This window comes from Streptomyces sp. NPDC049040 (assembly GCF_043197715.1).
In the GTDB taxonomy this organism is placed as follows: Bacteria; Actinomycetota; Actinomycetes; order Streptomycetales; family Streptomycetaceae; genus Actinacidiphila.
This window is the reverse complement of the sequence record NZ_JBICTO010000005.1, coordinates 214,382-324,983: the sequence shown is the minus strand read 5'-3', so window position 1 is coordinate 324,983 and position 110,602 is coordinate 214,382. Positions and strand designations below refer to the sequence as shown.

The following is a 110,602-nucleotide window of genomic DNA, read 5'->3' as shown; positions in this document are numbered from 1 at the left end:
CCCCGTACTCGGCGGGATCGCGCTGCTCGTCCTCACCTGCACCGAAGGCGACGCCGTACCCAACGCGCACGGCCCGAGCCCCAAGGCCGCGCCCGCACACCTCTGACCTCGCGCTCCGCCGGCACCGGCCGCTACCGCCTCGCCAGCGCACGGAGCCGATCAGAAAAGCCTGCTCGAGCATGCGGGAGCTGTGCCCGATGTCCGAGCGAGAGGAGTCGAAGGCGGCTCCATGAGCAACCCGCACAGCGGGCGCCCACGATCGGCAGGACCGTGCGCGCCCCGGACGCAGGACAGCGCGTTCACCCGTGACAGGGTTGCTGCCATGACAGATGGCGCGGCTCCGGGCAGTGAGGTTGTACTCGAGACAGGTCGGCTGCTGCTCAGACCTTGGCGGGTGGCCGAGGCCGCCGTCCAACGTGAGCTGTGGACCGAACGTGATCCACGAGTGCCGGCGCACCGCCGAATCGACGCCGCCGGACACCCCACGGTCGCGGAACTCGAGGATTCGATCCGCAACAACCACCTGTGGTCGACGGGGTTGCCGGCGGTCGAGCGGAAGGGCTCCGGTGACGTCATCGGCTACTGCGGGCTGGTCGACAGTGGGCGAGGGTCGGCAGCGGAACCGGAGCTGGCGTTCGAACTGCTACGCCGGGTATGGGGTCACGGGTACGCGACCGAGGCCGCGTTGGCGGTTCTGGACTGGGCGAGGGCATCCGGCCATGAACGTCTGTGGGCCACGGTCTGGGACTGGAACACCGCTTCTCGACGTGTGCTGGCCAAGGTCGGATTCACTGAGACCGAGCAGAAGGAAGTGGATGCACTGCACGGAACCAACCTGTTGGCCACCATACGGCTCTGACCTCCGCTACGGCGGCCTTCCATACGGCCCGCGAGGTCAACGGAGGCTTCTGCCCGTGGTGTATCGCGGATGGAAGCGCGGCTCTGCGCAGGTGGTTGTGGGCATGAGCCCTGTCTGCGTGCAGCTTGGCCGGGCGCCGGCGACGCGGGCCGCACCGGGTGTCAACGCTTCGCGAAATGTGACCCTCTGGCAGTCTCCGGAAATTGCCCCCTCGGGCGTGATGCCCCGGTGGTGGTCGGCAGTCGTCAGTGGTGGATGCCAGAATCCGTCTGTGCCAGACGCCGACTACTTCTCCGCCGCCGATGACGCGACAGCTGTCGCCGTGATCGGGGCAGGCGGCCCGACACGTGTTGGGCTGGACGTGATCTTCCTCAAGGACATCGATCCGGTCGACGCCATCACCCAGCTCGAAGCGATCATGACGAGCTGCAGCTATGAGGAGGCCGGCAAACGGCCGCGCGTCGGACAGCTGCTGTCGTCCGCAGAGGTCGACAGCCCTTTCGTGCTGACCGTGTCGGACACCCTGTGCGACGTCCTGGCCTCCACCACCGAAGACGGTGTCGTGGCCGCAGCCGAGGCCTGGTCTTCGGCCGGTGAGGTCCGTGGACTTGATGCCGCTACGGCAACAGTGATCGTGGCGGCACTCGTCGGCCTGGCCAAGCGTGCTCGCTCCGCTGACCTGCGGCTGTATTGCTTCTGGACGCTGTGACAGGTCACTCCCCGCCCTGCCCGGTCCTTCGTCAGCAGCTCGCGGCGGCCCCGGGTCCGGCAGGAGTCGCGGTGAGGTGAGGACTTCGGCTTTGACGCCGAGGCCGATGGCCAGGTGCGTCTTTCCGATCCCGGGCGGCCCGAGCAGGATTCGTGAGGCAGGTGAGCGCTGCCGTCGCTGCCGGTCGAGCGCGAGGGCCTCACGCATCCTCGCGGCGGTGACCGCGTGGCCCGGGTCGGTAACGACCTGCTGCCTGACCCAGTTCCGGGCATGGCGGCCGACGACCCTCCCGTCGCATGGAAGGCGACGGTGTCGACGCGTACGTAGTAGTCCCGGCCGAGCCGGATTCGGTGACTCAACCCGATCGGCGGGACGACCGGCGGCAGCTGGACCATCGCCCGGTAGTCGGTCCCCAGCAGGTCGACAGAGCGGCCCTCGATCGACCGGACGATGCGGTCGTTCGTGCGGACAAGCCAGTCCTGCAACTGCTGGTTGAAGTCCATCGGGGAGGCGAAACGCTCAACGATCACCGGGGCCGGCATCCGCGGCCATTCCTGCAGCAGAGAGATTCCCGTAGTGCCTGGGGGTCAGTTTTCACCAGGCGCCGGCACCGGGAGCGGATCGGTGGAAGGCCGCGGACCAGTCGGGTGAGGGCCCGGCGGTCGCGGGGCCGGGGTGGGAAACTTGGGGCGCCGGAAGGGGGAAAGGGCGTGCGGCAGTCAGTGGGTTACGGGGACGCCGTCGTGCTGCTGGGGGGCGACCCGGCAGGGCTGGCGGGGCTGGACCAGGCGCTGGGCGGGGCGCTGTCGCTGGCCACGGGAGGTGCCAGCGACACCGTGTTGAACCTGGCCGGCGCCCAGGGCCGCATCCTGCGGCTGGGGCGGGACGTCCTGGGGCGGCTGCGGCAGTCGCTGGGGACCGCCGACCGGGCGGACCGCAGCCGGCGGCTGGAGGCCGCGCACGCCGTGCTGGTGGTGACCGCGTATTTCGAGGTGCTCGGCGAGACCGACCTGCCCTTCGAATGGACCGACGTCCGGATGACCCGGTAGGAGCAGCTGGCCGTCGCGGGGGGAGGCGGTGCCGCCGCGGCGCGGGACTTCGCACGGGCGATGGTCGAGGTGGACGCGCCGGTGCCGTCGCCGCACGTGCCGTTCGAGGACGTGCTCGTCGGCCTCGGCGCGTGGTACCTGTCGCTCTCGCGCCGGCTGGTGGCGTTTCTCGGCGGGCTCGCCTTGTGGGACGCCCTGGACGCGACGGCCCGCACGGCCGCGGAGGAGGCCCTGCTCCACATCGACGAGCCCGCGCTCGGCCGCTACCGGGAGTTGTACGCGCGGCTCGCTGTCGAGGTGCCCGAATTCGGCTTCTGGACCGGCCGGCTGGAGCACCAGGCCACCCGCGTCACCGTACGGCAGGCGCTGGCCGGGCTGGAGTCGCTGCTCGCCCAGCTCTCCACGACGGGCCGCCCCGCGGATGTCGCCGCGGCCCTCTCCACCGCTTACCGCGCCGCTCTCACCCGGCCCGTGCTCGCCGAGGGCGATGTGCCTGCCGGCGTGGTCCTGCCATGCGTCGAGGAGGGCTATCTCGATCCCCGGTTCCGGGTCCTGGCCGTCGGCGCCGCCTCGGGGGGCGGCCCCGCCGAGGAGGCCTTGTGGCGCGAGGCCGAGGTGCGCGACGACCTGAGTACGTATCTGGCGGGCGCCTTCACCGGCCCGGACGCCACCGCGGCGCCGCTCCTCGTGCTGGGGCAGCCGGGCGCGGGCAAGTCCCTGCTGACCAAGGTTCTGGCGGCCCGACTGCCCGAGGCCGGATTCCTGCCGGTTCGGGTCGTGCTGCGCGAGGTGCCGGCAGACGTCGAGATCCAGGACCAGATCGAGTACGCGATCCGGTCGGCCACCGGCGAGCACGCCACCTGGACCGACCTGGTCCGGGCGGCACCAGGCCGGACTCCCGTGGTGATCTTCGACGGTTTCGACGAACTGCTGCAGGCCACCGGTGTCAGCCAGTCCGACTTCCTGGTGCGTGTCGCGCACTTCCAAGGGCGCGAGGCCGACCAGGGCCGTCCGGTGATCGCCCTGGTCACCACCAGGACCGCGGTCGCCGACCGCGCCCGCTGTCCGCAGGGCACGGTCGCGCTGCGCCTCGAGCCCTTCGACGAGCCCCAGGTGCGTGCCTGGCTGGACATCTGGAACGCCACGAACGCGCGCCACCTGGCGGCGAGCGGCCGGCAGCCGCTCGCCGCCACCACCATCGCGCACCACCCCGACCTCGTCGCCCAGCCACTGCTGCTGCTGATGCTGGCCCTCTACGACGCCACCGACAACGCGCTGCTGCGCACACGCACATCGCTCGACGAGGCCGACCTGTACGAGGACCTGCTCACCGCCTTCGCCGCGCGTGAGGTCCGCAAGTCCGCCGTGGCGCCGCGTGACGGCGAGATGGCCGCGCTGATCGAACGGGAGCTCCAGCGGCTGTCCCTGGTCGCCTTCGGGATGCTCAACCGCCGACGCCAGTGGGTGACCGCCGCCGAACTCGACGAGGACCTCATCGCCCTGCTGGGCCGCCGCCCGGCCGCGGAGTCCGGCTTCCGCGGCGCCCTGGACCAGGCGGAGATCGCCCTGGGCCGCTTCTTCTTCATCCAGCGCGCCCGGGCCGTTCGGGAGGCGCGGCACCTGGCCACGTACGAGTTCCTGCACGCCACCTTCGGCGAGTACCTTGCCGTCCGGCTGGCCGTACAGCTGCTGCACGGTCTGCTCGCCCGGCGGCCCGCCCTGCTGATGGGGCCGGAGGACGTGGACGACGACCTGCTCCACGCGCTGCTGTCGTACGTGCCGCTGTCCTCGCGGCAGATGCTGCGCTTCGTGCAGGCGCGCGTGGACCGGCTGCCTTCGCAGGAGCGGGTGGGCATGACGGAGCTGGCCGTGCGGTTGATCACCGCGCACGCGCAGCGCACCCGGCACGGGCACGCGGACTACCGCCCCGACCCGGGGCGCCCCACCTCGTCGCGGCACGGGACCTACGAGGCGAACCTCGTGCTGTGCGTACTGGCGCTCACCGGCGGCTTCCGGGTGAGCCTGATCTTCCCGCGCTCCGAGGACCCGCCGGGAACCTGGCACCGTCGCGCACTGCTGTGGCGGTCGTCCTTCGACGAGGAGGAGTGGACGGGCTTCGCGCTGGCCTTGTCGCTGGAGCACACCTGGGTGGGAGAGCGCCGCGAACTGGTGGTCCGGCCGGCACCCCAGGACGGTCCGATGTCCGGGGAACCCGCGGACATGTTCTGGGAATACGGCATCCCGCCGGGCGCGCGCCACGGGACGCTGCGGTGGGACCGAACGCACTGGCGCGACCTGATGCAGAAGGCGGACGTCTCCGGGGGCACGAACGACACGGCGGTCCGCCACGCCCTGGAACCGCTTGTCGACGTCTTCGGCGACGAACTGCTCGCCTTCACCGGATCGGGCGATGACGCGGCGACCTCGATCGTGCACGACGTGCTCCGGATCTGGACGGCCGACGGCACGGTCTCCGGGGATGAGCTGGCCCGGCGCTACCGGCGGTGCCTGCTCTGGACGGGGTTCCTCCCCGCGGGGCGGGCAGCGCCCTTCATACTGCTGCGGCTGCTCGCTCGCGACGCCGAGCGGCTGACGCCGGACCTCACCGCCGAACTCCTGTGCCTGCTCGTGTCCGACAGCCTCGAGCGCATCGCCGAGCCGGCCACGACCGCTGCGGTGAAGGCGCTCGCCATGCGGCCGTCCCCGGCCACTCGCGACTCGCTCATCCGGGTCGCCCGCGCCGCTGCCGGCGCATTCCCCTTCGCCGATCCTCGCACCTGGAGGATGTGGGTCCTCGCCCACGACCACGGCGTGGGCGTCGAGATCTGCGGCCGCGCGGACCACCTGCTGCGCGTCGGGATCCCCGACACGTTCGGCCCCACGCTCCGTCAGCAGGTGGTCCGTGTCGTGGCCGCCCACTACCTGCACGAATCGATGCCCACAGATCTCCGACACGCCGCCGACGAATATCGCGCCACCCACTACTCCCCCGTCCCGGATCCCTCCCCACCCGCGAGCAACTGACGTGGCGCGTTCGGGGGCACAGGCGTGTCCCCGCGGGGGAATCGGGCCGTGGCGCGGCGGGTGGGCCGCGCTATTCGTCGCCGGAAGGCCGTTGTCGCGCAGCCACTTCGATCCCACGGACACGGCGCAACCACGCGGCGAGGCCCATCAGCGCCAGCCCGCAACTGCCGCACCAGCCCCAGCCGTCGGTGAGCAGCGCGTCCAGGCCCAGCCTGATGTCGATGTACACCGCCTGAGCACCCACCGCCGCCGCAATGGCCGCCTGTGCGCGCGAGGATGAGGCCAGCACCCAGTCGACGGGCGTCCACACCCCGCCCACCATCCTCCTGGCGCGGGCCCTCGCGGCAGAGGTGAGCAGTCCCCAGGCCATCCGCCGCCCCCTGGCGGCCGAGATCTCGGCAGCGCCCTGCAGGTCGGCGAGCCGCCCTTCGCCGGCGTCCGGCCGCCCGTCCAACCTCCTTGCCATCGCCACCAGTCGGCGGCGGCCATGGTCGGTCTCGCTGAGTCGCCACGCTGCGGCGGCGACGTATACGAGCGGGATCAGCAAGCCGACGATCAGGAGGAGCAGCATGCCCATTGCGGACGGCTCGTAGGCGTGGCCGTCGGAAGAGCATCCGTACCAGCCCTGCGAGGGGCCCGCAGGCACGATCACGTGCGGGTCGCAGTCGGGGGCGCTCACCCTTGCGCCGCCGGGCGGAAGGTGACGCGGCGTCGTGTGCGCCGGGCCTCAAGGGCGGCTTGCGCCGCTGCGCGCCCGGTGCCGGTCAGCCGGTAGTAGCGACGGGCGGGCCGGCCCGGGTGCGGTGTGGTCTCGTCCTGGCTGGTGACCCAGGCGACACCGGTGAGCCGGTCGAGGATGGGGTAGACGGTGCCGGAGCCCAGGTCGGCGTCCATGCAGATGGACAGGCCCCAGGCGGGGTTGTCGTCCGTGGCGGCGAGCAGGGCTTCGAGCACCGCGATGGTGGGTTTGGTGAGCCTGATCGGTGCGGGCATGCCACCAGTAGAGCATATATCGAGTACGACAGTCGGGTGATTGGGCACTCTCCCGCCGACGGCGCGGTCGCGGCCAGCGTCCCCGCCGTCACCGCTCGAAAGGCACATGCACGCCCACCAGGCCGTATGCCACCCTTGGCCATGCCGTCCCGCAGCCGACGCCTGCCTCGCGACCTGTCGTGGCCGCTCACCGCGACAGACATCCGCTCCGCACTCGGCGAGCAGGAATCCGACCTCGTCGAGCTGCGCTTCGGCAACGTCCCGTACGACGACGGGACTTTGCTGCACGCCGACTGGACCCCGCCCCTGTCCTCCAACTACGGCGCCGGCGTGCACCCCAGCCTGTGGAACAGCGTGGCGATCCGCGTCGCCCCGCTCCCACCCGGCGAACGGGCCGCGGCGCGCCGGATTCTGCGGACGGACGCACTTCCCGAACTCGCCACCTGGATCCACGCCGCCCGACGTGCCCCCCAGGGCTGGACCCTGACCCGGCACAGCCGCTCCTGGCGACTCGCCGGAAGCATTACCGTCCACCGCGACGATCGGCAGCCCTACCGCTGACCGACCTCGGCCGCCGGCGATCCTCGGCGGGACTCATCGACATTCGCTGGGAGACGCGGCCCTGGACGGATCGCAAATATCATCATCGGATGGACGACACCCCCAGCGTATTCCCGGCCACCGTGCCCGGACTGCGCGCTGCGGCAGGCCGGTCGGGCTTCACCATGTCGTGTGACGCGCGAACCGGCGGCCTGCTGGCGGTGCTTGCCGCCGCCCGGCCCGGTGGCCGCGTTCTCGAACTCGGTACGGGTGTGGGCGAAGGGACAGCCTGGCTGCTCAGCGGCATGGACGATGCCGCCCGTCTGATCAGCGTCGAACTCGACATCGCGGTCCAGACCGTGGCCCGCGAGCAGCTGGGTTCCGATCCACGGGTGACCTTCGTGGCCGGAGACGGCGGGGAATGGCTGGACGACTACGACGGGGAACCGTTCGACCTGGTGTTCGCGGACACGTGGCCCGGTAAGTTCACCCACCTGGAACGGGCTTTGGAACTCGTGGCCCCTGGCGGGACCTACCTGATCGATGACCTGCTGCCCCAGCCGGACTGGCCGGAGAGCCACAAGGCTTCCGTCAAGCGCCTGCTCGGCGAAGTGGAAGGGCGAGGCGACTTCCGCTCCGTTCGCATGGCTTGGGCCAGCGGGCTGCTGATGGCGGTCAAGACCCTCTAGGCCGGACTCCGCCGGGCCGAGCCGAAGCCGGATGACGAACCCGAGGTGCGTCGGTCGGCAACCAGGAGGCTCGCCACGGCTGCGGCTGCGAGCCGGTGAGCGGGCAGGCCACGGGGTGTCCGCCTATCGGGTGAATGCCGCCTCCGGCTCAAGAAATCCGGGCAAATGCGCGCGGTAGTTGCCTGCGGAGCGTGATACATCACTACTCAGTGTCATCAACACACACACGAGAGGTAAACCAATGCGTATTCGTAGCGCTATGGCCGCCGCCGCGCTGGCTGCCGTTGCTGTCCTGGGCACGGCCACCATCGCCACCGCTGACGCCGGTGTCCGGCAGCAGGCGCAGTGCCAGAGCCACGACCTGAACGCCGATGTCCTCGGTGAGGTCGGGGTGCTGAACGGCCTCGCGGGCAACATCCTCAACGGCGAGGGCAACCCGGGCGCCCAGGCGACCCAGGTCGGCTCCTCCGCGGGCTGCAACAGCTACGCGTTCTGACAACACCTCGTGAAGGCCGCCAGTCCGGATGATCCCGGCCGGCAGCCTCCATGAATCCTCACCGGCCGGACCCCGAGCCATCGGGGTCCGGCCGGTGAGCGAAAGCGTCAAGGACACCCACCCGCAGGCAGGGGTCGGGGCGGCCTCGCTCGGCCTCACTCGGGCCCGCTCGGCTGCCGGATGACGCAGCTCTTCTTCTTCCGCGGTTCCTCCGTCGCGCCGTCTCACCGAGCCCGGTCGCGCCCCCGTGCATGGGGACGCGGCGGCCGTGTGGACTGAAGATCCCGCGCAGCACCCCGTGAGGTTCGTTCAACGGCCCGACCGTTCGTCCTGCCAGTCCAATTGCGACTCCGGTACGCCGGCGGAACGGGCGTGGGCCTCCGCCTCCCGACGGCCTTCGGGCCGGCCAGTCGGATAACGGAAGACCTTGTCGGCGAAGACCACGAACGCCTCGGCCGTCGTGTCGTCGTTGACGTACCAACCGCCCGACGGGGCCAGGCAGGCGGCGAGTCGGGCGGCCAGAGGCTCGGCATCGGCCTCATCGGCTGCGAAACCCGGCAACGTCCACCGTCCTGATTGGTCAGCCGCGGCGCCGGAGACCAGGGCGCGCAGGCCGGTCAGTACCAGATGCGGGAGGACAGCAGTCCCAGGCCTGCCGAGGCGGCGTGTCTCCACACCCGCAACGGCTGATCGAGGATGTCGGCGGAATCCTTGTGGCCCGGCCAGTCGTCGATGCGGTCGAGGACCTGCTCGCGCTCGGCGGCGGGAAGTGCGAGCACGGACTCGACGGCGTCCAGATGCCTGCGCACCTCGGCTGCGGTCAGGACCGCGTCGCCCGCCCAGCCGGGCAGCACCCCGGCTCGCTTCGGGCCCAGCCCATGGAACAGCGCGGTCACCGGATTGTCCTTGCGCACCGAGGCCAAGAAGGGCTCGACGGACTCGTCGAAACTCTCCCACAGTCGCATGACGTGGAGTTCCCGCGAGTTCTCCAGGGCGTCGAAAGGCGATGCGTTCAGCATGTCGTCCAGGTGGTGCGCTTCATCGGTGTTGTAGCCGTCGGGCCGCCAGACCTGCACCGCACCGCCACCACGCGCCGCGTCCCTCTCCCAGCGCGACCAGGCCTCCCGTGCCGATGCCCGCTCCCCCATCTCCTTGATCACGGGCAGCGCCACCCGGGCGATCCGTGCCACCTCCTCGTCACCGAGTGCCCCAACCGCCCACCAGCAGGACGTACTCATGCCGCTGCCCCTCCCCAGTACGACACCGCCGGCTCCGGGAGGCCGACGGATCCGACGGCGGACGGCCGGCGATCCCCCACTACGGTGCGACATGCCGGCGACCGCGGCGCGGACCACCTCGTCCTCCAGGAAGGCACGATAGCCGCGGTGAGTGGGCCAGGGGACGCGGCCTACTCGGCGTCGAGTTGGTGGTCGGCCCAGACGTAGCCTTCGGGGAGCAGCTCCGCAATGGGGACGGATCGGACGCGGTCGTCATTGCCGACGATGACGTCGACGTCGGGGAAGTAGTCCAGGAGGACTTGCCGGCACCGGCCGCAAGGTGGGACGACCCCCCGGTCGCGGTCGCCCACGGCGACGATCGTGTCCAGTTCGTAGGCGCCCTGGGCAGCCGCGGTGCCGATGAGGACCAGTTCGGCGCAGGGGCCGCCGGTGAAGTGGTAGGCGTTCACCGCGGTGATGATCCGGCCGTCGCGGGCACGGGCCGCGGCCGCCATGGTGTGGTTGTCGCCCCGGCAGCGAGTGCACGCGACATGGGCCGCGGCCTGGATGAGTTCGTGGTCGACGTGGTGGGCTTGTGTGGTCATCTTCTCTGCCTCCGTCGGGTCTCAGGCGACGTTTTCCCGAGTCCGCCATGGCGCGCAAGTGAGTATCGGCGGTTGCCGCTTCCGGCGGATGACGCGGCGGCAGCGGCGGATCGTGCCGGACCGCTCTTTGCGGCAGGCGGATTCGGCACGGCCGAGGAGCGGGCTGATCAGCCGTGGGCGGACGGCTCGTGGCGGACGACGGCTTCGGCCAGCCGTCCCACCTCGAAGACGGCAAGGGCCACGCGGAACTCCGGGGCCAGAGAATCCCAGAGCTCGTCCGAAAGCTCCTTCTTGCCGACGGCCTCGGTCCTGGCCTCCAGGAACGGCTCACCTGTCATCACGCGGTGGCCGTCGGAGCTGTAGGTCGTCATCAACACGGCGTCCCCCGGTTCGAGGTCCCGCACGGTGACAGTGAGGACGTCGGCGGCCGTCCTGCCGCCGCGACTTCGGCGTGCGGCTGCGAACCACGCCTGGCGACCGGCAGGAAGGCCGGCCACCACCGTGATGCGCGGCGTGAAGATCGGCGGGTCGGGCTCGTACTCCAGATCTCCCAACGCCACTGCCGGACTTGCCTTCCGCTGCAAGCGGTCGCACACTTCAGCGACCTGCTCGCCGTTGCCGAAGACGAGCCACTCGTCCTTCTCGCGGGCCGCCACGTAGTGCCGCAGCGGGTCATGGTCCGACGCGGCGGTCGGCGAGACGATCAGTTCCCCGTCGCCGCGGCGCAGTGCGCGGGCTCGGGACGCGGCGCTCCGCCCGGTGAGGAAGTATCCACCGCACAGGGCTCCGTCGAGAGTCCGCGCCCAGACCACGCCGCGCCCCGGATACCGGTTCTTCCCCACGACCTCGCGTACCTGGTCCACCGGGCCGCACCTCTCCTGTCGCCGACCGATCACGTGGCGCGCACTGCTCTGCCGCTGCCATCCAACCGCATCGGCGCGGCCGGGGTGTTCACGGCGGGCGGCGCCAACCGTCGACGGACCAGGTCGACCCGATCGGCCGCCGGCTCGGACGGGGTCTCGGCTGTCCGCGGGCCGCGCTGGGTTCGCGGGATGAACCAGCCTCCGGCACGGATTCCCGCGCTCCTCGACGGCCCGGCGGCCGACGTCTCCGATGCGCATGAACTGCTCCTGGGCTACCTGGCACGTCGGTCACCCCGACATCGCCCGTGAGCTGATCGACGGCAAGACAGGCGAGTGACACGGGCCGCGGGCCGGTGACGGTGGTCAGGACAGGTCGACCGGGCTGCGTGCGGCGAGGTCGGTGCCTGTGCTCGCGGGGGTCTCCTGCACCGACGGCCGGGGGCGCGGGGGGGTGTTGCGTACGAGCCAGGCGGTGCCGAACGCCACCGCTGACAGGATGACGGAGCCGGCGAGCACACCGTGCAGGCCGCTGGTGACGGCCTCCCGGACGGCGTCGCGAACCGGGGCGGACATCGTCCGCAGCGACGCCGGTGTCAGCTCTCCGACGGCCGGCCGGTCCCTGGCGTCGCCGCCGAGCCGCGCTGCCAGCACGCTCTTCATCCGGTTCGCGTAGACCGCGCCGAGCACCGCGACGCCCAGCGAGCCGCCGATCATGCGGACGAGGGTGACCGTTCCGGTGGCGGCGCCCATGTCGCGGGGCGGGGCGCTGTTCATCGTGGTGAGCAGGGTGCTCTGCATGAGGACGCCGATACCGAGGCCGGCGAGCAGGGTCAGCGCCGAGGCGGCCGCGGTCGTGGTGTGCGTGCCGAGGAGCAGCAGCAGGAAGGTCCCGGTGACCGTGGCGGCCCCGCCGATGGCGGCGACGGTACGGCTCCCCGGACCCCGGTCCATGATCCGGCCGGTGCCCAGTTGCGCCCCGAGCATGCCGAGCATCAGGGGCAGGAGGAGCATGCCGCTGGCCGTGGAGGACGCGCCCTGGACGAACTGCATGTACTGCGGCAGGTAGTTGACCACCGCGAGCAGGACGGCGCCGACGAGGAAGCTGACGAACTGCGCCAGGGCGAAGTTGCGGCTGCGGAAGAGCCGGGGTGGGATGACCGGCTCCGCGGCCCGCCGCTCCACGCGGACGAACCAGGCCAGGGACACCGCGGCGGCCACCTCGAGGGTGAGGATCCGCGGTGATGTCCATGCGTCATGGCTGCCGCCCCAGCTGCCGAGGAGGGTGAGCACCACGATGGCGACGGTGAGCAGGCCCGCGCCGAGGTAGTCCACGCGGGCGGCGGTCCTGGTCGTGCGCAGCCGCACTCCCTTGCCTGCGGCCAGCAGCGCGGCCAGGCCGATCGGCACGTTCACGTAGAACGCCCAACGCCAGCTGAGGTGGTCGGTGAGGAATCCGCCCAGCAGCGGACCGCCGACGAACGCGACGGGGAGCATCGTCGCGATCGTCGACTGCGTGCGGCCCCGGTCCCGCGCGGGAACCAGCACGCCGATGACCGACAACGCCCCCACCATCAGCCCGCCGGCGCCCAGCCCCTGCAAGGCGCGGAAGGCGATGAGCTGACCCATGTCCCGCGCGAGCCCGGACAGGACGGATCCGGTCAGGAAAAGCGCCACCGCGGAGAGATAGGCGCCCTTCCGGCCGAACAGGTCGCCGATCTTGCCCCACATCGGGGTGGCCGCCGCGGCGGTGAGCAGGTAGGACGTCACCACCCACGAGAGGTGGTCGAGGCCACCGAGGTCGCCCACGATGGTGGGCAGGGCGGTGCTGACGATCTGCCCGTCCAGGGTGGCAAGGAAGATGCCCAGCATGAGACCGAAGACGCCCGTACGGGACAGGCCTTGGCTGCCGGTCGCATGTCCGGCGAGGTTTTTCACGACTGCTCCCTTCCGGAGCCGCTTGGGGCGGGTGTCAGACGGCGTAGGGGTGGACGCGCTTGGCGTCGATGAGGGCACGGGCCCACCAGGCCAGCTGGTCGAGCATGGACTTGGCGGCACCATCGGCCGCCGGGTCCTTCGTCCTGCCCTCGGCGTCGAACCTTTCACCGCAGTTGTGGAAGCTGACGGTGTTGCGGATGGTCACGGCGTGCAGTTCCGCCAGGACGACGCGCAGATGCTCGACGGCGCGCAGTCCGCCGGACAGGCCGCCGTAGGAGACGAAGCCGACCGGCTTGGCGTGCCACTGCGTGTTGTGCCAGTCCAGGAGGATCTTCAGCGAGGCCGGGAAGCTGTGGTTGTACTCGGGTGTGACGATCACGAAGGCGTCGGCCGCCGCCAGCCGCGGTGAGACCCGCGCCAGGAGTTCCGGGGCTCCTTCGGGCAGGGGCCGGCCGAAGGCCGGCAGGACCGCGGGCAGCGGGGTCTCGGCCGGATCGATGTGATCGGCGGTCATGTCGGCCCGCTGGGCGATGTGGTCGAGCAGCCAGTCGGTCACGACCGGTCCGAACCGGCCGTCCCTGGTGCTGCCGGTGATGACCGCGATCTGAAGACGGCTCGTGTCTGTGCCCGTCATGGAAACCCCCTCGGTGCGTACAACGTATCCTCAGCGTACAACGTACACAGTGGTGTGTACGTTGTCTAACACTGATACGATGTACACCAGCAATCGACGGAGGGAGCCGGCGCACATGCCCGCCAAAGAGAGGCAGACAGCGAGCGGGGCCGCGGAGCAGTCCTCACTGTGGGAGCGGCTCGAACGCCCGGCGCCGGCACCGAGGGCGACGCTCACCGCGCGGCGGATCGCCGAGGCGGCAGTCGGCGTCGCCGACTCGGAGGGGATCGAGGCCGTCACCATGCGGCGCCTGGCGACCGAACTGGGCGTGGGGCCCATGGCCGCCTACCGCTACGTGCAGGGCAAGGACGAACTCATCGAGCTGATGGCCGACTTCGTCTACGGCGAGCTCCCTCTCCCCGACACCGCAGCCGACTGGCGTACCGCCATGCGCTCGCTCGCCCTGTGCAAGCGGACCATGCTGCTGGAGCACCCCTGGATGACGCAGACGTCCGTGCTGGTGCTGACGCCGAACCAGCTGGCTGTACCGGAGCGCGTGCTGGGCGCCCTGGACGGCCTCGGGATGGACGCGGACACGATGATGGCGGTCTTCCGCACCGTCACCGCGTACGTGGACGGCGCCGTCGCGGCCGAACTGGGGCTGCTGCGGCTCATGCACGAGCAGGGATGGTCGAGCGGGCACGAGACCCGCACCGGCTTGGCCCCCCGGATGACTTGGCTCATGAACACCGGCCGCTACCCCGCCTACCAGCACTACATCCACCACGCCACCCGCAAGGACGAACCGCAGTGGCAGTTCGAGACCGGACTGGACTGCGTCCTCGACGGCATCGCCGCCCGTATGGGCATCTGAGACGAGGGACGGCCCGCCTCACCCTGCCGCCTGAGCCCTGCCGATCGGCGCGGCGCGCTCCGGCGGCCGGTCGTGGACGGCTACGCCCTCGGCGAAGCAAGGGCCCGCCGCCTCGCGGTCCGTGCTTTGGTGGACGGATGGAGATCCTGGTACTGGGCGGGACAGCGTGGGTGGGCCGCGAGGTGTCGCGGCAGGCAGTGGGGCGCGGGCACCGGGTGACGTGCCTTGCCCGCGGCGAGAGCGGTGATGTGGCGGAGGGCGCGGCACTCGTCGCGGCGGACCGGCGCGACCCGTCGGCCTACGACGGCCTGGCGGACCGTGACTGGGACGCCGTGGTCGAGGTGTCGTGGCAGCCGGGGTTCGTCCGCGGGGCACTGGCGGCGCTGGGTGGACGGGCGGCCCACTGGTCCTACGTGTCCTCGGTCAGCGCGTACGCCTCGCATGCGCGGCCGGGCGCGGACGAGTCGGCGGAGCTGCTTCAGGCGACCGGGCGGGACGAGGTCGACTCCGGGGAGTACGGGGAGGCCAAGGTCGCCTGCGAGGAGGCCTCGTCGGCCGCGGTGGGCGACCGGCTGCTCATCGCGCGGGCCGGACTGATCGGCGGTCCCGGCGACCACACCGGCCGCACCGGGTACTGGGTCGGCCGTGCGGCGCGGGAGCCGCTGGCGCCGCTGCTGGTGCCGGCCTCACCGGGTGTGGTGACGCAGGCGGTCGACGTGCGGGACCTCGCGGCGTGGCTGCTCGACAGCGCGGAGAAGGGGACGACCGGAATCTTCGACGCGGTCGGCCCGATCGTGCCCTTCGCCGAGTGGGTCGCGCTGTCGCGGGAGATCGGCGGACACACCGGACCGGTGGTGGAGGCCGCCGCCGACTGGCTGCTCGGGCAGAAGGTGGAGGAGTTCATGGGCCCGGAGTCGCTCGCGATGTGGATGGCCGACCCGGACTGGGCCGGTTTCAGCGCCCGCAGCGGTTCCGCGGCGGCCGCCGCCGGCCTGCGGCACCGGCCCAGGGCGGAGCTGCTGGCGGACACCCTGCACTGGGAGCGGGAACAGGGTCTTGACCGGCCGCGCCGGGCGGGTCTCAGCCGCGAGCGCGAACGTGAACTGCTGGACGCCCTGGGGTGAGGCGGTACGGGGAAGCGCCCTCGCTCACGGCAGCTCTCGCAGCGTGAGCGCCGTCGCGATCGGCAGGCCGCTGCGTCGCGCGTGCGCCATCCGCTCGCGCACCTCTCGCAGGGTGCGAGGGCGGTAGCCAGGTCCACCGCAGCAGCTCTTGTGGAAGCCCACACCGGCGTTGAGCAGCACCGTGAGGGTCCGCCACGCGTCGACGTCCCGCCGCCGGGGCGTGGCGAACGCAGAACCGGCGTGGATCATCGGCTCCGCACAGTGCGGGCAGATGCGCTGCCTCGTCCTGTCGTAGGGCTGCTTGAAGGAGAGCCGGCAAGGCAGGCAGACGTAAGAGGTCTTCGCGTGGGCCACGCCCGGCAGCCTAAGGCTGTCATGGGCTGCCGACCATCGGATTGTGCGCGCGGAGCACCGCACACAGCCGATGGCACGCAGGCTGCGCCCGCTCCGCTCCGTCGGTGGGTAAACCCGTCGAAGTGGGGAGTCGGAGGGGAGTTCAGGGCAGTGGGGCGCGGTGGGTTGTGCGCGGGGCGCGACTGCGGGGAGGTATTGACCCCACCCTGCCGGTTATTCAGCGTGATGGTGGGAATACGTTAAGTAACATAACGATGGCGATGTTTAGCCCTCTCCACAGCGGATCGTCCGGACCGCAAGAGTGGCTGTGTCCTTGAGGCGGCTTGCCTGCGAGGGCGCGTGACGACCTCGCGTGCCCGGCTCGCACCGCTTTCCCTCGGGGCCGCCCGAGCGCGGATCCGCACCGGCGGTCACCCATCGAGGAAAAGAGCCTGCCACCATGACGGACATCACCAAGATCGTCGCCACGGTCGTGACCGCGGACGCGACCGACGCGCGCCCCGCGAACGGCCGCGCCTACCTGGGCATCGCCGGCCGGGAGTTCGTCCTGGCCGGCTCGGACGACGACTTCGAGCCGGCCGCCACCGACATCTTCACCTTCGGGGAGGACGGCGACGTCCTGGCCCCGGACGTCAACGACCCGCGCAGGCCGCAGCTGGACACCGCCGACCTCGACCGCCACCCCGTCTACATCCGGTTCACCGGTTCGGACGGCTGGTGTCTCGAACGCGCCTGGGCCACCGTCAACCCCGGCATCGGCGAGCACAAGTTCGGCAACCCGTACCCGGTGTCCACCGGTGACAGCCGGAGGATCTGGCTGCGCGACGACTGCGGCCAGCACGTGCACCTCGTCAGGACCGGCGGCACCCCCGACCCCGGTTCGCCCAAGCGCGGTCCGACCCTCGCCGGAGCGAGCATCGTCTACGGCAAGGTCGGCGGCGACGGCAAGAACTACGGCGGCAGCGGGGACTTCCTCAGCGAGAAGACCTCCTGCGGCTACTACCGTGTCCGTTTCCAACACGAGTTCACCGCCCCGCCCACGGTGACCGCGACCATCTGGGGCGGCACCTACGGACGGGACTCCGTCTACGTCGTCGACGTCGACACCAGGGAGATGTGGCTCCACACCACCGACGACGACGGCGCCTCCACCGACCACGGGTTCCACTTCCACGCCATCGGCTCGTAGCCCGCGCCCACGGCCACTGTGCCGGCACCGGTGCCGGCACCGGCACCGGCACGATCGAGGAGCGGTGCCGTGCGGCTCAGACGTCGGGGAGGGAGGGGTCGGGCGTCCAGGGGCTCGGTGCGGTGATGGACCAGCGTTCGTGGTCCCGCCACTCCCCGTCGATGTAGAGACAAGCGGGTGACACCCCTTCGTAGCGGAAGCCCAGCCGCCGGACCAGCGCCAGGGATGCCTTGTTCGCGGGCTGGATGCTGGCCTCGAGCCGGTGGAGCCGCAGGTCGGTGAAGGCGTGCCGGAGCGTGGCGGTGAGCCCGTCGGTCATGTAACCCCGCCCTGCGGAAGGGGCGAAGGCCGCGTAGCCGAGGGACGCGCCCTGGTAGCGGCCCCGGATGACGGAGTTGATGTTGACCATGCCGGCGGCTTCGCCGGTCTCCCGGACACGGATCAGGAAGCCCAGGTTGCCGGCGTCGTCGAAGCGGCGCATCCAGGCCTGGAACTCGTCCGCGGTCGACGGAAGTTGCATCCATGGACCGTGCAGCTCCGCGCTGGCCCGCACCAGCATGCAGAATTCGTCCTGGTCGGAAAGGGTGAGCGGGCGCAGTTCGACCCGTGACGACATCGTGGGCATGGCGGAACGCTACGGCAGGTCCGGCGGCCGAGTGATCCACCAGCAGGATGATCTCGGTCGGCGGCGGCGAGTGCGGCCTGCGACGGAACCGGGACACGTCGACGGAGCGGACCGCGGGCGACTGCCGTCAGCGGGTGTCAGTGGCCCGCCTTACGCTACGGCTCTCGATCGGCAATCGCGAACGGAGGCTACCCGACATGGGCGGCGACGGGTGGACCAGCACGGGTCCGTATCAGCAGGATCTTGCGGCGGCGTTCCGTCAAGCGCAGGAGGAGGAACTGGCCAAGGACAACCACGGCTTCGACGGTCTGACGATGGACGAGCTGTGGCAGGACGAGGAGTGGCAGGAGTACATCATGACGGGGGGTACGGCAGGCGTCCTCGATCAGATCCGCGTGGTCGACGCCACGCACAGCGAGTGGGGTCCTTTCATGCGCCCCCTGACCGAGACCGAGATCCGGGCCTGGTGCCCGAGCGGCCGGCCGACGAGGGCCGAGTGGCTCGATGCCCTGAGCACCGACCGGCTGGACTATCCCGAACGAGCCTGCGGCAACTGCACCGTGCTCTACGAGGAGGGCAGACCCGTCCAGATCGGGTACTGGGGCGTCACCGCCGACTGAACCGGCCACACCGGACGGACGGCGCCAAGGACCCTTGCCTGCGTGACGCCTATCCGGCGATGTGGGCCGGCAGCTCGCGCATGTCGTGGAACACGACGGTGCCGGGGGCTGCCAGGCGTTCTGCCGGTGTCAGCCCGCCCGGCGTAGCCGAACGCTCGCATGCCTGCCGCGGGGCCTTTCGAGGAAGGCGCCCGCCCGCGGCGGAGTTTGACGGCGGAGAGGGTGAGGCCGGAAGGGGGTCACGGTCCGTGGCCGGTTTCCGCGCTCGTACTCAGCGTCGCGCGGCGATCACCGCACGTAGAACGTGTGAAAAAGAGAACGCGGACCGGTCGAGATTTTGCCTTCAAGGATTTGGACTGGTCACGGAAAGGTCACTAAGGTCAGAGCCTCGAACCTCCGCGCAGTCGATCATCCAATCCGGATGGTGCGTTGGGGGCCGCCCGCCAGTGGTCGACCGGTAGGCGGTAAAGGAAGAAGGAGCTCGCCTTCGTGGCGTCCCACCGTCGTCCCAAGCCCGCAAGCCGTACGCGCGTGACCGTGCTCACCGCCGCGGCAGCAGCCGCGGTGGCGCTCTCCGCCCAGGCGGCCAACGCCGCCCCCGCCAAGCCCGGCAAGCCCACCTCGGTCAAGGACGCCAAGGCCCAAGTGGACGCGCTCTACACGCAGGCGGAGCAGGCAAGTGAGAAGTACGACGCGGCCAACGAGAAGCTGAAGTCGCTCCAGACCGAGGCGGGCACCCTCCAGGACCAGGTCGCGAAGCAGCAGGCGCACCTGAACACCCTGCGGGACAGCCTGGGGAGCATCGCGGCCTCCCAGTACAGGACCGGCGGAATCGACCCGTCGCTCCAGCTCTTCCTGTCGTCCAACCCGGACACCTACCTGGACCAGGCCTCCGCGCTCAACCAGGTCAGCTCGATCCAGAGCAGCGCGCTCCAGCAACTCCAGGACGCCAAGCGCACCCTGGACCAGGAACGGGCGGAGGCCACCGCCAAGCTCACCGAACTCGAATCCACCAGGACCGAGTTGGGCAACCGCAAGGCCGAGACCAAGAACAAGCTCTCCCAGGCGCAGGCGATCCTCAACTCGCTCACCGCCGCGCAGCGCGCCCAGATATCCCAGGACGAAGCCCGCGCGAACCGCTCCACCGAGCGCGCGCCGATGGGCGGCACCTCCGCCACCGGCCGCGCCGCCGCAGCCTACGCCGCTGCGCAGACCAAGCTGAACGACCCGTACGCCTGGAGCCACAACGGCCCCGACTCCTTCGACTGCTCCGGGCTCACCTCGTGGGCCTACAGGCAGGCCGGGGTCAAGATCCCCAGGACGGCGGCCGACCAGGCGAACTTCGGCCGCCACCTGACCATGTCCCAGCTTCAGGTCGGCGACCTGGTCATCTTCTACGGCGACCACCACCACGTCGGCCTGTACGCGGGCGACGGCATGGTGCTGCACGCCCCCAAGCCCGGCGCCTTCGTGCGCTACGAGTCGATCGGCAACATGCCCTTCCAGTTCGGGGTACGGATCTGAGCGTCGCGGACGGTATCCGCCGGAACGTGGTCGACGGCAGCGCATCGTCTGCCGTGTGAGGGTCCCGCCGGTCGGTCGCTCCAGGAAATCGCGGGCTCAATTCCCGCGCACCGGGGAAGATGCCTCTGTGCGTCACCACCTACGCGGTCTTGCCGCCAATCCGGGCTTGCCGTCCGAGCTGGTCGACCTGCTGATCTCCGTGGCGGACGACGACCTCGCCACGGGCCTCGCCGGTCGCCCGGACCTCTCCCGCTCTCAGGCCGTCGCGCTGGCCGAGCGGGTCGGCGACAGCGCGGCGCAGCTCGCCTACGAAGGCCGGCTGACCGCCGCAGACGTCGATCCAGCGGTCTGGCCTGACGCCGCCCTCGCCCTGCTCGACCGCGGTGCGGGGCCTCATGAGTGGGCGCGCCTTCTGGCGGCGGATCCGGTCCGTGAGCGTCGCGAGAGGCTGGCGGCCTGCCCAGGCCTTCCGTCCGACGTGGTGGACAGGCTCGCGGCTGACCCGGATGTCCGCGTCGTCGCGGAGCTCGCCTTGTGGACCACTCCTGGCGTGGCGGCGGCCGGGATCGGCTCCACCCTGCTGCCCCGTGTCGCCGCCGCTTCTCCCGGTCCGCGTCCTGGCCAGGGTGGCGGCCAACCCGGACGCACCGGCCGCACTGCTGGAGGACCTGGTCCGACACGCACCACCGGTCCTGCGGGTCTTCCGTGAGGTCGCCCGCCATCGCGCGGCGACAGCGTCGGCGCTGCTCGCCTGTCTGGCCGACAAGCGCGCGAGAGCTCTGGCCGCCGGGCACCCGGCGCTTCCGCCGCCCGTCGTCGTGAGGCTGCTCGCCGACCCGGACGGGGAGGTGGCGGAGGCGGCGGCAGCCAATCCGTCCCTGCCGCCTGACGTGATGTCGGATCTGGTGCACCGGCGATGAGCGCGCCCCGCCCGCTCCACCCGCTCACCGGGGCCCCGGAAGCCCGGACGTCCTGACGTTCGAACGTCCGCGCCGGTGCCACACCGGCGGCAGGAACCCGGGAACCGCAGCCGGCGCCGGAAGTCGTCCGGCGGGCCGCGGTGGAAGGACCCTCAGTGGCGCCGGTCCGCCTGCGGCGGCGGGGCCGTCGATCCGCGCGGGACCAGGCTGGGGACCTGGGCGGCGTGGGAGACCGCCTCGCGGCGCATCATCACGTCGAAGAGGGTCTCGGTCACGTCCGCGCCGAAGGAGAAGATGTCGTGCTGCATGGCCGAGAGCGTGGGCCGGGTGAGCTGGCACAGCTGGGAGTCGTCCCAGGCCAGCACGGACAGGTCCTGGGGTACCGACAGGCCGAACTCGGCGATCACGCCCAGCGCGGTGACCGCCATCAGGTCGTTGTCGAAGACGATCGCCGTGGGCCGCTCCGGCGACAGCAGCAGCGAGCGGCAGGCCCTGCTGCCCTGGTCGGCTGAGAAGTCCGCGACCACCGTCCGTGCGGTCAGGCCGAGTTGGCCGGCGGTCTCGGTGAACGCCTTGGTGCGGATGGCGCTGTGCCCGAGTTCCTCGGGTCCGCTCACCCGGGCGATCCTGCGGTGGCCGAGCGCGGCCAGGTACTGCACGGCTTCCGCGGTCGCCGCAGCGTCATCGGTCCACACCGAGGTGAAGGGCCCGGCCAGCGACGGGTGCCCGACGGCTACGGCCGGCAGGCCGATGCCCGACAGTACCGGGATGCGCGGGTCGTCGATCCGCAGGTCGACCAGCACGGAGCCGTTGATCCGGTTGCCCTGCCACCACCCGCGCTGGACCTCGATCTCCTCCTCTGGCTCCACCAGGCGCAGCAGCAGCGAGCACGAGTGCCGCGAGAGCACGCTCTCGATCCCGGAGATGAACTCCATGTAGAAGGGTTCGAGGCCCAGCATCCGGGCCGGCCGGGCGATGGCGAGACCGATGGTGTGCACTGATCGCCCGGACAGGGACTGGGCCGCCTGGTTCGGGCTCCAGCCCAGCTCACGGGCGGCCTGCAGGATGCGCTCCTTGGTCTTGGAGGAGACGCCCGGCTTGTCGTGGACCGCGATGGTGACGGCCGAGGGCGAGACCCCGGCGAGCTTGGCCACGTCCTTGATCGTGGCCTTGCGGCCCTCCCCCGACGCTGTCGTGCGAGCCACCAGGATGTCCACCTTCAGGTCGTTGCTGGAATACCGGGCCGGGCCCGGTAGAGCGCGCGAGTACCCGCGCTCCCCCATCCTGCTGGACCGATACGGCATCCCTCACAATAGCCTCTGCCCGGGGGGAGCACCATGTTCCCGTGGTAGGGCCCGGCGGGGGCGGCTCGCGCGGTATGAACACGCTACTGCACCGTTTTATGGAGGGGTCCGTATGGCCGTCCGCGCCCCCGGGCCGCCAGCGCTGATCCGGGGGTGTCGGTGCCGCCCGCGCGCCGACCGGCCCGGGACTCACCCGGGTCGGTCGCCGTGTTCGGGTCAGCGGCCGCCCCAGGTGTAGGTGACGGTGGCCCCGGGGGCGACGCTGGTGGTGACGTCGATGCCGGGTGCGGTGATGGCCGTGGTGTGCGCCGCCGTGGTGCTGGGGTTGTAGACGACCAGGGCGGTGCTGCCGTCGGGGTTGGTGAACGCCGACGCCTGCAGCGGGCTGGGGTCGCCCTGGGCGGCGGCGACTCCCGACGCGATACGGACGGCGCCGGGGCGCACGAACCGGGAGAAGTGCGCGAGGGTGTAGTAGTTGCCGGTGTAGGTGACCGCACCGGTCGTGGAATCGACGCTGACGGTGCCGTCGCAGCCGGTGCAGCCGCCGGTGTGCGGGCCGTGGTTCTCGTCCAGCGCGAGATTCCAGAAGATCATGCTGCGGGCCCAGTTGTTCATCGCGCCGATGGTGCGGGTGATACCGCCGCCGCTGCACTCGGTCTCGAAGATGTCCTTGCCGGGGTGGGAGGCCTTGAGTGCGGTCTGGGCGCCGGGGTCGCCGTAGTAGCAGTGGTAGGCGGTGCCGGAGATCCACCTGGCGGCAGGCGATTCGAGCAGGTCGAAGGGGTAGTCCGGCTCGGGGTCCTCACCGGCGTCCACGTGGGACTGCACGTCGAAGGGGTGCTCGGCCCAGTTGTGGTCGAAGCCGAGGATCTTCGTGCGCAGGCCGGCCGCCTTCAGGGCCGGCCCCAGCCGCTCGATGACCTTTGCCTCCTGTGCGACGGGCAGGTCGGTGCCGGGGTAGTCGGTGCGCAGCAGTGCCTGGGGCTCGTTCTGGACGGTGAGGTAGTCCACCGGAACACCGGCCGCCGCGTAGGCCTGGACGAACTTCACGAGGTAGCGGGCGTAGGCGTCGTAGATCCTCGGTGAGTCGATGAGCTTGCCGTCGATCATCGAGTCTCCGGTCTTCATCCAGGCCGGAGGGCTCCACGGGCTGGCGACGATCTGCAGCCGCGGGTTGAGCGCCCTGGCCTGCCGGAGCAGCGGCAGGATCTGCCCGGTGTCGTGGGCGACGGAGAAGTGCTCGAGGCTGTAGTCGGTCTGTCCCGCCGGGACGTCGTCGAAGGTGTAGTCGCGGGTCGCGAAGTCCGAGGCGCCGATCGGCTGGCGCAGCATGCTCAGCCCGATGCCCTGCCGCGGGGAGAACAGCCGGGTCATCAGGGCGTCGCGGTGCTGCTTGTCCAGCCGGTACATCACCGTGGCCGAGGAGTCCGTGATGGAGGCGCCGAATCCGGTCAGCTGCTGGAACCGGAGGCCCGGGTCGACGTGGACGGTGGTGTCGGCGGGGGCGGGGGTGGTGGTGACCGCGGTCGGGCTGTCCGGTTGTGGGCCGGTGGTGTGGGCGTCGGAGACCCACTGCCGGACGCCTGCGGAGGCGGTGCGGTCCGGGGCTCCGGAGGCCGCGGCGGTGCCGGCCTGGGTGGTGGCGAAGGCGGTCAGCAGGGCGAGGCCGGCGGCCAGGAGGGCCGCGCGGCTGCGTGCGGATCTGCCGGGTCGCCCGGGGCAGCCTGCGGACCGTGCGGTCGTGGCTGCGGAGTTCTCGGCACCAGGGTGCTTCATGTCGCTCCAAGGTGAGTCGGGGGACGCGGGCGGAACTGCCCGTGCGGGGTGCGGCGACCGGGGCGGGCCGCTGCGCCGGCGGCCCGCCCCGGGTGTCACTGGAGGTGGATCAGGCCGTGGGCGTTCCAGAAGTCGCAGTGGTGGTCCGCGACGAAGCCGGCGGTGAGCCCGGAGTGCGGCAGGCGGAACTGCATCACCTCGGGGCTGTCCTGGCGGTAGGCGGGCCAGGGGCCCTGTCGCGGGTCGGGGCGTCCGGTGGCGATGAAAGCGCCCCACTGGTCGCGCATGGCCCGCGCCAGCCGCTCCTGCCAGGTGTTCAGGCCGGTCAGGAACTTCTGCGACCCGTCGGTGCGGGTGAAGTCGAACAGGTACTCCAGCTCGGTGGTGTGGTAGGCGCCCCAGGCGAAGCCCGGGGTCACGGCCTCGGCCGGCGCGGTGAAGTCCGCGAACTCGTAGGCGTAGGTGGGGGTCCTGGGCGCCAGGGCGTTCTCGATCGTCCAGGCCCTGCACACCCGGTCGGGGTCGGAGGCGATCGCTCCTGCCGCGTCGGCCGGGGCCATGCCGGAGTACAGGGCCAGGATCTGGTTGGCGAGTTGCGGGTGGGAAGTCCGTACCCAGGCGGTCAGCGAGTCCTCGGTCGCGGGCTGGGCGATGCCCGGGTAGGGGCGGTTCTCGTCATGGGTGTTGCCGACCAGGACGGGCACGTGGGCGAAGCGGCCCGCGGTGATCGCCTGCCGGGGGTCCAGCGGCAGGGTGGTCCCGCCGATGGTCGGGGTGCCAGGTGCGCCGGGGCGGTCGAGGAGATCGCTGACGCTCCTGCCACGCAGGCAGGCGGCGGCGGTCGCGGTGTCGCCGCACCCTTCCGCCGCGGCGAGTGCGTTGCCGGATTCCAGGGCCTGGCCCATGGGCTGCGCGTCGCAGGCGCCGCTCTCGATGACCGCGCGGGCGAACAGGCCCTGCGCGGGAGGTGCCGCCAGCAGCCGGCACACGGCGCGGCCGCCCGCCGACTGCCCGGCCACCGTCACCTGGCGGGGGTCGCCGCCGAAGGCCGCCGCGTTGGACCGCAGCCAGCGCAGGCCGGCGATCTGGTCCATGAGCCCGTACTGCCCCGACATGCCGTCGGGCGCTTCGCTGCCGAGTGACGGCAGCGCCAGGAAGCCGAGCCAGCCCAGCCGGTGATTGACCGTCACCACGACGGCGCCCGTCTCCGCGGCCAGGGCGGCGGCCTGGTACTGGCTGCCGGAGCCGTTGATGCCCCCTCCGCCGAAGATCCAGTACAGCACGGGCGCGCGGCCGGCGCGGGCCGCCGGGGTGTCGGGGCGCCAGACGTCGAGGTACAGGCAGTCCTCGCTCTGCGAGCGGGGGCCGTTGCCGTTCTCCGTCTGCGGGCACGCCGGGCTCGGCTCCGACGCGTCCCGCACGCCCTGCCAGACGTGTGCGGGCTGCGGCGGACGCCAGCGCAGGTCTCCGACCGGCGCGGCGGCGTAGGGGACGCGGCCGAAGAAGTCCACGCCCCACGCCGCCTGGCGGCCCGCCAGCAGGCCCTGCTGGGTGCGTACGTGCGGCGCGCCGGCCGTGGATGGCCTGGCCGTGGCCCGCGCGGCGGCGCCCGGTGCCGCGGTGAGGGTCGCCGCCAGTGCCGCCGCGACGGCCAGGAGTGCGCCGGCCATGCGTCCGGTGGTTCTGCGGTGGAATGCTGTGAGCACGTGTCGTCTCCTCGACTGGTTGCGGGAGCCTGTCGCCGTCGGTCGCGGCCCGTCCGAGGGGGCCGGCGTGCCGGCCGTCCGGGCGTTCGCCGGGTGCGCGGCCGGTCCTTCCCGTGCCGGTCCGCTCCCCCGCGGGTGCGCGCCCGGGGGCGTGGCGGGTCGGGCGGCCTGCACGTCGCGGGTGTACAACGTTTCCGGCCGCCTCCGGCCGGTCTGCGGTTCAAGGTAGACGCCACACCGGCTTTGCGTCTATAAAACGTTCGAGAAAACAGCTTCGGGCGCTGCCGCCCGGCCTGCCGTCCACGACACCGGGAGACGACGACGATGCAGCTGTCCGCACACACCTGGGGGGCCGGCGGCGACCGGGCGGCGCTGCTGGTCCACGGCATGATGGCCGACCACCGCACCTGGCGCCGAGTCGGTCCCGCGCTGGCCGATCGGGGCTACCGCGTGCTCGGGGTGGACCTGCCGGGCCACGGGCGAAGTCCGCGTGCGGCAGGGCCTGACGGCGACTGCCGCTACGATCTGGATCTCATGGCAGGCTCCGTGGCGGCCGCCTGTCCGGGCGGCGCGGACCTGGCGATCGGCCACTCGCTGGGCGCGATGGTGCTGGAACGGGCGATCAGCCGCGGCCTGACGGTCGGTCGGGCCGTCTACAGCGATCCCGCCTGGCGCACGGAACGGCACGACCTGGGCCCGTCGCGCGCCTACAAGCAGGCCACGCGTACGGAGATCCGCGCGGCCAACCCGCACTGGGAGGACGAGGCCGTGGACGACGAGGTCCGGTGCCTGGAGTCGTGGGACCCCGATACGCTGGCGGTGCTGGAACCGCCGCCCGGGCTGCCGGTGTCGGCGCCGACGCCGTCGCTTGTGCTCCTCGCCGACCCCAGCGAGCGGGTGCCGGCCGCCCGGCAGGAGCAGCTGAGGGCACGGGGTTTCATCCTGCGGACGGTGCCCGGCGCGGGACACTCGATCCACCGCGACGACTTCCCCGGGTTCATGGCCGCGCTCTCCGGCTGGATCTAAAACGGTGCATCACCGATGCCGCCCGGTCCTGGTGTCCGGCTCGCCGACGCATGGCGCCGCACGGGCCCGCCGGGTCCCGCGACCGGCGCACGGTTCTCATCCCGGAAGCCTTCGGGCTGCCGTACCGCCTCTCGCCCCCGCACTCCCCTCCGGATGGAGAAACAGTCATGGTCCTCAGCACTCCACAGACTTCACGCGCCTCCCGACTGCCCGGGCCTGACCGGCTGCTGGCCGCCCTCGACATCGGCGGCACCAAGATCGCCGGGGCCGTGCTCGACGCCCGGGGCACCATCCTCCACCGGGCCCAGCACGGAACCCCGCCGGGCGGCGGCCCGGAAGAGGTGTTCATGGCCGTCCGGGCAGTGCTCGAACAGCTGGCGGCGCTTCCGCAGTGGGGGCGCGTGGCCGGGCTGGGCATCGCCAGCGCGGGTCCCGTCGACATCGCACGGGGCCGGGTGAGCCCGGTCAACATCGCCGGCTGGCGGGACTTCCCGCTGGTCGACCGGGTGCGGGGCCTGCCGCAGACGGCCGGGCTCGCGGTGGCGCTGTGCGGCGACGCGGTCGCGATGACGGCGGCCGAGCACCGGCTCGGGGCCGCCCGCGGCTGCCGGGACGCACTGTGCATGGTGGTCTCCACCGGAGTGGGCGCAGGCCTGGTCATGGACGGCGCCGTGCGCAACGGGCCCACCGGGAATGCCGGCCACCTCGGGCACATCACCGTGGACCTGCTCGGTGACCCCTGCGTGTGCGGATCCCGCGGCTGCGTCGAGCAGTTGGCCAGCGGCACGGCGCTGACCCGGCGTGCCCTGCGGGACGGCTGGCGGCCCTCGGGAGCGCCCGACGGGGCCACGCTCGCGGCCGACGCCCGCGCCGGCGACCCCGTGGCCCTTGCCGCCTTCGACACCTCCGCGCGGGCTCTGGCCGCGGCCATCGCCGCAGTCGCCACACTGGTGGAGATCGAGGTGGCCGTCATCGGCGGCGGTGTCGCCGAGGCCCACGACGTCCTCTTCCCTCCGCTGCGCCGGCATCTGGCGTCCTACGCCGTGCTGCCCTTCGCCGCCGGAGTCCGCGTGGAGGTGGCCGCCCTGCGTGCCGACGCGGGCCTGATCGGAGCCGCCCTGATCGCCTCCGACCTGCATTCCGTCGAGGCCGCCCGATAGCGGGGCACCGGGGGGACGGTGGTCGCACGGGAGCGTGTGGCCCTGGCCACCGGCGGGCGCTGCGTTCGCGGTCACCGTGCAGGTGTGCGCCCCCGCCGCCGTCCCGGTGTCACCTCCTCGGGGCCACGCTCTCCCGGGGGACGGCATGGCGCTCCGCGCCGCCCGGCAGCGGTGCCTCCCGGCCTTCGAGGAGGGCGAGCAGCACCCGCACCGCATGGCCGCCCAGGCCCGTCATCCCACCGGCCATCGCGGTGATCCGCGGCCGGGCGAGGGTGCACAGCACGGAGTCCTGCCAGGCCAGGACGCTCAGCGACCGCGGGACCTCGACCGCCATCTCGCGGGCGACGCACAGGCCCGCGGCGGCGCCGAAAGCGGTGTCGTAGATGACGACGGTGGGCGGGCGCGGGTCCGACAGCAACAGCCGGGTGGCGTGCGCGGCCTCGACCACGCGGTCGCCCGCGGCGCCGGACGGTTCCGCGAGTTCGATCCGGTGTGCGGCAGCGTCCCGGAGTGCTCGGAGGCGCCCGTGCACCGCCTGGTCGGCGACGTAGCCGCATCTGCGGTGCCCCAGGGCGGCCAGGTACGCGAGCGTGGTCTCGGCGGCCGTCCGGTCGTCCCACCACACGGTGGTGACGGCGCACGGGCCGGGGCGCGCCGGGGCGGCCGCCACCGCCGGGATACCGGAGGCGGCCAGCGCCGTGGCCGTCTCGACGTGCGCTCCTTCGTCCAGCAGGACCGCCCCGCAGATCTGCCCGGCCTGCCACCGGCTCCGCAGCGCGGCCGGTGCGCTGTGCCCCTGCTGCCCGTGCGCCGTGAGCGCGTTACGCCCGGCCCGCGCCAGCTCCCCCAGCGCGCCGGCGAGGAAGTCGTCCTCCCAGGGACGCGGCCGTCCCCTCCCCCCGGCATCGACCGCCAGTGCGACCGTCCCGCCGTGCGTCGCGGCGCTGCCCGCCAGGGCGCTGGCGACGGGGCTGGGGTGCCAGTCGAGGTCGGCAGCGGCCGACGCGATCCGCCGGCGCGTCACCGGCGACACGCCCGCCTTGCCGCTGAAGGCCAGCGACACGGCCGCGGCGGAAACCCCCGCGCGGCGTGCGACGTCCCTTATCGTCGCGCGCCGCACGGGGGTGGCTCTCGCGGCGGGATCGGTCACCGCACCGGGTCGGCGACCGGGTCCACGGCGCCGGAGGCGTTGACGCAGCGCAGTGCGGCCCGCAGCACCTCCGGCCGCTCGCCGTCCCAGCCGCTGACGGCGAAGTCGGCGCTCTCGCCCGGCAGCAGCGTCACCAGGCCCCGGTCGGTGCGGGCGTCCGGATGCAGGCGGTCCGGCTGGAGCAGCAGGTCGCGCACCAGGGTGTGCGCGGTGACCGTCACCCGCGCGCCGCCGGCGGCCGGGGTGACCTGGGTGGTCATCTCGGCGACCGGGTAGGCGAACGCGTGGTCGGGGACGGGGAAGTGCACCGCGCGCAGCCCGTCCGCGTCGGCTACGAGGAATTCGTGCCGGGAGCCGGCAGGCGGCGCCGCCTGCTCGGGCAGGCCGATCACGGCCACGGAGCGCGCGGCCACCTGCACGGGGAGGTGCGTCTCGGTTCCCGGCCCGCCGCGGGCGTCGGCCCGGCGGACCAGGGCCCGCGTATTCCAGGGTTCGCCGCTCTGGTTGACCGCGACGAGGACGAGGCGTCCTTCGCGGTTCTGGAAGGTCAGCAGGCGGTCGGCGTAGAGCCGCTTGAGCTCGTGGTAGAGGGGTTTCTCGCGGCCGTCGCCGTCGACGGCCGCCCAGGAGGTCACCGGCCAGCAGTCGTTGAGCTGCCACAGGACCGCTCCCGCACAGCGCGGCCAGTGCGACCGCCAGTGCTCGACGCCGGTGGCGACGGCTCTGGCCTGGTTGACCTGGGTCAGGTAGTGCCAGGTGTCGAAGTCGGCCGGCCGGGCGAAGTGGTGGGCCAGGCCGCGCTCCAGCTTGCCGTTGCCGTCCTCGGCTTTCTGATGGTGCAGCATCCCGGGGGCGTCGAGAGTCAGCGGGTGGTCACCGAGGGCGCGCCGCAGGGTGGCGTGGGCGGGTGGGGCCTGCCAGCCGAACTCGGCGACGAAGCGGGGGACGTCGTCGAGGTACGCGGAGTAGTCGAGCCGGTTCCACACCTCCCAGGAATGGGCGGTGCCGTGGCCGGGGTCGTTGGGGTGCAGGTCCCGCGAGCCCGACCAGGGGCTGCCCGCCCAGTACGGCCGGGTGGGGTCGGTCTCGGCGACGATGCGGGGCAGCAGGTCGAGGTAGTAGCCCTCGCCCCAGGTGGCACCGGCAAGGGCGGCCTCCCAGTCCCAGTCGCGGAAGCCCCACAGGTTCTCGTTGTTGCCGTTCCAGATGACCAGCGACGGGTGCGGCATGAGCCGGACGATGTTCTCGCGGGCCTCGGCCTCGACCTCCGAGCGCAGCGGCTCCTCCTCCGGGTAGGCGGCGCAGGCGAAGGGGAAGTCCTGCCAGACCAGCAGGCCCAGCTCGTCGCAGGTGTCGTAGAAGTCCTCGCTCTCGTAGATGCCGCCTCCCCACACCCGCACCAGGTCGACGCCCGCCGCCGCGGCCTGCTCCAGGCGGCGCCGGTAGCGCTCGCGCGTGATGCGGGAGGGGAAGACGTCGTCGGGGATCCAGTTGACACCGCGGGCGAACAGCGGTTGCCCGTTCACCACCAGGGTGAAGGCGCTGCCGTGCTCGTCGGCGGTGGTGTCGAGTTCCACGGTGCGGAAGCCGACGGCCCGCTCCCATGTGTCGAGCGGCTCTCCCGTGTCGTCGGCCGCGGTGACGGTGACGGCGTACAAGGCCTGCTCGCCGTAGCCTCGGGGCCACCACCGTTCGACGCCGGGCACCTCTGCCCGGACGGTCAACCGGTCGCGGCCGGCAGGAAGTTCGGCGTGCACCTCGGTGCCGGCCACGCCGAGGGCGATGCGTACCGCGCGGCCGGCCCCGCTCGCGGCACGTTCCACGGCCACGTGGACGGAAACGATTCCGGAGCCGTCCGCGCCGACCGTCACCTCGGGACGGACTTCCGCCAGCCGGGCGGTCGACCAGTGTTCGAGGCGCGGCTGCCGCCAGAGGCCGGCGGTGACCAGGGTGGGCCCCCAGTCCCAGCCGAAGGAGCAGGCCATCTTGCGGATGAACTGGAAGGGCTCGGTGTACGGTCCCGGCCGGTCGCCGAGCAGCGCCCGCAGCCGCTCAGCCTCCTCGTAGGCGGAGGTGAACGCCACGGTGAGCGGGGTGGGTTCTGCGCCCAACGCTTCCGTGACGTCGAAGCGGAAAGAGCGGTGCATGTTGCGGGTGCGGCCCAGCACGCTGCCGCCGAGGCGGATCTCGGCCACGGTGTCGAGGCCGTCGAAGACCAGATCGGTGCGCTCGTGCCCGCCGTCGCCTGCGGGGAGGACCGTGGAGTACGTCCAGTCGGCCCGGCCCACCCAGGCCACTTCGGTCTCGTTGCGGTCCAGGAAGGGGTCGGGGATCAGGCCCGCGGTCAGCAGATCGGTGTGCACGCAGCCGGGAACCGTCGCGGCCACGGGCCGGCCGGCCAGGCCGTCGGGCGCGTTCGCGGGGTGGTGCCTGGAGGTGTCCAGGCGCAGGGTCCAGCCGCGGGTGAGCGGCGTGCTGACCTTCATGCGATCTCCTTGGGCCCCGTAGGGCTCGGCAGTAGAGGGGAGGAGCAGTCGGCGGGGACGGCGGGCGGGGTGCGGCCGGCCGCGGTCCCCCACCGGGGACTACTTCGTGGCGCCGGAGGCGAAGCCGTTGTAGATGAAGCGCTGCAGGAGCAGGAAGACGACCATGCTGGGCACGATGACCAGCGCGGCACCCGCGGAGATGACCTCCCAGTGGGCGCCGTAGGGGCCTTTGAAGCGGAAGAGCGAGGTGGAGACGGTGCCGAGGTTGTCGTCCGGCATGTAGAGGAAGGGGATGTAGAAGTCGTTGTAGATGGCGACGCCCTTGACGATCACCACCGTGGCCATGGCGGGCTTCAGCAGCGGCAGGATGATGCGCCAGTAGATGGTGAAGGAGTTCGCGCCGTCGAGCCGGGCCGCCTCGTCCAGCGAGATCGGGATGGACCGGATGAACTGCAGGAAGATGTAGATGGACACGATGTCGGTGCCCATGTAGAGCAGGACCGGTGCCCAGCGGGTGTCCATCACGCCGAGGCTGCTGACGATCTGGTAGGTGGCGACCTGGGTGGTCACGCTCGGGACGAGCGACGCGATCAGGAACAGCGTCACCACCAGCTTCCTGAACCGGAAGTGGAAGCGGTCGACCGCGTAGGCGGTCATCGAGCCGATCAGCACCGTGCCTGCCACGGAGAACACCAGGATGAACGAGGTGTTCCACAGGGCGCGGAGCATGTGTCCGTCGGTGAACGCGACCGCGTAGTTGTGGAGGTTGAACCAGTCGTGCGGCGCGGCCAGCGCCCCGCCGTCGGCCATCTCCTTGCCGGTCCGCAGTGAGGTGAGCAGCACCGCGGCCAGCGGGACCAGGACGACCGCGCACGCCAGGACGAGCGAGAGGTACTTCAGGAGTACGGCGACCCGGTTGCGGACCGGCGTCGACCGGCCCCCGGACCGCGGCGCCCGGACGATGGCCGGGCCGGTGAGCACCGTCATGACTGTTCCACCCTCTCGTCGGGAAACAGCAGGCGCTGCACCCAGGTCACCAGCAGGACGATCGCCAGCAGCACCACCGCGGCGGCCGAGGCGAGTCCGGTCTTGTTGAAGTTGAAGGCGAGCTTGATCGTCTGGATGACGAAGGTCTCGCTGTTGTTGGAGCCGCCGGTCATGATGAACGGGATCTCGAAAACCGACAGCGACCCGGAGATCGCCAGGATCACGCTGAGGCTGATGATCGGCCGGATGCTCGGGGCGATGACGTAGCGGAACTGCTGCCAGCGGCTGGCACCGTCCAGCGCGGCGGCCTCGTACAGCTGCGGCGGTATGGACTGGATGGCGCCGAGGAACAGGACCATGTTCAGGCCCATGAACCGCCACACCGACACACCGGCCAGCGAGGTGTTGACCAGGTGCGGATTGCCCAGCCACAGGTGCGGGCCGAGCCCGAACCAGTGCAGCACGGTGTCGAGGGTGCCGCCGGGCTGGAAGAAGTACAGGAACACGAAGCCGACGGCGACCCCGTTGATGAGGTAGGGGAAGAACAGGATGCCCTTGAACAGGTTTCGCAGCCGGGTGTCGAAGCTGAGGACGGTGGCGAAGTACAGCGCCGCGCAGATCTGCACGACCGACGCCCCGAGGTAGAACAGGCTGACCCAGAACACCTGGAACAGCTGGGGCCGGGTGAACAGGTCGGTGTAGTTGGACAGTCCGACCCAGTTGCGGGTGGGGCTGATCCCGTCCCAGTCGGTGAAGCTGTACGAGAACATGTCCACCACGGGCAGCCAGGTGAACGCCACCAGCAGGACGAGCGGCGCCAGCAGGTACAGCCAGGGGGTGAACCACCAGGCGCCTGCCTTGCGGCGCGGGGAAGGGCCGCGGCGCGACCGCCCCTGCGGGGAGCGGGCCGGGTCCGGCGGCGGCAGGGTGCGGGCGGAGCGGATGCGGCCCGCGGTCCGCGGTGCGCTCATGTGGTCCTTCTTCCGGTCGCCGCTCGGCAGAGGCGGCAGGTGTGTGAGAGTGCCGTGCGAGGAGGGGGTTCCGCCTCGGACGAGCCGTGCACGGCGCGAGCGGTACGGGCCCGCGCCCGGGTGCGGCCGCTCCGGCCGGGCCGGTGCCGGGCCGGAGCAGCAGTGGTGGAGCGGTGGCGGTGGAGCGCCGGGTCAGCCGAGGGTGCCCTGGGCGTCGGACCACTTCTTGTTCAGGTCCTTGAAGATGCCGTCCTTGTCGCCGCCGGCCGCGCCGCGGGCGACGTCGACGATGTGCTGCGGGTAGTCCTGGTTGTTCAGCCCGATCTCGGAGGCCTTGTCGATCTCGTCGACCAGCGCGGTCTTGTCGTTGGCGAGGTGGATGAACTGCGCGCCGGCGTCCTGGAAGGGCTTGAGGTCGGCGGGCAGCGCCGAGCCCTTCACCGAGGAGATCGACAGCGCGGACTGGGCGTCACCGGACTTGTTGATGAACCAGTCGATCCAGGCGCGCGCCGCGGCCTTGTTCTTGGAGTGGATGTTGATGCCGTACTGGTAGTCGGGGCGCACGACAGAGCAGAAGTGGCCGCCCTTCTGGCTCGGGAAGGGCATGAAGCCGATGTCGTCGGGATTCTTGCCGGCCTTCTTGGCGGCGTCCTGCATCTGCACCACGGCCCAGGAGCCCAGCCACATGGTGGCGACCTTGCCGGTGCCGATCAGGGCCTTGGAGTTCTCCCAGTTGGTGGTGTTGGGGTCGGCCTCGGACAGCTTGTCGTGCACCACGTCGTAGAGCAGTGAGTCGACGACGTTCAGATCCTGGCCCGGCGCCCAGGGCTCCTTCGTGGTCGCGAGCTTGTCGTTGGCGGCCGGGTCGCAGCTGGGCGAGCCCAGCGCGTTGCCCCAGTTCGTCATGGGCCAGCCGTCGTGGTAGTTCGTGTAGTAGGGGGTGGCGTCGGTCTTGGCCTTGACGGCCCTGAGGTCCGCGATGAACTGGGCTGGGGTGGTGGGCCAGTCGGTGACGCCGGCCTGCTTCCACACCGCCTTGTTGTAGACGAAGCCGTTCGCGGTGCCGATGTTGGCGATCCCGTAGACCTTGCCGCCGACCGTGGCATGGTCGGTGAAGTCGTAGGTCTTCGACAGGTCGGCGGCGGTGCCCAGCGGGGCGAAGAACGCCGGGTACTGCTTGAGGGGAACGGAGTTGGGGATGGACAGCACGTCGCCGTAGTTCTTGCTGTTCATCCTGATCTTGACGTCGCCCTCGTAGTCGGTGAGGCCCTGGAACTTCACCGTCACGTGCGGGTACAGCTTGTTGAACTCGGCGGCGTACCGCTTGGCGGTGCCGTCCTGGACCTGGTCGGTCCTGTTGGTGAGCACGGTGATCGTGCCGGTGACCTTCGACGGGTCGCCGGGGACGTTCACCACGTCGGAGGACGGACTGCCGCTGTTCCCGCTGCCCCCGCCGCAGGCGGCCAGGCCCATGGCGAGCACTACAGCGGTGGCCGCAAGTGCTGTTCTTCGCATGCCGATTCCACTCCCTTGTGACTGGACGAAAAAGCGCCGCACTGCATGCCGCGCAGCGACGGAGGTCTCGTCGTCGGGGCGAAGCGGCTCGATGGCTGCTTAACGTAGACGGAACACCGGGTCGTGTCCATAGAACGGTCTAGTTTTATGGGAGCGTGACATTCGGGCAGGTGGAGAGCGCAGATGACTGCGTCTTTACTTAACTGCTCACCCCTGGATCGCCCGCAGGCCACCGACAGGGCCCCGCCCCTCGTCCCCCTTGACGTGCAGACCTGCTGTTCGCTTCAATCAGCTGGTCTAAAACGCACGAGTCCCTGCTGGTACGGGCACGCCTCAGGACGCGACATCCCGAGGTGCCGGACTCCGGACGCGCCTGGCGGGGCCGTCCGTGGATGGTGGTCGGACGGCCCCGCCGTTGTGGTGCGGTGGTGGTGCGGTTGTCGGTGTGTTGGTGGTGGTCAGGTCGGGAGGTGCCAGGTCTGCCAGGCGTTGGTGTTGCGGTCCCAGATCTGCAGGCGGGTGCCGTTGGCGGTGCTACCGCCGGGGACATCGAGGTAGCGGCCGGACTGCGGGTTCCTCACGTGCCCGTCGGACTCGGCCACCCACTGCTGGGCCGGCGAGCCGTTGCAGTCCCAGACCTGCAACACCGTCCCGTTCACGGTGCCCTGACCCGTCACGTCCAGGCACTTGCCCACCGCCCGGATCGTGCCGTCGGAACCCACCGTCCAGACCTGCGCACCGGACCCGTTGCAGTCGTACAACTGCACCGCCGTTCCGTTCGTCCCACTCCCACCCGCGACATCCACACACTTGCCGCCCACACCCGTGATCGCACCCGCACGCGAACCACCCCCAGGCGACGTCGGCGGAGTCGTACCACCCCCAGCAGGGATGTGGATGTCGCCGCGGCTCAGAACGCGCCCGTCGTAGTAGCCGGACTTGACCGAGTCGTTGGTGTTGTAGCCGGTGTTGGTCAGGTAGTCCAGCCAGACATTCCAGTAGACCCACTTGGGCTGGGCTGACAGCTGGGCGGGCTGCGGCACGCTGCCGACCTCGGCCAGCGCCATGGGCTTCTTGCTGCCGGCGATGTTCGACAGCGCGTTGTACCAGTCGGTGGCGGGGAACTTCTGCCACCACACGTCCAGGCCCACGACGTCCACGTAGGCGTCACCCGGGTAGTAGCTCGCCGCCTGGGAGGCCGTGCCCTGGACGTCCTTGAGCGCCCAGACCCAGACGATGTTGTCCAATCCCTTGGACGTCAGGTAGTCGTGGGTGATCTGGAACAGCCGTGCGCTCCCGTTCGGGCCCGACCGGCCGCCCCACCACGCCCAGCCGTCGTTCATCTCGTGCAGCGGCCGGAACAGCACCGGGATGCCGGCGGTCTTCAACTGCTGGAAGTAGGGCACGAACTGGTCGAGCTTGTGCTTGTAGTCGGTGTTGAGCGTGGTGCCGTCGGTGATGACCTGCTGCCATTCCGCGTCCGACAGCTTGCTGCCGTTGACCGGGTTCGAGCCGCCCTCGAAGTCGCAGGTGGCCACGTCGGGACGGCAGGCGTGCATCATCAGGCCCGGCAGCGCGCCGTTGTTCCACTCGGCCTTGGCCTCGTTGACGACCGTCTGCCGGTTGTCGATGTCGTTCTGGCTGAACCCGAAGTCGCCGTTCCAGAGGCCCGGGTACTTGCCGGTGATGTCGTGGACCTTGGTGATCCACTGGGACGGGTTGCTGTTGGCGCCGCCCTGCTGGCCTGACAGGACGTGATTGCCGGTGAGGCTCTTGAGGTAGGCGATCTCGTCGGCCTTGGTGACGCCGGAGGCCGCGGGCGGAGCCGCGGAAGCACTCCCGCCGGTCAGGGTGAGCGCGACGCCTGCCAGGGCGGCGGCGGTGACGCCGGCCAGCAGGGCGCGTGTTCTGGCGCGTGGAGACATGGACATGCCTTTCGAAGGAGGAGGGCGGCGGCGACACAGTAGACCCGCGGCTTCTCGGTGTCCATATATCGTTCAAGTAGCGTGAGGCGGCCGCCCCGTCGACGCGGATGCGGTGCCGGCTCTGAGCTGGGGATTGCCGCTACTGCAAGGATCTGCCGATTTGAGCGCTCGGAGGGCGTGCGGGACCGGGCAGCGGCCACCGGACCCCGTCCACGGGCGCGGCGGAGGCCGGCTTTCCGTGGCCGGCCGCGGCTTCGACAGAGGCCGCCCCACCGTGACTGGCACGTTTTACACGTGGGTTGGTCCAATCCATTGACAGTGTCAGGGCGTCGTTCTAGCTTCTGGCCTCAGTCCGGCGTGCGACAGCGATGTCATGACGCTCGATCAGGCAGGGCTGTCTGCCCGCATGGACGTACAACGTTCCACCCCCATGACTGCTCATGAGAGGGTTCCCCCGGTGAGATCGAAGATCTTCACGCGTAAAGCCGCCGCCTTCCTGGCCGCGATCCCGCTGGCCGGCGTCGCATGGCTGGCCACCTCCACGTCGCAGGCGTCAGCGACCGGCGCCTCCACCCCCGCCGCCGTGATCAACTACCTGCACCAGATCAGCGGCAACCACACGATCAGCGGAGTACACAACAAGGAGCCGCTGAGCAACCCGTCGCAGTACACCGCGCAGGCGCACACGATCACCGGCAAGTGGCCGGGGCTGTGGGGCGGCGAGCTGGGATTCACCGCGACGGACATCGCCAACCGGCAGACGATGATCAACCAGGCGAAGACCGAGTGGGCCAACGGCTCACTGGTGAATCTGACCTGGCACATGTGCCGCCCGGACGTGGCCACGTGCACCTTCGACGGCGGCATCAACGGCGCATCGCTGTCCGACTCCGAGTGGAGCCAGCTGATCACCAACGGCACCACGCTCAACAACGACTACAAGGCCAAGCTGGACACCGCAGTCCCGTACTTCCAGCAGCTCAAGGACGCCGGTATCCCGGTGCTGTTCCGGCCGCTGCACGAGATGAACGAGGGCTGGGCGTGGTGGGGCGGCCGCCCCGGCGCCAACGGCAGCGCGAAGCTCTTCCAGATCACCCACGACTACCTGGCATCCAAGGGCCTGAACAACATCGTCTGGGTCTGGAACGTCAAGGACAGCGACGCCAACGGCGGCTCGGGCGGTGTCTCCGCCTTCTACCCCGGTGACAACTACGTCGACGTGGCAAGCCTCGACCCGTGGGTGCACAACTTCCCGACAGGCGACTGGTACCAGGCCCTGCTCAACGTCGCACACGGCAAGCCCGTCTCGCTCGCCGAGGTCGGCACCGTGCCCACAGCGGCGCAGTTGGCGGCGCAACCGCAGTGGACCTGGTTCATGATCTGGGCCGACTACATCACCTCGGCCAACTCCAGCGCAGGCCTCCAGGCCACCTTCACCTCGTCACGCGTGCTCAGCCAGGGCCAGTTCACCATCCCTGCTGGGGGTGGTACGACTCCGCCGACGTCGCCTGGGGGTGGTTCGCGTGCGGGTGCGATCACGGGTGTGGGCGGCAAGTGTGTGGATGTCGCGGGTGGGAGTGGGACGAACGGGACGGCGGTGCAGTTGTACGACTGCAACGGGTCCGGTGCGCAGGTCTGGACGGTGGGTTCCGACGGCACGATCCGGGCGGTGGGCAAGTGCCTGGACGTGACGGGTCAGGGCACCGTGAACGGGACGGTGTTGCAGGTCTGGGACTGCAACGGCTCGCCGGCCCAGCAGTGGGTGGCCGAGTCCGACGGGCACGTGAGGAACCCGCAGTCCGGCCGCTACCTCGATGTCCCCGGCGGTAGCACCGCCAACGGCACCCGCCTGCAGATCTGGGACCGCAACACCAACGCCTGGCAGACCTGGCACCTCCCGACCTGACCACCACCAACACACCGACAACCGCACCACCACCGCACCACAACGGCGGGGCCGTCCGACCACCATCCACGGACGGCCCCGCACCGCACCGGGTGCGCGGACGTGCCCGCCTGCGCACCGTGGAACCGCAGGGCAGCCCTCAGCCGTGCAGCCAGATCCGCAGCGGACCGATCGGTGCGAACCCCTGGCGGAGCGCGGCCTGCAAACCGTCGCCGTGTTCGTAGCCGACCACCGGCAGGCCGGGGAAGAGCCGGGCCACCGCGTCCAGCACGACAGGCCAGGCCGCATCCGGGCCGCCGCCCTGTGCGAACACGTTGGAGATGCCGACCACGCCGTCGCTGCGACTCGCCACCGCTCCGGCAGTCACCCTGCCGCCGTCGTGCGGCCGCCCGGCGATCACGAACGTGGCCGGGTCATCGAGCAGTCCGGGCCTGAAGAGGTCCGCGTCGCCTTTCCCCTCGTCCCAGGCGCGCGCCCAGGCGCGCAGCGTCTCCCGGTCGCTCGCCACGTCCCAGGCGAGGTCGCGCCCGCCTGCGCGCGCGCTCGCCTGGCGGTGGATCCACTGCCCCTCGAACAGCACCCGGAAGCCGGCCGCCGCCAAGTCGAGGTCGGCGAAGCTGTCCTTCACGGAGGCGCCGGGCGTCGCGGTGTCGATGCGGGTGGTCAGCGCGGCCGCGTCGGCGCCCGGCTCCAGCGTGACCGCGTCGGGGTAGTACAGCGGGGTACGGACCGGGCAGGTCCAGTCCCGTGTCCCGAAGTCGCCGACCAGGCCGTGCGATCGGCTCATCGCGGCGCACCACTCGGCGTTGTTGCGCGCGGCCGCTCGGACAAGAAGCTGCTCGGATGCTGTCACGAGCGAGGATCATGACCTGTCCTGATCCGGCCGTCCAGCAGATTTCACCGTCACACCACAACACCACAACACCGCAACACCGCAACACCGCAACACCGTCACGGCGGTCGCCGTAGGTGACGGCGGGAGCACGTTGCCGTGACCGTCAACTCTCCCGCCCGGCATGGCTGTTGATGAAGGCGGCCATGTGGTCGAGGGCCTGTGCGGCCACGTCCACGACCGGGGCGAAGGCCTGGAAGACGTGCGGTGCCCCGGGGAAGGTCCGCAGGGTGACCGGAACATCGGCGAGTGCGGCCTTCGCGGCCAGCCGCAGGGCGTCGTCGAGCAGGACCTCCCGACCGCCGGCCTGGATCAGCAGCGGCGGCAGTCCGCGCAGGTCGGCGTAGAGCGGGCTGGCCAGCGGGGTGCGCGGATCCGCTCCCGCGAGGTAGCCGGCCGCCCGGGTGTCCAGCGCGCGGCGGGTCAGCACCGGATCCGCGCCGGCCCGGGTCTCGATGGTGGCGCCCGACTGGGTGAGGTCCGCCCAGGGGGACATCACGGTCGCGCAGGACGGTTGCGGGAACCCCGCGTCCTTGATCGCCAGCAGCAGGGCGAGCGCGAGGCCGCCGCCCGCCGACTCGCCGGTGACCGCGATCGACCCGGCTGCGACGCCCCGGTCGAGCAGCGCCCGGTAGGCGGCGAGGGCGTCGTCCACCGCGGCCGGGAAGGGATGTTCGGGCGCCAGCCGGTAGTCGACGGTCAGCGCGGTGGCCCCGGTGCGCCGGGCCAGCTCGGAGACCAGTCCGACGCTGCCCGCGGCGGAGCCGATCGCATAGGCGCCGCCGTGGAGGTACAGCAGGGTGCCGTCTGTCGGCGCGGCGTCGCCTGCGCGCACCTCGACGGCGGGCACTCCGCCCAGTTCGGTGGTCCGGGTCAGGACACCGGCGGGCAGTGGTGCGGAACCAGCCGTCTCGTCGAAGACGCGGCGCATCTTCTCGACATCGCCGCCCATGTCCAGTGGCGAACTCCGCAACAGGTCGGAGATGAGGTCAAGTTGGCTGCGGGTCATGTCGTCGGCTCCTTGTGCCAGGAGTGGAGGGTGAGGGTGGGGGGCGGTCTCCGTCACGGGCGGCGCGCGGCTCCTTCCACACGATGCACGCGCCTTACGGGAAAGGGGATCTCCACCGACACCGCGATGCCGGTCAGCTCCGCCACGCTGCGGCCGAGGCGCTTGCGAACAGTAGGGAAGGCTCCTGGCGATCTCCTCGGGTGTGCACGCCTCGACCTGGCAGGTGGCCAACTCTCCGGCATCGGGGATGACGGCGTCGAGTGTCCCCGCGTCATCGGGCGCAGCGCTCCAAGACGGGTTGCCGGATGCGGGCCTGCGGTAGGTTGCCCGCCATGACCGAGCCCGGAGTTGCCGCCTGGCCGCCCGCCCCGATCAGGACCGAGCGGCTCGTCCTGCGTGAGTCCGAGGCACGCGACCGTGCGGCGTCCATCGAGTTGTCCGCCTCGCCGGAGGTGGGCACTTACGTCGGCGGCGCCCGCTCGCGTGGCGAACTCGAACGCGTGGTGCCGGAGATTCCCGGGCGGCGCCCCGGCTTCTTCGTGGTCGAACTCGACGGGGCGATGATCGGCTTCATCCAGCTGCTCGACCGGCGCGAGGCCGACCGTCCCGGCCATGTCCGCCCTGAGGGTGGCGAGGCGGAACTCGGCTACATGTTCCTGCCGGACGCCTGGGGGCACGGGTACGCGGCCGAGGCGTGCGCGGCGGCACTGGACTGGTTCGCCGGCGCCTTTCCCGGCGAGCCGGTGGTGCTCACCACCCAGACGGCCAACGCCCGCTCGATGCGCCTGGCGGCAAGGCTGGGGTTCACCGAGGTGGAGCGGTTCGAGGACTACGGCGCCGAGCAGTGGTTCGGCGTGTGGTCGCAGGTCCCGCCCTCCGGCTGAGCCCTCCCCGCGCAGATCCGTCTCCGTCACGGGGAGGGTCAGTCGGGGCAGGCGGGGCCGCGACAGGGCAGTGGCCGGCTGTAGACGACGCCGGTGCTCGTACTGCCGAAGCCGGCCAGTTCGTCGACGAGCGTCTCCAGGTGTTCCATCGAGGTGGCGGCCACCTTCAGGGTGTAGCAGTCGTCCCCGGTGGTGCGCAGGCACTCCAGGATCTCCCGCCGCTCCGCGAGCAGCCGGCGCAGCGGCTCGTGGCGGTTGCCCGGGTACTTCAGCCGGACGACGGCCAGCAGCGGGTAGCCGACCTTCGCAAGGTCGACCTCGGCGTGGTAGCCGACGATGACGCCGGTCGCCTCGAGCCGCCGCACGCGCTCCGCGGCCGCCGACGCGCTCAGGCTCACGCGCCGCCCCAACTCGCTGACGGAGATGCGCGCGTCCCGCTGGAACTGGTCGATGATGGCCCAGTCGACGGCGTCAAGATTCGCGGTCATCCGGCGATCGTACCGTCAGATCAACGGCAGCCACCCCCGTATGCCGCGAGAAGTTGCTTCCGCGGCGACCGGCCCGCGCCATACCATCGGTCCATGGAACTAGGCGTCAACGTGCCCAATTTCGGGCCGGGAACCGACCCCGGCATGCTGCGGGAGTGGGCTCGCACCGTGGAGGGGCTCGGCTTCGAGCTCCTGATGCTGTCGGACCACGTGGCCGTCACCCCTGATGTGGCGGAGAAGTACCCGGAGCCGTTCTACGAGCCGTTCACCACGCTGTCGTGGCTGGCCGGCATCACCGGCACGGTGCGGCTGGGCACGACCGTGCTCGTACTCCCCTACCGGCACCCGCTGCTGGTCGCGCGCATGGCGACCAACCTCCAGCAGCTCAGCGGCGGACGGCTCGTGCTCGGGGTCGGCGTCGGCTGGGCGCGCCAGGAGTTCGAGGCCCTCGGCGTGCCCTTCACCGCGCGCGGCAGGCTGACCGACGAGCATCTGGCCGCCCTTCGGGAGGCCTTGCGCACGGAGTCCGGCGGCACATCCGTTCCCCTCTGGGTCGGGGGGAACAGCGACGCGGCGATCCGTCGCGCCATCGGATACGGCGACGCCTGGCACCCCCTGCGGATCACCCTTCCGTGGCTGCGCTCGGCCCTGGCAGGCCATCCGCCGCAGGCGTTCGCGCCGCGCATCTCCCTGCGGGTGACCGACGCCCCGGTCGACGATCCCGAACGGCTCGCGGGGCACGGCACCATCGAGCAGGTCCTCGACGATCTCGACCAGTTGCGGCGGCTCGGCGCCGGCACCGTCCTGCTCGACCCGTACCACGGAGACCCCGAGGAGACCCGCAGGCCCGAACCGGCCTGGCAGGCGCTCGCCGCGGTCGCCGCACATCGGAAGGCATCATCGTGATCAGCACTGCCGACGAGGAACTCCTGCGGCGCGCCATCGCGCTCGCGGCCCGCGCCGTCGACCTGGGCGACGCGCCCTACGGCTCCCTGCTGGCGGGGCAGGACGGCGCGATCCTCGCCGAAGCGCACAACACCGTACGACGCGACAACGACATCAGCGCCCACCCGGAACTGAAGCTCGCCCGCTGGGCCGCCCGCGAACTGGACGACTCCACCGCGGCGCGCACCACCATGTACACCAGCTGCCAGCCCTGCGGCATGTGCGCGGGCGGCATCGTCCGCTCAGGGCTCGGCCGTGTCGTGTACGCCCTGTCCACGGACCAACTCGTCGAGCTCAACCCGGCGTCGGGCGCCTGGCCGACGGTGCCGCAGGACGGCCCGGCCCTGTTCGACGAGGCACGCGGCCCCATCGTCGCCTACTACCTGTCCTGACGGCTGTCCCGGTCGGCTTCTCCGGACACACGGCGGTGTATGTGGTGTACGTGCGCGGGCACCGCGGTCCCGGCACCCGTGGATCCGGGTGGCCGGGACCGTCCAGGCGCCACCGGCCGTTCCCGGCGACGGTGGGGGGACCGCAGGGGGCCTGTGCCGTCAGGCGTCGCCGATGGTGAAGGCGGTGCCCAGCGGTATTCGGCGGCCGTCGCGCCCGTGCCGACCGGCACCCGGGCGCCCGGTGTCGCGGCTGTCGCCGCCGCCGGGGTCAGAGCGGCTGCGCCGAGCACGGCGGGGGTGGCGAGCGCGGCGCCGAAGGAGCCCCTCGGCAGGCGCACGGTCCGGGGAATGTGGAACATGCAACTTCCCTTGTCGGCTTATCCGTTCGCCTCACGGTCATGGCGGCGGCGCCGGACTCCGCCGAGGTCCTGGCCGGCAAGCCGATGACGGTCGACTTCCGGGTCGACAGGCAGCGCGTCCGGCCGGGGTGCGGGACTTCCCTGGCGGGCAGCGGCCGGTCAACCTTCCAGCGCCTGCGCCACGCGGCGGCACGCCCACGCGAAGACGTCCGGGTCGTCCAGCCGGTCGACCCACAGGTCGACTCGTGCGGCGACCTCCTCCCCCGGCCAGGGGCCGACGCCCATCACCCGGAGCCCGGCGCGCAGCGCCGCCTCGACCCCACACGCCGTGTCCTCCACCGCGAGGCTCCGCGCCGGATCCACGCCGCACAGCCGGGCCGCGGTGAGGTAGACGTCGGGTGCGGGCTTGGGGCGTACCGTGCCGCCCGGGACGACGAGATGGTCGAAGTACGACAGCAGTCCTGCGCCGGCAAGGCAGGCCTCGACCACGTCGGCCGGGCAGTTGCTGGCGACCGCGAGCGGCGCGAACTTCGCCGCGTGGGCGACCAGTTCGGGCGCACCCGGCATCGTGGTGGGCTGGGCGGCGACCAGCGTGCGAAAGCCCGTGAGGAGCGCGTCCGTCAGCCGGCCTGCCAGCTCGGGCCGGCCGGCCTCCTCGGCCATGAGCCGCCCGCACTCGGCGTAGTGCAGGCCCTTGGCCCGGTCGGCGAAACCCGGCGCCGCGCGCAGACCGTGGCTGCGCAGGGTCAGGTCGCGGGCGTCCTGCCAGTGCCGCTCGGTGTCCATGAGCGTCCCGTCGCAGTCGAAGACGATCGCCGCCGGTGTCCAGGACAGCAGAGGCGCGGACCCGCGCGAAGGTGCCGGCGTGAAAGGGGGCGCATCCGAGGGCGGCGGGGAAATCGGCCACCCGCTCGGAATCGGCGACGGCGGTGTGTCCCGGGAAAGCGGGGGGACCTGGGAAGTCGGAGTGACAGAAAGGGGGGATTGGGTCACTGCGGGAATTCCCTTCGGGAATGCCGGAGCAAGCAGAGGAAGATCGCCCGTCCGTTCCGGCGACGAGGTGGTCCGCACACCGCTGCGATGCCGCGATACGTCGGCACAGCGCGTGGCGGACGGGCCTCGGCGGCCGTCGGCACCGCCGAGAACATAACGTTCATTACGTTATGCTCCGACACTGCGTAGTCAAGGAACCGCGCTGTGTCACATGACGTGTCGCTCGTAACCGAGTACCCCGTAGGTGGTCGTCCCGCCGCCCTGCCGGATGCGGAAGACGCAGGTGCGGTGGTGCACGGCGGTGTCCACCAGGGCCGGCGGCTCGTACTCGGTGAAGCGGACCGCGGCCATGCGTCCGCTGGCGGGCCGGAGCAGGGATCCGCCACTGGCCTCGGCGGCGCCCTGGCGCGCCGCCTCCAGCAGCACCATGCCCGGGACATGGTCGCCTGCGTGATCGAAGTAGAAGGGGTGGCCCGGATCGGCAGGCTCGACGGCCAGCACGCCGGCGCGGCGGGCGACGACGACATCGGCGGTCCTGGCGACCCCGAGCAGCTCCGGGTCGGGCCGGCCGTTGGGTCCGGCGGGAGGGGGCTGACTGACGCCCAGGCGGTCGCCGCGTACGACCGCGTACCGCTCCTGCGACAGGAACCGCGCGCCGCCGCCCGCGCGGGCGAAGAGCCGGCCGCCGGCCCGGAAGGCGACGGCCAGGCGCACGGCGGCGAGGCCGCCGTCGGACCTGCGCCGCGGGTTCGTCACCTCGACCGCGCAGGTGATCTCGGTGCACCCCAGTCCGGCCCGCGGTTCACGTTCGGGGTACAGCGAGAAGTACAGGTCGTCGATGAGCATCCGGGCGGTCGCGGGAACCCCGTACCACCGCAGCGGCAGGTATATGCCGAGCTGGCGGAGGGTCTCCACGACGAGCAGCGGGCTGTGCCGGTCGCTGCCGTCGGCGGGGAACGTGGCGTGCGAGCGCGGCCAGCAGGCCGCCGCGTGGAAGCCGCCCGACCTGTCGGCTCTGACGTCGGTCAGAAGCACCTCGGCCACCGAGGTGCGGTGCACCAGCTCGCGCGGCACCGTACAGGACCAGCTCAGGTCCTGCGCTCGCGACTGGCTGAGCGGATTTCTCATACAACAAGAGAAACGCGCGTTCGGTCAATACGCATCCGCATTGCTTCCGGTCCGTAACGGAGAGAAGTCGCACAGGCACTACATTGCTGCCCATTGATGGCAGGAGGCCTTTCGGCCCGGCCCCGCGGTCCTGGGGTCGCGGACGGGCGGCGAGACGATATGTGGAGTGGATGTGCAGGAACGAGCCGAGGCGACGCGCAGGTTTCTGGTGGAGGCCGCGGCGCAGCTTTTCGAGGAACGCGGATACGCCGGAACCAGTATCAGCGACATCAGCGCACGGTCGGGGCGCACCAGCGGGGCCATCTACTTCCATTTCACCAACAAGGAGAAGCTGGCCCTCGCGGTGGTCGAGGCGACCCTCGCCACCTGGCCCGCGCTGATCGCCCGGGTACGCGCCTCGCAGGCTCCGGCACTGGAGAAACTGGTCTCGCTGAGCTTCACGGTGGCACGCGCCTTCCGGGACGACGTGGTGGTCAGGGCCGGGTCGCGCCTGTGGATGGAGCGCAAGGCCATCGCGGCGCCGGTGCCGGGCCCCTTCACCGCGTGGATCGAGACGGTGACCCAGCTGCTGCGGGACGCCGAGGCCGAGGACGAGCTGGCCGCCGGCGTGGTGCCGGAGACCGCGGCTCTCGCGGTGGTCTACGCGTTCTTCGGCCTGCACACCGTGTCCGACGCCCTGGACGGGCGGGCACGCATCGAGGAGCGGCTGCGGGAGCTGTGGGAGGTCCTGCTCATGGCTCTCAGGGCCGCCCCCGACACCCCTGCCCTGCTGGCCCGAGCCGGGGCCCCCGCACCGGCGGCCGGCACGCCGGCCTGAGAGCCGCGGACCACGGGACAGCGGGGTGCACCGCGCCCGGAGCGGAGCCGCCCGCATCGGTCGTGTCAGTGCCGGGCGGCATACTGCCGCCCATGCCGACGACGAAGCCTCTCCTCGAACGGGCCTGGCGCGAGGCGGTCGCGGGCTCGGGCCTGATCGACGATGCCATGCTCCCGCCCATCCGCACGTCAGGCGATCAGTACGCGCAACTCGCATGGGACCCGCGCGGCATGGTCCTTGTCCTCGACGAGGACGGCACCGTGCACGGCCGCCGAGGCCCCCACCGGGAGGTCTTCGCCACCCAGGACCTCGATGAGGTGCTGTACTTCGCCGCGGAGGAAGCGGTCCGTGATCTCGCCGGGCAGGTCGCGGCCCGGTCCGCCGGCCACGGCCCGGCCACCGACCTCGTCGCCGCCCAGGCCGAGATGCTGGACCGGATCAGCCCCGCGTGGGGAAGCAGATTCCGCGGCGGCGGCCCGAAGGGAGCGAAGGCGGCGCCGCCGTGCGGACGCGACCCGCTGGAGAACCTCGCGTGGATCGCCGGCGCCTGGCGTGAGCAGGACCCCTACACCAACCTCGAGTTCTTCCGCGGCGAGGGTGTCAGCGCCGAACGCGTCGCACTGCTCCACGGCGCCGATCCCGGGCAGGTCGCCGCGGGGACGAGCCTGTCCGACCTGCGTGAGATGGACCACGGCGGCCGCGACGCCTGGGACGTCCAGTGGGAGAGCTTCTGCTTCGGACAGGCCGGCGACTGGGTGTTCCTGATGTACCACGAGACACCACCCGGCGTCCGGCCCGACGAGGCGCTCTCCCGGCTCGGAGTCACCGAGGCCGTACGGCTGAGCGCCTGCGCCGCGAAGGGCATCCACACCTTCGGCTACACGCGCGACGGCCGCCGTGTCGATGACGGCTGGGGTGTGCTGGAGCTGATGCGGTACGAGCGGGGGCGCGCCCCCTACCGCCGCGGAGGGCAGCTCGACTTCCTCAACCAGGCCCTGCGCCGCGCCGAGCTGGACCACCCGGAACTGACCGACGGCTTCGAACTCTACTTCCACGCCCTGGAGATCGCGTTCGGCCTGCGCCTCCCGCACCGCGACATCGAGGAGGAAAGGGTCCGGGCCGCTCAGTGGGCACGGGGCAACCCGGTCCTGGGCTGACGGGAGATGGGCACCTTCCGGCGGTAGCTGGTGCGGTGGTCCGCGTAGGCGACCGCGGCCACCACCAGGGGTGCACCGACAGCCAGGATCGCGATTCGCCATGACCGCTCCGGGATGAGCGCGGCCGGCAGAAGCAGCAGCATCCCCGCCAGGAGTACGCACCGCCCCGCCAGATAGTGGAAAGTGCTCCACTGCCGCCGCTCGCGGGACGGCCGGTCACGCATGTCCTCCCACACCCGGCGGGCGGGGCGCAGGACCCCGGCACGGCGGTTGGCCGCGTACACGAGCGAGAACCGCACCACCAGATAGCAGGCCAGGGCCGTCGCCGCCCAGGCCCAGGCCGAAGGACTGTCCGGCAGCGAGTTCCCGCGGGCCAGCTCCGTCACACCCGACGTCTCCACGGCGTCACCTCCCTCCCGGTCCGCCTGCCCCGCCCTGATGCGGCCACGCCGGGGCGCTCGTGCCGCGGGGCCGCCCGTGGGCGGGGCGATCCGCCCGTACGCTGCACGGCTCCTGGCGGAACGGGGCGTTGTGGGGCGTTTGAACGAACGAGGCTGGATACACGTATCCACATGACGAGATCAGATGACGAATCGACGACGTCCCACGCGCCCGGGTCGCAGCCGAGCACCCGGCCCGGCTCCGACCAGCCGCAGACGATCACGGCCCCGACGCCGCCCGTCGCATGGACCAGCGGCTCCCCGGACGAGGCCGACCGCACCGACGAGAGGGACAGGGCGGAGCGGCCGCCCGCCGGCGAGGAGTAGGAGAGGACGTCGCCCGCCGGAGCACCGGGCCGGAAAGGCGCCGACGGTGGCACGCGGCGAGGGGCTGGGCCTTCCACACGGATTCCCCCGTGACGAAGGCCCAGCCCCTCGCCGCGCCGGTCGGCGACCGGGCTGGTCGAGCGGCGGGTGCGCCGCCGGCCGCAACTGCCGGAGGCGCCGGACCCGCTGCCGGGGGGCCGGAGCGGGTCCGGGTGCCGGCTGGTGGCGGCATCGGGGGGCGCGGGTAACGCAGGTCAGTCGGGCAGCGGCTCCGCGTAGTGCCGGAAGCCGTCGCGTCCGGTGTGGATGGCGTACAGGCGCTCGGCGAGCGCATCGGGGCTGGAGTGCTCGGCATCCGGGCGGATCGCCCCCGGGATGATCAGCTGGGCCGCGTGGATGTTCTCCGCGGCGAGGGCCGCGTGCAGCATGTGCGCGTAGGCGCTCTCGCCGGCGAACGCGATGGAGGTGCCGGCCCGTTCGGGGTGCGGGCGCACCGCGCTGCCGCCGTTGACGAAGAGCAGCGTGCCGCGGCCCAGCGCACGCATGCCGGGCAGGACCGTGTTCACGCAGGTGATCGGCGCCTTGATCGAGAAGGCCAGGGGATCGTCCAGGTCGGAGGGGGCGGTGTCCAGGACCGGTTTCATGAAGTCGGCGCGGGGCAGCGGGCTGAACTGCAGGATCTCCACCGGTCCGAGGTCGTCGGCGGCCTTGCCCAGAGCCGCCGTCAGGGATGCGGGGTCGAGGACGTCGGCGGTGTATCCGCGGGCGCGGACGCCGTCGAGGTCGAGTCGGGCGACGAGGTCGTCGAGGTGGTCGGCGGTGCGGGACAGCAGTGCGGCGTCGTGTCCCGCGGTGCCGAAGCGGCGGGCGCAGGCCAGCCCCAGGCCGGGGCCGGCACCGATGAGAGCGTAGGTGGTCACGAGGGGTCCTTCCGCAGTGGGCGGGTACGGGGAGGCGGCGGGACGCCCGGGCTCCGTCCCGGGATGAGGAGACCGGGTGCACGGGCCAGGGCCAGGGCCCAGAGCCAGGGCCGAGGCCTCTGCCGAGCGGAGGTCCGGGCGAGGGCTTCCCCGCCGGCCGTGTGCACGGACGGCGGAGTACAGGCCCCAGGCGTCCAGGTAACCCGCTCTTCGCGCCTGGTACGAGTCACCACCAAGGGGTGGACCGGCAGTACACCCCTACGGCCGTGTCCAGGAGGCACCGCCCCGGCATGGGCGGCCCTGGAGCGGTCCGCGGGCTCCGGCCATCGCCGGCACCGGGATCGCCCCGGAGCGGGCAGGCGGTGCCGGTCGGCCGGGGCCTGGCCAGCGACCCGGAGGGCGGGGTGAAGGTCATCATGGCCTCATGAACCTTGACGACCTGGTGCTGCCCGGCACCGCGGCAGCGGCCGCCGCCCTGGAAACAGCATCCGAATACCACTCGCCCGCGCTCCTCAACCATTCCGTGCGCGCCTATCTGTGGGCGGCCGCCGACGGGACGGCCCGCGGCATCGCCTTCGACCCGGAGCTGCTCTACGTGGCCGCGCTCCTCCATGACATCGGCCTGGTTCCGGTGTTCGACAGCCACACGGTCGCGTTCGAGGAGGCCGGCGGCCATGTGGCGCGGGTGTTCGCGGCGGGCGCGGGGTGGCCGCCGGAACGCCGCGAACGGCTGTCGGAGGTGATCGTCCGGCACATGTGGCCGCAGGTGGACGTCGCCATGGATCCCGAGGGGCATCTGCTGGCCCGGTCGACGGCGGCGGAGATCGTCGGCAGGGACCTGGACGACTGGGACGCGGATTTCCGGGCCGAGGTGCTGGAACGCCACCCGCGGCTCGATCTCGCAGAGGACTTCCTCGCGTGCTTCCGTGCCCAGGCCGAGCGCAAACCCGAGAGCTCGGCGGCAGCCGCGGTACGGTCCGGCCTCGCCACCAGAATCGCCGCGAACCCTCTGGACGCCCTGTCCTGACCTTTCGCGCCCCGCTCCCCGCCGGGCCGCGGCACGGGGTCCGGCACCGCGCGGCGGGTCGCCCGCGGCCCCCGGACCCGAGCCTGATCCGCGGGCGGTTTGTTTCGGAGCGCGGGAGCGGGAAAGGCGCACGGTGCGCGACGACCAGGGAAAAGGCCGTCGCACGACGATGCGCAAGCCTGACGGCACCCCCGAGGAGCCCCGCCAGTACACGGACCACGCTTGAGGGCCAGGTCCACGACACACGGTGACGAGGTGAGACGCCATGGCGATGCGGTGTATCAGGGCACGCGAGGGGGTGCTGAGACTGCCGGGCGTCTACCCGCCGCAGGACGACACCCGGATGCTCATCCGTGCCATCACCAGGGAACGCCTCACGCCGGGCACCGATGTGCTGGACATGGGCACCGGCAGCGGCATCCTCGCGGTCTGCGCCGCCCGCAGCGGCGCCCGGGTGACGGCCATCGACTCCGCCCGCCGCGCGGTGGTGTGCGCCCGGGTGAACGCGGCCCTGGCCGGCCAGAAGGTCGCGGTACGGCTCGCCGACCTGACGGCGCTCGACCGCACCTACGACGTGCTGATCACGAACCCGCCCTACGTCCCGGCGCCCGGCGGCGTTCCGGGCTCGCACACCGCGGCGCGCGCCTGGGACGCCGGGCACGACGGGCGTGCCGTCGTCGACCGCATCTGCGCGCTGGCCCCGGGGGCACTGCGCCCCGGCGGTGTGCTGCTGATGGTCCACTCCGGGATGTGCGGCGCCGACGCCACGCTGCGCCAGCTGGGCCGGGCGGGGATGACCGCCGAGGTCACCGAGCGCGCGGTGGTGCCCTTCGGACCCGTACTGCGCTCCCGCCTGCCCTGGCTGCGGGGGCGCGGCCTGGTCGGATCGGGCCAGGCAGGCGAGGAGCTGGTGGTGATCCGTGCCGCGCGACCGTGAGACCCGCAAAGTGGTGGTGGAGCGCCCTGGGCCGCTCCTGGTGGAAGGGCCGGTCACGGTGACCTGCGAGGACGGGCGGGAGGTCACTTCCGACCGCTTCATGGTGGCGATCTGCACCTGCCGGCGCAGCCGCCGCCAGCCGTGGTGCGACACCAGCCACCGCCGCCGCGAGCGCCCCGACCGGAACCGTCCCGCGGCGGCGCCTCCGCGGGACATCCGCGGGGAGGAGGGGACCCCGTGACCGGTTTCCGCGAGCCGCGTGCCACGGCTCCCGAGCTGCCCGCGCCCAGGGGCGGGCTCTCCGCGGCCCTGGCCGCCTCGCTGCGGGATCGGCGGGCCCCGCTGCCGGACCCGGCCCAGTACCCCGATCCGTGGGGCGACGACGCGCAGCTGTCCCTCTACGTCCTCTACGAGCTCCACTACCAGGGCTTCCGGGACGTCGATGACGAGCGGGAGTGGGACCCGGGCCTGCTGGCCGTACGACGTGTCATCGAGGAGCGCTTCCTGACCGCCCTGCGGGCGGCGGTCCCCGGCACCACCGATCCGCACGAGGCGATGGACCGGCTGCTGGTCGAGCCGGCCGACGCCGGCGGCGTCAGCCACCACCTGCGCGACCACGGCAGCCTGGCGCAGATGCGCGAGTACGCGGCGCTGCGCTCCCTCTACCACCTCAAGGAGGCGGACCCGCACGCCTGGGTCATCCCGCGCCTGCACGGCCGGGCGAAGGCCGCCATGGTCGCGGTGGAGTTCGACGAGTTCGGCGCCGGCAGGGCCGAGGGCATCCACGCCCGGCTGTTCGCCGAGCTGATGCTGGACCTGGGGCTCGACACCGCCTACGGGCACTACGTCGACGACGCACCGGCGGAAATGCTCGCCACGGTCAATGTGATGTCCCTCTTCGGCCTGCACCGGGCCCTGCGAGGCGCGCTGGTCGGCCACTTCGCCACCGTCGAGGTGACCTCCTCGCCCGGCTCGCGGCGCCTGGCCGAGGCGATGCGGCGGATCGGCGCGGGGCCCGCGGCGCAACGGTTCTACGACGAGCATGTCGAGGCCGACGCCGTACACGAGCAGGTCGTACGGCACGAGGTGATCGCCCCTTTGCTGGCCGCCGAACCGCATCTGGCCGCGGACGTCGCGTTCGGCATCGAGGCGACCGACCTGCTGGAGGACCGCCTCGGCGAGGTGCTGCTGGGGTCCTGGCGGCAGGGGGCCCGCGCGCTGCGCGGCCCGCGCCCGGTGCCGTCCGGCTGAGCGTCCGGGGGCGGCCCCGGACGGGACGGGCGGTGCGGATCCGGCGCCGCCACCGGGATCCTCGGAGTGGGTAACCTACGGGGTACCCGCATACGCGGCAGGGGCCGGCACCTGCTGTCGGCGCGATGATGGCTGCCGGTCATGACGGCCGTTGAGATGAGGACTTCGCGTGGCCTGTACCGACGATCCCGGGGACGAGACGCCGGTCGCGGCCGTCGTCGACGTCCTGGCCACGGACGACGCCGTCGCCGCCGACCTGGCCGCGGTGGACTGGGGCCGTACGCCGCTCGGTCCGCCCGCCGGCTGGCCGCAGAGCCTGCGGACGGCCGTGAGCATCCTCATGTCGTCGAGGTTCTCGATGTGGATGGCGTGGGGCGAGGAGCTGACGTTCTTCTGCAACGACGCCTACCGGCGCGACACGCTCGGCCGCAAGTACCCCTGGGCGCTGGGCCGTCCGGCGGGAGAGGTGTGGGCGGAGATCTGGGACGACATCGGTCCGCGCATCGACCGGGTGCTGGCCACAGGGCAGGCGACGTGGGACGAGGCGCTGCTGCTCTTCCTGGAACGCTCCGGATACACCGAGGAGTCCTACCACACCTTCTCCTACAGCCCGCTGCGCGACGACGACGGCCGTGTGGTCGGCATGCTGTGCGTGGTCAGCGAGGAGACCGACCGCGTCATCGGCGAGCGCCGGATGGCCACCCTGCGCGATCTGGGCTCCGACCCCAGCGTGGCGCGCACGGAGCAGGAGGTGCTGGCCTTCGCCGACCGCCAGTTGGGCGGCAACCCCAAGGACCTGCCCTTCACGCTCACCTACCTCTTCGAGGAGGACGGGAGCGCCCGGCTGGCCGGGGCGACCGGCCTGCCGGGCGGACACCCGATCGCGCCGCACGTGCTGGCTGCGGGCGGGGAGGACCACCTGTGGCCGGTCGCGGCCCTGGCCCGCGGCGAATCGGTCCTGGTCGAGCTGGCCGGCGCCGCCGGTGTCCCCTCCGGCGGCTGGCCGGAACCCCCCACGCGGACGCTGGCCGTGCCGCTCCAGCAGGGCGGCGTGCCGTTCGGTTTCGTGGTGGCGGGCCTGAACCGCTACCGCGCCCTGGACGAGGGCTACCGCGGGTTCATCGACCTGGCCGCCGGGCACGTCGCCTCCGGCATCGCCGGCGCCCGCAGTTACCAGGCCCAGCAGCGCCGGGCCGAGGAGCTCGCCGAGCTGGACCGCGCGAAGACCCTCTTCTTCTCCAACATCAGCCACGAGTTCCGCACTCCGCTGACCCTGATCACCGGGCCGCTGCAGGAATTGCGGGCGCGCTTCGCCGACGCGGACGACGAGATACGCGAGGAACTCGACGTCATCCACCGCAACGGGCTCCGGCTCGGCAAGCTGGTCAACACCCTCCTGGAGTTCTCCCGTATCGAGGCCGGCCGGATGCAGGCGAGGTACGAGCCTGTCGACCTGGCGGCGGCGACCGCCGAACTCGCCAGCGTCTTCCGCTCGGCCGTCGACCGGGCAGGCCTGTCGTTCGACGTGGAGTGCCGCCCGCTGGACCAGCCCGTCCACCTCGACCGCGGCATGTGGGAGAAGGTGGTCCTGAACCTGCTCAGCAACGCGCTGAAGTTCACCTTCGACGGCTCGATCAGCGTCACGGTCGGCGACGAGGACGGACAGGCCGTGGTGACCGTTGCCGACACCGGCGTAGGCGTCGCCGCGGAGGAGATACCGCGGCTTTTCGAGCGGTTCCACCGCATCGTCGGAGCCCGTTCCCGCTCCAACGAGGGCAGCGGCATCGGCCTGGCACTGGTCAGGGAACTCGTGGGCCTGCACGGCGGGACCATCACCGCCGAGTCCGCCGTGGGCGCGGGCACCCGCTTCATCATCCGCCTGCCCTACGGCACCGCCCACCTGCCCGCCGACGCCGTCGCGTCCGCCGACGGCGTGGGCCTGGCCGCCGCCACCGCCGCTCCCTACGTGGAGGAGGCGCTGCGGTGGCTGCCGGAGGACGCGGGCGCGACGTCCCCCGCCGGCGTGCCCGCCGCCCTCCCCGACGGCACGGCGCACACCGCGGGGGCGGCAGGCGCGGCACGCGTGCTGATCGCGGACGACAACGCCGACATGCGCGAGTACCTGGCCCGGATCCTGCGCGGCGCCGGTTACCGGGTCGAGGCCGTCACCGACGGCGAGAAGGCCTTGGACGCCATCCGGCGGGACGTGCCCGACCTGGTCGTCAGCGACGTGATGATGCCCCGTCTGGACGGCCTGGCCCTGGTCGCCGCACTGCGCTCCGAGCCGCGCACCACCGCTCTGCCGGTTCTGCTGCTGTCCGCACGGGCCGGGCAGGAGGCCTCCATCGAAGGCCTGGAAGCCGGTGCGGACGGCTACCTGGTCAAGCCCTTCGCCGCCGCCGATCTCCTGGCACGGGTGCGGGCCGGCCTCGAACTGGCGCGCCTGCGCAACCACCATGTTCGCTGGCGCACCGCCCTGGTGGACTCGTTGCAGGAGGCCTTCTTCGTCTGCGACGAGGACGGGGCGATCATCGAGATCAACGCGGCCTTCACCGGCATCCTCGGCTACGGGCCCGAGGACCTGCCCTACAGTCCCGTCCATCCCTGGTGGCCCGACGCCGCCGCCGACCCCGAGGCCCATCGGCAGGTCGCCGACGCCTTCGGCACCCTGCTGGGCAACGACCGGGGCAGCTACACCATCCCGGTCTCCCACCGGGACGGGCACCGCTTGTGGGTGACCGCGACCTTCAACCACACCCGCGACCCCGACAGCGGCCGCCGGGTGATCGTCGGGACCTTCCGCGACGTCACCACCGAGCACTACGCCCTCCAGCGCGAGACCGCCCTGGCCTCGCTCAGCACCCACCTGGCGCGGGCCACCGACCTCACCGACGCGTTGACCGGTGCGCTGGGCGAGCTGAAGGACATCTGGCGCGCCGGCGGCGTGGCAGCGGCCGTCTTCACCCCGGGCCGCGCCGACCCGGTGCTCACCTCCACCGACACCGGAGCAACGTGGGCGGACCTGTCCGACGAGGGGCGGCAGGCCCTGAGCAGCCTGCGCGGGCGGCCCACGCTGACCCCCACCGCCGACGACACCGGCGCGGGCATCCTCCTGGAGCACCCCCAGGGGGCGCTCGCCCTGTGGATCGACCTGGGCGCCCGCCGCCCGTTCACCAGCGAGGACCAGCTGCTGCTTTCCCTGCTGGCCGGACACCTCGCCCAGGGGCTGGCCCGCGTCCACCAGATCGACCAGCAGCGCGAAACCGCCATCGCGCTCCAGCGCGCCATCCTCGGCCCCTCCCACCTGCCCGAGGGCTTCGCCGTCCGCTACGAGCCCGCGACCCGGCCGCTGGAGGTCGGCGGCGACTGGTACGACACCATCGCGCTGCCCGACGGGCGCATCGGCATCGTCGTCGGCGACTGCGTCGGCCGCGGTCTCGAAGCCGCCACCGTCATGGGGCAGCTGCGCAGTGCCTGCCGCGCCCTGCTGCTGCAGGACGCCGACCCCGCCCGCACCCTGATGGCACTCGACCGGTTCGCCGCGGGCATTCCTGGCGCTCTGTGCACGACAGTCTTCTGCGCCGTCCTCGACCCGCAGAGCGGCCGGCTGACCTACTCGAGCGCCGGGCACCCGCCGGGCATCCTCAGCCCCCCGGACGGCACCGTCCGCCTCCTCGAGGACGGGAGGTCCCTGCCGCTGGCCGTGCGCCCCGGGTGGACCAGGCCCCAGGGCGAATGCACCGTGCCCGCGAGGGCAACCCTCCTGCTCTACACCGACGGCCTCGTCGAACGCCGCGGCCGCACGCTGGATCTCGGCATCGGCCAGGCGGGCGAGGTCGTCCAGGGCGGCCGCGACACCCCCGTCGACGACCTCGCCACCGACGTCATGACCCGGCTGGCGCCACCGGACGGCTACGACGACGACGTCGCGCTGCTCCTCTACCGCCACCCCGCGCCGCTGGAGATGAGCTTCGCCGCGGAGTCGTCCCAGCTCGCGCCCGTCCGCACGGCACTGCGCAGGTGGCTGGAGCGCTGCGAACTGCCGCCGCGTACCGCCCAGGACGTCCTGGTCGCCGCCGGCGAGGCCTGCGCCAACGCCGTGGAGCACGGTCACCGCAACGCCCCGGGCGGCACCATCCGCCTGCGTGCCGAGGCGTCCGTCGACCGGCTGCGGCTGACCGTCTCCGACACCGGCCGCTGGAAGACCCCCCACCCCGAGGCCAACACCCACCGCGGCCGGGGCATCTTCCTCATGCGGGCCATGATGCAGCAGGTCACCGTCACTCCCGGCCCGGCCGGCACCACCGTCGACATGCAGACGAGGATCGCCCCATGACCACTCCGCTCGCCCTCACTTCCACCCGACGGCCCGACGGGACCCACCTGCTGACCGCCGCGGGCGAGATCGACATGACCAACTCCCCCGCCCTCGCCGACGCGCTCGCCGACACCCCGGGACAGGTGGTCGTGGACCTCACCGGCGTCGACTACCTCGACAGCGCGGGCCTGGCGGTGCTCTTCACCCACGCCGACCGCATCCGGCTCATCGCCCCTCCCCTGCTGGACCCGGTCCTGCGGGTGTCAGGGCTCACCGAACTCGTGGCGGACCACCACCCCGCGACCGACACCGCCGCGACCTGACGCGGCGGGCGGCCGCGCGCGGTTCATGCCATGCCCACCGTCTGCCGCTCGGGCTCGACGACCGCGACGACGCGCTGTTCGGCCCGCGAGTACGGGCGGCCGATGTACTTGGCGGCCAGCCGGTCGATGATCGTCCACGCCTGGTCGCCCTCGAGCCACTCGACGACGCGGCCGCGGACGGCGACCGGCTGGAACGGGTCGTCCTGCGGCGCCACCGACAGTGCGATCCGCGGGTCGCGGCGCAGGTTGCGTGCCTTGCGACTGTCCGGGCCGGTGAGGATCACGATGTGGTCGCCGTGCGTGCCGACCCAGACGGGGACGCAGTGGGGCCCGCCGTCGGGCAGGATGCTCGCGAGGTGGGCGATCGGGGTGCCGTCGAGCACGCGGCGCACATCGGGGTCGAGCATCATGGCCATCTCCTGGGGCGGGTTCGCGGTGGGTGCGGGTCGGTGGTCTTCGGGGAGCGCGTCGGCGTCGACGACGTCGGGGGTCATCGCAGGACCTCGTAGTGGAGGTGGGTGACACCGGGCGCCGGAAGAGCCTCGACCAGGCGCAGGCGCACGTGCCCGGGCAGTTCCCGGAAGAAGGGCCGGCCGCCGCCCAGCAGCACCGGCACCTGGTGGAGGACGACTTCGTCGACGAGGCCCGCCTTCAACGCCTCGGTCACCACCCCGCCTCCCATGAGGCCGACGTCCTTGCCGCCGGCCGCCTCGCGGGCCGCGGCGACCGCATCCTTGACGCCGGTGGTGACGAGGGTCTGCCGGTCGCCCATCCCCGGCGCCGGACGGTGGCTCAGGACGAACAGCGGCGCCGTCGGGTGGGGGCTGCCGCCGCCGAACCGGTCGGAGTCCTCATAGGTGTTGCGGCCTGCCACCACGGCGCCCAGGCGGGCGGCGAGGTCGTCGAAGACGCGGGCGCTGGGCTCGCTCAGTCTGAAGCCGTCGAAGACCCGGCTGGTCGTGTCGCCGTCGAAGTACCAGTCGAAGAGCATCGTCCCGTCGCCGAGTCCGCGCCCGGCACCGGGCTCGCGGCCGGTGATGTAGCCGTCTACCGACACCGCGAGGGCGGTGAAGACCTTGCTCATTGCTGTGACCCTCCTTGGAGTTCCCTCAAGAGACTCCGTGACCCTAGCAGTTGAAGTTCCCTGAGGGAACTCCAATTGCTACAGTGGTTCCATGCAACGCACCGACTTCAGCGCGATGGCCTGCTCGATAGCGCGCACGCTCGACGTCATCGGGGAACCCTGGTCGCCACTGGTCCTGCGCGACGTCTGGGCCGGGCTCAGCCGGTTCGAGCAGCTCCAGGCGGATCTCGGGATCTCGCGCAAGGTCCTGACCGAACGGCTGAACCACCTCGTCGAGCAGGGCGTGCTCGAACGCCGCCCCTACGACCGGCGGCCGCGCCACGAGTACGTCCTGACCCGGAAGGGCACGGAACTGGTCGACCTGCTGATGGTCATGACCGGTTGGGGTGACAAGTGGCTCGCCGGCGAGGCCGGCCCGCCCGTGCTCTACCGCCACCACGCCTGCGGCGAGATCAGCGGCATCGACCTGCGCTGCACGCACTGCGGCGAGCCGGCGCACGCCGACGACGTCGACCTGCTGCCGGGGCCGGGCGCGGCCGGCTGACCGGGCACCGCGTCACCAGACGGTCAGCAGGAGGTGGTTGACGAGCAGGGCCGCCAGCGCCTGTGCGGCAAGCCAGGCACGGTGGTCCCTGCGTGGCAGGAAGGCGGCCGCCGCGGTGAGCCACAGGGCGAAGGGCAGCCAGATGCGTTCGGTCTCGGCCTTGCTCAGCCCGGACAGGTCGGCGGCCAGGACGGCCGCCAGGAAGCCGCACGGCAGCAGCACTGCGGCCACCGCGCGCGGATCGTGCCGCCATCCCTTCCGCAGGACCGCGGGAGCGGCGGCAAGGACCCGGCGCAGCCCCGCCACCGAGGCGACCCCGGCCGACGCGACCACGGTGGCGAGATCCCCGAAGAACCAGTAGCTGTACGGACGGATGCCCCCGTACCCCTGGTGGTAGCGCGTCCGCAGCAGACCGTAGGCCTCCCACCAGTCGAAGCCGGCGGCGGTGAACGCGGCGCCGACCGCGACGGCTCCGAGCACCAGGTAGGGCAGCGGGCGGGGGCTGCGCGTGCACAGCAGGATCGCGGCCGCGGGTATCACGAGCAGGACCAGCCCGTAGGAGAGGTAGACCGCCGCGCCGAACAGCAGCCCGCTGCCCAGCCCCGCGGCGGCCGTGCGCCAGGCGGAGGTGCGGGTGGCCGCCACCGCGAGCAGTGCGAGCGCCCACGCGGCGACCGCGGCGAAGTAGCCGTCGGCGGAGACGCCGACCCAGACGGCGCCGGGGGCCAGGACGACGAAGGGGGCCGCGGCCCGTGCCCGCTCCTCGTCGGCGACGATCCGCAGGGTGAGCAGCACTGCGGGTACCAGCGAAGCGCCGGTGGTGATGCAGAAGATCCCGGCGGCCGCACCACCGCCGAGCCCGATCCGGTCGAGGCCGACGAAGGTCAGAATGGCCCCCGCGGGGTGGCCCGCGATGTGCGTGGGCCAGTTGTCCGGTGAGTGCAGCAGGATGTGGCCGGTGAACCCCCGCAGGGCGGGCCCGAGGTGGTCGAAGCGCCGTACGCCCACCAGGTACTCGCCGCTGGCGGTGAGCCGGCCCGCGACACCGCGCTGCCAGCCGTCGATCAGCGCCAGCGCCCAGGTCCAGGCCATCGCGGCCGCCCACGCCGACACCGGCAGGGCCCGCCACGACAGGCGGCGGGCCAGCGTGGGGCCGTGGGCGACGACCAGCACGGCCACAGCCACGGCGAAGGGCGTGCCGGGTCCCGCATGGGGCATCCACCAGGCCTCCAGCGGGGGGAAGGGCGAGCGGAGCAGGTAGCTGTCGCGCTGGAGGTAGCCGCCGATGGCGGCCATCGCCAGGAAGAACAGGAGTGCCGCGCCGCCGGCGGCGAGGTCCCACCGCCTGGCACGGGGGGCGCCCGATGCGTCGGCGGCTGCCTCGCTCGGCGCGGCGTGCAGGGGAATCGGCCGAAGAGTCACCTGCCGCACCTTAGGGACCTCCCGGCGACCGGCCCCGGTGTCGCGGCCCGACGTCAGAATTCCGTCATCATTTCCGCTGCCGCAGGACGGCGGGCACAGGCCATGGGGCCGGCAGGCATGAAGGCCCCTCGCGCCACCCGGCATGACCCTGGCGCGGCCCGCGGCCGACTCGGTCCTCGGTCCTGTCCCGCTCGCCGGCACCGCTGGTTCCCGTCACCGGCCTGCTGTCGTACGCCGCGTGCCGCCCCGACCTCCCGGTGTCCCGCTCGGCAGGTGGCCGGCGATCAGCGTTGCCCTCCCCACCGGCTCCGCCCTGCTCCTCGCGCCGCGCAGATGGCGGGCCGCAAGGTCCCCACATGAGTGAATTCCTTACGAACCCGTGGCGGCCGGGACGCCAACCCCCCTCGGACACGGCGGGAACCCTAGTGTCGCCGCATGCGCGTACTCGTCACAGGCGGGGCCGGATTCATCGGCTCGCACATCGTCGCCGCCCTGGTCTCCGGCGGACATGAACCCGTCGTCCTCGACGCACTCCTGCCCACCGCCCACCTCGTCCCGCCGCCCCGGCCGGCCGGCGCGGCGGGATGGTTCCCCCGGGACGTCCGCGACCGCGAGGCCGTCGCTGCGGCCCTGCGGGGCATCGACGGCGTCTGCCACCAGGCGGCCATGGTGGGACTCGGAAAGGGCTTCGCCGACGCCTCCGACTATGTCGGCTGCAACGACCTGGGCACCGCGGTGCTGCTGGCCGCGATGGCCGACGCCGGGGTGCGCGACCTGGTGCTCGCCGGGTCGATGGTCGTCTACGGTGAGGGCCGGTACGACTGCGTGCGGCACGGCCGGGTGGCACCGGGGCCCCGGGCCCGCACCGACCTGGACGCCGGGCGCTTCGAGCCCCCCTGCCCCCGGTGCGGTGCGCCGCTGGCGCCGGGCCTGGTCGACGAGGACACCCCCGCCGACCCGCGCAACGTCTATGCCGCCACCAAGCTCGCCCAGGAACACCTGGCGTCCTCCTGGGCCCGGGCCACCGGCGGCCGGGCCATCTGCCTGCGCTACCACAACGTCTACGGTCCCGGCATGCCGCGCGACACCCCGTACGCCGGCGTCGCCTCCTTCTTCCGCTCGTCGCTGGCCCGCGGCGAGGCGCCCCGGGTCTTCGAGGACGGGGGCCAGCGCAGGGACTTCATCCACGTACGGGATGTCGCGGCCGCGAACGTCCTTGCGCTGCGGACGGTTTCCAGCACGGGCCCCGGCACCTACCGCGCCTACAACGCGGGCAGCGGCACCCCGCACACCGTCGGGGAGATGGCCGACGCGCTTGCCGGGGCCTGCGGCGGTCCTGCGCCCCGGGTCACCGGCGAATACCGCCTCGGCGACGTCCGCCACATCACCGCCTCCTCGCAGCGGTTGCGCGCCGAACTCGGATGGCGCCCCCGTGTCGCCTTCGCCGACGGGGTCGCCGAGTTCGCCCGCGCCCCGCAGCGGGCCGTCGGCACGGCCGCCGCGACCTCCTGACCGCCGACGCGGCGGCCCTCCCGGCCTCCGATCCGCGCCCCCGACCCCCGACTTCCGCACCCTGCCCTCCGACTCCGACAGGAACCGATCATGATCCCGCTCACCGCCGACGTCGTACTGCCCTGCCTGGACGAGGCCGAGGCACTGCCCTGGGTCCTGAGCCGGATCCCCGAGGGGTGGCGGGCCGTCGTCGTGGACAACGGCTCGGGCGACGGATCCGCGGCCGTCGCGGCAGGCCTCGGCGCGACGGTCGTGCACGAGCCACGGCGGGGCTTCGGGGCCGCGTGCCACGCCGGGCTGCTCGCCGCCACCGCGGACTTCGTCTGCTTCTGCGACTGCGACGCCTCACTGGACCCCGCCCTGCTCCCCACTTTCGTCAAGCAACTGGCCGACGGCGGCGCCGACATGGTGCTCGGCCGACGACGGGCCGCCGCCCGGGGCGCGTTCCCGCCGCACGCCCGCGCCGGGAACGCCGCCCTCGTACGGATGCTCCGGCACCGCACCGGCGTGCGGCTGCGTGACCTCGGGCCCATGCGTGCGGCCCGCAGGGAGGCGCTGCTGGGGCTCGGCCTCACCGACCGGCGCAGCGGATACCCCCTGGAGATGGTGGTGCGGGGCGCGGACGCCGGGTGGCGCATCAGCGAGCGGGACGTGCCCTACCGGCCCCGTACCGGGACTTCGAAGGTCACCGGCACCTGGCGCGGGACCTGGCACGCCGTACGCGACATGCGGGCCGTGCTCGCCGCTCCCCCGCGCCCGGTCCCGCATCCGGCGGGTGCGCGATGACCACGCTGATGGTGATCGCGAAGGAACCCGTTCCCGGGCGGGTCAAGACCCGCCTCACACCCCCCTATGCCCCTCGGGAGGCCGCCGCGCTCGCCGCGGCCGCGCTCGCGGATTCGCTCGCCGCGGTCCTGGCGACTCCGGCGGACAGGCGGTGGCTGGTGCTGGACGGCAGCCCGGGAGACTGGCTGCCGCCGGGCTTGGAGGTCGTACCGCAGGTGGCTGGGGGGCTCGACGAACGGCTGGCCGCGGCCTTCGCCGCGTGCACGGGACCGGCCCTGCTCATCGGCATGGACACCCCGCAGGTCACCCCTGAGCTGCTCGGGGAGGCCGTCGCGCCCGGCCCGGACGGCGCCGACGCCTGGTTCGGACCGGCCGTCGACGGCGGATTCTGGGCGATCGGCATGGCCTCGCCCGACCCCGCACTGCTGCGCGGTGTACCCATGTCGACGGCATCCACCGGCAGGGCCCAGCGCGACCGGCTCGTCGCGGCCGGCCTAACGGTCCGTGACCTGCCGACGCTGCGGGACGTCGACACCGCCGCCGACGCCCGGCTCGTCGCCGCGGAGGCGCCTGGCACCCGCTTCGCCGCCGCCCTGGCCCGGCTCACGCCTGCGGGCGCCCGGTGAGTGCCCGCCTCGCGCTCCCCGAGGCGCGTGCCTGGTCGTCAGCCGACCCGTACGCCACCGCGCTGCGCACCGGTCGCGGCCCGCTCTTCCTGCACCGCGCCGACGGCTGGCTCCTCCCGCTCGACGTCGAGCGCTGGTGCGCCGCCCCCGACGCCGCCGACCGCACCGTCATCGCCGCCTGCCGGGGGGCCACCCTGGACATCGGCTGCGGGCCCGGGCGCATCGTCACCGCGCTCGCCCGCGAGGGCCGCGAGGCACTCGGCATCGACATCAGCCCGACCGCGGTGGGCCGCGCCCGCGCCGCCGGCGGCACCGCGCTGCTGCGCTCCGTCTTCGACCCCCTGCCCCGAGAGGGCCGCTGGCGGACCGCGCTGCTGATCGACGGCAACATCGGCATCGGCGGCGACCCCACCGCCCTGCTCACCCGGGTGCGGAAACTGGTACGCCAGGACGGTCTGGCGGTCGTCGAAGCAGCACCTCGCGGGGTGTCCGACGACCTCGACGAGCGAAGCCACGTCCGGCTGCACGACGGCAGCGGTGCCCACGGCGCCGCCTTCCCCTGGTCCCGGGTGGGGCCGGCCTCCCTCACCCGCCACGCCTGCGCGGCAGGCTGGACCCCGCTCTCCTCCTGGACGGCGGACGACCGGCGGTTCGTCGTCCTCCGGCCCGACTCGGCCCCGCGGGGCGGGCGTTGAGCGGTGGCGTGCCGGGCGCGGAGCGCCTCGTCGCGATGTACGGGGGCACGGGACCGCCTGCGGGTCGACTGCCCGACTGCCGGGGAACCGCCGGTACGGCACGCGTCCCGAGGCGTCGGTGCGACCGCGGCCGGGTCCGATCTTCCGCGTCGGCCGTGGAGGCCGCAGGGCCTATCCGACGCTTCCGCCTTCGACGGCGAAGGCCGCGGACGCGAGGGCTTCGGCGCCCTGCGCCCTGATCTCGGCCAGGAGCCTGACGTTGGCGATGCCCTTGACGAGGTATCCGCTGACGCCGGCCGCGGCCATCTCGGCGCGCGTTCCCTGGTCGCCGTATGCGGAGAACACCAGGACGCGCACGCCGGGGACGGCACGGATGATCTGCTGGGCGGTGTGCGGGCCGCCACCGGGGAAGCGCACGTCCAGCACCACGACGTGCGGGCGGCAGGCGACGGCGAGCCGGATCGCCTCGTCGGCGTCCGCCGCGCTGCCGGCCAGGTCGAGGTCGGGCTGGGCCCTGACGACCTCGGCCAGCGCCGCGCGCAACGTGTCGTTGTCGTCGCAGACCAGCACCCGCAACGAGGCTCCGGGCGCGGCGGCGGGCGTCACGGCACGCGCCGGACGGCGCTTCGGGGGGCGAGGCTCCCGAGCGGGCCGCCGGGCAGCGGTTCGTCCAGCGCCGCGGTCGGCAGGTCGGGCACCCAGAACTCCACGGTGCTGCCGCTGCCTGGCTCGCTGCGCAGATTCCACCATCCGCCGGCCGTCTCGGCCCGCTCGCGCATCTCCATCAGCCCGAAGTGCTCGCGCAGCCCGTGCGGGGGCGCCGGGTGGCCGGTGCCGTCGTCGGCCACCCGGATCAGCAGTCCCTCGTTCTCGGTGGTGATGCTGACGTGCACGCTGCGCGCCCTGGCGTGCTTGCGCACGTTGAGCAGCGCCTCCTGCACGATGCGGAAGATGGTGATCGCGGTCTCGGGGGCGGGTTCCCTCACCAGGGTGTGTTCGAGGGAGGGTTCGAGCCCCCAGCCCCCCACCACGTCGGCGAGGTGCTGGGAGAGCGACTCGACCAGACCGTGCCGGTCGATGCCGGGCGGCTGGAGCCGGAAGGAGAGGTTGCGCAGGCGGCCCACCGCCTCGCGTACCGACACGTCGAGCCGGGCGAGCTCGCTCGCGTAGGGCTCACCGGCCTGGTCGGCCAGGAGCTGCAGCCGCATTCCGACGGCGACCATGGCCTGGATGGAGTCGTCGTGCACGTCCCAGGCGATACGGCGGCGTTCCAGCTCCTGTGCCTGCACCAGGTGGGCGAACAGGCGGCGGCGTTCGGTGAGTGCCTGCTCGGCGGCGCGGCGCTCGGTCATGTCCCGGGTCACCTTGCCGAAGCCGCGCAGCTCGCCGGTCCTGTCGAAGAGGGGGGTGATCACCACGTTGGCCCAAAAGCGCGTGCCGTCCTTGCGGATACGCCAGCCCTCGTCCTCGAGCCGGCCGTCGGCGACGGCCGACTCCAGCTCCAGGTACGGTTTGCGGGCGGCGATGTCCTCCGGCGGGTAGAAGACCGAGAAGTGCCGGCCGATGATGTCCTTCGCGCTGTAGCCCTTGATCCGCTCGGCACCGGCATTCCAGGTGGACACGTAGCCCTCGGGGTCGAGCATGAAGATGCCGTAGTCGAGGACGCTGGTGACCAGCAGGGTGAACGCCATCTCGTGCTGGGCGGCGGTGCCTGCGGGCTCCGCGGGGCTGCTCCCGGTCATCGCAGCAGGCCCTCGCGGCGGGCCACGGCGACCGCCTCCAGCTGGGAGCGGGCGCCGAGCTTCGCCAGGACCCGCTGGACGTGATTCCTCGCGGTGTTGAGGGCGACGCCGAGCTGCAGGCCGATCTCGGCGGTGCCAAGGCCCTCGCCGAGCAGGTCGAGGGTCTCCCGCTCGCGCGGTGTGAGGGTGGCGCCCAGGTCGGTGGTCCGTCCGGTCAGCCGGTCCAGGGCTCCGCTGAGCAGGCCCTTGCTGAAGGCCACTTCGCCCGCGGCGACCAGGCGTATGCCGTCCTGCAGTTCGCCCAGGTTGCCGGCCTTGAGGATGAGTCCCGAGCCACCGGCCTCGGCGACGCGGGCGGCCACCGCGGGGGTCGCCTCGCCGGTCAGCACCAGCACCCGGGCGCCGGGCGCGGCTGCCTTGAGCGCGCGGATGCCGGCGATGCCGTCACCGTCGGGCAGCCGCCGGTCCAGCACCACCACGGCGGGACGCAGTCGGGCGGCCCCGGTCAGCGCGTCCGCCAACGACAGGCACCGGCCGACCACTTCGAGGTCGCCCGTGCGGTCCAGGGCGAGCCGGATCGCCTCGGCCACCATGTCGTGATCCTCGACGAGCAGGATGGTGATGCGCGCACCGGGGGCGCGCGGCACGTCAGCCGGCGCGCTCTGCGGTGTGGAGGGCATCAGGAGATCCTCGGTGGCAGACGCGGCACGCTGTCGGCGAACACCTCCACTGCGCCCGTGAGGGCGAGCAGCCTGGCGACTTGCGGGCGGGCGCCCGCCAAGCGCAGCTCCGTACCGATCCTGTCCGCCGTGGCCTTGGCCTCCAGCAGCACGTTGAGCCCCGAGCAGTCGCAGAAGGCCAGCCCCCGGATGTCGAGCACGACACGGGCAGACCTACGGGCGAAGCAGTCCGCGAGGGCGGAGTGCAGCTCCGCGGTGCCGTCCAGGTCCAGTTCGCCGACGAGCCGGAGGCAGGGCGCATCGGGGTCGAGGTGTGTGCTGACGTGGAACACCGGAGTGATCACGCGGCGCTTTGTCTCATGCGGCGACCCCTACCCTGGGCAATGGGCACCACCCCAGACTAGTGAGTCTGCACCAGAAGGGAAACCGCTCCCCGGAGGAATCACGGCGACCTTGCCGACGAACCGTCACTCATCCGCCGTCGGCTGGACCCGTGAGGGCCTGTCGCCGCCCCCCGGACCCCGAGGGGCGGCGACAAGTCCGGGCCTCCGGCGCGACGCTGCGTGTGCGGAAGGCTGGTGGGTCGGGGTGGGCCGTGCCTGTCGGTGTCATGCGGCGTCGAGGGCTTGGGTGATCTTGCGGGCCATCTCGGCCATGGTGGGGGTGGGTTCGCCTTTGTGGGTGCGGGCGGCGGTGTCGATGGCGATGAGGACGGTGGTGCGGAAGTTGCCGGCTTCGGTGGGGTCGTGCTTGGTGAGCAGGGTCATGGTGGCGGTGAGGGCGGGCAGTACGCGGTCGGCGAGTTCGGCGGTGGACTTGCCGCCGAGGTCGCCGATCTTGGACTTCTCGGCGAGGACGTGTCCGATGGGGCCGGTCGCGGAGGCCAGGGCGATGGAGCCCTGGGTGGCGGACTTGTGGGGTGAGCCGGTCGCGTCGGCCGCGGCCATGAGGGAGACCGCGCCGTAGGCGGCGGTGCGCAGGGTGAGCTTTTCCTGGTCGGTCAGGGCGAGGGGGAGGGTGGACATGGCGGGTGCTCCTTCGGGTCTGCCGCGCTCCCCCGGGGTGGGGGCTCGCGGCGCGCTGCCTGATGACCGAAGACTGCGCGCGGCTGCTTTCACCGCGGCCACAGCACGGTTTCAGGCACCCGGCCAGGTCCGAAACCGACAGCACACGCCCCCCTCGCCCCCCGCAGGACCCGCCGTGCGGTCACGCGTGCCGGGCGGGCGGAAAAGGCCTCGCTGCCTTCGCGCGGCGGTGGTTAGGGTGCGCGCATGGAGCCAGCCGATTTCTACACCGGCATCGTCGCGCGGATGTACGCGCCACTGAAGGCCGTCACCCCGGATCCGGAGCCCTACGCCGCCTTCGTCGAGGAGGTCGGTTCACCGGCGCTCGAACTCGGGTGCGGGGACGGAGAACCGCTGCTCGAACTGCGGCGGCGCGGGCTGGACGTCGAGGGCGTCGACTCCTCAGCGGACATGCTGGAGCGGTGCCGGCAGCAGGCGCGGGAGCAGGGTCTCGACGTCGTCGTCCACCATCAGCGGATGGAGGCGCTCGACCTGCCGCGCCGCTATCGTGCGGTCTTCCTCGCAGGGCCGACGTTCAACCTGCTTCCCGACGACGCGACCGCACTTGCGGCCCTGCGGGGAATCCGGCGCCATCTCGCCCCGGGCGGCGCCGCGCTGGTCCCGCTGTTCGTCCCCACACCCACACCCGCGGAGCAGATCGGCCGGGTGCGTACCGCCACCGACGACGACGGTGCCGAGCTGCGTGTGTCGATGTTGTCCGAGGAGCGCGACCCGGCAGCGCGGACGCAGAGCGCGGTGCTGCGCTACGAACGGCGTCACGGCGGGCGGAGCACGGTGGAGGACCGCACCTGGGTCCTGCACTGGTACGGCCACGCGGATTTCGAGGGGCTCGCGGCGCAGGCAGGCCTGAAGGTGGTGTCCGTCGCGGACGCCCTGGGTGGTGAGGTCGTGAACCACCGCCTGGAGAAGGCGGGTTGAGGGCGGACGCAGGATGTCGCGGGCTTCGGCGCCCTGAGATTCCGCGCCAGGCGGGGTTCCCCGGCGAGGCGGCCAGGCGGTGTCAGGCGCCCGCTCGGCGGATTCCCCGCGGGTCCGCACCCCGGGGGGGAGGGACGGGTCACACTGGGTCCATGTCTCCTCACCGCAAGGCACGTGCCGCCACGTCGGTCGCCGCGCTGCTCGCCCTCGGTTCCTTGCTCGCCGGCTGCTCGGGCTCTGACGGCAGTCCGAAGCAGGCGCCACCGGTGAAGTCCTCGCCGGTGAGGACCCCACAGGTGACCACCCCGCCGGTGCGCACCACCTCGGCGTACACGGCGAGCCGCAAGGGCTCCGGAGTGCCGACCGACCAGGAGATGCGCCTCACCGCCGACCGGCTGCGCAAACGCGCCACCGCCCTCGGGATCCGGGACACGCAGGTACGGGTCGACGGCAGGGTGATCACCATCGTGTCGCCCGCCGGCAGCGCCGACCGGCTGCGGAAGATGACGGCCCCCGGGGTGCTGGAGTTCCGGCCGGTGCTCGACCCGGCCGCCGCCGGGCGGAACGGGCTGCAGAAGGCCTACGGCTCCCTGGCCTGCGACCACGCCGCGACACCGGCACCCCCGCGGCCGGGAAGTCCGGCGGTGGGCTGCGACCGCCAGTCGGGGCAGAAGTACCTGCTCGGGCCGACCGCGATCGGCGGCACGGACGTGCGGAGCGCGACCGCGGCCTTCGACCGCGTCAGTGGCAGCGGATGGGTGGTCGACCTCTCCTTCGGCCCTGCGGGCAGCAGCAAGTTCACCAAGGTCACCGGCACCCTGGCGCAGCTGACCCCGCCCGCGAACCAGTTCGCCATCGTCGTCGACGGAGAGGTGCTCTCGGCGCCTTCCGTCGTGTCGGCCATCACCGGCGGCAAGGCGCGGATCAGCGGCGCTTTCACGCAGGATGCCGCCCAGGACCTCGCGGCCGCGATCTCCAGCGGTGCGCTGCCGTTGCAACTGACCGTCGGGGACGTCTCCACGACGTCGTGAGTCGGTCCCGACGCCCGGGAGTTGACGCACGGACCCGCGAGCGCCGGGGACGCGGCTGAGCACGGCCCATCACTTCGGCCTCGGCGGGTAGGCGGCGGGGATGAGGCGTTGGGCGTGGGGTGTGTGGTTCACGGTCGCGGGGTGGCTGCTGGTGGTCGTGGTGGCCCACCACCCGCAGCGGGCGCGGGGGCGCGGGGTGCCGTGGAGTACGGCGGGCGTGTGGGGCGCGGTCGCGGTCGCGGCGGGGTGGGCCGCGGTCGGGACGTGGGTGCTGTGGCGGCGGCGCCGGATTCGCTGAGCGCGGCCGGCACGCCCGCGGGCCCAGCCCCGGCGCGGCGCGGTCCCTTCCGGTCCCGGTGTCCGGCCTCCCCGTGTCCGGCGGGGGCCGCTCCTCACGGCGGAAGCCGTCAGACGATCTCGAAGCCCGCCGCGCACGCCCCCAGCCCCGCGGCGAAGAACAGCAGCCAGATCCCGATCCGCCTGCCGGTGGAGTCCCTGCCGTAGGCACGGGCGGCCAGCCGGCCCGCCCCGGCGACGACCAGTCCGACGGCGATCAGCAGCACTCCCAGGACGGTGGCCATCTCACCGCCCCCTTCCGTACGGCTTCAGCAGGCCCCAGCCGACGATGCCGACGACGAGGCGGAAGATCAGCAGGACGACCACGACTGCGGCCGTGCCGTCCGGGATCGCCGCACCCCGCCCGTATGCCAGTTCCACGAGGCTTCCCCTCTGCTGCGGTGGGCGGTCGACCCGGGTGGCCTTCCGCGTGCACGCCTACCCGGTACCGGCCTGCCGACGCAGGAGGGCCCCCTCCCGCTGTCGGCGCCGCCGCGGTACGGATCCCGCGGGCGCGGAACCGCCGATGCCGTACGCCGAACCGCCGGTGCGGTGGAAATCGCTGGGCAGGCGGTCACCGATGGCCGCGGTCCGGCCGCGGACGGGTAGGGCGGGAGTGGGTGCGTGCGGTGATGGGTGATGGTTAGGCGTTTCCTGGCGGTGGGCCCGGATCCGGGGCAGGTCGCGCTGGCCAGGAGTTGGGCCCGCGGCCAGGTGGACGGCTTCGCGTGGCCGACCCGCGGGCACCCCGACGCGGGCCAGGTGGCACTGGTGGTCTCGGAGTTGGTGACGAACGCGGTGCGGTACGCCGGAGGCGTGGTGGGCGTGTCGATGGTCTTCGGAGCCCGCGGGGTCCGGATCGTGGTGAGCGACGACACCGGCCCGTCAGCGCTGGCGCCGCGGTCCGCGGGGACGGGTGCCGGTGTGCGGGGGCTGAGCATCGTGGCCGCGCTCGCCAGCGACTGGGGCGCGGTGCCAACCAGGCACGGCAAGCAGGTGTGGGCCGACCTGACGGGCACCGGCGTCCCCGCGCGGCGGTCCGCGCCGGGGCGGGTGCTCGAAGGACCCGGCAGCTGGGACCTGGCTCAGGACTGCTTGAGCTGCTCGGTGGTGACCGCGGGGAAGAGCACGTCGGCGCCGGTGAGGTCGAGCAGCCGCTGGACGGTGCTGCTGACGGCCAGCAGGCGGACGCTCCCGGCGTTGTCCACCGCCTTGTTGCGGGCGTTGAACAGGGCGCTGAGGAAGGTCGAGTCGGCGAAGGTGACACCGCTCAGGTCCAGGACGAGATGAGGGTGGTGGGCCAGGGCCGCGTCCAGCGCCGCGGCGAACGGCTCGATGTTGTCGAGGTCCGACTCCCCCGCGACGGTGACCACGCTCGGCTCACCGAACTCGGTGGCCACGGTCAGACGGGAGGATCCGTCCGAGGATGGAACGGGTGAGGCATCCATGAACGCTCCAGGAACTCGACAACGCACTCGCACAATCGTTCCACACAATCCCGGGTCAAACCATCAGCCGCCCCCGGTCCGCGGTGAGCCCTCCCGCCCGGCGGGTGGGACCGTGCTGGACGGCCCACCTGCCACCGCCCGCCAGGCCCGCCCCCGGGGCTCGTGTGGCCTGCCGGGCGGGTCGCGGCCGTTGAGCTGATCCGCGGGGACGCTCCCGCGAGGCGGCGCCGCCCCCTCCCGCCCGGTCGGCGACAATGCGGGCAGGCCGGCGGCGGTGCGCGGCGGCCGGAACGGGACGACGAGCGGAACGGGGCACGCGGTGGCCGTACTGGGACTGGGCCTGGCGGCTTTGGGCCGCCCGGAGTACCTGACGGTCGGTCACGGGGACGCCTTCGGCGCCGACCGCTCCGTGGCCGCCCTGCGCCGGCGCTGCCACGAGGTCTGCGACGCCGCCTGGGCCGGCGGGGTGCGCTGGTTCGACGCCGCCCGCTCCTACGGCCTGGCCGAGCAGTTCCTCTCCCAGTGGCTGATCGAACGACACATCAGGCCGGCGGATGTCACCGTCTCCTCGAAATGGGGCTACACCTACACCGCGGGCTGGCAGCCCGAGGCGCGGGTCCAGGAGGTGAAGGACCACTCCGCCGCCGCCCTGGCCCGGCAGTGGCCGGAGACGCGGGCCTTCCTCGGGCCCTGGCTCGACCTCTACCAGGTCCACTCCGCGACCCAGGAGTCGGGCATCCTCGGCGACCCGGCGGTCCTGCAGGCACTCGCCCGGCTCGGTGTTCCCGTGGGCCTGAGCCTGAGCGGGCCCGGGCAGGCCGGCACGCTCAGGACCGCCCTGGCACTGCGCATCGAGGGGCAGCCCGTCTTCCACGCCGTGCAGGCCACCTGGAACGTACTGGAGCCCTCGGTCGGCCCCGCCCTGGAGGAAGCCAAGGCAGCGGGGTGGACCGTCATCGTCAAGGAGGCACTGGCCAACGGGCGCCTCGCCCTGCCCGGCACCACAGGCGGCGCTCTCGGCGACCGCCCGGACCAGGCCGCCCTCGCCGCGGCACTCGCGCAGCCGTGGGCCGACGTCGTCCTGTCCGGCGCCGTCACCACGGAGCAGCTGCACGCGAACCTCGCCGCGGCAGCCGCGCCGCCGCCGGACCCTGAGCGCTACGCAGCACTGGCCACCGACCCCGACGCCTATTGGAGCCAGCGGTCCGCCACCCCCTGGACCTGACCCCGGCCCGCCCGCCAAGCCGCACCGGGCACAAGGGACGGCGCGGGCCCGCCGGCGAGGAAAGGTGACGCCGCCCCGGTTGCCGGGCGGGTACCCGTGGCGAAGGACCGGCCGCGGGACCGCGTCCCGTGCGATCCTTGGCCCCATGCGTCGGGGAACACGGACCCAGGCCGAGCGGGACGAGGCCACGGTCGAGATCGGTTATGCGTTGCTGAGCGGCTGCTTCCTGTTCGCCGTGGTGTTCGGGGTGATCGCCGGCCCGGTGCTGGTGTGGGACCTGCCCGCGGTGCTCGACAGGTCGCTGCCCGCCACCGGCGCCACGGTGGCCGGTGTGCTCGCCGCGGTCCGGGTGGTGCACGTGCTGCGGCGGTACACCCGGGCGGCGCGCGGCGACATCTCGCTGTGACCGCGGCTCAGGCCGCCGCGGTGCGCAGGGCCAGCGCGACCAGGACGGCGGCGCTGATCCTGCCGACGACCGCCTTGAAGCGCCGGGACGCGGCGGCCCGGGTCGCCCGGCCGAGGATGAACGTCCAGGTCGCGAGCCAGAGGGTGATCACAGCGGCGTGGGCGGTCGCGAGGATCACGATCTGGCGGACCGCGGGCCGGCCGGGATCGATGAACTGCGGGGCAAGGGTGAGGTAGATGGATGCCGCCTTGGGGTTCAGGACGTTGCCGAGCAGGGCCTGCGCGTAGGTCGACCGCCGGGCCCGCGCCGCCCGGCCGGGGGCCGTGCGACCGCCGGGCCCGGATCCCGCGCCGCGCCAGGCCGAGATGCCGAGGACCAAAAGGTAGGCGGCCCCTGCCAGCCGGACGGCGGCGAACGCCTGGCTGGACCGCATGACCAGCGCGGACAGGCCGAGCGCCGCCAGCGCCGCGTGGACGTAGAGTCCGCTCGCCGTCCCGAGGACGACCGGCAGGCCCTCGCGGCGGCCGCGGGTCGTGACGCGCTGGACCAGCAGGGTCAGGCTGGCCCCGGGGGTGGCGACCAGCGGCAGGACCGCGGCGAGGAATCCGGCCACGGCGTAGAGGCTCACGGCTGCGTCCGGTCCGTGGCCGCTTCAGGCCACCACGCGGAAGTGGGTGACGACCCGCCGGCCCTCGATGACGTGGAAGGCGAGTCCGGGCGGCGCGTCCAGGTCGGCGACCTGGTCCCCCTGCCAGGGGAGGCCCAGCGTCCAGATCGTGGCGGGGGCCATCAGCAGGGGGCGCCCGGCGAACTCGGCGGCGGCGGCCGTGTGGGCGTGCCCGGTGACCACGGCGAGGACCTGCGGGTGCGAGTCCAGCAGCTCGGCCAGTTCGTCGGGCCGCCCGAGCCTGATCGAGTCCGGCAACGGGTGGTGCAGGATGACCGGCGGGTGGTGGAAGGCGAGGACCGCGGGGGTGGATCCGTCGAGGGCGTCCAGCTCGGCGGAGATCCAGGCGAGCGTCTCGGGGGCGAGCAGCCCGTCGTGGCGGCCGGGGATGGTCGAGTCGGCCATGAGGATCGCCGCGCCGGCCACGTGGTGGACGCTGTTGACCGGCGCGTCGCCGGCTGGCTGCCCCAGCAGGGCCTTCCGGTAGGCCGCGCGCACGTCGTGGTTGCCGGGGCAGGTGAGCACGGGGAAGGGCGCGGTGAGGATCTCCGCCGCCTGCTCGTACTCCGCGGGTTCTCCGTGGTCGGCGATGTCGCCGGTGACCAGGAGCGCGTCCGGGGGCCTCGGCAGCGCTCGCAGGTGGTCCATGACGCGGGTGGCCCTTTCTGCCGCCCTGACGGTGCCGTCGAGGTGGAGATCGCTGATGTGTGCCAGGAGGATCACGGGTCACCTTTTTTTCTCTGACGCGAAGAGGATTGTCTAACGGTGAAAGCTCGTCGATGCGTTAGAGACGGTAGGGTATGCCTCGGCCCCCGATCAAGGGGGTTCGCGGCACGGCAGCCGATCGGACGGAGCCCATGGACGGCGTGACGGCGACGGAGCGGTATCTCGCGCTCGAACTGGCGGGCACCATCCGCCATGACGGAGACGGCGGCGTCGCGGACGACCTGACCGATCCCACCGACCTGACGGCGTGGGTGCGAAGCCGCGCCGGTCTGCTCGAAGGAGCGCTGGACGCGGGGAGCTTCACCGCGGACGAGCAGGCCCTCGCGGCGGTGGTGTCCCTGCGCGAGGCGGTACGCGCGCTGTTCGCGCGAGCCGTCAGCCCCGCCCCGCCGAGCAGCGCAGACGCCCATCGGCTGATCTCCGCCGATGCCGCACTGGAGCGGATCAACACCGCCGCCCTGCGGGTGCCGGCGAGTCCGCAACTGGCGTGGCCTGCCGACGCTCCTCCGTCACTGCGGACGGTCGCGCCCGGCGCATCCCCCGACACGATCGCGGCGCTCGGCGCGGCTCTCGCCTGCGCCGCCATCGACTTCCTGGCCGGGCCGCACTACGGGCAGCTGCGCGCCTGCACCGCCCCTCGGTGCGTTCGCTACTTCCTCAAGGGCCACGCCCGGCAGGAGTTCTGCAAGCCCTCCTGCAGCAACCGCGCCCGTGCGGCCCGCCACTACCGGCGCCACCGCTCGCCGGGCAGTCCCTGAGCGGGCGGCCCGGCCCGGTCGGTCCCCGCGCGGCCGGGTCGGTGCCGCCGGACCCGGGCCGGCCTGTGAGGATGGCCGGGTCAGGCGGGCCGCGGGCAGGGCGGTCCGTTCGAGGTCGAGGAGCGTACCGGGTGTCGCAGCAGGTGCCGCAGGGCCTGGCCGAGCGGATGGAACGCCACCAGGTGGCGGTCTATCTCGCCGCGATGGCCGTCGGCGCACTGCTCGGGTGGGCCGCCCCCGCCGCCGGTCCCGGTCTTGGACACGCCATCAACCCCGTGCTCGCGGCGCTGCTGTTCGTCACCTTCCTCCAGGTGCCCGCGGCGGATCTGCTGCGCGCGGCACGCGGCGGCCGCTTCCTCGCCGCGGCGCTCACCGTGAACTTCCTCGTGGTCCCGCCCGTGGTCGCGGCCGTGTTCGGTTTCCTGCCGGACGACCAGGCCGTGCGCCTGGGAGTGCTGCTGGTCCTGCTGTGCCCGTGCGTCGACTACGTGATCGTCTTCAGCGGCCTTGCGGGCGCCGCGGCCCACCGCCTGCTGGCGGTCACCCCGGTCCTGCTGGTCGTGCAGATGCTCCTGCTGCCGCTGTTCCTCTACGCGTTCCTGGGTTCCGGGCTGTCCGACGTCGTCCACGCCGGGCCGTTCCTGCGGGCGTTCCTCTTCCTGATCGTCGTCCCGCTCGCCCTGGCGTGGGCGCTCCAGGCATGGGCCGGGCACCGCGACGCCGGCCGGAGGGTCTCCGACACGGTGACCGGCGCCATGGTCCCGCTGATGGCCGCGACCCTGCTGACCGTTGTCGCCTCGCAGGTGCCCGAGGTCGGCGGCCACTTCGCGGACGTGGGCGCCGTCGTCCCGGTCTACGTGGCCTTCCTGGTCGTCATGTCCTTCGCGGGCCGGGCGGTGGCCCGGCTTTTCCGCCTGGACGTGCCCGCTTCCCGGGCGATCGTCTTCACCGGCGCCACCCGGAATTCGCTCGTCGTCCTGCCCTTGGCGCTGGCACTGCCCGACGACCTCGCCGTCGCCGCGGTGGTCGTGGTCACCCAGACGCTGGTCGAGGTCCTCGGCATGGTGGCCTATGTGCGGGTCGTCCCTGCCATGCTTCCGGCCGCGCCCTGACCCTCCGTTTCGCGCGCCGGCGCGGCGGCCGCGACGGTGAAGCGGCGCACGCCGGGTGCGGCGGCGGTCCCCGCGCAGGCCAGTCCCACCGCGATCGACGCGGCCCAGAGCGGGGCCTGCGGGCCCCACGCGCTCGCCGCGAGCGGGGCGACCACGTAGCCGAGGGGCATGGCCGCCAGGGACAGCAGCCAGTCGTACGAGGTGACACGGGCCAGTACATCGGGCGGGATGACGGCTTGGACGGTGGTCTCCCAGACCGGGTTGAGGAACCCCAGGCCCGCCAGGGCCACGCCGTAGGCGGTGATGACGGCGGCGGCCGGCGCGCCGGCCGCGAACAGGGCAAGGGGCAGCGCGTACGTCGCCAGGCCGAGGTTGGCCACGAGTACGGGGTGGGTGAGGCGGGCGCGTCCGGCGAGCAGGGAGCCGAGCAGCAGGCCGACGGCTCCGGCCTGGAGGATCGCCACCCAGGTGTGTTCGCCGCCCAGCCGCTGTACGGCGAGGGCCGGGCCGAGCGTCATCAGTACCGCGGCCGCGCCGTTCCAGGTGGCGTGGGCCAGCAGGCTGGTCCAGTACCAGTCGCGGTTGCGGACCTCCTGCCAGCCCTCCACCAGGTCGACACGCAGGGAGCCGCGGGGTACGGGGACGTGGACGACGCGCATCGCCGCGGTGAGTGCCGCGCTGGCCGCGAAGGAGACGGCGTCCAGCACGAAGGCCCAACCGGGTCCCACGGTGAGGATCAGCGCACCGGCCAGGGCGGGGCCGCCCAGGCCGGTGGCGCTCTTGACGACGCCGAGCGCGGAGTTGGCGGCCTGCCGCTGCGAGTCCGGCACGGAACCGGTGATCAGCCGCGGCAGGCTCGGCATGGCGAACGCGGAGCCGGCGCCGCCGATGGCCTCCGCGACCGCGATCTGCCACAGCCGCGGTGACCCGCCGAGCAGTTGGACGCCGACGCAGAGTTGTGCGGCGCAGCGTACGAGATCGGTGGTGAGCGCGACCGTCCGAGCGTTGAACCGGTCCGCGACCACGCCGCCGAGGGGCAGCAGCAGGAGTCTCGGCACCATCACGCAGCCGAGGACGAGAGCGAGCGCGGATGTGGAACCGGTGGCCCGCAGCACGGCGAGGGCCAGCGCGGCGGGCACGACGGCGTCGCCGACGAGGGACAGCGACTGCCCGAGAAAGAGCAGCCGGAAGGAGCGTTCGCGCAGCGGTGGGTATGCCATGCCGCGCAATCTATTTCGGTACCGAACTTTCGTCAACGAACTATCTGGCGCCGAACCTTCAGCTGCCGAAGGGCCGGGACGTAGGCTGGGCACCGTGGAGAAGAAGGAACCCCGGGGACGCGACAGGACCGACGAGCACATCGACCGGTGGATGACGGTGCTTCCGGACATGAATCCCGACATCGAGGGCGCCGTGACCCGGATGCAGAAGATCACCTCGCATCTGGGCAAAGTCCGCGAACGGTCGCTGGTCAACCACGCCTTGGAGCGTCACGAGTTCGACACCCTGCACAAGCTCGCCGCCCGCGCGGGCCGGGCGACCCCCTCCGAGCTCGCCGCCGACCTCGACCTCGCCCCCGCCTCGGTCACCGGTCGCCTCGACGCGCTGGAGCGCCGCGGCTTCGTGCGCCGTACACCGTCGACGAAGGACCGGCGCCGGGTCGACGTCGAGCTGACCGATTCCGGGCGGGCGATATGGCTTGGCGCGATGGATGTCGTCGGGCACGAGGAGTACCGCCTCCTCGGCGTCCTGTCCGACGACGAGCGCCGCGCCCTGTCGGACATGCTGCGCCGCATCGCGCTGGCCGCGCAGTCGCACGAGGGCGCTTCCTGACGTCCGGGCCGGTCCGCGGCCGCCGCCGGCCGCCACCCGCTTCCCCCCGGTCAGGCCACCGCGACCGCCGACGCGGCCCTACCCGTCGAGTTCGGTGAACAGGGTCAGCTGGAGGTCGCCGGGGCCCTCCAACCGGGAGTTCAGCGAATTCCACGGGGTGCGTGTCGGCTCGGCCATCACTTCGGCTCCAGCGGCAGCCAGCTCCGACGTGGCGGCTGCGGAGTCGTCGACCCGGAAGGCCACCCGGATGTGGCCGGCCACGCGCCGCCCGACCTCGACGTCGTCCACGAAGGCCGCGTGCCCGGGGTCGGCCAGCTCCAGGGTCGCCCTGCCGGCGTCGAGGATGGTGACCCGCCCGTCGGGCGAGGAGAACGCGCCGCGCTCGGTCAGGCCGAGCACGTCGCGGTAGAAGTGCAGCGCCGCGTCGTAGTCGTCTGCCGTGACCACCAGGCGGAGTTCACGGACGGCGGGCTGGTCGGACATGTCTGCTCCTCGGGGTCGACGGGTACGGACCCGTCAACCCGGCGCCCGGCCGCACGATTCCCCGCCCCCTCGGTCCCCGTACGCCGGCTTCCCTGCCACTCCCGGCGCCCGCGGCCGACCCTGAGCGCTCAGGCGCCGACGGTCCCGTCGACGCCCTCGCGCAGGAAGTCGGCATGCCCGTTGTGGCGGCCGTACTCCAGGAGCACGTGCAGCATCACCATCCGCAGCGACACCTGCTCCTCCCATCTCGGCTGGTATCCGGTCTCGTCCAGGGACTCCGCCGCACGCTCGATCCTGCGCGAGTTGGCCACCTCGGCCTCCCAGGCCCCGAACGCCTCCTGCCGTGTCGACGAGCTCGCGTCGTAGGCCGCCTGGAAGTCGATCCTTCTCGACCAGACCAGGGGCGCGTCGTTGTCCTCGAACACCCGGCGGAACCAGGCGCGTTCCACCTCCGCCATGTGCCGCACCAGGCCGAGCAGCGAGAGCGTCGACGGCGGCATGGACTGCCGGCGCAGCTCCTCGTCGGCGAGTCCTTCACACTTCATGGCCAGGGTCGCCCGGTGGTAGTCCAGGAAGGCCCTGAGCATCTCGCGTTCGCTGCCGGAGTTGGGCGGTCCTGTGCGATCGTCGCCGGTCACCGTGCACGCCCCTTGTCGCCACCCGTACCCCTGGCTCATCCGTCCGGGGTACTGCCCGCACCTCGGTCACGGCGCGGCTCGTGGCGGTGATCATACGTGCCGCGCCGCCGCGGCCCGAGCGTGCGTGCGGGTCGCGCGGCCCCCGGGAAGGGGCGGGCCCGCCGACCCGGCCTGCACCATCGCGGCACGATCGGTCCCGGTAGGGCAGCATGAAGCCATGACAGCCGTCTCACTCGTCCAGGGCGACATCACCCGGCAAAGCGTCGACGCCATCGTCAACGCCGCGAACTCCTCGCTGCTCGGCGGGGGCGGTGTCGACGGTGCCATCCACCGCCACGGCGGACCGGAGATCCTCGACGCCTGCCGGGCCCTGCGGGCCTCGCACTACGGCAAGGGGCTCGCCGTGGGACAGGCCGTCGCCACCACGGCGGGGCGCCTGGACGCACGCTGGGTGATCCACACGGTGGGCCCCGTGTGGTCGGTGGAGGAGGACCGCTCGGCCCGACTCGCGTCCTGCTACCGGGAATCGCTGCGGGTCGCCGACGAGCTGGGCGCCGCCACGGTCGCCTTCCCCGCCGTGTCCACCGGCGTCTACGGCTGGCCGCTGGACGACGGTGCGCGCATCGCCCTGGAGACCGTGCGGGACGCGGACACCGCGGTGGCCGAGGTGCGGTTCGTGCTCTTCGACGAGACGGCCTACGCCGCGTTCGCCGGCCGGCTCCACGGGTGAGGGCGGAACCTCACCGGCCCTGGGCGCCGGGCGGCACAGTCCGCGCTGTCCGATGAGGCCGCACACCTCGCCCATGGGGCGTGGTCGGGCGAACGACCGGTAGACCGTGTGCAGCCAGGCGCTGTGACCTCGCCGAGCCGCCGCATCGCACGGCCTGCGGGGCGGGACACCCGGCCGTCGCGCGCAACCGCGCGGCGGGGAGCGGAGGATGGTGCCTGCGCCCTTCGTGCGCCAGACTGCGCGGATGGATACCGGCAGGGCGGTGGAAGTGGTCGGACAGGCCGTGGCGGCGGCGCGCGCCGCCCGGGAGACCGATGAGTGGGACGACTACGGGACGCTGCTGTGGCAGGCGGCCGGCAGTCCGGGGGCACTGCCGCTCGGCCTCGGCCTGATCGCGTCGCAGGATGCGCTCGAACGCGAGGTGGGCTGCGACCTGCTGGGCCACGCCAGCAACCGCGACGAGGCGGTCCGCGCCGAGGCGGCGGCCGCGCTGGTCGCGCTCGCCGGGCTGGAGAGCGAGCCACGCGTTCTGTCGTCCCTGGCCCGTGCCGTCGAGATGACGTACGACCGGCGCGCCGTCCCCGTGCTCGCCACCCTCTCCCGGCATCCCGACGCCGAGGTCAGGCAGCAGGTGGCAGGCGCCTTCGCGGGCATCACCAGCGGGCAGCCGGACGGGCCCGACATCCGCGCCCTGATCACACTGACCCGCGACGAGGATCCCGAAGTGCGCAGTTGGGCGACCTTCACGCTGGGCTTCCAGTCCGAGGCCGACAGCCGCGCGATACGGACCGCACTGTGGGAGCGGACGGCCGACGAGCACGCGGACGCCCGCGAGGAGGGCATCCACGGGCTCGCCCGGCGGCATGTCCTGCGCGTCGTCCCGCTGCTCGCGGACCTGCTCGACGATCCCGACGGCGCGCACGTCCTGACCTTCCGCGCGGCGCAGATCATGGGGGTGCCCGAACTGCTTCCCGCCTTGCTGGAGTACGGTCCCGGCGTCGCCGAGGCGGAGGCGGCCGTACGGGCATGCGACCCGCGGCAGCGCGCCCTGCTGGACACGTCGGCCTGGGAACTGGTGTGCGCCCTGCATCAGTTGCGGCCCGACCTGGACGCCTGCCTGTACATGGAGCGCTTCGACTGCGGGCTGACCCTCGGGCTCGACACGGAGCGCGGTCCCGCGGTCTACGACGTCGAGGCGCTGCTCGGCCGCGCGGACGGCGACCCCGCGCTCGCGGCCGGACTCGTCGCGTCCGAGTCCGAGTCCGCACGCCGGTAAGGCGTTCGCGGCCGCACGCGCCCCTCCCCCGGCCGGCGCCCGCGGCCCTGGGCGCCGCGCCGGGCACGTACGGCCACAACCGGTGTCCCGGAACGCGGAGGCCTGGTGGGGCCCGCCGAGCACATCACCGAGCACGTCCGCACCCTCATGTCGGGCAGCCTCGCCGATCCCGAAGCCGCCGCCCCTGACGCCCGGCACTCAGATGAGCGAACTCCCGTGCCCGCCGCCCTGCCCGTATCTCGATGGACGGGCCCCCGCCGTCAGGCACCGTCGATGCGGTCGAGCAGTTCCCCGGCCTCGACGGTGCGCCGATGGTCGGCACCGAAGGCGGCACGGCATGCGGTGTGGGCCGCGGCGGCCAGGGAGCGGGCCTCGCTCTGGCGGCCCAGCGCCAGGTAGGCGTTGGCCATGACCAGTTCGACGGCGCCGGTCTCCACGCGGCAGTCCTCCTCGGGCAGGCTCCGGCGCAGCGCGTCGATGCGCTCCGCCTCGGCGACGGCCTCCTCGTGGCGGCCCTGGCCGTTGAGGCTGCGGGCCAGGCCCAGCCGCAGGACCACGGCCAACCGGCCCTGTCCCCGGTGGGCGGCGAGCGCCTCCGCGGCGACCGCTTCCGCCTCCTGGTGGCGTCCTTGGGCGTTCAAGGCGAAGACCAGGCCGTTGCGGGCCGCCCCGGCTATGAGCTCCATCTCCGGCCCGGTGCCGCGGTCCGCCGTCCGTGCGACGGCCGCGCACTCCGCCTCGGACTCGGCGTGCCGGGCAAGCGAGGTCAGCTGCTGGGCCCGGTCGGAGCGCAGCTTCAAGGTCTGCGGGTGCTCCGCGCCGAAGATCCTGCCGAAGTCCGGCAGCACGGCGTCGTATTGCGCGACGGCCTCGGCGTGGCAGCCCTGCGCGCCCGTCGCCATCGCCGCCAGGCTCAGTGCCAGCGGCCCGTACTGGTCGTCATGCGGCCGGGACCTGGCGACGGCGCGGGCCTCGGCCTCGGCTGCGGCATAACGCCCCGCAAGATAGAGGGCTGTGGCCTGGGCCAGAGGTGATCCGGTCGCCCGTCCGGCGTCGTCGCGACCCCGCTTTCCGAAGAGCTTCATGCCGGGAGCATACGGACCGCGCCCATTACGCTCGTGACCGGTGGAGAGGGGCGTCGCTGATGCACAGACAGGAACCGCCGGATCCGGCCGGGCTGGCGGAACCGCTCGCCTTGGCAGGTCTTGTCGCGGTGCGGCATGGGCAGAGTGCCGCGAACGTCGCCTTCGCGGAGGCGGCCCGCACCGGGGATACCGGGCTGCCGGTGGCCGGGGCCGACGCGGATGTCGCACTCTCCGACCTCGGGGCGGTGCAGTCCGCCGCGCTTGGGCGCTGGTTCGCCGGTCTCGGGCAGGCCCTGCGCCCGGACCTGGTGGTCTGCTCGCCCTACCGGCGGGCCCGCGAGACCTGGGCCGCCATGGCGCGGACGGCGTCGGACGGCGGCTGCCCCGTGCCGCGGATGCTCGTCGACGAGCGGCTGCGCGACCGCGAGATGGGCGTCTTCGAACTGCACCCGCCCGCCGCCCTCCAGGAGCGGGCGCCGGAGGAGGCCGAGCGGCGTGCCCGGCTGGGTGACTGGGCCTACCGGCCGCCCGGGGGCGAGTCCCTGGCCGATGTCGCCCTGCGGGTCGGGGACCTCCTCACCCGGCTCGACCGCACACTGCCCGGCCGGCGGGTGCTGCTGGTCGCCCACGACGGCGTCATGGTCGCCCTGCGCCACGTGATCGACGGCATCGGCGCCCCCGCGCCTGACGGCGTCACGCCGGTTCCCAACGCCTCGGTCTGCGCGTGGGAGGGCGACGGCCGCCGGCTGCGGCTCACCGCCTGGGCCACCACCGCCCACCTGACCGGGGACGCGGCGCCGTGAGCCGGCCGGGCGGGGGCCGCGGCCGAGCCCCCGGGGGCCCGCGCGGGCGGGTCGTCGCCAGGCCGGAGGCAGGCATCCCTGTCGTTCAGAGGAGGTTGGCGAGCAGGACGAGGAGTGCGAGGGCCGCCAGAGCCGCGGCGGCGATCTGCCACGTACGGTGCCGGGAGGGCAGGGCCCGTACCCGGAGGGTGTCGTTGCGCGGGAAGACGTAGTAGACCCGGTCCGCCAACTGGTGCACCCGCACCCGGGCCAGCGGCAGATACCGCAGGGTGGCGCGTCGTGCGATCTCGTCGGGCTCCGCCGCCAGGTCCGACTGAAGGGTCGTGAACTCCTTGGCGAGGTGCGGCGGCAGGGGGTCGCCTGGCGCCAGCGTGGTCGTGCTCCAGTCTCCCGTGTGGCGGGCGAGCAGCCTTGCCGGACGGGCAGGCCGGGTCTCGGACAGCCGTATCGCGACCTTCTTCGGCGTGCGGGTGATGACGGCTTCCGTCCAGGTCACCGTCCCGCCGGTGCCGCCGCAGCTCTTGTGGGGCACGGTGCCCGCCGTCCGGCAGTCGGGGCAGTCGCGCTTGCCCTTGCCCTCGCAGACGGGGCAGGGCACGCGTCCCTGCCCGCGGCACCCGGGGCACGCGGTCTCGGCCGCACCGCACCTCTTGCAGCCGACCAGGTCCGCGGGCGGCGTGACGGCACCGGCCCGGTCCTGGCCCTTCCTGCGCCCGGTGCCGTGGCAGCGGGTGCACGGATCGATGCCGTGGCAGGCCGCACAGGGGACGGATGCCTCGCAGGGCAGGTCGCCCTGGCCGCGGCAGCGTTGGCAGGCGACCTGCCCGTTGCCGCAGTCGCACAGCTTCTCCTCGACCGAGCCCCGTCGCACCAGCTTCCGCGTCATCGGGGTGTAGGGGTAGGCGGGCGGGTCGAGGGATATGCCGGCCAGCGAGTCGTACACCGGCCGGTCCGACAGATCGATCCGGCCGTCGTGCCGCTGCCCGTCCTGCCTGCGGGACTCGATGCAGCGCTCGATCGCACCTTCGAGAAGGGGGTGCCAGGTGACCTCGGCGGCGCCCGGCAGGGTCACCGCCACGGGGCTGCCGGCACCGAGACGGCGCTGTACGGCCTCCAGAACGTCCTTGTCATCGAGCACGACGGTCCCCTTCTGCGCACCCCGGCCGGCAGGCAGGCCAAGGCCCGGCCGAGGGCCTGTCCTCCGGTCTGCGCGGCGATCCGGACAACGGCCCCGACTTCTCCTGGTTCCAGAACGTTAGCGGGCCGGCACCCCGCGGCCCAGGGGTCCCGCGAGGGGACGCACTCCCCCGCGGGCTCCGGCGCGGGAGCCCCTCGGCCCGCTCGCCCGCCCCCGCCTCGTACGGGAGCAGCCGATTGCCCTGCCGGACGGCGGCGGGGTGCGTTACCGTCGGCTCACACACGGTCAGGTACGTGCAAGGGGGAAGACCCAGGTGTTCGGTGCGGAGATTGTCGTGGGGTACGTGTGCGCGTACCTGGTGCGCAAAGCCCGCGGGGCGGCCGGCGCGGCGGATGCCGAGGTGGACCGGGCGGTGGAGGCCGGCATGGGCAGGGTCCACGATCTCGTGTCCCGCGCGCTGGGCGATGACCCTGCCCTGGAGCAGGCCGACCGGCAGGCTCCAGGCGGCGAGGAGGCGATCAGCGAGCGCACCCGCCGCCGGTTGACCGACGCTCTCGACGACGCCCTGGACGCCGATCCGGAGCTGCGCTCCGCGCTGGAGCAGGCCGTCGCCGACCTGCGCGAGGCGGAGGGGGGCGCGGGGACGGTCACCGCCACCGGTGACGGCATCGCCGTCGGCGGAAATGTCGAGCTGAAGGCCGACCACGGCTCCGCCGCGGCGCTGCGCATGGGCAACGTGACATTGGGAAACCCTCCGCCGCCGGGCACGCGACAGGGCTGAGCGCTCCCGGCACCACATCCGACAGCCCGCCGGCGTCCGCCGGCCCGCCGGACGCCGGCACCCGCACCATGGCCGCGGCCACCTCCGGCGGGGTGGCCGCGGCACGGGACATCGGCCAGGTCAACCAGCACACCCACCTCTACGGTGCGGTGCGGGCGCTCGCACGGCTGCCGCACCAGGTCGGGGTCATCCCACCGCGGGCCGGTTCCTTCCAGGACCGCAGCGAACGCGCCAGGCTGGGCCGGGACCTCACCGACACCGGCGGCGCGGCCCCCGCCCAGCCCTCGGGCAGCGACCGGGTGCTGGTGGGCATGGGCGGGGTCGGCAAGACCCAACTGGCCGCCGACCACGCCCGCACCGCCTGGACCGACGGCGAACTCGACCTGCTGGTGTGGATCACGGCGAGCAGCCGCGCGGCCGTCATCGCGGGCCTGGCCAGGGCAGGCACCGACCTGCTGGGCACCGATGCCGGCGACCCGGACGCGGCCGCGGCCGCCTTCCTGGCATGGCTCGAGCCCAAGGCGGCGCAGCCCAGCTGCCGGTGGCTGATCGTGCTTGACGACTTGGCGGACCCCGCCGACATGGCCGGGCTGTGGCCGCCGGCCGGCCCCACCGGCCGGGTACTGGTCACCACCCGCCGCCGCGACGCCGCCATGACCGTCGGCGGGCGGCGCCGCATCGACGTCGGCCTGTTCACCCCCGCGGATGCGATCGCGTACCTCGCCACCGCCTTGGCCGAGCACGGCAGGACCGAGACCCGGGAGGATCTGGCCGCGCTGGCCGAGCAGCTCGGGCACCTTCCGCTGGCGCTGTCCCAGGCCGCCGCCTATATGAGCGACACGGCCATGACCAGCGCGGATTACCGCCGGCTGCTCGCCGACCGCACCGCGACGCTCGTCGACGCGGCGCCCGACGCGCTGCCCGACGGCCAGACCCGCCCCGCGGCCGCCGCATGGCACCTGTCCCTCGAACGTGCCGACGCCATGCGCCCGTCGGGGCTGGCCCGCCCGCTGCTCCATCTCGCGGCTTTCCTCGACCCCAACGGTATTCCCGAGACCGTGCTGACCTCGGCGCCCGCGCTCTCCCATCTCACCGGGCACCGCACCCCCGACCCGGCGGGCGGGCGCCCGGACGGCGCGGGGCCGCCGGTCACGGCCGCGCAGGCGGGTCTGGCCCTGCGGGTGCTGCACCGCCTCAGCCTCATCGACCACACTCCCGCCGACACGCATCGCGCCGTCCGGGTCCACGCGCTCGTGCAGCGCACCACTCGCGACACCCTCACGGCCGCCCAGCGGGAAGACAGCGCCCGCGCCGCCGCCGACGCCCTGCTGACCGCCTGGCCCGACATCGAAAGGGACACCGACCTCACCCAGAGCCTCCGCTTCAACGCCGCGACGCTCGTCACTCACGCCCGCTCCGCCCTCGTCGAGCCCCGCGCCCACCCCCTGCTCTTCCGGCACGGACGCAGCCTCAGCCAGTGCGGCCAGGTCAACGCCGCCTTCCGGCACTTCGAAGGCGTCGCCGAGGCGACCAGGCGGTTCCTCGGCCCTGACGACCCCGACACCATGGCCGCCACGCACGAACTCGCCCTGTGCCAGGGACAGGCCGGGGACGCCGCCGGTGCCAGGGACGCCTTCGCCGCGCTGCTGGACGACCGCAGGCGCGTCCTGGGCCCCGACCACCCCGACACCCTCGACGCCCGCAGCGAGCTCGCCTTCTGGCAGGCGGAGGCAGGGGACGTCATCGGGGCCGTGAAGGCCTTCGCCGCGCTGCTGGACGACCGCAGGCGCGTCCTGGGCCCCGACCACCGCGACACCCTCACCACCCGCAGCAACCTCGCCTACACCCAGAGCGAGACGGGGAACGCCGCCGACGCCGTGGAGGCGTTCACCGCACTGCTGGAGGACCGCACGCGCGTCCTGGGCGCCGACCACCCGGACACCCTCATGGCCCGCCACCAGGTGGTCTTCTGGCAGGCCAGGACATCGGCCCGCGAGGACTTCGAAGCGGCCTTCTCCGGTCTTCTCGCCGACTACGTACGGGTCCTGGGCCCCGACCACCCCAACACCCTCACCACCCGGGGCAACATCGCCCACCGGAAGGGGGAGCAAGGAGACGCCACCGGCGCCGTCACCGCCTACGCCGAACTGCTGGCCGACCAGCAGCGCGTGCTGGGCCCCGACCACCCCGACACCCTCAGCACCCGCGCCGGCCTCGCCTACTGGCGGGGACGGGCCGGAGATGCCACCGGCGCCGTCACCGCCTACACGGAACTGCTGGCCGACCGGCAACGCGTGCTGGGCCCCGACCACCCCGACACCCTCACCACCCGCGCCGGCCTCGCCCACTGGTACGGGGAGACCGGGGACATGGCCCGCGTCATCAGCGCCTACGCCGAACTGCTGGCCGACCGGCAGCGCGTGCTGGGCCCCGACCACCCCGACACCCTCACCACCCGCAACAACCTCGCCCACTGGCGGGGACGGGCCGGAGACGCGACCGGCGCGGCGACCGCCTACGCGGAACTGCTGGCCGACCGGGAACGCGTGCTGGGCCCCGACCACCCCCACACCCGGATCACCCGGTCGAACCTCTTCCACTGGCAGCGGGAGAGCCGCGAGCCGCCGGGCAACCGGTAGGTGGGCGCGGCGGGTTCAGAGGGACGGGTACGGTTTGACGCTGACCGCCGGGCCGTGTGAATAGCGGGCCACGGCGGCGGCCGCCGCACCGGTGACCTTCACCAGGGCCAGGCCGTCGGCCGGCACCCGGACCAGACCGCCGATCGGGGTCACCGCGACGGCTTGCTGGGAATGGCCCTTGGACGGCTGGTCGTACACGAGGTAGGCGATCCGGACGTACACGTCGAAGGCGTCGTGGTTGGTCAGCCGGAGTGCGGTGAAACGGCTGAACTTGTCGACCTTCGCCCCGCTGGCGCTGATCGGCTGGACGGTGATCTCCTGGGTGCCGGCGCGGTGCGGGGCGAGCCGCACGCCGCGCACGGTCACCCGCACGTCGGCGACGTCGTGCTCGCCCTGCCCGGAGAAGCGCAGGATGTCGAGGCCGTATCCGTAGGGCACGGCGAGGGTGCCGCGGTCGCTGCCGTAGACGGTGCGGACCTTCACATGGGGCAGCACCCGCCGATGGGAGTCCAGGGCCGTGTAGACCAGCGTCGGGACCAGGGACCTCTCGTCGTCGTTCTTGATGTCGACGGTCTGGTTGATGGTCTCCTTCTCCGGCCGTGTGCCGTGGTAGGTGAACGACAGCTCACCGGCCAGCTCGTCCTCGGTCGGCGTCGGCTTCGGCTTCGGCTTCGGTGCCGGGGTGGCGGCGGTACGCGTGGGATCCGCCGCGGGGGACGACGCCGAGGTCCTGCCGACGGCCACCCGTCCCGCGTCGCCCGGTCCGCACCCGCTCAGCACCGCCGCGGCCAGCGCGCACACGGCGCCGGCGACCACACGTCTGCCTGCCCCCACGACCTGCCTGCTTCCCGTGCTGACGCACTGCCGGATCTCCCCGCCGGGAGAGTATCCGATCACGTGTTCCCCTCGGGCGGCGGTCCGCGCGGGCGTGAGTCAGGCGGCAGTCCTGGTGACCTTGCCGAGGAAGGCGTCCAGATTGCGCCGGGTACGGGCGATCTGCTCCTCCAGGGTGAGCGTCTCCTCCATGCGGCGGACGAGCGGCGAGGTCTTCTTGCCGCGGATGTAGAGCGAGCACGCGAGGTCCGCGCACATGTAGAGGGCCACCGTGTTGCCCTGCCGGCCCGCCGGTCCGGCGAGCGGGGCGGCGAGCAGGTCGACGCCGCCACCGCCGTGCCCGGTGAGGCACAGCCCGCACAGGCTGCTGCGGAGCAGATTCCGCCGGGCGCCCGGGGCGACGCGCAGCGCCAGGCCCACCGGCTCAGCACCGTCCACCGGGCTCACCAGATACGCCCGGTCCGGCGCCCCCGGGTCCCGCCAGCCCACGAAGTCCAGGTCCGCCCAGGGCAGTTCCGACAGGTCTCGGGGCAGGCTGATCCGCTTGGCCTCTCCTTTGGAGCAGTTCACGAAGGAGGCGCGCAGTTCGGCGTCGGTGAGGGCGTCCATGACGGCGAAGCTACCCGGTGCGGTGCGCGCCTTCGACCGGTTTTTCCCGGGGTGCCCGGCGCGGGTCGCGTTCCGCGCCGGGCACCGCCGCCGGGTGTGCGGCGGCGCGGGTGGGGTCAGGCCGCGAAGGCGGGCCGCAGCACGTCCTGGCACCACTGCCGGAAGGTCGTCGGGGAGGCGGCCGACGAGGGGCGCGGCACGGTGTCGTAGACGCCGGCTTCCGCGGCGGCCGCCATGTCCAGCAGGCCCTGCGCCCACGCCGGGCTCACGCCGTGGCCGATCAGGGCGGCCCGCTGGGTCTCGGGGTCGACCCGGCGGTAGGTGATCGGGCGGCCGAGCACCTCCGACATGATCCCGGCCATGTCGTCGGGCGAGAGGTCTTCCGGGCCGGGAAGCGGTATGTCCTGCTGACCGGTCCAGGTGTCGTCGAGCAGCAGTGCCGCGGCGGTGGCGGCGATGTCGCGGGTGGCGCAGGCCGGGGTCCTGCGGTCGCCGGGCAGCAGGCCGAAGAACACGCCCTGGTCCCTGAGGGGTCCCACCTGCCGGAGCATGTTCTCCATGAAGCCGGGCATACCGAGCGAGCGGTAGTGCACCCCGGTGCTCTCGATGAGGTGGTCCATCGCGAGGACCGCGGAGATCTGCCCGGCGTTCCTGGCCCTGCCCCTGCCGAGGCTCGACACGCCGACCACCCGTCGGACGCCCTCGGAGGCGATCGCGTCGCACAGCGGCCGGGTGAAGCCGATGACGTGGCCGTGGACGCTCTCGGCGCGCGGGTCGGGCGGCAGCACCCAGAGCACGCTGTCGGCGCCTGCACAGGCCTCGGCGACCGCGGCGGTGTCCTGTGTCGACCCCTTGACGATGTCGACCCGTTCGCGGATGTCCGCGGACAGCTTGGAGGGGTCGCGGGCGATCACCCGGACCGGTGCGCCGCCCTCGATGAGGTGCGCGAGGACCTGGTGGCCGATACTTCCGGTGGGTGTGGTGACGACGATCATGCGTCTCTCCTAGCCGGCTCGACGAAAGTAAACTCTACCGTACCGTTTACTTTGCTGCACAGGGAGGACCCATGGCAAGGCGCGGCGATGAACTGCGGGACCACATCCTGCGGACGGCCAAGGACGTCTTCCTGGAAACGGGCTTCGAGCGCGCCTCGATGGACACGCTCGCCGCGCGCGCGTCGACGTCGAAGCGGACGCTCTACGCGCACTTCGAAAGCAAGGACAAGCTCTTCCTGGCCGTCGTCGACCTGGTGCGCGAGCTGTACCTCGACCGGCTCAGGACACCCGGCGAGTACGCGGAGGACAGCGCGGAAGCCGTCGTGCTCTACTGCGGCCGGTTCCTGCAGATGCTGCTGTGGGAGCCGACCGTGCGCATGTGCCGGCTGGGAATCGCCGAGGCCGAGCGTCTGCCCGAGGCGACGGCCCGGTACTACGACGCGATCTTCCACTCGGCGCACCAGCGCCTGGCCGACCACATCGGCGAGCACTACGCGCTGCCGCCCGCGGACTGCACGCGTATCGCGCACGAACTCGTCGGGCACACCATCCACCCGCGCTTCCTGCGGGCGCTGTTCGGCACCGGGCAACTGATCACCGAGCGGCCGCAGAAGGCGTCGATCGCCGCGGACGTCGACCTCGCCCCGGTGCGCGCCGCCGTCGCCGCGGCCCTGCCACCGGGGCGCCGACCGCCCGGCCGCAGCGCGCACCGGCCGGCTGGCACGCTCCCAGGACAGAACAGCTAGGGCTTGATCCCGACGCCCGCCCACAGGCTCACGTCCTCGTCCGACACGCTCGGGACGTCGGTGCGCGTCGTCTCCTCCGGGCGCCACCGGTGTCCGAGGGCGACTCCGGGGTCGATCAGTTCGAGGCCGTCGAAGAAGCGTTCGACCTCCTCCCGGGTGCGGACCTGGGCCGGCGTCCCCGACCTGCGGTAGACGCCCTCGATCTCCGCCCACACCTCGGGGGCGAAGTCGGGCGTGCAGTGGCTGAGCGCCAGCGCGGAACCCGAGGGCAGCGCCGCCATCAGCCGGGAGACGATGCCGTAGGGGTCGCGGTCGTCGGGGATGAAGTGCATCAGCGCGTTGAGGCTCAGGGCGACCGGCCGGGACAGGTCGAGGGTGGCCGCCAGCGTCTCATCGGACAGGATCGAGTCGGGGTCGGTGGCGTCGGCCTGTACATAGGCGGTGCGGCCGGCCGGGGTGCTGCGCAGCAGCGCACGGGCGTAGTTCAGCACGATCGGGTCGTGGTCGACGTAGACCACCCGGGCGTCCTCGGTGACGCTCTGCGCCACCTCGTGGAGGTTGGGTCGGGTCGGGATGCCGCTGCCGACGTCCAGCCACTGCCTGATGCCGTACGAGCGGGCCAGCACGCGGGTGGCGCGGTGCATGAAGTCCCGGTTCTCCAGGGCTGCTCGGAAGATGCCGGGGAAGATGGTCGCGACCTCGTCGGCCGCCTCGCGGTCCGGACGGTAGTTCGTCCGACCGCCGAGGTAGTAGTCGTACATCCGCGCGCTGTGCGGTATGTCCGTACGGATGCCGGCCTGCGGCCCGGGTACGGATTCCGTGTCGTCGAGCGTCGTCTCGTCCGTCATGTCCACTACCCCGCCGCCACTCAGGCCCCGGGCCGGACCCCGGGTGATCACCGCTTTCCTGGCCGCCATCATAGGCCGCGGCCCGGAAGGCCCGGCGCCTCACCCCTCCCAACGCCCTTTGTTTTCACGCCCGTTGATCATTCCGCGAGGGCGCCGCCGCGCCCCGGGCCCGGCCGCGAGGTGCGGCCGGGCCCGGGGCGCGCGTGGAGGGGTCAGGCCTCGTCGGGGGTGGCCACCGGCCGCGGGCGGCCCAGCAGGGCGGCGGCGGCCAGGGCGGCTGCAAGCACCGCCAAGGCGGCGCAGGCCGCCTGCGCGGCGCCGGAACCCGCAAGCGCGCTGCCGACGCTGTGCCGCAGGAGGTCGGCGGTGCCGAGCAGCGCGGTCAGTGCGTGCAGCAGCAGCGCGGCGACGGCCGCCACCGCGACCAGTGCCCACACCCATACGGCGTCGCGCAGGGCGAGGAGCACGGAGAGCGCGACGCAGACGACTGCGAGCGCCGGAGACAGGTCGTCGGTGTAGCCGACGGCCGGCAGTCCCGCGGGGTCGGCAGGCAGCTGGATCAGGCCGAGCACCGGCAGCAGCCCGGCGGTGACCCACCGCAGCGCGGACCCGGCGCGCCGCCGCTGTTCGCCGCCGTTCCCAGCGGGCGCGTCCCTGGGGCCCGCGGCGGGGTCGGCGAGCGGTACGGCAGCCGGCGCGTGCGGCTGGGCGGCAAAGGCCGGGGCGGGCCCGTGGGCCGGGGCGGCGGGCGGCGCCGACCCGGCCGCTCCCCCGGGCGGCGGGCCGAGGATGGCGGACGGGGTCGCGGGCGCCGCGGTGGGGCGACCGGCCGCCGCGGCGTGCGGGGCCTTGCCCGTCCCAGCGGTGCCCCGAAGCGCTGCGGGCGGCGCGGCGAACCGGCGCGCGGCGCCCGGCGGGGAGGCCGTGGCAGCGGGGCGGCGGCCGCGCAGCCGCGGGGTGCGTCTGATCAGACCGACGAGGGCGGCGACCTCGGCCAGCGGCCTGGCCGTCGCGGCGGTCCACAGCAGGGTGCGTATGGGGTCTCCGCGCCCGGAGGTGGCGGGTTCCTCGTCGCTTGCGGGGTGGGATGGGGACGACATGGCGCGGCTCCCTTTGCCGACGTGCCACGGGTGAGCACACACCGTGCGGGTTGCGGCGCGCTCCGCTGAGCGCGCGCTCTGTCACATGGCACCTCCTGTCGGCGCTCTCCGCCATCCGGGGCGGTCCGAACGGGCCGTCCGGGTGGGCCGGCGGCCCGCCATCGGGCCGCCGGCCCCCGTGCCGCGGTGCGGTCAGGCCGTCGTGTCGCGGACGGCCCAGCCGACCTCGATCCGGTTGCGGGGGTGTCCCGGTGCCCCGCCCCAGCGGTGGTGGATCTCCTGGGCGGGGCCGTCGAAGACGAAGCCATGGGCGGAGATCCAGGCCGCGACGGCGTCGTAGGCCGACTGGATGCGGGGCCACGCGGCGTCCTCGCCCTCGACCACGGTGCTCGCGAAGGGGGTCTCCTGCTGGTGCACGAGGTGGACGCCTGCCGCCGGCTCTCCCGGCACGGTGGCCTCCGGCTCGTAGGGCAGGCAGGCCTCCACCTCGGTCGTCGAGTCGTCGGTCATCGGGCCGTGGTAGCGGATGAACGCGGGTACGGGCAGGAAGAGCGGGCCCTTGCCGGCTTCGGTGTAGAGCGTCCGGTAGGCGGACCGGGCGAAGGCGTCGAGGCCTGCCGCGTCGACGGACGCACGGCAGGCCAGGGCGTGGATCGCGCCGCGCCGGCCAAGGTTGATGTCGGGGCTCATTCCTTCTCCTTCGGTCAGGGCGGCGATCAGGCCGCGCAGGACGACGTGCTGGCCGCGGACCCGCTGCGCCGCGGCGCGGACCCGGGTGTCGAGCTCGGGGACTATGTCGGCGCCCTCGGCATGGCGGTCCAGCAGGACGCGGATCCGCTCGACGGGGACGTCGAGTTGGCGCAGGGCGCGCACCAGCTGGGCCCGGCCGACCTGGGCGCGCGCGTAGTAGCGGTAGCCGGTGGCCGGGTCGGTGGCGGCCGGGGGCAGCACGCCGGCCGTGTCGTAGTGCCGCAGGGTCGTCACCGACAGGCCGGTGGCCTGCGCGAACTGCCCGATCGGCAGCAGGTCCTTGGTCTCCACGGGGATCAGCGTGCGGTCTCGGGCAGGGTGAGAGTCAAGGGATTCGCCGAGGGCTGTGCGCGGCGCTCCCGTGTGCCGACCGGCCGGCGGCCCGGCTGGCGGCACGGCGGGGCGGCGACGGGGCGGGGCGGCGCGAAATCCGGGTGTCCCATGGGGCGGGCGCTGCTACGGTGGCGGCATGATCACACACCAGTCGCGAATGACGGCCCCCGGACGGGGCTGCTGACGCGGACGGCGTGTGACGTGTCCGAGGCCCCTGGGACGGGGCCTCTTTTTCGTGCGCGCGACCGGGACGAGCCGTCCCGGCCGCGCCTCCGGAGCCCCGCCTCACCGAAGGAGGAGGTTCCGATGGAAAAGCAGCGCTTCTACGTCACGACGACGATTCCCTACGTCAACGCCCGGCCGCACCTGGGCTTCGCGCTGGAGCTCGTACAGGCCGACGTGCTGGCACGGCATCGGCGGCAGGCAGGCGACGAGGTGCGCTTCGTCAGCGGCACGGACGACAACTCGCTCAAGAACGTGCTGGCCGCGCAGGCGCAGGGCGTCCCGGTGCGGGATCTGGTCGACCGCAATGCCGAGGCCTTCGCCGCGCTGCGCGAGCCGCTGGCCCTGTCCTTCGACGACTTCGTCCGCACCAGCAGCGACCCGCGCCACCGGGTCGGTGTGGAGCGGCTGTGGCGGCGGTGCGCGGCGGCGGGTGATCTCTACCGCAGGCACTACGAGGGGCTGTACTGCGTGGGCTGCGAGCAGTTCTTCACCCCGGACGAGCTGGCCGGGCGGCGCTGCCCCGAGCACGGCACGGAACCCGTGCTCGTGGCGGAGGAGAACTGGTTCTTCCGGCTGTCGCGCCACGCCGACCCGCTGCGTGCCGCGATCGCCTCGGGCCGGCTGCGGATCGAGCCCGCCGTGCGCCGCAACGAGGTGCTGGCGCTCATCGACGGCGGGCTGCACGACTTCTCGGTGTCGCGCTCCCGGAGCCGGGCGCACGGCTGGGGCATCCCGGTGCCGGACGACGACGGGCAGGTCGTCTACGTGTGGTGGGACGCGCTGGGCAACTACGTCACCGGCCTCGGTTACGGCACAGGGGACGCGGCGTACGAGCGGTGGTGGTCGGGCGGCGGACGGCGGGTGCATCTGGCGGGCAAGGGCGTGCTGCGCTTCCACGCGGTGTACTGGCCGGCGATGCTGCTGTCCGCCGGGCTCCCGCTGCCGACCGACGTCCTGGTGCACGACTATCTGACGGTCGGCGGGCGAAAGATCAGCAAGTCGGCGGGGACCGGCGTCGATCCGGCGGCCCTGGTGGCCGATTTCGGTACGGACGCCGTGCGTTGGTGGCTGCTGCGCGAGGTGCCGCGGGTCGGTGACGCCGACTTCACCGCGGACCGGCTGGTCGCGCGGGCCGACGCCGACCTGGCGGGCGGCCTGGGGAACCTGGTGCACCGGGTGGTGACGATGGTGCACCGCTACCGCGGCGGCCGCCCGGGAGAGGCCTGCCAGGCGCCCGAGGGGACCCGCGCGCTGGTGCGGGCGGGCCTGGAGGCACCGCAGCGGGTCGCGGCGGCGCTTGCGGGGTACGACTTCCGGCGGGCCGCGGCCGCGCTGTGGACGGTGGCGGAGGAGGCGAACCGATGTATCGAGGCCACCCGGCCGTGGGATCTGGCGGCAGCCGAGCGCGGCGGTGACGCGGCGGCAGGCGCGCGCCTGGACGGCGTGCTGACCACGCTGCTGGACGCGTGCGGGCGGCTCGCGGTGCTGCTCGAACCGTTCGTTCCCGGTGTCGCGGCCCGTATCGGGGCGCAGTGCGCACCGTCCGGCGGTGTGCTGCCGCCGGCGCGCCCGGTGTTCGCGCGGCTCGGTGAGAGCGGGGGTCAGCGGACCCGGGACTCGTCCTCGTCGTCGTTCTCCTCGCCGGGGATGTAGACGTCGCGGACGTTGACGTTGATCTCCACGACCTCGAGGCCGGTCATGCGCTCCACCGCGTTCGCGACGTGCGAGCGGATCTGGGTGGCGGCGTCGGCGATCTCGGTGCCGTAGAGGACCACGACGTCCAGGTCGACGGCGGCCTGCTTCTCGCCGACCTCGACCTTCACGCCGCGGGTGAAGTCCGTCGAGCGCGACACCGTGTCGCGTACGGCACCCATCGCTCGGGACGCGCCGCCGCCCATGGTGTGCACCCCGTCGACCTCGCGGACGGCGACGCCGGCGATGACCGCCACCACGGAGTCGGCGATGGTGGTCTTGCCGCCGACGTCGTTGCGGCGGCTCGACACGGACCTGGACGCGTTCTCGGTGTTCGCCATGGGAATACCCCTTAGCTGGGAAGGGTGGATCGTCGTACCGGCCGGGCCGTTGTGGCCGCACGGCGGTATCGTCGCGGGCCTCGCACAGGCGCCCGGCGGGCGGACGTCCGGCACGAACAGGGAGTTCGGCCCTCTCGTTCCACTGTGCGGCCGGTCCTGCGGGCGCGCCACTTCGCGGGGCGGGAGCCGCAGGTCAGGACTCCGGGGCGGCAGCGCCTGGCCCGGGGGTGTCCTGGCCGCCCACGAAGTGCACGCCCGGGTGCGGATGCATCAGGAAGTCGTGGTGGGAGATGTTCCAGGCATAGGCGCCGGCCAGGGCGAAGACGACACGGTCCCCCGCCCGGATCCCGGCGGCCGGGACCGCGCGGGCCAGGACGTCCTTGGGCGTGCACAGCTGCCCGGCGAAGGTCACGGGCCCCGAGCCGCCCTCGGGCCGCGGCCAGGGGAAGGGCCAGCCGGCGACGGGCAGCACCGCGCAGGGCTGGTCGTGCCCGCGGGCCGCGGGGGTGCGCAGGTGATGGGTGCCGCCGCGGACGACGGCGAAGTCCTCGCCGTGGCTGCGCTTCACGTCGAGGACCTCGGTGGCGTACCAGCCGCAGTACGCGGTCAGCGCGCGCCCCGGCTCGATGCGCAGCCGCAGTCCCGGGTGGGCACGGGCCACGCGGGCCAGGGCGGCGCCGTAGCCGGCCCAGTCGAATCTGGCGGCGGGATCGGCGTAGTCGACGTGCATGCCGCCGCCGACGTTGAGTTCGCGAAAGGTCAGGCCGTGCCGGTCCGCCAGGGCGGCGGCCCAGCCGGCCACCGCCGCGGCGACGGCTGCCAGTTCGGGCGCGGCCAGGCCGCTGGCGAGGTGCGCGTGCACACCGGCGAGCTCCAGGTGCGGGCACGACCCGTCGGCAAGCATCCGTACCGCGGTGTCGGCCTCGGCCGGGTCGAGTCCGAAGGGCGAGGGCCGGCCGCCCATGGCCAGTGCCCCGCCCGCGAGGAGTCCGCTGGGGACGGTGAGGTTGAAGCGCAGCAGCACCAGGACAGGTCCCTGCCGGTCCCGCCGGGCGGCCGCCAGATGGGCGAGGGTGCGCAGCTCGTGCGTGCTCTCGACGTGGAAGCGCCCCACCCCGCGGTCCAGGGCGGCGGCCATCTCCGCGGGGGTCTTGCCCGGCCCGCCGAACGCCAGGGGGTGCCCGGGCACCGCCGCGGCCACGTGGGCGAGTTCACCGCCTGAGGAAACCTCGAAACCGTCGGTGTGCGGGGCGAGGGCGGCCAGGATCCGCGGCTCGGGGTTGGCCTTGGCCGCGTAGTACAGCTCCACCAGCGGGGGCAGGGCGGCGCGGACGGCGGCCGCGTGGGTGGCGAGCGCCGCGAGGTCGTAGATGTAGGCCGGCAGGGCGCCGGCGGGCAGCGACAGCGCGAGGTCGCGCACGCGTCCCTCGGGGCGGTTCACCGCGCCGCCCCGTGGGGCAGGTCGCGGGCGTCCTGGCAGGCCGCGGCAGGGTCCTGCGCCGCCGGTTCCGACCGGTCCCCCGCGGTGTGCCGGGCGGCCAGCGGCGACGGCAGCCTGACGTAGGCCGCCTCCCGGTCGGACGCGCGCTCCCAGCGGGTGAGGAGGTTCGCCTTGGCCGGCAGCGGCTCGCCCGCCAGCAGCGCGTCGATCCTGGGGTGCCGGCCGTGCCGGGCGCCGTAGGCGGTCAGGGTGCGCCGCACGACGTTCCAGAGGGCCGGCTCGCTTCCGGGGCACAGGTCGGCGAGCGCGGCGAGCATGTCGCCGATGTTGTTGACGAACAGGCAGTAGGCGAGCCGCGTCCAGCCCTGCTCGGCGTCGTAGGTGAGGGGGCCTGCGACGTCTTCCGGCAGGCCGGCCAGGGCGGATCCGTGGTGGCCGGGAAGCAGTTTGGTGCCCTCCAGGTCCCTGAAGAGGACCTGCAGCGGGTGCCCGTCGTCGCCGACGCACACCAGGACGTTCTGCAGGTGGGGTTCGAGCACCACCCCGTGGTCGAGGTAGGCGGCCAGGACGGGCGGCACGAGCAGCGCGAGATAGGCCTGCCACCAGCGCAGGACCGCCGCGGGTCCGGCGCCTGGCAGCAGGCGGGAGATGTGCGCGGGCCCTGTGGGGTACTCGTCGGCGACGGCGGCCGCCAGCAGTGCGGTGGCGCCCGGCGCGGTCCGGCCGCCCAGGCCCTCCCTGACGATCACCCCGAAGCCCTCCAGCAGGTCGAGGTCCGTCCCGCCCCCGGGACCTGGCAGCGCCATGCTGCGGTACGCCGGCTCCCGCAGGACCGCGCTGCCGGGGAAGCGCGCGGCCAGGTCGGCGGCCATCGGGCCGAGCAGCCGGGTCAGCGCCACCGCGCCCGACAGTTCGTAGCGGGCGTTCTTGCGCAGGCAGTTCGTGATCCGCACGTTCAGGCTGAACTTCAGGAACGTCCCGCCGTCGTAGAGGGTGCGCACGGAGGCGGTGGCCGCGAAGGGGGTGCCGCCGGGGCCGAGGTCGCGAACGTCGCCGCGGCCGAGGGCGGCCGCCAGCGCCGGGCGGTGCCGCAGCAGGTCCCACTGCCAGGGGTGCACGGGCAGGAGCCGGTGTCCTGCGGGTGCCTGCGCGAGGCCGTCCAGCGGAGCGGCCGCCCCCGGCTCGGCCTGTTCCTGGACGACCAGGGCGTCCCTGACGGCGAGCAGGCGCACCGGGAAGACGGCGGCGGCCTCGGGCGCGTAGGCGCGCCATGCGGCGGGGCCGGCGTCGCGGGCCTTGGGCGCGGGGTGGAAGCGGTGGCCGAAGACCAGGGACTGCTCCGAGGCCAGGTAGCGGGCGTGCGGGTCGCCGCCGGGGTGCGGGCGGGGCTGGGCGAGCCCCGCGGTGACGCCCTGGTGGCTGGCGGCGACCTGGGCCACGAACTCGTCGTTGGCCAGCCCGGTGCGGGCCGCCAGCTCCGCACGGATGTGCTCGGCGAGCTGCCGCCAGCCGATGGGCGACCAGTCGCCGGCCGCGTACTGGCAGACCGGGCCGGTGAAGCGGTGGGCGCCCAGCAGGGAGGTGCGGCGGATCGCCACCCGCAGCCGCGTCCCGTGGTGCGGCAGCCGCAGCAGCAGGCGGCCGCCGGAGACGGTGGCCGCCTGCTCGGGCGCGCTGACCTCGCGGAGCAGGCAGTTGAGCAGGGTGTGGGCCACCGCGTCGTCGGGTGGGGGCAGTTCGCGGGCGGCGGTGGGCGGTGGGGCGGAAGACCAGGGCATCAGTGCTCGCGCGGAAGGTAGTTGGGGCCGGTGGTGTAGTGCTTGTTGATGTCGGAGGCGCCCGAGCGCTGCTTGCTCAGCAGGGTGCCCGCGGTCACCATCGCCTTGACGGGCAGCCGGTCGGCTTCGAGTACCGCGGTGCGCAGCGCCCGCCCCGGGCTGCCGGGTCGGTCGCCGAGGCGGGCCGCCGCCTCGGCGAGGCGGTCGCGGACCAGCCGCAGCAGCTCGGGCAGGGGGGCCCGGCCGGGACCTGAGAGCGCGAGGGCCAGGGAGCCGGCGCACAGGTGGACGGTGATGGTGGTGAAGAGCGCGAGGAGCGGCCCGTCGTCGTCCACGGTTATCCGGTGGTCGTCGAAGTCCGCGGGCCCGGGGACTTCGGGGGCGCCGGGCCCCGGGGTGTCCCGTCCCAGGGTGGCGGCCAGCCGGTGGCGGTTGATCCGCAGCCCGTCGTCGTCCTTGAACAGCAGGCGCAGCCGGGTGGCGCCGCCGGAGTCGTCCAGCAGCAGCGAGATGTTCTGCTGGTGGGACTCCAGAGCGATGCCGTAGCCGAACAGGGTGGTCTGCCAGTCCAGGAGCAGGGTGAGGACGGCGTCGAACAGCGCCACCGGGTCACCGCCGGTGTAGCGGTCGGCGAGGTGGTCGGCGACCAGCCGGCCGTCGGGGGCGGCGGCGGGCAGCGCCGCGAGCGGCAGCTGGAGGCAGTCGTCGAGCCCTGCGGGCTGCCGGCGTACCAGCACCGCGATCAGCTCATGGCCGGCGTGGGCCCAGCGGGTCTCGTCGCTGTGCAGGACCCGGCCCGCGAAGTGCGGCTCGCGTGCGGTCACCGCCGCCAGCAGCTGCTGGGCGGCGGCCCCGTCCATCAGGGTGCCGGGCTTGATGGTGCGGCGGTTGAGCAGGCCGAGCGTGGCGGTCGCCAGCGGCAGTTTCAGGTGCACACCGGGGTGTTCGGGCAGGGCCACCGTACGGGTCGACAGGGTGGGTTCCGCGGTCAGGAAGGGGCGTTCCGCGAGCACCGCCCGGTCGGCCAGGCCGGTGGATCGCAGTGCGCGGTCCAGCGGGCCCGCGGCGGTCAGCGGGTGCACGGGCAGGGCGACATGGCTGCGGTCGAGCCAGGCGAGGCCCAGATCGGACGGGGCCGGCCAGAACGCGGTGAGCGGGTCGGCCGCCGGTCCGCCGAAGGTCAGCGAGGTTCGCGGCACGGCGAGCCAGCGCAGCGCGAAGGACGGCGCGAATTCGGGAGCGTGCCGCAGGAGCTGGTCGGCGGTCAGGCCGGGGCGGGCGGCGGAGGTGGGATGGAGCGGATGTCCGCGGCGGGCGGCGAGGGTGTCGAAGGCGAGGGACGCGGTGTGGCCACGCCACCTCGCGGGGTCGGGTCCGTGGCGGGCGGTGAGCCGTGCCGCCGTCTCGTCGCGGGTCGCCTCCTGGAGCCGCAGCGAGACCAGTGCGTCGCGGTACTCGGCGGCGAACGCGTCGAATCCGGGCGCGTCCTCGGGCGCCGCGCACCGGGCCAGCGCGGCGAGTACGTCCTCGCCTGTGGTCAGCTCCCGGCCGCCGGAGGCCGTTCGGGGCGCGGGCGGCCGGGGGTCGGGGGTTCCGGGCGCGGGCGTGCGGGGGGCTGCGGGTTCGGTGCGCAGCAGCGGCAGCCGGGCCGCGTACTCGCACTGGAAGCCGTCGTCCCTGACCGGCAGCAGCAGGTCCCGCTCCTGCGGGCCGCTCAGCCGCAGCCAGCGCCCGTCCTCCCGGTCCTCGAGGGTGCCGCGGGTGCGCAGCCCGCAGACGTCCTCGCGGAGCAGGGTGCTCAGCACCCGCAGCAGCAGCGCGTCCTCGACGGTGCCGCCGGCCGCGGGCGGCACGGGGCTGCGGTCCTGCGTGCCGGGCCGGGTGGTGCCGGCGGCGTCCGGTGCCCGGGTCACGGGGTGATCTCCCAGGTCCGCGCGTCGAGGAAGGCGTCCACCCTGCGGTCCACGGTCTCCTGGTCGGGGCCGATGGCCCGCACCACGCCCAGCAGGTCGCGGTTGGTGTGGTGCAGCGGCCTGCGGCTGCCGACGGCGCGCAGCGGCCGGTAGGCCAGCCGCACCCCTTCGACGTCGACGTCCTCGGCACCGGGTGCGGCGGTGAGCGTGCCGGCGCGGTCGGCGCAGGGGTAGGCGAGGCAGGCGGCGCGGCCCGGTGCGGGCCACGGTCCGGGCGGCAGCGGTTCACCCAGATGGACGCGCAGGACGAGATCGAAGAACGGCACCCGGAGCAGGTCGGCGAGCAGCAGGTCGCACTGGTCGCCGATGGCCCGGTAGTTGACCTCGACGAGCCGGGCCACGCCGCGGTCGACGACGAATTCGGTGTGGCAGGCTCCGAACCCCACGCCCAGTGCGTCGAGCTGCGCCAGCACCTGGGCCACGACGGGCTCGGGCTGTTCCGGCTCCCACGTCAGCCGCTCCTCGATGAAGTACGGCGGCGGCGACAGCCGGGTGCGGAAGCCGCCGAGCACCCTGCGGTCCGTGCCGTCGCCGAGGGTCTCCAGGGTGTGCAGTGCGCCCGGCAGGAATTCCTCGACGACCAGGGCGTCCCCGGGACGGCGGGCCCGGATCTCCGCGCAGCGGGCCAGCAGGTCCGAGCGGTCCCGTACCAGGACGACGTCCTCGCTCGCCACGCCCTCCCGGGGTTTGACGACGCACGGGTAGCGGATGTCCTGCCGGTCCAGGACGGTCGCCGGATCCGCTCCCGCGGGCAGTTCCACGGCGTGCACGGCGGCGCCTGCGGACAGGCCCGCCGCGGCGAGGCCGCGGCGCATCTCGGCTTTGTCCTTCGTCCGCAGCGCCGCCCGCCAGTCCTTGGCGGGCAGGCCGAAGTAGGCGGCCGCCAGCGCCGTGTGCACCTGGAGGTGGTCGCTGTTGCTGAAGACGGCGTCGGGCCGCCGGTGGGCCGAGATCATGGCCACCACGGCGCGGAAGTCGCGGACCGGGCACTCGATCACCTCCACGCCGTCGTAGGCGTCCCCCGCGGCCGCGCGGTGCGCCGCGGGCTGGTCGGTGAGCACGGTGACGGCCAGGCCGAGACGCCGCGCGGCCGGCAGGAACCCCTCGGTGACCGAGTCCGTCGGGTTCAGGGCCAGCAGGTACATCTGCACAGGAGGTCAGCTTCCGCGCGGGGGAGACGGGCCGAACCGCCCTGTTCCAGGGGCGGGTGGTCCACAGCGCGACGAGCCTAGGTTAGGCATACCTAATGTTGTCAATTCGCCTCCCGGCGCGCCGAGTTGCCCGGTGGTAGAAGATCATGGTTAGGTCAGCCTTACTTCATTCGGCGCCGACGTGGGGAGCCTGCGTGAGCCTGGTCCCGGCCTACCGGCGGCTGGCCGCGCTCTGCCCAGCCCTGGGCCTGGACGTCGACGCGCCGGCCCGCGCGACCGATCCCGGCTGGGTGGACGGCGCCCGGCTGGCCCACGACGACGGTGCCCGGCAGTCGTGGCTGGCGGCACAGGCCGCCGGGATCCGCGGCCGGTACGCCGTGGAAGCCCGTGCCGACGTGGTGGCCTCCCGGGCGCTGCACGGCTACCTCTGGTCCGCAGGACTGCTGATCAGCGGCCCCTGGTACCTGGAACGGCGGGTGCCGCTGCTGCGCCCCGCCGACGTCCTGGTCGGACCCGGCGGGGCGGTACGGGTCACTCCCGGCCCGTTCGCCTGCCTGGAGGGCGACGCCGCGGCCGGCGACCCCGGGATCCGCGTGCTGGACTCCGAGGAGGCCCTGCGCGCCGAGCTGCGCAGGGCGGTCGCCGACCACGTACGCCCGCTGTTGGCGGCACTGCGGCCGCAGCTGCGGCGCGGCACCCGAGCCCTGTGGGGCATGGTGGGCGACGACCTCGTCTCCGGGCTGTGGTGTCTGGGCCGGGCGCTGGGCGAGGAGGAACACGGCGCCGAGCTGGCCGACCGGCTGCTTCCCGAGCCCACCCCGCCCTTCCCCGGCGGCGCGCGCTTCCGCCGGCTGCCCGACGACCACCCGGGCCCCGACCGGCTGACCCGCACCCGGATCGGCTGCTGCATGCATTACACGGTCCGCCCGGAGGAGACCTGCTCCACCTGCCCGCGGCTGAAGGCCGCCGGCCGCGCGGCCCCCGTCGCGGCACCGGCCGGCGCCTGACCGCCGGCGCGCGGCCCCGCCCCCTGGGCGCCGCGGACGCGGCCGGCAGGCCGGGCGCGGCGATGTCCGGGCCCGGCCCCCCGCTGGCCGGCTTGCGGGGTACGGGTGACGGTGGAAGTGGAGGGCGGCGGACGGCCCCGCGAGGCCGGTACCGCCCGGCGCCCCGCGACCACCTCCCACCGTCCCGGAAGGAACGACCATGACCGACTGGAGCAGTACGGATCTGGAGAAGATCGGCGCGGCCGAGGAGCTGAGCCTGCAGTCAGAGCGGGCCGACGGCAGCCTGCGCGACCCGGTGACCATCTGGGTGGTCCGCGTCTCCGACCACCTCTACGTCCGCTCCGTCAAGGGCACCAAGGGCCCCTGGTACCGCGGCACGACGTCGCACCACCAGGGCCGGGTCGACGCCGGCGGGGTGCGCAGGAAGGTGAGCTTCCGGCAGGCGGACCAGCGCGAGTACGCCGATGTGGACGCCGCGTACAACGACAAGTACGGCCGCTACGCGAGCATCGTGCCCAACCTGCTGACCGACGAGGCCAGGACCTCCACTCTCCGGCTCGACCCGAGCTGAAGCCGGTCCGGGCGGTGAACCCGGCCGGACCTTCCGACAGATCTCCCCCCGCAGCCCGGAGGAGGCGCCCGCCCATGCGAGCCACCCTGATGTACGCGGCCGGCGACGTACGCGTCGAGGACGTCGCACGTCCGCAGATCCGCAATCCCACCGACGCCGTCGTACGGATCGTGCTGTCCTGCGTCTGCGGCAGCGACCTGTGGCCCTACAAGTCGCTGCCGCCCACCGACAACCCCCGCCACATGGGGCACGAGTTCATCGGTGTCGTCGAGCAGGTCGGCTCCGGGGTGCACGGCCTGAAGCCGGGCGACCTGGCGGTGGCCCCGTTCCTCTACGCCGACAACACCTGCGCCTACTGCCGCGAGGGGCTGCAGAGCTCCTGCCTGCACGGCGGGCAGTGGGGAGTGAACGGCGTCGACGGCGGGCAGGGCCAGGCGGCACGCATCCCGTACGCAGACGGCACCCTGGTCCGGCTCCCGGTCGGCGAGGACTCCGAACTGCTGCCCGACCTGCTGACCCTCTCCGACGTCCTGTGCACCGGTCACCACGCGGCCCGCACCGCCGGCGTCGCGCGCGGTGACACGGTCGCCGTCATCGGCGACGGCGCCGTGGGCCTCGCTTCGGTGATCGCCGCGAAGATGCGGGGCGCCGAGCAGATCATCCTCATGGGCCGCCACAAGGTGCGCACCGACCTGGGCCGCGACTTCGGCGCGACCGAGGTGGTGGCCGAGCGCGGCCAGGAGGGCGTCGCCCGGGTGCGGGACCTGACCGGCGGAGAGGGCGCCCGCAAGGTCCTCGAATGCGTCGGCCTGAAGGATGCGATCGTGCAGGCCTTCGGCGCGGTCCGGGACGGCGGGACGATCAGCCGGGTCGGCGCACCCCAGTCCACCGACGTCCCCTTCGGCTTCGGTGACTTCAAGCGCAACATCACCCTCACCGGCGGTGTGGCCCCCGCCCGGGCCTCCATCGAGGAGCTGATGCCGCACATCCTCGACGGCTCGATCAGGCCCGGCCGCGTCTTCGACCGCACGATCGGCCTCGAGGACATCGCCGAGGGCTACCGGGCGATGAACGACCGCGAGGCCCTGAAGGTCCTGATCCGGCCCTGACCGCCGATCCGCCGGGCCCGACGACCCGCCCCGCCCCCCCGGACGGGGTCCGCCGGCGGAAAATCCCTACCGCGCCTGACGCAAGGGGCTCCAGACTCGGCTCATGGCTGACATGGGGATGTTCCGGGACGCGGTCACCGCGTGGGCGGCCGGTGGCACGGGCGAGACCGCATACGAGCTGGCGGGGCAGGGGGGCGTCAGGACGGCGGTCCTGCTCGAAGGGCGCAGCGACGCGGCGGCGGTGGACGCGCTGGCCGCACGCCGCGGCCGGAACCTCGCGGCAGAAGGGGTCTGCGTCCTGCCGATGGGCGGTGCGATGAGCGTCGGGCGCTTCGCCGGGCTCCTCGGTCCTTCCGGGCTCGGCCTGCGCCTGACGGGGCTGTGCGACGAGGCGGAACGCGGCTACTACGCCCGCGGGTTCGAGCGGGCCGGTGCGGCGGGGCAGGAGTTCTTCGTCTGCGCGGCGGACCTGGAGGACGAGCTCATCCGCGCGCTCGGCGCGCCCCGGGTGGAGGAGCTCATCCGGGCGGAGGGCGACCTGCGCGCGCTCACGACCTTCGTGGGCCAGCCCGCGCAGCGGGACCGCACCGCGGAGCCGCGGTTGCGGCGCTTCCTCGGTACGAAGAAGGGCCGCAAGATCCACTACGGCCGTGTCCTGGTCGAAGCCCTCGACCCCGATCGCGTACCCGCCCCGCTGGACGCCCTGCTCAGGGGCCTGTGACCGCCGGGCCGCTGCACGCGGTGGCAGCCGGCCGGGCCTGCGCCTCCTCGATCGGAGCGGGCGCCGCCGCGGGCAGCGCGACGACCATGGTCAGGCCGCCGCCGGGCGTGTCCTCGGGGGTGAGGGTCCCGCCCATCGCGTCGGTCAGACCGCGGGAGAGCGCGAGTCCGAGGCCGAGGCCCGTGGTGTTGTCGGTGTCCCCCAGCCGCTGGAAGGGCTCGAAGACGCGGTCGCGGTCCTCGGCGGGCAGCCCGGGGCCCTGGTCGACGACCCGCAGCTCGACCCTGCCGGCGAGGGCACTCGCGGTGACCAGGACCTTCCTGCCGGGCGGTGTGTGCCGCGCGGCGTTCGCGACGAGGTTGGCGATCACCCTTTCCAGCAGCGGCGGGTCGGCCAGGACGTCGTCGGCCTCGGTGATGCCTCGGGTGAGGACGGGCGGCGCGGTGTCGGGAAGGCTGTCGAGTGCGAGCGGCAGGATCTCCGCGAGGGCGGTGGGCTGGAGGCGCAGGGTGAGCGCGCCGGCCTGTAGCCGGCTCATGTCGAGGAGGTTGTCGACGAGGCGGTTGAGCCTGGCCATCGACTCCTCCGCGGTGGCCAGCAGCTCGTCGCGGTCCTCGTCGCTGAAGGTCACGTCCCGGCTGCGGAGGCTGCTGACGGCGGCCCAGCCGGTGGCGATGGGGGTGCGCAGGTCGTGGCTGACCGCGGCCAGCAGGGCGGTCCGCATCCGGTCCGCGGCCTTCACCGGCTCGACCTCGGCGGCGGCTTCGGCCAGCCGGGCGCGTTCAAGCGCGGCGGCCACGTGCCCGGCGAAGGCGACGAGCACCCGGTGTTCCGACGCGGCCAGGGCGCGGCCGCGCAGGACGAGGCGGTCGTCGGGCCCGACGGGCACGACGACATCGGTGCCCTCGCCGCGGGGTCCGGTGCCGGGTCCGCCGGCGCCCGGCACGGAGCCTGCGCCCTCCGTGTCGAGGGTCGCGCGGTGCACCAACTCGGCGGTGTCCATGCCGAACGCCTCCCTGGTACGGCGCAGCAGCGCGTCGACGCCCCGGTCGCCGCGCAGGATGCTGCCCGCCATCGAGGACAGGGCCTCGGCCTCGGCTGTCGCGCCGGCCGCGCGCCGGGACAGCCGCAGCGAGTGGCCCACGACGGTCGCCACCGTCACCGCGACCACGGCGAAGACCGCCAGTGCCAGGGCATTGTTGGCCTCGCCGACGGTGAACTTGTGGATCGGCGGGATGAAGCAGTAGTTGAGCAGCAGGGACGCGGTGACGGCGGCGAGCAGCGCGGACAGGACCCCGCCGATGCAGGCGACGCCGACGACCGCGAGCAGGAAGAGCAGTGCGTCGCTGGTCAGGTTGAGGCTGCTGCCCGTGCCGGTCAGCAGCAGGGTCAGCAGCGCGGGGACCACCAGGCCCGCCACCGGGCCGGCGACGCGGCGCGCCCGGGACAGCCCGCTGCGGGGGACCCGCAGCAGGCGTCCTCGCCGGGCCCTCTCGTGGGTGACCATGTGGACGTCGATGTCGCCCGAGAGTTCCACCGTCGTCTCACCCACTCCCCGGCCGGTCAGGAAGTGCGAGAGCCTGCCGCGGCGGCTGGTGCCGATGACCAGCTGGGTGGCGCTCTCGGCGCGGGCGAAGTCCAGCAGCGCGGTGGGGACGTGGTCGCCGACCACCGTGTGGAAGGTGCCGTCAAGCGACTCCACCAGCGCACGCTGCCGGGCCAGCGCGGCCGGTGAGATGTCGGCGAGCCCGTCGCTGCGGGCGATGTGGACGGCCAGGACGTCGCCGCCGGCGGACCGGTCGGCGATACGGGCGGCCCGGCGGATCAGCGTCTCGCCCTCGGGGCCGCCGGTCAGCGCGACCACGACCCGCTCCCGGGTCTCCCACACCCGCCCTATGCCGTGCTCGTGGCGGTATTTGCGCAGCCCCTCGTCGACCCGTCCCGCGAGCCACAGCAGGGCGAGCTCGCGCAGGGCGGTGAGGTTGCCGACCCGGAAGTAGTTCGACAGGGCCGCGTCGACCTTCTCCGGGGCGTAGACGTTGCCGTGCGCCATCCGGCGGCGAAGGGCCTCGGCGGGCATGTCGACCAGTTCGATCTGGTGGGCGCGGCGGACGACCTCGTCGGGTACGGTCTCGCGCTGCGGCACTCCGGTGATCTTCCGGACGACGTCGTTGAGCGATTCGAGGTGCTGGATGTTGACAGTGGTGACGACGTCGATGCCGGCGGCCAGCAGCTCGTCGATGTCCTGCCAGCGCTTGGCGTGCCGGCTGCCGGGGACGTTGGTGTGCGGGAGCTCGTCGACGAGGGCGAGCTGCGGGGCGCGTTCCAGGATCGCTTCGAGGTCCATCTCGGTGAAGACCGTGCCCCGGTAGTCGCGCTCGGCCCTGGGCAGGACCTCGAGACCGTCGAGCATCCGCTCGGTGCGGGGCCGCTTGTGGCACTCGACGAAGCCGACGACGACGTCGGTGCCGCGTTCGGCGCGGCGCCGTCCCTCGTCCAGCATCCGGTAGGTCTTGCCCACGCCCGGGGCGGCGCCGAGGAAGACCTTGAGCCTGCCGGGCCGCTCGCCCGGTGGCGGTCCTGCGGGGGTGGGGAAGACGGCGTCGTTCACCGGGGCCCTCCTCGGGCAGGTGCTGGACCGGTCGCGCCGCCCGGCTGCCGCCGGCGCTCCACGCCGTGCCGCGTGCGGACGCGGGCGGAGCCGATGCGGGGAACCCTCGGGAGGCGCAGGCCGGGTGCGGTGCCGGTACGGGCCGGCGTCCGCCAGCAAACCCTGCCGGAAGGCCGCTCCCCTGCGGTTTTGGCGGACTCCTGACGTCGCCGCCGGGTCTCTTGACGCCACCTTGACGCCGCGCCCGTCCCTGGGTGCTGCCACCGCTGGTGGACGGCCGCCGATGGACGACCATGGAGAGGGGACGGTGACAGGCGTTCCCGGCGCGCCACGCGCGGTGCCGAGCCGCTGCGGCGGCCGGGCGGCCCGCCCGGAAGGAGGCCGTGGTGAGCGGGAGACTGCGGGTGTATCTCGGGGCAGCCCCCGGGGTGGGCAAGACCTACGACATGCTCGGCGAGGGACACCGCCGGGCGGGCCGGGGCACCGATGTGGTCATCGCCTTCATGGAGGACTACGGCAGGCCGCTGACCAGGCGGATGGCCGAAGGCCTGGAGAGCGTGCCGCGCAGGACGCTGGCCTACCGTGACTGCACGTTCACCGAGATGGACCTCGACGCTGTCCTCGCCCGCCATCCGCGGCTCGCGCTGGTCGACGAACTCGCCCACACCAACATCCCCGGCTCGCGGCACCGCAAGCGCTGGGAGGACGTGCGGGAACTACTGGACGCGGGGATCGACGTGGTCTCCACCGTGAACATCCAGCACCTGGAGTCGCTCAACGACGTGGTCGAGCACATCACCGGCGTCAGGCAGCACGAGACCGTGCCGGACGACGTGGTCCGCGGGGCCGACCAGATCGAGGTGGTCGACATGTCTGCGGAGGCGCTGCGCCGCCGCATGGCCCACGGCAACATCTATCCCCCCGAGAAGGTCGAACTCGCGCTCGCCAACTACTTCCGCGCCGGGAACCTGACCGCGCTGCGGGAGATCGCCCTGCTGTGGGTGGCCGACCGCGTCGAGGAGGCCCTGCTCCGCTACCGCCACGACCACGGCATCCAGCAGCCGTGGTCGACGCGCGAACGCGTGCTGGTCGCCCTGTCCGGCGGCCCTGAGGGCGACACCCTCGTCCGGCGTGCCAAGCGCACCGCCTCCCGAGGCGCGGGCGGCGAATTCCTCGCCGTCCACGTCGAGCCCGACGACGCGCTGACCACCGCCGCGTCCCAGCACCTGACCCGCCAGCGCTCGCTGGTGGAGGAGCTCGGCGGCAGCTGGCACACGGTCGCGGGCAACGACACCGCCGGGGCGGTCCTGTCCTTCGCCCGCGAGGTCAACGCCAGCCAGATCGTCATCGGCGCCACCCGCCGCAGCCGCGTCAAGCGGGTGTTCTCCCGCGGCACCGGCGAGACCATCATCGAGGGCTCGGGGGACGACATCGACGTGCACGTCGTCACGCACTCGGAAGCCGCCCACGGCCGGCTGCTGCGGCGCGGCGCGGGCGACTCCGACGAGTGGGAGTGCCCGCCGTGATCCGGGTACGCCACCGGGACTCCGCAGCCCGGGTCGGCGCGGCGGCCCAGCCGCGGGCCCATCGGGAGGGAATCCCGTGCCGGGGTGTGCCCGCGCCGCGCGGCGGGGTACCCGGTCCGGTGGTGCCGGGGACGCACCCGCGGCAATGCAGCGGGGGACGTCGGGCCCGGCGGCCGGGCACGGTGCCAGGTCACGCCGCCACCGGGCGGCGCCGCGGGCGTACGGCCGCGGACATCAGGAGACGAAGGAGGCGGGCTTCATGCCCCGAGGTTCGAACGCCAAGCGCGAACGGCAGTACGAGCACATCAAGGACAGCGCCGAGAACCGCGGCGAGTCCGAGGAGCGGGCGAAGGAGATCGCCGCGCGCACCGTGAACAAGGAGCGGGCCAGGTCGGGAGAGTCCAAGACCGCGAGCCGCAGCTCCCTGCGGGACATGTCGTCGTCGGAACGCGGCGGACGGCGCTCGCACTCCGGCTCCGGCGGCCCCACCAAGGAGCAGCTCTACAACGAGGCCAGGCAGCGCGGCGTCAAGGGCCGCTCGGCGATGACCAAGTCCGAGCTGAGCAAAGCGCTCGGCCGCTGACGGTCAGCCGACCGCGGTGACCGGGGGGGGGGGGCGGGGGGGGGGGGGCGCCCCCCCCCCCCCCCCCGCCCCCGCGGGGGGGCCCCCCCGCCCGGGGGGGGGGGGCGG

Annotated in this window: 108 protein-coding genes and 4 pseudogenes (1 of these 112 only partly in view); 55 read left to right on the top strand and 57 right to left on the bottom strand. The window is 73.1% G+C overall.

Going from position 1 to position 110,602, the window contains the following annotated elements:
• The 3 genes from ACGFMP_RS17085 to ACGFMP_RS17075 all read left to right on the top strand — a co-directional run.
• Positions 1–106 carry the 3' end of a DUF805 domain-containing protein gene (locus tag ACGFMP_RS17085; RefSeq protein WP_393673182.1) on the top strand. 266 nt of this gene lie to the left of the window's left edge, so only the last 106 of its 372 coding nucleotides appear in the window; its start codon lies beyond the left edge, outside the window; it ends in the stop codon at positions 104–106.
• 216 nt (positions 107–322) lie between these two features.
• Entirely contained in the window at positions 323–859 is a 537-nt protein-coding gene (locus ACGFMP_RS17080) for a GNAT family N-acetyltransferase (RefSeq protein WP_393673181.1), read from the top strand.
• A gap of 271 nt (positions 860–1,130) precedes the next feature.
• Entirely contained in the window at positions 1,131–1,568 is a 438-nt protein-coding gene (locus ACGFMP_RS17075) for a hypothetical protein (RefSeq protein WP_393673350.1), read from the top strand.
• Between the two features lie 171 nt (positions 1,569–1,739).
• Here the strand turns inward: ACGFMP_RS17075 and ACGFMP_RS17070 are convergent.
• Positions 1,740–2,086: pseudogene (locus tag ACGFMP_RS17070) on the bottom strand (IS21 family transposase); the annotation flags it as partial.
• A gap of 129 nt (positions 2,087–2,215) precedes the next feature.
• Here ACGFMP_RS17070 and ACGFMP_RS17065 point away from each other — a divergent pair.
• A pseudogene (locus ACGFMP_RS17065) lies at positions 2,216–5,641 on the top strand (NACHT domain-containing protein).
• Positions 5,642–5,711: 70 nt separating this feature from the next.
• On the opposite strand, the gene ACGFMP_RS17060 reads toward ACGFMP_RS17065, so the two are convergent.
• Both ACGFMP_RS17060 and ACGFMP_RS17055 read right to left on the bottom strand, forming a co-directional pair.
• Positions 5,712–6,218, bottom strand: a complete 507-nt coding sequence (locus ACGFMP_RS17060) for a hypothetical protein (RefSeq protein WP_393673179.1) — start codon at positions 6,216–6,218, stop codon at positions 5,712–5,714.
• Between the two features lie 98 nt (positions 6,219–6,316).
• The gene (locus tag ACGFMP_RS17055; protein WP_393673178.1) at positions 6,317–6,634 is read right to left on the bottom strand and encodes a PadR family transcriptional regulator; all 318 of its coding nucleotides are present in this window, start codon (positions 6,632–6,634) and stop codon (positions 6,317–6,319) included.
• A gap of 141 nt (positions 6,635–6,775) precedes the next feature.
• Here ACGFMP_RS17055 and ACGFMP_RS17050 point away from each other — a divergent pair, with 141 nt between their 5' ends.
• From ACGFMP_RS17050 to ACGFMP_RS17040, 3 genes are all read left to right on the top strand, one after another.
• Complete coding sequence (locus ACGFMP_RS17050; RefSeq protein WP_393673177.1) at positions 6,776–7,195, top strand: hypothetical protein; 420 nt, start codon at positions 6,776–6,778, stop codon at positions 7,193–7,195.
• An 89-nt stretch (positions 7,196–7,284) separates the two neighbouring features.
• Positions 7,285–7,863, top strand: a complete 579-nt coding sequence (locus tag ACGFMP_RS17045; RefSeq protein ID WP_393673176.1) for an O-methyltransferase — start codon at positions 7,285–7,287, stop codon at positions 7,861–7,863.
• A gap of 241 nt (positions 7,864–8,104) precedes the next feature.
• Entirely contained in the window at positions 8,105–8,359 is a 255-nt protein-coding gene (locus ACGFMP_RS17040; protein WP_393673175.1) for a hypothetical protein, read from the top strand.
• Positions 8,360–8,668: 309 nt separating this feature from the next.
• Here ACGFMP_RS17040 and ACGFMP_RS17035 read toward each other — a convergent pair whose 3' ends face one another.
• From ACGFMP_RS17035 to ACGFMP_RS17010, 6 genes are all read right to left on the bottom strand, one after another.
• Positions 8,669–8,920, bottom strand: coding sequence for a hypothetical protein (locus ACGFMP_RS17035; RefSeq protein WP_393673174.1), 252 nt, complete (start codon positions 8,918–8,920; stop codon positions 8,669–8,671).
• 56 nt (positions 8,921–8,976) lie between these two features.
• Positions 8,977–9,597, bottom strand: coding sequence for a hypothetical protein (locus ACGFMP_RS17030; RefSeq protein ID WP_393673173.1), 621 nt, complete (start codon positions 9,595–9,597; stop codon positions 8,977–8,979).
• Between the two features lie 170 nt (positions 9,598–9,767).
• Positions 9,768–10,181 carry a cytidine deaminase gene (locus ACGFMP_RS17025; protein WP_393673172.1) on the bottom strand — a complete coding sequence of 138 codons (414 nt, stop codon included), beginning with the start codon at positions 10,179–10,181 and terminating at the stop codon, positions 9,768–9,770.
• A 167-nt stretch (positions 10,182–10,348) separates the two neighbouring features.
• Complete coding sequence (locus ACGFMP_RS17020; RefSeq protein ID WP_393673171.1) at positions 10,349–11,044, bottom strand: IMP cyclohydrolase; 696 nt, start codon at positions 11,042–11,044, stop codon at positions 10,349–10,351.
• A 363-nt stretch (positions 11,045–11,407) separates the two neighbouring features.
• Positions 11,408–12,979, bottom strand: coding sequence for an MDR family MFS transporter (locus ACGFMP_RS17015; protein ID WP_393673170.1), 1,572 nt, complete (start codon positions 12,977–12,979; stop codon positions 11,408–11,410).
• Positions 12,980–13,013: 34 nt separating this feature from the next.
• The gene (locus tag ACGFMP_RS17010) at positions 13,014–13,613 is read right to left on the bottom strand and encodes an NADPH-dependent FMN reductase (RefSeq protein WP_393673169.1); all 600 of its coding nucleotides are present in this window, start codon (positions 13,611–13,613) and stop codon (positions 13,014–13,016) included.
• 115 nt (positions 13,614–13,728) lie between these two features.
• On the opposite strand from ACGFMP_RS17010, the gene ACGFMP_RS17005 reads away from it, so the two are divergent.
• Both ACGFMP_RS17005 and ACGFMP_RS17000 read left to right on the top strand, forming a co-directional pair.
• A complete protein-coding gene (locus ACGFMP_RS17005) occupies positions 13,729–14,466 on the top strand; it encodes a TetR/AcrR family transcriptional regulator (RefSeq protein WP_393673168.1) in 738 nt (245 codons plus the stop codon).
• A gap of 137 nt (positions 14,467–14,603) precedes the next feature.
• Positions 14,604–15,590 (top strand): NAD-dependent epimerase/dehydratase family protein, encoded by a 987-nt coding sequence (locus tag ACGFMP_RS17000; protein ID WP_393673167.1) that lies wholly within the window; start codon positions 14,604–14,606, stop codon positions 15,588–15,590.
• 24 nt (positions 15,591–15,614) lie between these two features.
• On the opposite strand, the gene ACGFMP_RS16995 is transcribed toward ACGFMP_RS17000, so the two are convergent.
• Complete coding sequence (locus ACGFMP_RS16995; RefSeq protein WP_393673166.1) at positions 15,615–15,944, bottom strand: deoxyxylulose-5-phosphate synthase; 330 nt, start codon at positions 15,942–15,944, stop codon at positions 15,615–15,617.
• Positions 15,945–16,383: 439 nt separating this feature from the next.
• Between ACGFMP_RS16995 and ACGFMP_RS16990 the strand changes: the two genes are divergently transcribed.
• Entirely contained in the window at positions 16,384–17,133 is a 750-nt protein-coding gene (locus ACGFMP_RS16990; RefSeq protein ID WP_393673165.1) for a hypothetical protein, read from the top strand.
• Between the two features lie 76 nt (positions 17,134–17,209).
• Here ACGFMP_RS16990 and ACGFMP_RS16985 read toward each other — a convergent pair whose 3' ends face one another.
• Positions 17,210–17,758 (bottom strand): GNAT family N-acetyltransferase, encoded by a 549-nt coding sequence (locus ACGFMP_RS16985; RefSeq protein ID WP_393673164.1) that lies wholly within the window; start codon positions 17,756–17,758, stop codon positions 17,210–17,212.
• Positions 17,759–17,955: 197 nt separating this feature from the next.
• Here ACGFMP_RS16985 and ACGFMP_RS16980 point away from each other — a divergent pair, with 197 nt between their 5' ends.
• The 3 genes and pseudogenes from ACGFMP_RS16980 to ACGFMP_RS16970 all read left to right on the top strand — a co-directional run bounded on the left by ACGFMP_RS16980 (position 17,956) and on the right by ACGFMP_RS16970 (position 20,822).
• Positions 17,956–18,378 carry a hypothetical protein gene (locus tag ACGFMP_RS16980; RefSeq protein ID WP_393673163.1) on the top strand — a complete coding sequence of 141 codons (423 nt, stop codon included), beginning with the start codon at positions 17,956–17,958 and terminating at the stop codon, positions 18,376–18,378.
• A 489-nt stretch (positions 18,379–18,867) separates the two neighbouring features.
• Entirely contained in the window at positions 18,868–19,902 is a 1,035-nt protein-coding gene (locus ACGFMP_RS16975) for an NlpC/P60 family protein (RefSeq protein ID WP_393673162.1), read from the top strand.
• Positions 19,903–20,029: 127 nt separating this feature from the next.
• Positions 20,030–20,822, top strand: a pseudogene (locus ACGFMP_RS16970) (hypothetical protein).
• Positions 20,823–20,974: 152 nt separating this feature from the next.
• On the opposite strand, the gene ACGFMP_RS16965 reads toward ACGFMP_RS16970, so the two are convergent.
• From ACGFMP_RS16965 to ACGFMP_RS16955, 3 genes are all read right to left on the bottom strand, one after another.
• Positions 20,975–22,027, bottom strand: coding sequence for a LacI family DNA-binding transcriptional regulator (locus ACGFMP_RS16965; RefSeq protein WP_393673161.1), 1,053 nt, complete (start codon positions 22,025–22,027; stop codon positions 20,975–20,977).
• A 315-nt stretch (positions 22,028–22,342) separates the two neighbouring features.
• The gene (locus ACGFMP_RS16960; RefSeq protein WP_393673160.1) at positions 22,343–23,902 is read right to left on the bottom strand and encodes a glycoside hydrolase family 30 beta sandwich domain-containing protein; all 1,560 of its coding nucleotides are present in this window, start codon (positions 23,900–23,902) and stop codon (positions 22,343–22,345) included.
• A 95-nt stretch (positions 23,903–23,997) separates the two neighbouring features.
• Positions 23,998–25,608 carry a carboxylesterase/lipase family protein gene (locus tag ACGFMP_RS16955; RefSeq protein ID WP_393673159.1) on the bottom strand — a complete coding sequence of 537 codons (1,611 nt, stop codon included), beginning with the start codon at positions 25,606–25,608 and terminating at the stop codon, positions 23,998–24,000.
• 324 nt (positions 25,609–25,932) lie between these two features.
• Here ACGFMP_RS16955 and ACGFMP_RS16950 point away from each other — a divergent pair, with 324 nt between their 5' ends.
• Together ACGFMP_RS16950 and ACGFMP_RS16945 are read left to right on the top strand one after the other, a co-directional pair.
• Positions 25,933–26,634 carry an alpha/beta fold hydrolase gene (locus ACGFMP_RS16950; RefSeq protein WP_393673158.1) on the top strand — a complete coding sequence of 234 codons (702 nt, stop codon included), beginning with the start codon at positions 25,933–25,935 and terminating at the stop codon, positions 26,632–26,634.
• 167 nt (positions 26,635–26,801) lie between these two features.
• Positions 26,802–27,794: an ROK family protein gene (locus tag ACGFMP_RS16945; protein ID WP_393673157.1), complete on the top strand. Its 993-nt coding sequence runs from the start codon at positions 26,802–26,804 to the stop codon at positions 27,792–27,794.
• A 109-nt stretch (positions 27,795–27,903) separates the two neighbouring features.
• Here ACGFMP_RS16945 and ACGFMP_RS16940 read toward each other — a convergent pair whose 3' ends face one another.
• From ACGFMP_RS16940 to ACGFMP_RS16915, 6 genes are all read right to left on the bottom strand, one after another.
• The gene (locus tag ACGFMP_RS16940; protein ID WP_393673156.1) at positions 27,904–28,914 is read right to left on the bottom strand and encodes a LacI family DNA-binding transcriptional regulator; all 1,011 of its coding nucleotides are present in this window, start codon (positions 28,912–28,914) and stop codon (positions 27,904–27,906) included.
• Between the two features lie 26 nt (positions 28,915–28,940).
• Entirely contained in the window at positions 28,941–31,430 is a 2,490-nt protein-coding gene (locus tag ACGFMP_RS16935; protein WP_393673155.1) for a glycoside hydrolase family 2 protein, read from the bottom strand.
• Between the two features lie 99 nt (positions 31,431–31,529).
• Positions 31,530–32,417, bottom strand: a complete 888-nt coding sequence (locus tag ACGFMP_RS16930) for a carbohydrate ABC transporter permease (RefSeq protein WP_393673154.1) — start codon at positions 32,415–32,417, stop codon at positions 31,530–31,532.
• Positions 32,414–33,388 (bottom strand): carbohydrate ABC transporter permease, encoded by a 975-nt coding sequence (locus ACGFMP_RS16925; RefSeq protein ID WP_393673153.1) that lies wholly within the window; start codon positions 33,386–33,388, stop codon positions 32,414–32,416. Before ACGFMP_RS16925 ends, ACGFMP_RS16930 begins: the two co-directional genes overlap by 4 nt.
• Positions 33,389–33,580: 192 nt before the next feature.
• Complete coding sequence (locus ACGFMP_RS16920; RefSeq protein WP_393673152.1) at positions 33,581–34,903, bottom strand: extracellular solute-binding protein; 1,323 nt, start codon at positions 34,901–34,903, stop codon at positions 33,581–33,583.
• A 458-nt stretch (positions 34,904–35,361) separates the two neighbouring features.
• Positions 35,362–36,828, bottom strand: coding sequence for a glycosyl hydrolase (locus tag ACGFMP_RS16915; protein WP_393673151.1), 1,467 nt, complete (start codon positions 36,826–36,828; stop codon positions 35,362–35,364).
• Between the two features lie 457 nt (positions 36,829–37,285).
• Here ACGFMP_RS16915 and ACGFMP_RS16910 point away from each other — a divergent pair, with 457 nt between their 5' ends.
• Positions 37,286–38,734, top strand: coding sequence for a glycosyl hydrolase (locus tag ACGFMP_RS16910; RefSeq protein WP_393673150.1), 1,449 nt, complete (start codon positions 37,286–37,288; stop codon positions 38,732–38,734).
• 139 nt (positions 38,735–38,873) lie between these two features.
• Here ACGFMP_RS16910 and ACGFMP_RS16905 read toward each other — a convergent pair whose 3' ends face one another.
• A complete protein-coding gene (locus ACGFMP_RS16905; RefSeq protein WP_393673149.1) occupies positions 38,874–39,587 on the bottom strand; it encodes a hypothetical protein in 714 nt (237 codons plus the stop codon).
• 145 nt (positions 39,588–39,732) lie between these two features.
• A complete protein-coding gene (locus ACGFMP_RS16900) occupies positions 39,733–40,635 on the bottom strand; it encodes an alpha/beta hydrolase (RefSeq protein WP_393673148.1) in 903 nt (300 codons plus the stop codon).
• Between the two features lie 332 nt (positions 40,636–40,967).
• Here ACGFMP_RS16900 and ACGFMP_RS16895 point away from each other — a divergent pair, with 332 nt between their 5' ends.
• On the top strand, positions 40,968–41,519 hold the full coding sequence (locus tag ACGFMP_RS16895; protein WP_393673147.1) for a GNAT family N-acetyltransferase: 552 nt from the start codon (positions 40,968–40,970) through the stop codon (positions 41,517–41,519).
• 38 nt (positions 41,520–41,557) lie between these two features.
• On the opposite strand, the gene ACGFMP_RS16890 is transcribed toward ACGFMP_RS16895, so the two are convergent.
• On the bottom strand, positions 41,558–42,007 hold the full coding sequence (locus ACGFMP_RS16890) for an Lrp/AsnC family transcriptional regulator (protein ID WP_393673146.1): 450 nt from the start codon (positions 42,005–42,007) through the stop codon (positions 41,558–41,560).
• Positions 42,008–42,100: 93 nt separating this feature from the next.
• Here ACGFMP_RS16890 and ACGFMP_RS16885 point away from each other — a divergent pair, with 93 nt between their 5' ends.
• Both ACGFMP_RS16885 and ACGFMP_RS16880 read left to right on the top strand, forming a co-directional pair.
• Positions 42,101–42,913 (top strand): LLM class flavin-dependent oxidoreductase, encoded by an 813-nt coding sequence (locus tag ACGFMP_RS16885; protein ID WP_393673144.1) that lies wholly within the window; start codon positions 42,101–42,103, stop codon positions 42,911–42,913.
• Positions 42,910–43,344 (top strand): nucleoside deaminase, encoded by a 435-nt coding sequence (locus ACGFMP_RS16880; RefSeq protein ID WP_393673143.1) that lies wholly within the window; start codon positions 42,910–42,912, stop codon positions 43,342–43,344. Before ACGFMP_RS16885 ends, ACGFMP_RS16880 begins: the two co-directional genes overlap by 4 nt.
• Before the next feature lie 518 nt (positions 43,345–43,862).
• Here the strand turns inward: ACGFMP_RS16880 and ACGFMP_RS16875 are convergent.
• Entirely contained in the window at positions 43,863–44,516 is a 654-nt protein-coding gene (locus ACGFMP_RS16875) for an HAD family hydrolase (protein WP_393673344.1), read from the bottom strand.
• Between the two features lie 387 nt (positions 44,517–44,903).
• The gene (locus ACGFMP_RS16870; protein WP_393673142.1) at positions 44,904–45,824 is read right to left on the bottom strand and encodes a ScbA/BarX family gamma-butyrolactone biosynthesis protein; all 921 of its coding nucleotides are present in this window, start codon (positions 45,822–45,824) and stop codon (positions 44,904–44,906) included.
• Positions 45,825–45,996: 172 nt separating this feature from the next.
• Here ACGFMP_RS16870 and ACGFMP_RS16865 point away from each other — a divergent pair, with 172 nt between their 5' ends.
• Both ACGFMP_RS16865 and ACGFMP_RS16860 read left to right on the top strand, forming a co-directional pair.
• Positions 45,997–46,641 carry a ScbR family autoregulator-binding transcription factor gene (locus tag ACGFMP_RS16865; protein ID WP_393673343.1) on the top strand — a complete coding sequence of 215 codons (645 nt, stop codon included), beginning with the start codon at positions 45,997–45,999 and terminating at the stop codon, positions 46,639–46,641.
• A gap of 92 nt (positions 46,642–46,733) precedes the next feature.
• Positions 46,734–47,798, top strand: a complete 1,065-nt coding sequence (locus tag ACGFMP_RS16860) for a hypothetical protein (protein ID WP_393673141.1) — start codon at positions 46,734–46,736, stop codon at positions 47,796–47,798.
• Here the strand turns inward: ACGFMP_RS16860 and ACGFMP_RS16855 are convergent.
• Entirely contained in the window at positions 47,765–48,199 is a 435-nt protein-coding gene (locus ACGFMP_RS16855; protein WP_393673140.1) for a hypothetical protein, read from the bottom strand. The two genes, ACGFMP_RS16860 and ACGFMP_RS16855, sit on opposite strands and share 34 nt — an antisense overlap.
• Positions 48,200–48,370: 171 nt before the next feature.
• On the opposite strand from ACGFMP_RS16855, the gene ACGFMP_RS16850 reads away from it, so the two are divergent.
• The gene (locus tag ACGFMP_RS16850; RefSeq protein ID WP_393673139.1) at positions 48,371–48,565 is read left to right on the top strand and encodes a hypothetical protein; all 195 of its coding nucleotides are present in this window, start codon (positions 48,371–48,373) and stop codon (positions 48,563–48,565) included.
• A 254-nt stretch (positions 48,566–48,819) separates the two neighbouring features.
• Here ACGFMP_RS16850 and ACGFMP_RS16845 read toward each other — a convergent pair whose 3' ends face one another.
• Entirely contained in the window at positions 48,820–49,485 is a 666-nt protein-coding gene (locus ACGFMP_RS16845; RefSeq protein WP_393673138.1) for an SDR family NAD(P)-dependent oxidoreductase, read from the bottom strand.
• Between the two features lie 424 nt (positions 49,486–49,909).
• Here ACGFMP_RS16845 and ACGFMP_RS16840 point away from each other — a divergent pair, with 424 nt between their 5' ends.
• From ACGFMP_RS16840 to ACGFMP_RS16815, 6 genes are all read left to right on the top strand, one after another.
• Positions 49,910–50,512, top strand: coding sequence for an HD domain-containing protein (locus ACGFMP_RS16840; RefSeq protein WP_393673136.1), 603 nt, complete (start codon positions 49,910–49,912; stop codon positions 50,510–50,512).
• Between the two features lie 265 nt (positions 50,513–50,777).
• Positions 50,778–51,449 carry a HemK2/MTQ2 family protein methyltransferase gene (locus ACGFMP_RS16835; protein ID WP_393673135.1) on the top strand — a complete coding sequence of 224 codons (672 nt, stop codon included), beginning with the start codon at positions 50,778–50,780 and terminating at the stop codon, positions 51,447–51,449.
• Positions 51,433–51,690, top strand: coding sequence for a CDGSH iron-sulfur domain-containing protein (locus ACGFMP_RS16830; RefSeq protein ID WP_393673133.1), 258 nt, complete (start codon positions 51,433–51,435; stop codon positions 51,688–51,690). The genes ACGFMP_RS16835 and ACGFMP_RS16830 overlap by 17 nt, the downstream gene beginning before the upstream one ends.
• A complete protein-coding gene (locus tag ACGFMP_RS16825) occupies positions 51,687–52,700 on the top strand; it encodes an iron-containing redox enzyme family protein (protein WP_393673132.1) in 1,014 nt (337 codons plus the stop codon). Before ACGFMP_RS16830 ends, ACGFMP_RS16825 begins: the two co-directional genes overlap by 4 nt.
• Before the next feature lie 358 nt (positions 52,701–53,058).
• Complete coding sequence (locus tag ACGFMP_RS16820) at positions 53,059–57,036, top strand: SpoIIE family protein phosphatase (RefSeq protein ID WP_393673342.1); 3,978 nt, start codon at positions 53,059–53,061, stop codon at positions 57,034–57,036.
• Positions 57,033–57,341, top strand: a complete 309-nt coding sequence (locus ACGFMP_RS16815) for an STAS domain-containing protein (RefSeq protein WP_393673130.1) — start codon at positions 57,033–57,035, stop codon at positions 57,339–57,341. Before ACGFMP_RS16820 ends, ACGFMP_RS16815 begins: the two co-directional genes overlap by 4 nt.
• A gap of 23 nt (positions 57,342–57,364) precedes the next feature.
• Here the strand turns inward: ACGFMP_RS16815 and ACGFMP_RS16810 are convergent, their stop codons facing one another.
• Together ACGFMP_RS16810 and ACGFMP_RS16805 are read right to left on the bottom strand one after the other, a co-directional pair.
• Complete coding sequence (locus tag ACGFMP_RS16810; RefSeq protein ID WP_393673129.1) at positions 57,365–57,835, bottom strand: PPOX class F420-dependent oxidoreductase; 471 nt, start codon at positions 57,833–57,835, stop codon at positions 57,365–57,367.
• On the bottom strand, positions 57,832–58,425 hold the full coding sequence (locus ACGFMP_RS16805; protein ID WP_393673128.1) for a dihydrofolate reductase family protein: 594 nt from the start codon (positions 58,423–58,425) through the stop codon (positions 57,832–57,834). Before ACGFMP_RS16805 ends, ACGFMP_RS16810 begins: the two co-directional genes overlap by 4 nt.
• A gap of 91 nt (positions 58,426–58,516) precedes the next feature.
• Here ACGFMP_RS16805 and ACGFMP_RS16800 point away from each other — a divergent pair, with 91 nt between their 5' ends.
• On the top strand, positions 58,517–58,969 hold the full coding sequence (locus ACGFMP_RS16800) for a winged helix-turn-helix transcriptional regulator (protein WP_393673127.1): 453 nt from the start codon (positions 58,517–58,519) through the stop codon (positions 58,967–58,969).
• Between the two features lie 12 nt (positions 58,970–58,981).
• Here the strand turns inward: ACGFMP_RS16800 and ACGFMP_RS16795 are convergent, their stop codons facing one another.
• Complete coding sequence (locus tag ACGFMP_RS16795) at positions 58,982–60,391, bottom strand: hypothetical protein (protein ID WP_393673125.1); 1,410 nt, start codon at positions 60,389–60,391, stop codon at positions 58,982–58,984.
• Positions 60,392–60,826: 435 nt separating this feature from the next.
• On the opposite strand from ACGFMP_RS16795, the gene ACGFMP_RS16790 reads away from it, so the two are divergent.
• From ACGFMP_RS16790 to ACGFMP_RS16775, 4 genes are all read left to right on the top strand, one after another.
• A complete protein-coding gene (locus ACGFMP_RS16790) occupies positions 60,827–61,903 on the top strand; it encodes an NAD-dependent epimerase/dehydratase family protein (protein ID WP_393673123.1) in 1,077 nt (358 codons plus the stop codon).
• A 90-nt stretch (positions 61,904–61,993) separates the two neighbouring features.
• On the top strand, positions 61,994–62,689 hold the full coding sequence (locus ACGFMP_RS16785; protein WP_393673122.1) for a glycosyltransferase family 2 protein: 696 nt from the start codon (positions 61,994–61,996) through the stop codon (positions 62,687–62,689).
• Positions 62,686–63,315 carry a DUF2064 domain-containing protein gene (locus ACGFMP_RS16780; protein ID WP_393673121.1) on the top strand — a complete coding sequence of 210 codons (630 nt, stop codon included), beginning with the start codon at positions 62,686–62,688 and terminating at the stop codon, positions 63,313–63,315. The genes ACGFMP_RS16785 and ACGFMP_RS16780 overlap by 4 nt, the downstream gene beginning before the upstream one ends.
• The gene (locus ACGFMP_RS16775; RefSeq protein WP_393673120.1) at positions 63,312–64,010 is read left to right on the top strand and encodes a class I SAM-dependent methyltransferase; all 699 of its coding nucleotides are present in this window, start codon (positions 63,312–63,314) and stop codon (positions 64,008–64,010) included. The genes ACGFMP_RS16780 and ACGFMP_RS16775 overlap by 4 nt, the downstream gene beginning before the upstream one ends.
• A 171-nt stretch (positions 64,011–64,181) precedes the next feature.
• Here the strand turns inward: ACGFMP_RS16775 and ACGFMP_RS16770 are convergent, their stop codons facing one another.
• The 5 genes from ACGFMP_RS16770 to ACGFMP_RS16750 all read right to left on the bottom strand — a co-directional run bounded on the left by ACGFMP_RS16770 (position 64,182) and on the right by ACGFMP_RS16750 (position 67,457).
• Positions 64,182–64,616, bottom strand: coding sequence for a response regulator transcription factor (locus tag ACGFMP_RS16770; protein WP_393673119.1), 435 nt, complete (start codon positions 64,614–64,616; stop codon positions 64,182–64,184).
• Entirely contained in the window at positions 64,613–65,752 is a 1,140-nt protein-coding gene (locus tag ACGFMP_RS16765) for a PAS domain S-box protein (protein ID WP_393673118.1), read from the bottom strand. Before ACGFMP_RS16765 ends, ACGFMP_RS16770 begins: the two co-directional genes overlap by 4 nt.
• Positions 65,749–66,432, bottom strand: coding sequence for a response regulator (locus tag ACGFMP_RS16760; RefSeq protein ID WP_393673117.1), 684 nt, complete (start codon positions 66,430–66,432; stop codon positions 65,749–65,751). Before ACGFMP_RS16760 ends, ACGFMP_RS16765 begins: the two co-directional genes overlap by 4 nt.
• Entirely contained in the window at positions 66,432–66,776 is a 345-nt protein-coding gene (locus ACGFMP_RS16755) for an STAS domain-containing protein (RefSeq protein WP_393673116.1), read from the bottom strand. Before ACGFMP_RS16755 ends, ACGFMP_RS16760 begins: the two co-directional genes overlap by 1 nt.
• Positions 66,777–67,040: 264 nt before the next feature.
• Positions 67,041–67,457, bottom strand: coding sequence for a hypothetical protein (locus ACGFMP_RS16750; RefSeq protein ID WP_393673115.1), 417 nt, complete (start codon positions 67,455–67,457; stop codon positions 67,041–67,043).
• 246 nt (positions 67,458–67,703) lie between these two features.
• Here ACGFMP_RS16750 and ACGFMP_RS16745 point away from each other — a divergent pair, with 246 nt between their 5' ends.
• From ACGFMP_RS16745 to ACGFMP_RS16735, 3 genes are all read left to right on the top strand, one after another.
• Positions 67,704–68,435, top strand: coding sequence for a class I SAM-dependent methyltransferase (locus ACGFMP_RS16745; RefSeq protein WP_393673114.1), 732 nt, complete (start codon positions 67,704–67,706; stop codon positions 68,433–68,435).
• Positions 68,436–68,587: 152 nt separating this feature from the next.
• Complete coding sequence (locus ACGFMP_RS16740; RefSeq protein WP_393673113.1) at positions 68,588–69,466, top strand: hypothetical protein; 879 nt, start codon at positions 68,588–68,590, stop codon at positions 69,464–69,466.
• A 100-nt stretch (positions 69,467–69,566) separates the two neighbouring features.
• Positions 69,567–69,764, top strand: coding sequence for a hypothetical protein (locus ACGFMP_RS16735; RefSeq protein WP_393673112.1), 198 nt, complete (start codon positions 69,567–69,569; stop codon positions 69,762–69,764).
• 109 nt (positions 69,765–69,873) lie between these two features.
• On the opposite strand, the gene ACGFMP_RS16730 is transcribed toward ACGFMP_RS16735, so the two are convergent.
• Positions 69,874–70,047 carry a hypothetical protein gene (locus ACGFMP_RS16730; RefSeq protein WP_393673111.1) on the bottom strand — a complete coding sequence of 58 codons (174 nt, stop codon included), beginning with the start codon at positions 70,045–70,047 and terminating at the stop codon, positions 69,874–69,876.
• 1 nt (position 70,048) lies between these two features.
• Positions 70,049–70,183, bottom strand: a complete 135-nt coding sequence (locus tag ACGFMP_RS16725) for a hypothetical protein (protein WP_393673110.1) — start codon at positions 70,181–70,183, stop codon at positions 70,049–70,051.
• Positions 70,184–70,441: 258 nt separating this feature from the next.
• Here ACGFMP_RS16725 and ACGFMP_RS16720 point away from each other — a divergent pair.
• Positions 70,442–70,792, top strand: a pseudogene (locus ACGFMP_RS16720) (ATP-binding protein); the annotation flags it as partial.
• Positions 70,793–70,887: 95 nt separating this feature from the next.
• On the opposite strand, the gene ACGFMP_RS16715 reads toward ACGFMP_RS16720, so the two are convergent.
• A complete protein-coding gene (locus tag ACGFMP_RS16715) occupies positions 70,888–71,202 on the bottom strand; it encodes an STAS domain-containing protein (protein ID WP_393673109.1) in 315 nt (104 codons plus the stop codon).
• Between the two features lie 367 nt (positions 71,203–71,569).
• On the opposite strand from ACGFMP_RS16715, the gene ACGFMP_RS16710 reads away from it, so the two are divergent.
• Entirely contained in the window at positions 71,570–72,475 is a 906-nt protein-coding gene (locus ACGFMP_RS16710; RefSeq protein ID WP_393673108.1) for an aldo/keto reductase, read from the top strand.
• Between the two features lie 145 nt (positions 72,476–72,620).
• Positions 72,621–72,881: a DUF6332 family protein gene (locus ACGFMP_RS16705; RefSeq protein ID WP_393673107.1), complete on the top strand. Its 261-nt coding sequence runs from the start codon at positions 72,621–72,623 to the stop codon at positions 72,879–72,881.
• Positions 72,882–72,888: 7 nt separating this feature from the next.
• On the opposite strand, the gene ACGFMP_RS16700 is transcribed toward ACGFMP_RS16705, so the two are convergent.
• Entirely contained in the window at positions 72,889–73,509 is a 621-nt protein-coding gene (locus tag ACGFMP_RS16700; protein WP_393673106.1) for a LysE family translocator, read from the bottom strand.
• 24 nt (positions 73,510–73,533) lie between these two features.
• Positions 73,534–74,268 (bottom strand): metallophosphoesterase, encoded by a 735-nt coding sequence (locus tag ACGFMP_RS16695; protein ID WP_393673341.1) that lies wholly within the window; start codon positions 74,266–74,268, stop codon positions 73,534–73,536.
• A 137-nt stretch (positions 74,269–74,405) separates the two neighbouring features.
• Between ACGFMP_RS16695 and ACGFMP_RS16690 the strand changes: the two genes are divergently transcribed.
• Together ACGFMP_RS16690 and ACGFMP_RS16685 are read left to right on the top strand one after the other, a co-directional pair.
• Positions 74,406–75,032 carry a CGNR zinc finger domain-containing protein gene (locus tag ACGFMP_RS16690; RefSeq protein WP_393673105.1) on the top strand — a complete coding sequence of 209 codons (627 nt, stop codon included), beginning with the start codon at positions 74,406–74,408 and terminating at the stop codon, positions 75,030–75,032.
• Between the two features lie 167 nt (positions 75,033–75,199).
• A complete protein-coding gene (locus ACGFMP_RS16685; protein ID WP_393673340.1) occupies positions 75,200–76,144 on the top strand; it encodes an arsenic resistance protein in 945 nt (314 codons plus the stop codon).
• On the opposite strand, the gene ACGFMP_RS16680 is transcribed toward ACGFMP_RS16685, so the two are convergent.
• On the bottom strand, positions 76,102–77,364 hold the full coding sequence (locus ACGFMP_RS16680) for an MFS transporter (protein WP_393673104.1): 1,263 nt from the start codon (positions 77,362–77,364) through the stop codon (positions 76,102–76,104). The two genes, ACGFMP_RS16685 and ACGFMP_RS16680, sit on opposite strands and share 43 nt — an antisense overlap.
• Before the next feature lie 151 nt (positions 77,365–77,515).
• On the opposite strand from ACGFMP_RS16680, the gene ACGFMP_RS16675 reads away from it, so the two are divergent.
• Positions 77,516–77,977, top strand: a complete 462-nt coding sequence (locus ACGFMP_RS16675) for a MarR family winged helix-turn-helix transcriptional regulator (RefSeq protein ID WP_393673339.1) — start codon at positions 77,516–77,518, stop codon at positions 77,975–77,977.
• Positions 77,978–78,055: 78 nt separating this feature from the next.
• Here ACGFMP_RS16675 and ACGFMP_RS16670 read toward each other — a convergent pair whose 3' ends face one another.
• Together ACGFMP_RS16670 and ACGFMP_RS16665 are read right to left on the bottom strand one after the other, a co-directional pair.
• The gene (locus tag ACGFMP_RS16670; protein ID WP_393673103.1) at positions 78,056–78,460 is read right to left on the bottom strand and encodes a VOC family protein; all 405 of its coding nucleotides are present in this window, start codon (positions 78,458–78,460) and stop codon (positions 78,056–78,058) included.
• A gap of 128 nt (positions 78,461–78,588) precedes the next feature.
• The gene (locus ACGFMP_RS16665) at positions 78,589–79,098 is read right to left on the bottom strand and encodes a DinB family protein (protein WP_393673102.1); all 510 of its coding nucleotides are present in this window, start codon (positions 79,096–79,098) and stop codon (positions 78,589–78,591) included.
• Positions 79,099–79,315: 217 nt separating this feature from the next.
• Between ACGFMP_RS16665 and ACGFMP_RS16660 the strand changes: the two genes are divergently transcribed.
• Positions 79,316–79,828, top strand: coding sequence for an O-acetyl-ADP-ribose deacetylase (locus ACGFMP_RS16660; protein ID WP_393673101.1), 513 nt, complete (start codon positions 79,316–79,318; stop codon positions 79,826–79,828).
• A 244-nt stretch (positions 79,829–80,072) separates the two neighbouring features.
• Entirely contained in the window at positions 80,073–81,104 is a 1,032-nt protein-coding gene (locus tag ACGFMP_RS16655; protein WP_393673099.1) for a HEAT repeat domain-containing protein, read from the top strand.
• 260 nt (positions 81,105–81,364) lie between these two features.
• Here the strand turns inward: ACGFMP_RS16655 and ACGFMP_RS16650 are convergent, their stop codons facing one another.
• Positions 81,365–82,189, bottom strand: coding sequence for a tetratricopeptide repeat protein (locus tag ACGFMP_RS16650; protein WP_393673098.1), 825 nt, complete (start codon positions 82,187–82,189; stop codon positions 81,365–81,367).
• A gap of 59 nt (positions 82,190–82,248) precedes the next feature.
• On the opposite strand from ACGFMP_RS16650, the gene ACGFMP_RS16645 reads away from it, so the two are divergent.
• Entirely contained in the window at positions 82,249–82,992 is a 744-nt protein-coding gene (locus tag ACGFMP_RS16645) for a histidine phosphatase family protein (RefSeq protein WP_393673096.1), read from the top strand.
• Positions 82,993–83,077: 85 nt separating this feature from the next.
• Here ACGFMP_RS16645 and ACGFMP_RS16640 read toward each other — a convergent pair whose 3' ends face one another.
• Positions 83,078–84,130, bottom strand: coding sequence for a hypothetical protein (locus ACGFMP_RS16640; protein ID WP_393673095.1), 1,053 nt, complete (start codon positions 84,128–84,130; stop codon positions 83,078–83,080).
• Between the two features lie 334 nt (positions 84,131–84,464).
• Here ACGFMP_RS16640 and ACGFMP_RS16635 point away from each other — a divergent pair, with 334 nt between their 5' ends.
• Complete coding sequence (locus ACGFMP_RS16635; protein WP_393673093.1) at positions 84,465–84,911, top strand: hypothetical protein; 447 nt, start codon at positions 84,465–84,467, stop codon at positions 84,909–84,911.
• A gap of 68 nt (positions 84,912–84,979) precedes the next feature.
• Positions 84,980–87,550: a tetratricopeptide repeat protein gene (locus tag ACGFMP_RS16630; RefSeq protein ID WP_393673091.1), complete on the top strand. Its 2,571-nt coding sequence runs from the start codon at positions 84,980–84,982 to the stop codon at positions 87,548–87,550.
• A gap of 15 nt (positions 87,551–87,565) precedes the next feature.
• Here the strand turns inward: ACGFMP_RS16630 and ACGFMP_RS16625 are convergent, their stop codons facing one another.
• The 3 genes from ACGFMP_RS16625 to ACGFMP_RS16615 form a co-directional block, all read right to left on the bottom strand.
• Entirely contained in the window at positions 87,566–88,384 is an 819-nt protein-coding gene (locus ACGFMP_RS16625; protein WP_393673089.1) for a hypothetical protein, read from the bottom strand.
• Positions 88,385–88,483: 99 nt separating this feature from the next.
• Positions 88,484–88,993 (bottom strand): FBP domain-containing protein, encoded by a 510-nt coding sequence (locus ACGFMP_RS16620; RefSeq protein WP_393673087.1) that lies wholly within the window; start codon positions 88,991–88,993, stop codon positions 88,484–88,486.
• A 116-nt stretch (positions 88,994–89,109) separates the two neighbouring features.
• Positions 89,110–89,988, bottom strand: coding sequence for an NAD(P)H-binding protein (locus ACGFMP_RS16615; RefSeq protein WP_393673085.1), 879 nt, complete (start codon positions 89,986–89,988; stop codon positions 89,110–89,112).
• Positions 89,989–90,059: 71 nt separating this feature from the next.
• Between ACGFMP_RS16615 and ACGFMP_RS16610 the strand changes: the two genes are divergently transcribed.
• On the top strand, positions 90,060–90,734 hold the full coding sequence (locus ACGFMP_RS16610) for a TetR/AcrR family transcriptional regulator (RefSeq protein ID WP_393673084.1): 675 nt from the start codon (positions 90,060–90,062) through the stop codon (positions 90,732–90,734).
• Here ACGFMP_RS16610 and ACGFMP_RS16605 read toward each other — a convergent pair.
• The 3 genes from ACGFMP_RS16605 to ACGFMP_RS16595 form a co-directional block, all read right to left on the bottom strand.
• Complete coding sequence (locus ACGFMP_RS16605) at positions 90,731–91,582, bottom strand: SAM-dependent methyltransferase (protein ID WP_393673083.1); 852 nt, start codon at positions 91,580–91,582, stop codon at positions 90,731–90,733. The genes ACGFMP_RS16610 and ACGFMP_RS16605 overlap by 4 nt on opposite strands.
• Before the next feature lie 212 nt (positions 91,583–91,794).
• Positions 91,795–92,682: a hypothetical protein gene (locus ACGFMP_RS16600; protein WP_393673081.1), complete on the bottom strand. Its 888-nt coding sequence runs from the start codon at positions 92,680–92,682 to the stop codon at positions 91,795–91,797.
• A 192-nt stretch (positions 92,683–92,874) separates the two neighbouring features.
• On the bottom strand, positions 92,875–93,723 hold the full coding sequence (locus ACGFMP_RS16595; RefSeq protein ID WP_393673080.1) for a MerR family transcriptional regulator: 849 nt from the start codon (positions 93,721–93,723) through the stop codon (positions 92,875–92,877).
• Between the two features lie 348 nt (positions 93,724–94,071).
• On the opposite strand from ACGFMP_RS16595, the gene metG reads away from it, so the two are divergent.
• Positions 94,072–95,643 carry a methionine--tRNA ligase gene (gene metG / locus ACGFMP_RS16590; protein WP_393673079.1) on the top strand — a complete coding sequence of 524 codons (1,572 nt, stop codon included), beginning with the start codon at positions 94,072–94,074 and terminating at the stop codon, positions 95,641–95,643.
• On the opposite strand, the gene ACGFMP_RS16585 is transcribed toward metG, so the two are convergent.
• The 5 genes from ACGFMP_RS16585 to ACGFMP_RS16565 all read right to left on the bottom strand — a co-directional run bounded on the left by ACGFMP_RS16585 (position 95,592) and on the right by ACGFMP_RS16565 (position 102,366).
• On the bottom strand, positions 95,592–96,023 hold the full coding sequence (locus ACGFMP_RS16585; protein WP_393673078.1) for an Asp23/Gls24 family envelope stress response protein: 432 nt from the start codon (positions 96,021–96,023) through the stop codon (positions 95,592–95,594). The two genes, metG and ACGFMP_RS16585, sit on opposite strands and share 52 nt — an antisense overlap.
• A gap of 193 nt (positions 96,024–96,216) precedes the next feature.
• Positions 96,217–97,464: a type III PLP-dependent enzyme gene (locus ACGFMP_RS16580; RefSeq protein ID WP_393673076.1), complete on the bottom strand. Its 1,248-nt coding sequence runs from the start codon at positions 97,462–97,464 to the stop codon at positions 96,217–96,219.
• The gene (locus ACGFMP_RS16575; protein WP_393673075.1) at positions 97,461–99,242 is read right to left on the bottom strand and encodes an IucA/IucC family protein; all 1,782 of its coding nucleotides are present in this window, start codon (positions 99,240–99,242) and stop codon (positions 97,461–97,463) included. The genes ACGFMP_RS16580 and ACGFMP_RS16575 overlap by 4 nt, the downstream gene beginning before the upstream one ends.
• Positions 99,242–101,095: an IucA/IucC family protein gene (locus ACGFMP_RS16570; RefSeq protein ID WP_393673338.1), complete on the bottom strand. Its 1,854-nt coding sequence runs from the start codon at positions 101,093–101,095 to the stop codon at positions 99,242–99,244. The genes ACGFMP_RS16575 and ACGFMP_RS16570 overlap by 1 nt, the downstream gene beginning before the upstream one ends.
• Positions 101,096–101,151: 56 nt before the next feature.
• Positions 101,152–102,366, bottom strand: coding sequence for an acetyl-CoA carboxylase biotin carboxylase subunit family protein (locus ACGFMP_RS16565; protein WP_393673074.1), 1,215 nt, complete (start codon positions 102,364–102,366; stop codon positions 101,152–101,154).
• Positions 102,367–102,560: 194 nt separating this feature from the next.
• On the opposite strand from ACGFMP_RS16565, the gene ACGFMP_RS16560 reads away from it, so the two are divergent.
• From ACGFMP_RS16560 to ACGFMP_RS16545, 4 genes are all read left to right on the top strand, one after another.
• Complete coding sequence (locus ACGFMP_RS16560) at positions 102,561–103,373, top strand: (2Fe-2S)-binding protein (RefSeq protein WP_393673073.1); 813 nt, start codon at positions 102,561–102,563, stop codon at positions 103,371–103,373.
• 199 nt (positions 103,374–103,572) lie between these two features.
• Positions 103,573–103,944, top strand: coding sequence for a DUF2255 family protein (locus ACGFMP_RS16555; protein WP_393673072.1), 372 nt, complete (start codon positions 103,573–103,575; stop codon positions 103,942–103,944).
• Between the two features lie 74 nt (positions 103,945–104,018).
• Positions 104,019–105,053: a zinc-binding dehydrogenase gene (locus ACGFMP_RS16550; RefSeq protein WP_393673070.1), complete on the top strand. Its 1,035-nt coding sequence runs from the start codon at positions 104,019–104,021 to the stop codon at positions 105,051–105,053.
• Between the two features lie 103 nt (positions 105,054–105,156).
• A complete protein-coding gene (locus ACGFMP_RS16545; protein ID WP_393673068.1) occupies positions 105,157–105,774 on the top strand; it encodes a TOPRIM nucleotidyl transferase/hydrolase domain-containing protein in 618 nt (205 codons plus the stop codon).
• On the opposite strand, the gene ACGFMP_RS16540 is transcribed toward ACGFMP_RS16545, so the two are convergent.
• The gene (locus ACGFMP_RS16540) at positions 105,761–108,277 is read right to left on the bottom strand and encodes an ATP-binding protein (protein ID WP_393673336.1); all 2,517 of its coding nucleotides are present in this window, start codon (positions 108,275–108,277) and stop codon (positions 105,761–105,763) included. The two genes, ACGFMP_RS16545 and ACGFMP_RS16540, sit on opposite strands and share 14 nt — an antisense overlap.
• A 494-nt stretch (positions 108,278–108,771) precedes the next feature.
• Between ACGFMP_RS16540 and ACGFMP_RS16535 the strand changes: the two genes are divergently transcribed.
• Together ACGFMP_RS16535 and ACGFMP_RS16530 are read left to right on the top strand one after the other, a co-directional pair.
• Positions 108,772–109,911: a universal stress protein gene (locus tag ACGFMP_RS16535; RefSeq protein ID WP_393673066.1), complete on the top strand. Its 1,140-nt coding sequence runs from the start codon at positions 108,772–108,774 to the stop codon at positions 109,909–109,911.
• 259 nt (positions 109,912–110,170) lie between these two features.
• Positions 110,171–110,494 carry a plasmid stabilization protein gene (locus ACGFMP_RS16530; RefSeq protein WP_393673064.1) on the top strand — a complete coding sequence of 108 codons (324 nt, stop codon included), beginning with the start codon at positions 110,171–110,173 and terminating at the stop codon, positions 110,492–110,494.
• The last annotated feature ends 108 nt before the right edge of the window (positions 110,495–110,602 follow it).

Bases quoted from the DNA above. Each gene is read 5' to 3' on its own strand.
- ACGFMP_RS17080 (WP_393673181.1), top strand. From the start codon at position 323: ATGACAGATGGCGCGGCTCCGGGCAGTGAGGTTGTACTCGAGACAGGT.
- ACGFMP_RS17060 (WP_393673179.1), bottom strand. From the start codon at position 6,218: ATGGGCATGCTGCTCCTCCTGATCGTCGGCTTGCTGATCCCGCTCGTA.
- ACGFMP_RS17055 (WP_393673178.1), bottom strand. From the start codon at position 6,634: ATGCCCGCACCGATCAGGCTCACCAAACCCACCATCGCGGTGCTCGAA.
- ACGFMP_RS17050 (WP_393673177.1), top strand. From the start codon at position 6,776: ATGCCGTCCCGCAGCCGACGCCTGCCTCGCGACCTGTCGTGGCCGCTC.
- ACGFMP_RS17045 (WP_393673176.1), top strand. From the start codon at position 7,285: ATGGACGACACCCCCAGCGTATTCCCGGCCACCGTGCCCGGACTGCGC.
- ACGFMP_RS17040 (WP_393673175.1), top strand. From the start codon at position 8,105: ATGCGTATTCGTAGCGCTATGGCCGCCGCCGCGCTGGCTGCCGTTGCT.
- ACGFMP_RS17030 (WP_393673173.1), bottom strand. From the start codon at position 9,597: ATGAGTACGTCCTGCTGGTGGGCGGTTGGGGCACTCGGTGACGAGGAG.
- ACGFMP_RS17025 (WP_393673172.1), bottom strand. From the start codon at position 10,181: ATGACCACACAAGCCCACCACGTCGACCACGAACTCATCCAGGCCGCG.
- ACGFMP_RS17010 (WP_393673169.1), bottom strand. From the start codon at position 13,613: ATGACGGGCACAGACACGAGCCGTCTTCAGATCGCGGTCATCACCGGC.
- ACGFMP_RS17005 (WP_393673168.1), top strand. From the start codon at position 13,729: ATGCCCGCCAAAGAGAGGCAGACAGCGAGCGGGGCCGCGGAGCAGTCC.
- ACGFMP_RS17000 (WP_393673167.1), top strand. From the start codon at position 14,604: ATGGAGATCCTGGTACTGGGCGGGACAGCGTGGGTGGGCCGCGAGGTG.
- ACGFMP_RS16990 (WP_393673165.1), top strand. From the start codon at position 16,384: ATGACGGACATCACCAAGATCGTCGCCACGGTCGTGACCGCGGACGCG.
- ACGFMP_RS16985 (WP_393673164.1), bottom strand. From the start codon at position 17,758: ATGCCCACGATGTCGTCACGGGTCGAACTGCGCCCGCTCACCCTTTCC.
- ACGFMP_RS16980 (WP_393673163.1), top strand. From the start codon at position 17,956: ATGGGCGGCGACGGGTGGACCAGCACGGGTCCGTATCAGCAGGATCTT.
- ACGFMP_RS16960 (WP_393673160.1), bottom strand. From the start codon at position 23,902: ATGAAGCACCCTGGTGCCGAGAACTCCGCAGCCACGACCGCACGGTCC.
- ACGFMP_RS16950 (WP_393673158.1), top strand. From the start codon at position 25,933: ATGCAGCTGTCCGCACACACCTGGGGGGCCGGCGGCGACCGGGCGGCG.
- ACGFMP_RS16945 (WP_393673157.1), top strand. From the start codon at position 26,802: ATGGTCCTCAGCACTCCACAGACTTCACGCGCCTCCCGACTGCCCGGG.
- ACGFMP_RS16935 (WP_393673155.1), bottom strand. From the start codon at position 31,430: ATGAAGGTCAGCACGCCGCTCACCCGCGGCTGGACCCTGCGCCTGGAC.
- ACGFMP_RS16930 (WP_393673154.1), bottom strand. From the start codon at position 32,417: ATGACGGTGCTCACCGGCCCGGCCATCGTCCGGGCGCCGCGGTCCGGG.
- ACGFMP_RS16925 (WP_393673153.1), bottom strand. From the start codon at position 33,388: ATGAGCGCACCGCGGACCGCGGGCCGCATCCGCTCCGCCCGCACCCTG.
- ACGFMP_RS16920 (WP_393673152.1), bottom strand. From the start codon at position 34,903: ATGCGAAGAACAGCACTTGCGGCCACCGCTGTAGTGCTCGCCATGGGC.
- ACGFMP_RS16915 (WP_393673151.1), bottom strand. From the start codon at position 36,828: ATGTCTCCACGCGCCAGAACACGCGCCCTGCTGGCCGGCGTCACCGCC.
- ACGFMP_RS16900 (WP_393673148.1), bottom strand. From the start codon at position 40,635: ATGACCCGCAGCCAACTTGACCTCATCTCCGACCTGTTGCGGAGTTCG.
- ACGFMP_RS16895 (WP_393673147.1), top strand. From the start codon at position 40,968: ATGACCGAGCCCGGAGTTGCCGCCTGGCCGCCCGCCCCGATCAGGACC.
- ACGFMP_RS16890 (WP_393673146.1), bottom strand. From the start codon at position 42,007: ATGACCGCGAATCTTGACGCCGTCGACTGGGCCATCATCGACCAGTTC.
- ACGFMP_RS16885 (WP_393673144.1), top strand. From the start codon at position 42,101: ATGGAACTAGGCGTCAACGTGCCCAATTTCGGGCCGGGAACCGACCCC.
- ACGFMP_RS16870 (WP_393673142.1), bottom strand. From the start codon at position 45,824: ATGAGAAATCCGCTCAGCCAGTCGCGAGCGCAGGACCTGAGCTGGTCC.
- ACGFMP_RS16860 (WP_393673141.1), top strand. From the start codon at position 46,734: ATGCCGACGACGAAGCCTCTCCTCGAACGGGCCTGGCGCGAGGCGGTC.
- ACGFMP_RS16850 (WP_393673139.1), top strand. From the start codon at position 48,371: ATGACGAGATCAGATGACGAATCGACGACGTCCCACGCGCCCGGGTCG.
- ACGFMP_RS16840 (WP_393673136.1), top strand. From the start codon at position 49,910: ATGAACCTTGACGACCTGGTGCTGCCCGGCACCGCGGCAGCGGCCGCC.
- ACGFMP_RS16835 (WP_393673135.1), top strand. From the start codon at position 50,778: ATGGCGATGCGGTGTATCAGGGCACGCGAGGGGGTGCTGAGACTGCCG.
- ACGFMP_RS16820 (WP_393673342.1), top strand. From the start codon at position 53,059: ATGTGGATGGCGTGGGGCGAGGAGCTGACGTTCTTCTGCAACGACGCC.
- ACGFMP_RS16815 (WP_393673130.1), top strand. From the start codon at position 57,033: ATGACCACTCCGCTCGCCCTCACTTCCACCCGACGGCCCGACGGGACC.
- ACGFMP_RS16810 (WP_393673129.1), bottom strand. From the start codon at position 57,835: ATGACCCCCGACGTCGTCGACGCCGACGCGCTCCCCGAAGACCACCGA.
- ACGFMP_RS16805 (WP_393673128.1), bottom strand. From the start codon at position 58,425: ATGAGCAAGGTCTTCACCGCCCTCGCGGTGTCGGTAGACGGCTACATC.
- ACGFMP_RS16800 (WP_393673127.1), top strand. From the start codon at position 58,517: ATGCAACGCACCGACTTCAGCGCGATGGCCTGCTCGATAGCGCGCACG.
- ACGFMP_RS16790 (WP_393673123.1), top strand. From the start codon at position 60,827: ATGCGCGTACTCGTCACAGGCGGGGCCGGATTCATCGGCTCGCACATC.
- ACGFMP_RS16785 (WP_393673122.1), top strand. From the start codon at position 61,994: ATGATCCCGCTCACCGCCGACGTCGTACTGCCCTGCCTGGACGAGGCC.
- ACGFMP_RS16780 (WP_393673121.1), top strand. From the start codon at position 62,686: ATGACCACGCTGATGGTGATCGCGAAGGAACCCGTTCCCGGGCGGGTC.
- ACGFMP_RS16765 (WP_393673118.1), bottom strand. From the start codon at position 65,752: ATGACCGGGAGCAGCCCCGCGGAGCCCGCAGGCACCGCCGCCCAGCAC.
- ACGFMP_RS16760 (WP_393673117.1), bottom strand. From the start codon at position 66,432: ATGCCCTCCACACCGCAGAGCGCGCCGGCTGACGTGCCGCGCGCCCCC.
- ACGFMP_RS16750 (WP_393673115.1), bottom strand. From the start codon at position 67,457: ATGTCCACCCTCCCCCTCGCCCTGACCGACCAGGAAAAGCTCACCCTG.
- ACGFMP_RS16745 (WP_393673114.1), top strand. From the start codon at position 67,704: ATGGAGCCAGCCGATTTCTACACCGGCATCGTCGCGCGGATGTACGCG.
- ACGFMP_RS16740 (WP_393673113.1), top strand. From the start codon at position 68,588: ATGTCTCCTCACCGCAAGGCACGTGCCGCCACGTCGGTCGCCGCGCTG.
- ACGFMP_RS16735 (WP_393673112.1), top strand. From the start codon at position 69,567: ATGAGGCGTTGGGCGTGGGGTGTGTGGTTCACGGTCGCGGGGTGGCTG.
- ACGFMP_RS16730 (WP_393673111.1), bottom strand. From the start codon at position 70,047: ATGGCCACCGTCCTGGGAGTGCTGCTGATCGCCGTCGGACTGGTCGTC.
- ACGFMP_RS16705 (WP_393673107.1), top strand. From the start codon at position 72,621: ATGCGTCGGGGAACACGGACCCAGGCCGAGCGGGACGAGGCCACGGTC.
- ACGFMP_RS16690 (WP_393673105.1), top strand. From the start codon at position 74,406: ATGGACGGCGTGACGGCGACGGAGCGGTATCTCGCGCTCGAACTGGCG.
- ACGFMP_RS16685 (WP_393673340.1), top strand. From the start codon at position 75,200: ATGGAACGCCACCAGGTGGCGGTCTATCTCGCCGCGATGGCCGTCGGC.
- ACGFMP_RS16680 (WP_393673104.1), bottom strand. From the start codon at position 77,364: ATGGCATACCCACCGCTGCGCGAACGCTCCTTCCGGCTGCTCTTTCTC.
- ACGFMP_RS16675 (WP_393673339.1), top strand. From the start codon at position 77,516: ATGACGGTGCTTCCGGACATGAATCCCGACATCGAGGGCGCCGTGACC.
- ACGFMP_RS16670 (WP_393673103.1), bottom strand. From the start codon at position 78,460: ATGTCCGACCAGCCCGCCGTCCGTGAACTCCGCCTGGTGGTCACGGCA.
- ACGFMP_RS16660 (WP_393673101.1), top strand. From the start codon at position 79,316: ATGACAGCCGTCTCACTCGTCCAGGGCGACATCACCCGGCAAAGCGTC.
- ACGFMP_RS16655 (WP_393673099.1), top strand. From the start codon at position 80,073: ATGGATACCGGCAGGGCGGTGGAAGTGGTCGGACAGGCCGTGGCGGCG.
- ACGFMP_RS16650 (WP_393673098.1), bottom strand. From the start codon at position 82,189: ATGAAGCTCTTCGGAAAGCGGGGTCGCGACGACGCCGGACGGGCGACC.
- ACGFMP_RS16645 (WP_393673096.1), top strand. From the start codon at position 82,249: ATGCACAGACAGGAACCGCCGGATCCGGCCGGGCTGGCGGAACCGCTC.
- ACGFMP_RS16630 (WP_393673091.1), top strand. From the start codon at position 84,980: ATGGCCGCGGCCACCTCCGGCGGGGTGGCCGCGGCACGGGACATCGGC.
- ACGFMP_RS16620 (WP_393673087.1), bottom strand. From the start codon at position 88,993: ATGGACGCCCTCACCGACGCCGAACTGCGCGCCTCCTTCGTGAACTGC.
- ACGFMP_RS16615 (WP_393673085.1), bottom strand. From the start codon at position 89,988: ATGATCGTCGTCACCACACCCACCGGAAGTATCGGCCACCAGGTCCTC.
- ACGFMP_RS16610 (WP_393673084.1), top strand. From the start codon at position 90,060: ATGGCAAGGCGCGGCGATGAACTGCGGGACCACATCCTGCGGACGGCC.
- ACGFMP_RS16605 (WP_393673083.1), bottom strand. From the start codon at position 91,582: ATGACGGACGAGACGACGCTCGACGACACGGAATCCGTACCCGGGCCG.
- ACGFMP_RS16600 (WP_393673081.1), bottom strand. From the start codon at position 92,682: ATGTCGTCCCCATCCCACCCCGCAAGCGACGAGGAACCCGCCACCTCC.
- metG (WP_393673079.1), top strand. From the start codon at position 94,072: ATGGAAAAGCAGCGCTTCTACGTCACGACGACGATTCCCTACGTCAAC.
- ACGFMP_RS16585 (WP_393673078.1), bottom strand. From the start codon at position 96,023: ATGGCGAACACCGAGAACGCGTCCAGGTCCGTGTCGAGCCGCCGCAAC.
- ACGFMP_RS16575 (WP_393673075.1), bottom strand. From the start codon at position 99,242: ATGCCCTGGTCTTCCGCCCCACCGCCCACCGCCGCCCGCGAACTGCCC.
- ACGFMP_RS16555 (WP_393673072.1), top strand. From the start codon at position 103,573: ATGACCGACTGGAGCAGTACGGATCTGGAGAAGATCGGCGCGGCCGAG.
- ACGFMP_RS16550 (WP_393673070.1), top strand. From the start codon at position 104,019: ATGCGAGCCACCCTGATGTACGCGGCCGGCGACGTACGCGTCGAGGAC.
- ACGFMP_RS16545 (WP_393673068.1), top strand. From the start codon at position 105,157: ATGGCTGACATGGGGATGTTCCGGGACGCGGTCACCGCGTGGGCGGCC.
- ACGFMP_RS16540 (WP_393673336.1), bottom strand. From the start codon at position 108,277: ATGCTGGACGAGGGACGGCGCCGCGCCGAACGCGGCACCGACGTCGTC.
- ACGFMP_RS16530 (WP_393673064.1), top strand. From the start codon at position 110,171: ATGCCCCGAGGTTCGAACGCCAAGCGCGAACGGCAGTACGAGCACATC.